The organism is Rhizobium sp. TRM96647 (assembly GCF_025780115.1).
Lineage (GTDB): Bacteria > Pseudomonadota > Alphaproteobacteria > Rhizobiales > Rhizobiaceae > Mycoplana.
This window is the reverse complement of sequence record NZ_JAOXHF010000011.1, coordinates 1-115343: the sequence shown is the minus strand read 5'-3', so window position 1 is coordinate 115343 and position 115343 is coordinate 1. Positions and strand designations below refer to the sequence as shown.

The 115343-nt window shown below is 66.2% G+C and carries 100 protein-coding genes, 1 tRNA gene and 1 other annotated feature; of the genes, 50 read left to right on the top strand and 51 right to left on the bottom strand.

All coding sequences use genetic code 11. The annotated features are described in order from the left end of the window. The first annotated feature begins 292 nt into the window (after positions 1-292). Positions 293-1504, top strand: coding sequence for a chloramphenicol/florfenicol efflux MFS transporter FloR (gene floR / locus OCK02_RS18835; RefSeq protein ID WP_263814364.1), 1212 nt, complete (start codon positions 293-295; stop codon positions 1502-1504). Positions 1505-1537: 33 nt separating this feature from the next. Here the strand turns inward: floR and OCK02_RS18830 are convergent, their stop codons facing one another. After that, entirely contained in the window at positions 1538-2881 is a 1344-nt protein-coding gene (locus OCK02_RS18830; protein WP_263814363.1) for a formimidoylglutamate deiminase, read from the bottom strand. A 100-nt stretch (positions 2882-2981) separates the two neighbouring features. Here OCK02_RS18830 and hutI point away from each other — a divergent pair, with 100 nt between their 5' ends. From hutI to OCK02_RS18785, 9 genes are all read left to right on the top strand, one after another. Beyond that, on the top strand, positions 2982-4220 hold the full coding sequence (gene hutI, locus OCK02_RS18825) for an imidazolonepropionase (RefSeq protein ID WP_263814483.1): 1239 nt from the start codon (positions 2982-2984) through the stop codon (positions 4218-4220). Between the two features lie 40 nt (positions 4221-4260). Next, positions 4261-5796 (top strand): histidine ammonia-lyase, encoded by a 1536-nt coding sequence (gene hutH, locus OCK02_RS18820; protein WP_263814362.1) that lies wholly within the window; start codon positions 4261-4263, stop codon positions 5794-5796. Positions 5797-6036: 240 nt separating this feature from the next. Continuing rightward, entirely contained in the window at positions 6037-6861 is an 825-nt protein-coding gene (gene hutG, locus OCK02_RS18815; RefSeq protein ID WP_263814361.1) for an N-formylglutamate deformylase, read from the top strand. A gap of 13 nt (positions 6862-6874) precedes the next feature. Continuing rightward, on the top strand, positions 6875-8560 hold the full coding sequence (gene hutU / locus OCK02_RS18810) for a urocanate hydratase (RefSeq protein WP_263814360.1): 1686 nt from the start codon (positions 6875-6877) through the stop codon (positions 8558-8560). Positions 8561-8623: 63 nt separating this feature from the next. Beyond that, complete coding sequence (locus OCK02_RS18805) at positions 8624-9208, top strand: HutD family protein (RefSeq protein WP_263814359.1); 585 nt, start codon at positions 8624-8626, stop codon at positions 9206-9208. A gap of 89 nt (positions 9209-9297) precedes the next feature. Beyond that, on the top strand, positions 9298-10284 hold the full coding sequence (locus OCK02_RS18800) for an aldo/keto reductase (RefSeq protein ID WP_263814358.1): 987 nt from the start codon (positions 9298-9300) through the stop codon (positions 10282-10284). Positions 10285-10459: 175 nt separating this feature from the next. After that, a complete protein-coding gene (locus tag OCK02_RS18795) occupies positions 10460-11236 on the top strand; it encodes an ABC transporter substrate-binding protein (RefSeq protein ID WP_263814357.1) in 777 nt (258 codons plus the stop codon). A gap of 81 nt (positions 11237-11317) precedes the next feature. Beyond that, positions 11318-12262: a LysR family transcriptional regulator gene (locus OCK02_RS18790; protein WP_263814356.1), complete on the top strand. Its 945-nt coding sequence runs from the start codon at positions 11318-11320 to the stop codon at positions 12260-12262. A gap of 118 nt (positions 12263-12380) precedes the next feature. Continuing rightward, positions 12381-13505, top strand: coding sequence for an NAD(P)/FAD-dependent oxidoreductase (locus tag OCK02_RS18785; RefSeq protein WP_263814355.1), 1125 nt, complete (start codon positions 12381-12383; stop codon positions 13503-13505). A 54-nt stretch (positions 13506-13559) separates the two neighbouring features. Here OCK02_RS18785 and secD read toward each other — a convergent pair whose 3' ends face one another. Both secD and OCK02_RS18775 read right to left on the bottom strand, forming a co-directional pair. Further along, entirely contained in the window at positions 13560-16106 is a 2547-nt protein-coding gene (gene secD, locus OCK02_RS18780) for a protein translocase subunit SecD (RefSeq protein WP_263814354.1), read from the bottom strand. A 108-nt stretch (positions 16107-16214) separates the two neighbouring features. After that, entirely contained in the window at positions 16215-16664 is a 450-nt protein-coding gene (locus OCK02_RS18775) for a hypothetical protein (protein WP_263814353.1), read from the bottom strand. A gap of 311 nt (positions 16665-16975) precedes the next feature. Between OCK02_RS18775 and OCK02_RS18770 the strand changes: the two genes are divergently transcribed. Beyond that, on the top strand, positions 16976-17638 hold the full coding sequence (locus OCK02_RS18770; protein WP_263814352.1) for an exopolysaccharide biosynthesis protein: 663 nt from the start codon (positions 16976-16978) through the stop codon (positions 17636-17638). Positions 17639-17646: 8 nt separating this feature from the next. On the opposite strand, the gene OCK02_RS18765 is transcribed toward OCK02_RS18770, so the two are convergent. Together OCK02_RS18765 and OCK02_RS18760 are read right to left on the bottom strand one after the other, a co-directional pair. Next, complete coding sequence (locus OCK02_RS18765) at positions 17647-21279, bottom strand: ATP-binding protein (RefSeq protein WP_263814351.1); 3633 nt, start codon at positions 21277-21279, stop codon at positions 17647-17649. Continuing rightward, entirely contained in the window at positions 21279-22556 is a 1278-nt protein-coding gene (locus OCK02_RS18760) for a metallophosphoesterase family protein (RefSeq protein ID WP_263814350.1), read from the bottom strand. Before OCK02_RS18760 ends, OCK02_RS18765 begins: the two co-directional genes overlap by 1 nt. 186 nt (positions 22557-22742) lie before the next feature. On the opposite strand from OCK02_RS18760, the gene OCK02_RS18755 reads away from it, so the two are divergent. Further along, the gene (locus tag OCK02_RS18755) at positions 22743-23216 is read left to right on the top strand and encodes a MarR family winged helix-turn-helix transcriptional regulator (protein ID WP_263814349.1); all 474 of its coding nucleotides are present in this window, start codon (positions 22743-22745) and stop codon (positions 23214-23216) included. Between the two features lie 259 nt (positions 23217-23475). Here the strand turns inward: OCK02_RS18755 and OCK02_RS18750 are convergent, their stop codons facing one another. The 5 genes from OCK02_RS18750 to OCK02_RS18730 all read right to left on the bottom strand — a co-directional run bounded on the left by OCK02_RS18750 (position 23476) and on the right by OCK02_RS18730 (position 31426). After that, positions 23476-25668, bottom strand: coding sequence for an esterase-like activity of phytase family protein (locus OCK02_RS18750; protein ID WP_263814348.1), 2193 nt, complete (start codon positions 25666-25668; stop codon positions 23476-23478). 165 nt (positions 25669-25833) lie between these two features. Next, the gene (gene hupB, locus OCK02_RS18745; protein WP_097138904.1) at positions 25834-26109 is read right to left on the bottom strand and encodes a DNA-binding protein HupB; all 276 of its coding nucleotides are present in this window, start codon (positions 26107-26109) and stop codon (positions 25834-25836) included. Positions 26110-26319: 210 nt separating this feature from the next. Continuing rightward, positions 26320-28743, bottom strand: a complete 2424-nt coding sequence (gene lon / locus OCK02_RS18740) for an endopeptidase La (protein ID WP_230803750.1) — start codon at positions 28741-28743, stop codon at positions 26320-26322. Positions 28744-29234: 491 nt separating this feature from the next. Continuing rightward, positions 29235-30512, bottom strand: a complete 1278-nt coding sequence (gene clpX / locus OCK02_RS18735) for an ATP-dependent Clp protease ATP-binding subunit ClpX (protein ID WP_112599613.1) — start codon at positions 30510-30512, stop codon at positions 29235-29237. Between the two features lie 281 nt (positions 30513-30793). Further along, positions 30794-31426 carry an ATP-dependent Clp protease proteolytic subunit gene (locus tag OCK02_RS18730; RefSeq protein WP_263814347.1) on the bottom strand — a complete coding sequence of 211 codons (633 nt, stop codon included), beginning with the start codon at positions 31424-31426 and terminating at the stop codon, positions 30794-30796. Between the two features lie 312 nt (positions 31427-31738). On the opposite strand from OCK02_RS18730, the gene ggt reads away from it, so the two are divergent. Both ggt and OCK02_RS18720 read left to right on the top strand, forming a co-directional pair. Continuing rightward, positions 31739-33508, top strand: a complete 1770-nt coding sequence (ggt, locus tag OCK02_RS18725) for a gamma-glutamyltransferase (RefSeq protein WP_263814346.1) — start codon at positions 31739-31741, stop codon at positions 33506-33508. A gap of 78 nt (positions 33509-33586) precedes the next feature. Beyond that, the gene (locus OCK02_RS18720) at positions 33587-34834 is read left to right on the top strand and encodes a cytochrome P450 (protein ID WP_263814345.1); all 1248 of its coding nucleotides are present in this window, start codon (positions 33587-33589) and stop codon (positions 34832-34834) included. Between the two features lie 81 nt (positions 34835-34915). Here the strand turns inward: OCK02_RS18720 and OCK02_RS18715 are convergent, their stop codons facing one another. The 4 genes from OCK02_RS18715 to OCK02_RS18700 all read right to left on the bottom strand — a co-directional run bounded on the left by OCK02_RS18715 (position 34916) and on the right by OCK02_RS18700 (position 37812). Next, entirely contained in the window at positions 34916-35260 is a 345-nt protein-coding gene (locus OCK02_RS18715; protein WP_263814344.1) for a cupin domain-containing protein, read from the bottom strand. 72 nt (positions 35261-35332) lie between these two features. Beyond that, on the bottom strand, positions 35333-36616 hold the full coding sequence (locus tag OCK02_RS18710; RefSeq protein WP_263814343.1) for an O-acetylhomoserine aminocarboxypropyltransferase: 1284 nt from the start codon (positions 36614-36616) through the stop codon (positions 35333-35335). Positions 36617-36866: 250 nt separating this feature from the next. After that, positions 36867-37295 (bottom strand): CoA-binding protein, encoded by a 429-nt coding sequence (locus OCK02_RS18705; RefSeq protein ID WP_263814342.1) that lies wholly within the window; start codon positions 37293-37295, stop codon positions 36867-36869. A 79-nt stretch (positions 37296-37374) separates the two neighbouring features. Further along, entirely contained in the window at positions 37375-37812 is a 438-nt protein-coding gene (locus OCK02_RS18700) for a CoA-binding protein (protein WP_230803728.1), read from the bottom strand. 250 nt (positions 37813-38062) lie between these two features. Between OCK02_RS18700 and OCK02_RS18695 the strand changes: the two genes are divergently transcribed. Then, positions 38063-38899, top strand: a complete 837-nt coding sequence (locus tag OCK02_RS18695; RefSeq protein ID WP_263814341.1) for a DMT family transporter — start codon at positions 38063-38065, stop codon at positions 38897-38899. 4 nt (positions 38900-38903) lie between these two features. Here OCK02_RS18695 and OCK02_RS18690 read toward each other — a convergent pair whose 3' ends face one another. Together OCK02_RS18690 and OCK02_RS18685 are read right to left on the bottom strand one after the other, a co-directional pair. Then, entirely contained in the window at positions 38904-39137 is a 234-nt protein-coding gene (locus OCK02_RS18690; RefSeq protein WP_263814340.1) for a methionyl-tRNA formyltransferase, read from the bottom strand. Next, a complete protein-coding gene (locus tag OCK02_RS18685; protein ID WP_263814339.1) occupies positions 39137-39955 on the bottom strand; it encodes an enoyl-CoA hydratase in 819 nt (272 codons plus the stop codon). The genes OCK02_RS18690 and OCK02_RS18685 overlap by 1 nt, the downstream gene beginning before the upstream one ends. Positions 39956-40064: 109 nt before the next feature. Between OCK02_RS18685 and OCK02_RS18680 the strand changes: the two genes are divergently transcribed. The 3 genes from OCK02_RS18680 (at position 40065) to rpsI (ending at position 41674) form a co-directional block, all read left to right on the top strand. Continuing rightward, positions 40065-40502, top strand: a complete 438-nt coding sequence (locus tag OCK02_RS18680) for a PaaI family thioesterase (RefSeq protein ID WP_263814338.1) — start codon at positions 40065-40067, stop codon at positions 40500-40502. Positions 40503-40730: 228 nt separating this feature from the next. Next, the gene (gene rplM, locus OCK02_RS18675; protein WP_230803719.1) at positions 40731-41195 is read left to right on the top strand and encodes a 50S ribosomal protein L13; all 465 of its coding nucleotides are present in this window, start codon (positions 40731-40733) and stop codon (positions 41193-41195) included. 2 nt (positions 41196-41197) lie between these two features. Then, positions 41198-41674, top strand: coding sequence for a 30S ribosomal protein S9 (rpsI, locus tag OCK02_RS18670; protein WP_263814337.1), 477 nt, complete (start codon positions 41198-41200; stop codon positions 41672-41674). A 385-nt stretch (positions 41675-42059) separates the two neighbouring features. Here the strand turns inward: rpsI and OCK02_RS18665 are convergent, their stop codons facing one another. Then, positions 42060-42521 (bottom strand): Lrp/AsnC family transcriptional regulator, encoded by a 462-nt coding sequence (locus OCK02_RS18665; RefSeq protein ID WP_263814336.1) that lies wholly within the window; start codon positions 42519-42521, stop codon positions 42060-42062. A gap of 133 nt (positions 42522-42654) precedes the next feature. On the opposite strand from OCK02_RS18665, the gene OCK02_RS18660 reads away from it, so the two are divergent. The 3 genes from OCK02_RS18660 to argC all read left to right on the top strand — a co-directional run bounded on the left by OCK02_RS18660 (position 42655) and on the right by argC (position 45727). Further along, a complete protein-coding gene (locus OCK02_RS18660) occupies positions 42655-43446 on the top strand; it encodes a phenylalanine 4-monooxygenase (RefSeq protein ID WP_263814335.1) in 792 nt (263 codons plus the stop codon). A 92-nt stretch (positions 43447-43538) separates the two neighbouring features. Continuing rightward, positions 43539-44492 (top strand): agmatinase, encoded by a 954-nt coding sequence (gene speB, locus OCK02_RS18655; protein WP_230803715.1) that lies wholly within the window; start codon positions 43539-43541, stop codon positions 44490-44492. 302 nt (positions 44493-44794) lie between these two features. Further along, positions 44795-45727: an N-acetyl-gamma-glutamyl-phosphate reductase gene (gene argC, locus OCK02_RS18650; protein WP_263814334.1), complete on the top strand. Its 933-nt coding sequence runs from the start codon at positions 44795-44797 to the stop codon at positions 45725-45727. A gap of 122 nt (positions 45728-45849) precedes the next feature. Here the strand turns inward: argC and OCK02_RS18645 are convergent, their stop codons facing one another. Continuing rightward, positions 45850-46950 carry a COX15/CtaA family protein gene (locus tag OCK02_RS18645; RefSeq protein ID WP_263814333.1) on the bottom strand — a complete coding sequence of 367 codons (1101 nt, stop codon included), beginning with the start codon at positions 46948-46950 and terminating at the stop codon, positions 45850-45852. Between the two features lie 129 nt (positions 46951-47079). On the opposite strand from OCK02_RS18645, the gene OCK02_RS18640 reads away from it, so the two are divergent. Both OCK02_RS18640 and OCK02_RS18635 read left to right on the top strand, forming a co-directional pair. Then, on the top strand, positions 47080-47295 hold the full coding sequence (locus OCK02_RS18640) for a DUF2842 domain-containing protein (protein ID WP_230803711.1): 216 nt from the start codon (positions 47080-47082) through the stop codon (positions 47293-47295). Positions 47296-47453: 158 nt separating this feature from the next. Next, on the top strand, positions 47454-48737 hold the full coding sequence (locus OCK02_RS18635) for a GNAT family N-acetyltransferase (RefSeq protein WP_263814332.1): 1284 nt from the start codon (positions 47454-47456) through the stop codon (positions 48735-48737). 16 nt (positions 48738-48753) lie between these two features. On the opposite strand, the gene OCK02_RS18630 is transcribed toward OCK02_RS18635, so the two are convergent. Further along, complete coding sequence (locus OCK02_RS18630; RefSeq protein WP_263814331.1) at positions 48754-50982, bottom strand: GumC family protein; 2229 nt, start codon at positions 50980-50982, stop codon at positions 48754-48756. A gap of 209 nt (positions 50983-51191) precedes the next feature. Here OCK02_RS18630 and OCK02_RS18625 point away from each other — a divergent pair, with 209 nt between their 5' ends. From OCK02_RS18625 to OCK02_RS18605, 5 genes are read left to right on the top strand one after another with little or no spacing between them, the layout of a single operon-like run. Beyond that, the gene (locus OCK02_RS18625; protein WP_230803704.1) at positions 51192-51770 is read left to right on the top strand and encodes a polysaccharide biosynthesis/export family protein; all 579 of its coding nucleotides are present in this window, start codon (positions 51192-51194) and stop codon (positions 51768-51770) included. 5 nt (positions 51771-51775) lie between these two features. After that, on the top strand, positions 51776-52957 hold the full coding sequence (locus tag OCK02_RS18620; protein WP_263814330.1) for a glycosyltransferase family 4 protein: 1182 nt from the start codon (positions 51776-51778) through the stop codon (positions 52955-52957). Between the two features lie 56 nt (positions 52958-53013). Further along, positions 53014-54585 carry an undecaprenyl-phosphate glucose phosphotransferase gene (locus OCK02_RS18615; RefSeq protein WP_263814329.1) on the top strand — a complete coding sequence of 524 codons (1572 nt, stop codon included), beginning with the start codon at positions 53014-53016 and terminating at the stop codon, positions 54583-54585. Positions 54586-54602: 17 nt separating this feature from the next. Further along, the gene (locus OCK02_RS18610; RefSeq protein WP_263814481.1) at positions 54603-55829 is read left to right on the top strand and encodes an O-antigen ligase family protein; all 1227 of its coding nucleotides are present in this window, start codon (positions 54603-54605) and stop codon (positions 55827-55829) included. Continuing rightward, positions 55826-56980 carry a glycosyltransferase gene (locus tag OCK02_RS18605; RefSeq protein WP_263814328.1) on the top strand — a complete coding sequence of 385 codons (1155 nt, stop codon included), beginning with the start codon at positions 55826-55828 and terminating at the stop codon, positions 56978-56980. Before OCK02_RS18610 ends, OCK02_RS18605 begins: the two co-directional genes overlap by 4 nt. 55 nt (positions 56981-57035) lie before the next feature. Here OCK02_RS18605 and OCK02_RS18600 read toward each other — a convergent pair whose 3' ends face one another. Beyond that, positions 57036-57536: a DUF4145 domain-containing protein gene (locus OCK02_RS18600; RefSeq protein WP_263814327.1), complete on the bottom strand. Its 501-nt coding sequence runs from the start codon at positions 57534-57536 to the stop codon at positions 57036-57038. A gap of 516 nt (positions 57537-58052) precedes the next feature. Between OCK02_RS18600 and OCK02_RS18595 the strand changes: the two genes are divergently transcribed. Then, positions 58053-58129, top strand: a tRNA-Pro gene (locus tag OCK02_RS18595). Between the two features lie 213 nt (positions 58130-58342). On the opposite strand, the gene OCK02_RS18590 is transcribed toward OCK02_RS18595, so the two are convergent. Both OCK02_RS18590 and glgX read right to left on the bottom strand, forming a co-directional pair. Continuing rightward, complete coding sequence (locus tag OCK02_RS18590; protein WP_263814326.1) at positions 58343-58690, bottom strand: DUF982 domain-containing protein; 348 nt, start codon at positions 58688-58690, stop codon at positions 58343-58345. Between the two features lie 258 nt (positions 58691-58948). After that, the gene (glgX, locus tag OCK02_RS18585) at positions 58949-61039 is read right to left on the bottom strand and encodes a glycogen debranching protein GlgX (protein ID WP_263814325.1); all 2091 of its coding nucleotides are present in this window, start codon (positions 61037-61039) and stop codon (positions 58949-58951) included. 291 nt (positions 61040-61330) lie between these two features. Here glgX and OCK02_RS18580 point away from each other — a divergent pair, with 291 nt between their 5' ends. Both OCK02_RS18580 and OCK02_RS18575 read left to right on the top strand, forming a co-directional pair. Continuing rightward, positions 61331-61546, top strand: a complete 216-nt coding sequence (locus OCK02_RS18580; protein ID WP_263814324.1) for a hypothetical protein — start codon at positions 61331-61333, stop codon at positions 61544-61546. Positions 61547-61598: 52 nt separating this feature from the next. Beyond that, positions 61599-62177 carry a DNA-3-methyladenine glycosylase gene (locus OCK02_RS18575; protein WP_263814323.1) on the top strand — a complete coding sequence of 193 codons (579 nt, stop codon included), beginning with the start codon at positions 61599-61601 and terminating at the stop codon, positions 62175-62177. Between the two features lie 52 nt (positions 62178-62229). Here OCK02_RS18575 and OCK02_RS18570 read toward each other — a convergent pair whose 3' ends face one another. The 6 genes from OCK02_RS18570 to OCK02_RS18545 all read right to left on the bottom strand — a co-directional run bounded on the left by OCK02_RS18570 (position 62230) and on the right by OCK02_RS18545 (position 66653). Next, positions 62230-62760: a MerR family transcriptional regulator gene (locus tag OCK02_RS18570; protein ID WP_230803690.1), complete on the bottom strand. Its 531-nt coding sequence runs from the start codon at positions 62758-62760 to the stop codon at positions 62230-62232. Positions 62761-62886: 126 nt separating this feature from the next. After that, positions 62887-63225 (bottom strand): integration host factor subunit alpha, encoded by a 339-nt coding sequence (locus tag OCK02_RS18565; RefSeq protein ID WP_230803689.1) that lies wholly within the window; start codon positions 63223-63225, stop codon positions 62887-62889. Between the two features lie 106 nt (positions 63226-63331). Continuing rightward, positions 63332-64303, bottom strand: a complete 972-nt coding sequence (locus OCK02_RS18560; protein WP_263814322.1) for a beta-ketoacyl-ACP synthase III — start codon at positions 64301-64303, stop codon at positions 63332-63334. Positions 64304-64311: 8 nt separating this feature from the next. Beyond that, the gene (gene plsX, locus OCK02_RS18555; protein ID WP_230803686.1) at positions 64312-65370 is read right to left on the bottom strand and encodes a phosphate acyltransferase PlsX; all 1059 of its coding nucleotides are present in this window, start codon (positions 65368-65370) and stop codon (positions 64312-64314) included. Positions 65371-65472: 102 nt separating this feature from the next. Continuing rightward, on the bottom strand, positions 65473-66024 hold the full coding sequence (locus tag OCK02_RS18550; RefSeq protein WP_263814321.1) for a YceD family protein: 552 nt from the start codon (positions 66022-66024) through the stop codon (positions 65473-65475). A 26-nt stretch (positions 66025-66050) separates the two neighbouring features. Further along, positions 66051-66653 (bottom strand): ubiquinol-cytochrome C chaperone family protein, encoded by a 603-nt coding sequence (locus OCK02_RS18545; RefSeq protein WP_263814320.1) that lies wholly within the window; start codon positions 66651-66653, stop codon positions 66051-66053. Positions 66654-66731: 78 nt separating this feature from the next. Here OCK02_RS18545 and OCK02_RS18540 point away from each other — a divergent pair, with 78 nt between their 5' ends. Further along, positions 66732-67223, top strand: coding sequence for an outer membrane protein assembly factor BamE (locus OCK02_RS18540; RefSeq protein ID WP_263814319.1), 492 nt, complete (start codon positions 66732-66734; stop codon positions 67221-67223). 69 nt (positions 67224-67292) lie between these two features. On the opposite strand, the gene OCK02_RS18535 is transcribed toward OCK02_RS18540, so the two are convergent. The 4 genes from OCK02_RS18535 to ribH all read right to left on the bottom strand — a co-directional run bounded on the left by OCK02_RS18535 (position 67293) and on the right by ribH (position 71792). Then, complete coding sequence (locus tag OCK02_RS18535; protein WP_263814318.1) at positions 67293-69428, bottom strand: sodium-translocating pyrophosphatase; 2136 nt, start codon at positions 69426-69428, stop codon at positions 67293-67295. 188 nt (positions 69429-69616) lie between these two features. Beyond that, complete coding sequence (locus OCK02_RS18530; protein WP_263814317.1) at positions 69617-70840, bottom strand: MFS transporter; 1224 nt, start codon at positions 70838-70840, stop codon at positions 69617-69619. An 11-nt stretch (positions 70841-70851) separates the two neighbouring features. After that, entirely contained in the window at positions 70852-71334 is a 483-nt protein-coding gene (nusB, locus tag OCK02_RS18525; RefSeq protein ID WP_230803674.1) for a transcription antitermination factor NusB, read from the bottom strand. Then, positions 71331-71792, bottom strand: a complete 462-nt coding sequence (gene ribH / locus OCK02_RS18520; protein ID WP_263814316.1) for a 6,7-dimethyl-8-ribityllumazine synthase — start codon at positions 71790-71792, stop codon at positions 71331-71333. The genes nusB and ribH overlap by 4 nt, the downstream gene beginning before the upstream one ends. A gap of 217 nt (positions 71793-72009) precedes the next feature. Between ribH and OCK02_RS18515 the strand changes: the two genes are divergently transcribed. After that, positions 72010-72522 (top strand): cupin domain-containing protein, encoded by a 513-nt coding sequence (locus tag OCK02_RS18515; protein WP_263814315.1) that lies wholly within the window; start codon positions 72010-72012, stop codon positions 72520-72522. Positions 72523-72736: 214 nt separating this feature from the next. Here OCK02_RS18515 and OCK02_RS18510 read toward each other — a convergent pair whose 3' ends face one another. The 8 genes from OCK02_RS18510 to OCK02_RS18475 all read right to left on the bottom strand — a co-directional run bounded on the left by OCK02_RS18510 (position 72737) and on the right by OCK02_RS18475 (position 80272). Next, positions 72737-73546, bottom strand: a complete 810-nt coding sequence (locus tag OCK02_RS18510) for a Hint domain-containing protein (RefSeq protein WP_263814314.1) — start codon at positions 73544-73546, stop codon at positions 72737-72739. A 205-nt stretch (positions 73547-73751) separates the two neighbouring features. Next, positions 73752-74372 (bottom strand): riboflavin synthase, encoded by a 621-nt coding sequence (locus OCK02_RS18505; protein ID WP_263814313.1) that lies wholly within the window; start codon positions 74370-74372, stop codon positions 73752-73754. Then, the gene (ribD, locus tag OCK02_RS18500; protein ID WP_263814312.1) at positions 74354-75481 is read right to left on the bottom strand and encodes a bifunctional diaminohydroxyphosphoribosylaminopyrimidine deaminase/5-amino-6-(5-phosphoribosylamino)uracil reductase RibD; all 1128 of its coding nucleotides are present in this window, start codon (positions 75479-75481) and stop codon (positions 74354-74356) included. Before ribD ends, OCK02_RS18505 begins: the two co-directional genes overlap by 19 nt. A gap of 2 nt (positions 75482-75483) precedes the next feature. Continuing rightward, complete coding sequence (gene nrdR / locus OCK02_RS18495; RefSeq protein WP_230803659.1) at positions 75484-75963, bottom strand: transcriptional regulator NrdR; 480 nt, start codon at positions 75961-75963, stop codon at positions 75484-75486. A 9-nt stretch (positions 75964-75972) separates the two neighbouring features. After that, positions 75973-77271 carry a serine hydroxymethyltransferase gene (gene glyA, locus OCK02_RS18490; RefSeq protein ID WP_263814311.1) on the bottom strand — a complete coding sequence of 433 codons (1299 nt, stop codon included), beginning with the start codon at positions 77269-77271 and terminating at the stop codon, positions 75973-75975. Positions 77272-77461: 190 nt separating this feature from the next. After that, a complete protein-coding gene (locus OCK02_RS18485) occupies positions 77462-78787 on the bottom strand; it encodes a L,D-transpeptidase family protein (protein WP_263814310.1) in 1326 nt (441 codons plus the stop codon). Between the two features lie 415 nt (positions 78788-79202). Further along, the gene (ldtR, locus tag OCK02_RS18480) at positions 79203-79712 is read right to left on the bottom strand and encodes a transcriptional regulator LdtR (RefSeq protein ID WP_263814309.1); all 510 of its coding nucleotides are present in this window, start codon (positions 79710-79712) and stop codon (positions 79203-79205) included. A 122-nt stretch (positions 79713-79834) separates the two neighbouring features. Further along, a complete protein-coding gene (locus OCK02_RS18475) occupies positions 79835-80272 on the bottom strand; it encodes a DUF6163 family protein (RefSeq protein WP_230803646.1) in 438 nt (145 codons plus the stop codon). 144 nt (positions 80273-80416) lie between these two features. Here OCK02_RS18475 and hemB point away from each other — a divergent pair, with 144 nt between their 5' ends. The 6 genes from hemB (at position 80417) to OCK02_RS18445 (ending at position 84575) form a co-directional block, all read left to right on the top strand. Next, entirely contained in the window at positions 80417-81424 is a 1008-nt protein-coding gene (gene hemB / locus OCK02_RS18470) for a porphobilinogen synthase (protein ID WP_263814308.1), read from the top strand. A 110-nt stretch (positions 81425-81534) separates the two neighbouring features. Further along, positions 81535-81996, top strand: a complete 462-nt coding sequence (locus tag OCK02_RS18465) for an RDD family protein (protein ID WP_263814307.1) — start codon at positions 81535-81537, stop codon at positions 81994-81996. A 201-nt stretch (positions 81997-82197) separates the two neighbouring features. Next, the gene (locus tag OCK02_RS18460; RefSeq protein WP_263814306.1) at positions 82198-82959 is read left to right on the top strand and encodes an arginyltransferase; all 762 of its coding nucleotides are present in this window, start codon (positions 82198-82200) and stop codon (positions 82957-82959) included. A 15-nt stretch (positions 82960-82974) separates the two neighbouring features. Further along, positions 82975-83895 carry a DMT family transporter gene (locus OCK02_RS18455; protein ID WP_263814305.1) on the top strand — a complete coding sequence of 307 codons (921 nt, stop codon included), beginning with the start codon at positions 82975-82977 and terminating at the stop codon, positions 83893-83895. A 63-nt stretch (positions 83896-83958) separates the two neighbouring features. Further along, complete coding sequence (locus OCK02_RS18450) at positions 83959-84180, top strand: AbrB/MazE/SpoVT family DNA-binding domain-containing protein (RefSeq protein WP_183807103.1); 222 nt, start codon at positions 83959-83961, stop codon at positions 84178-84180. Then, positions 84177-84575: a type II toxin-antitoxin system death-on-curing family toxin gene (locus OCK02_RS18445; protein ID WP_263814304.1), complete on the top strand. Its 399-nt coding sequence runs from the start codon at positions 84177-84179 to the stop codon at positions 84573-84575. Before OCK02_RS18450 ends, OCK02_RS18445 begins: the two co-directional genes overlap by 4 nt. A gap of 3 nt (positions 84576-84578) precedes the next feature. Here OCK02_RS18445 and parC read toward each other — a convergent pair whose 3' ends face one another. Continuing rightward, on the bottom strand, positions 84579-86858 hold the full coding sequence (gene parC, locus OCK02_RS18440) for a DNA topoisomerase IV subunit A (protein ID WP_263814303.1): 2280 nt from the start codon (positions 86856-86858) through the stop codon (positions 84579-84581). 213 nt (positions 86859-87071) lie between these two features. Between parC and OCK02_RS18435 the strand changes: the two genes are divergently transcribed. Next, positions 87072-88259: a hypothetical protein gene (locus OCK02_RS18435; protein ID WP_263814302.1), complete on the top strand. Its 1188-nt coding sequence runs from the start codon at positions 87072-87074 to the stop codon at positions 88257-88259. 73 nt (positions 88260-88332) lie between these two features. Here the strand turns inward: OCK02_RS18435 and OCK02_RS18430 are convergent, their stop codons facing one another. The 6 genes from OCK02_RS18430 to OCK02_RS18405 form a co-directional block, all read right to left on the bottom strand. Then, positions 88333-89817 (bottom strand): SulP family inorganic anion transporter, encoded by a 1485-nt coding sequence (locus tag OCK02_RS18430; protein WP_263814301.1) that lies wholly within the window; start codon positions 89815-89817, stop codon positions 88333-88335. Between the two features lie 70 nt (positions 89818-89887). Beyond that, positions 89888-89943: a sequence feature (sul1 is cis-regulatory element that is thought to sense ions involved in sulfur or methionine metabolism; They are found in Alphaproteobacteria), on the bottom strand. Positions 89944-90082: 139 nt separating this feature from the next. Continuing rightward, the gene (locus OCK02_RS18425; RefSeq protein ID WP_263814300.1) at positions 90083-92218 is read right to left on the bottom strand and encodes a methyl-accepting chemotaxis protein; all 2136 of its coding nucleotides are present in this window, start codon (positions 92216-92218) and stop codon (positions 90083-90085) included. A gap of 111 nt (positions 92219-92329) precedes the next feature. Beyond that, positions 92330-92806: an FUSC family protein gene (locus tag OCK02_RS18420; protein ID WP_230803616.1), complete on the bottom strand. Its 477-nt coding sequence runs from the start codon at positions 92804-92806 to the stop codon at positions 92330-92332. A 4-nt stretch (positions 92807-92810) separates the two neighbouring features. Beyond that, positions 92811-94652, bottom strand: a complete 1842-nt coding sequence (gene aspS / locus OCK02_RS18415; protein ID WP_263814299.1) for an aspartate--tRNA ligase — start codon at positions 94650-94652, stop codon at positions 92811-92813. A gap of 989 nt (positions 94653-95641) precedes the next feature. Further along, entirely contained in the window at positions 95642-95986 is a 345-nt protein-coding gene (locus tag OCK02_RS18410; protein WP_318530145.1) for a hypothetical protein, read from the bottom strand. A gap of 40 nt (positions 95987-96026) precedes the next feature. Continuing rightward, entirely contained in the window at positions 96027-98468 is a 2442-nt protein-coding gene (locus OCK02_RS18405; protein WP_263814298.1) for an arylsulfatase, read from the bottom strand. Positions 98469-98670: 202 nt separating this feature from the next. Here OCK02_RS18405 and OCK02_RS18400 point away from each other — a divergent pair, with 202 nt between their 5' ends. The 7 genes from OCK02_RS18400 (at position 98671) to OCK02_RS18370 (ending at position 105626) form a co-directional block, all read left to right on the top strand. After that, the gene (locus tag OCK02_RS18400; RefSeq protein WP_263814297.1) at positions 98671-99924 is read left to right on the top strand and encodes an MFS transporter; all 1254 of its coding nucleotides are present in this window, start codon (positions 98671-98673) and stop codon (positions 99922-99924) included. A 101-nt stretch (positions 99925-100025) separates the two neighbouring features. Then, positions 100026-101423 carry a multicopper oxidase family protein gene (locus tag OCK02_RS18395; protein ID WP_263814296.1) on the top strand — a complete coding sequence of 466 codons (1398 nt, stop codon included), beginning with the start codon at positions 100026-100028 and terminating at the stop codon, positions 101421-101423. Between the two features lie 93 nt (positions 101424-101516). Beyond that, on the top strand, positions 101517-102662 hold the full coding sequence (gene rnd, locus OCK02_RS18390) for a ribonuclease D (protein WP_263814479.1): 1146 nt from the start codon (positions 101517-101519) through the stop codon (positions 102660-102662). A 135-nt stretch (positions 102663-102797) separates the two neighbouring features. Next, positions 102798-103298 carry a protein-tyrosine phosphatase family protein gene (locus OCK02_RS18385; protein WP_263814295.1) on the top strand — a complete coding sequence of 167 codons (501 nt, stop codon included), beginning with the start codon at positions 102798-102800 and terminating at the stop codon, positions 103296-103298. A 318-nt stretch (positions 103299-103616) separates the two neighbouring features. Then, on the top strand, positions 103617-104975 hold the full coding sequence (locus OCK02_RS18380; RefSeq protein WP_263814294.1) for an esterase-like activity of phytase family protein: 1359 nt from the start codon (positions 103617-103619) through the stop codon (positions 104973-104975). Between the two features lie 94 nt (positions 104976-105069). Beyond that, positions 105070-105315 carry a BrnT family toxin gene (locus OCK02_RS18375; RefSeq protein ID WP_263814293.1) on the top strand — a complete coding sequence of 82 codons (246 nt, stop codon included), beginning with the start codon at positions 105070-105072 and terminating at the stop codon, positions 105313-105315. Then, positions 105315-105626 carry a BrnA antitoxin family protein gene (locus OCK02_RS18370; RefSeq protein ID WP_263814292.1) on the top strand — a complete coding sequence of 104 codons (312 nt, stop codon included), beginning with the start codon at positions 105315-105317 and terminating at the stop codon, positions 105624-105626. Before OCK02_RS18375 ends, OCK02_RS18370 begins: the two co-directional genes overlap by 1 nt. Positions 105627-105759: 133 nt before the next feature. Here OCK02_RS18370 and ppx read toward each other — a convergent pair whose 3' ends face one another. From ppx to OCK02_RS18350, 4 genes are all read right to left on the bottom strand, one after another. Beyond that, positions 105760-107280 carry an exopolyphosphatase gene (ppx, locus tag OCK02_RS18365; RefSeq protein WP_263814291.1) on the bottom strand — a complete coding sequence of 507 codons (1521 nt, stop codon included), beginning with the start codon at positions 107278-107280 and terminating at the stop codon, positions 105760-105762. Positions 107281-107292: 12 nt separating this feature from the next. Beyond that, on the bottom strand, positions 107293-109494 hold the full coding sequence (locus tag OCK02_RS18360) for an RNA degradosome polyphosphate kinase (protein ID WP_263814290.1): 2202 nt from the start codon (positions 109492-109494) through the stop codon (positions 107293-107295). A gap of 66 nt (positions 109495-109560) precedes the next feature. Further along, entirely contained in the window at positions 109561-110262 is a 702-nt protein-coding gene (hdaA, locus tag OCK02_RS18355) for a DnaA regulatory inactivator HdaA (protein WP_263814289.1), read from the bottom strand. An 11-nt stretch (positions 110263-110273) separates the two neighbouring features. Beyond that, positions 110274-111392: an AI-2E family transporter gene (locus tag OCK02_RS18350; RefSeq protein ID WP_230804420.1), complete on the bottom strand. Its 1119-nt coding sequence runs from the start codon at positions 111390-111392 to the stop codon at positions 110274-110276. Positions 111393-111727: 335 nt separating this feature from the next. On the opposite strand from OCK02_RS18350, the gene purM reads away from it, so the two are divergent. The 3 genes from purM to OCK02_RS18335 form a co-directional block, all read left to right on the top strand. Continuing rightward, positions 111728-112801, top strand: coding sequence for a phosphoribosylformylglycinamidine cyclo-ligase (purM, locus tag OCK02_RS18345; RefSeq protein ID WP_263814288.1), 1074 nt, complete (start codon positions 111728-111730; stop codon positions 112799-112801). After that, entirely contained in the window at positions 112798-113466 is a 669-nt protein-coding gene (gene purN / locus OCK02_RS18340; RefSeq protein WP_263814287.1) for a phosphoribosylglycinamide formyltransferase, read from the top strand. The genes purM and purN overlap by 4 nt, the downstream gene beginning before the upstream one ends. A gap of 461 nt (positions 113467-113927) precedes the next feature. Next, positions 113928-115343, top strand: a 1416-nt coding sequence (locus tag OCK02_RS18335; protein ID WP_263814286.1) for a DUF1254 domain-containing protein, incomplete at its 3' end; no start/stop codon positions are given.

Below are 115343 nucleotides of genomic sequence, written 5' to 3'. Positions count from 1 at the left end.
GCCATCGTATCCGCGCGAGGCCACCGAACGAAGCATCACGATTCTGGGCCGGCCTGCAACCACGGCGGTGCAAAACGGCGCGCCGTCGAGGCGTCTTGCGGTGCCGGGGGGCATCAGATAGAGGTGAACCCTTCTTTTTCAGGCATGAGGTCATCGGCATGGGAGCCGGCAAGTCAGCAGACAAATAGGCCGCAACGACATTCTTGTCGTTGCGGCGTTCTGTGAAGCCAGTCTCATCCGATTGCTGACGAGCAGACGCCGCCGGTTTCTCCAATCGAGCGGATGATTCGTCATGACTATCACGCGCCCCAGGTGGGCCTATACCTTGCCGGCAGCGCTGCTGCTGATGGCACCCTTCGACATCCTCGCCTCTCTGGCGATGGATATCTATCTCCCCGTCGTTCCAGCGATGCCCGGCATCCTCGACACGACGCCATCCGTGATCCAGCTCACGCTCAGCCTCTACATGGTGGTGCTGGGCCTGGGTCAGGTGATCTTCGGGCCGATCTCGGACCGCATCGGCCGGCGGCCGGTCCTGCTTGCCGGCGCGGCGATCTTCATCGTCGCCTCCCTCGGCGCGGCCACGTCGTCTGCTGCCGCAGCCTTTGTCGGTTTCCGCATCCTCCAGGCGATCGGTGCGTCGGCGGCGATGGTGGCAACGTTCGCGACGGTCCGGGACGTCTACGCCGATCGGCCGGAAGGCGTCGTCATCTACGGGCTCCTTGGCGCCGTTCTGGCATTCGTGCCCGCACTCGGCCCCGTCGCCGGAGCGCTGATCGGGGCGTATTTCGGCTGGCGCGCGATCTTCGTCACGCTGGCTGCGTTGGCGCTGCTCGCCATGGCGAACGCCGGGATCCGGTGGCACGAAACGGTTGCGCCGGACCGGGCGGCCCCCCGTCGATCGGTGCTGCCGATTTTCGCCAGTCCGGCCTTCTGGGTCTACACAATGGCGTTCAGCGCCGGGATGGGCACCTTCTTCACCTTCTTTTCGACGGCGCCCCGCGTTCTCATCGGACGCGCGGGCTATTCGGAGATCGGATTCAGCTTGGCGTTCGCCACCGTCGCGCTCGTCATGGTCGCGACGACACGGTTCGCCAGGGCATTCGTCGCCAGGTGGGGCATCGCCGGATGCGTGGCGCGCGGGATGCTTCTGATCCTTTGCGGTGCGGCCCTTCTGGGCATCGGCGAGCTTTCCGGATCGCCGTCCTTCGTCAGCTTCATCGTTCCGATGTGGGTCGTCTGCATCGGGATCGTCGTGACCGTCTCGGTGACGGCCAACGGCGCGCTGGCGCAGTTCGATGATATCGCCGGCTCGGCGGTCGCATTCTATTTCTGCATCCAGAGCCTGATCGTCGGCATCGTCGGAACGCTGGCGGTGACGATGCTGGATGGCGACACCGCCTGGCCCATCATCGGCTACGCTGCGACGCTGGCCGCGCTGGTGCTGCTCGGCCTGCGGCTGCTCCGGTCGCGCAGGCCGGATCCGGCGAGCCCATCGGCCTGACAGGCGGCAGGCAACGGGCGGACACATACGGGCCTATGCCGCAAGCGCCCGCATGGCTTTTGCGAACCGGTCTGCGATCGCCGCACGTGCGGCATGGCGGCCGTTTTCAACCAGCTTCTTCCCCGCCACCCAGACGGTGTCGGGGAAGGCGCCGCCGGAGAACACAAGCGCGTCAAGCAGCCTGTCGCCGGCCAGGTCGAGGTCGTGGCGGGCACGCAGGCTGACGAAATCGGCCGGCGCGCCGGCTGCGAGCCCCGTCGCGACGCCGAGGGCGGCCGCACCGCCGGCAACCGCCCCGTCGAACAGGGCGCGGCCGGTGGAGCCGCCGGGCGCGGCGATCATGTTACGGCCCCGATGCAGGAGGCGCTGGGAATATTCGAGCTGGCGCAATTCGTCGCCAAGGCCGATCAGCACGTTCGAATCCGAGCCGATGCCGAAGCGGCCGCCACCGGCGACGAAGCGGATCGCGGGGAACGTCCCGTCGCCGAGATTGGCCTCGGTGACGGGGCACAGCCCGGCGATCGCGCCCGACGCTGCCATCCGGTCGGTCTCCGTGTCGCTCATGTGGGTCGCGTGGATCAGGCACCAGCGGCCGTCGACCGGGGCATTGTCCAGAAGCCACTCCACCGGCCGCCGGCCGGACCAGGCGATGCAATCCTCCACCTCTTTCACCTGCTCGGCGATGTGGATGTGGACGGGAGCGTCGCCGGCCATCGCGACGACGGCGGCAAGTTCCCCGGGGGTGACGGCCCGCAGGCTGTGCGGCGCCACGCCGGTGATGCCGCCCGGCAGCGCGGCGGTCAGGTCCTGGCAACGGGCCAGAAGGCGCGCATAGGCCTCGGGATCGTTGACGAAGCGGCGCTGGCCTTCGCCGGGATCGGCGCCGCCGAAGCCGGAACGGGCGTAGAAGACCGGCAGCAGCGTCAGGCCGATGCCGGTCGCCGACGCGGCGGCCACGATGCGCGCCGCCAGTTCGGCGATGTCCGCATAGGGCCGGCCGTCGGCATCGTGGTGCAGGTAGTGAAACTCGCCGACGCGGGTGAAGCCGGCCTCCAGCATCTCGACATAGAGCTGGGCGGCCACCGCCTCGACCTGCTCCGGGGTCATGGAGAGCGCGAAGCGATACATGACGGTGCGCCAACTCCAGAAACTGTCGCCGCCCGGCCCGCGCGTCTCGGCGAGGCCCGCCATCCCGCGCTGGAAGGCGTGGCTGTGGAGGTTGGCCATCCCCGGCACGATCGCGCCATGGCGCTCGTCGGCCGGTTCCGCCGCAACGTCTTTCTCGACCGATGCGATCCGGCCGTCCTTCAGCGTCATGCGAACATTGCTGGCCCACCCCTCGGGCAGCAGCGCCTGCCCGGCGAAAATTGCTGTCACGGCATCGTCCTCCATCCTGGGGCGCAAAATCGGCCTTGCGTGATGATTAATATGTATATACATTATTCAGTATCAAGGAAAGAGCGAAACGATGTCCCAGATGCCCGCAGAGACGACATCAGCGAACGGCAGCGACACGGCGAAGCTGTGGCGAAACGCGAAGCTCGCAACCTTTTCCCCCTCCCTTCCGGGCATGGGGATCGTCGAAAGAGGCGCCATCGCCGTGCGCGACGGGCAGATCGCCTATGCCGGCCCCGAGGCGGAGCTTCCCGCGGCCCTGCGGCTGGCGGAGACGGTCGATTGCGAGGGGCGCTGGATCACCCCCGGCCTGATCGACTGCCACACCCATCTCGTCCATGCCGGCACCCGCGCCAACGAATTCGAGATGCGCCTCGAAGGGGCGTCCTACGAGGAGATCGCGCGCGCCGGCGGCGGCATCGTCTCGTCCGTCAGCGCGTTGCGGGCGGCCTCCGAGGACCGGCTGGTCGAGGAGAGCCTGCCGCGGCTCGACGCGCTGATCGGCGAAGGCGTGACCACGGTCGAGATCAAGTCCGGCTACGGGCTGGACCGCGACAACGAGATAAAGGCGCTGCGCGCTGCGCGCCGCCTGGGTGAGCTGCGCGAGGTCACCGTGCGCACGACGTTCCTCGGCGCGCATGCGCTGCCGCCGGAGATGAAGGGCGACAAGCCCGGCTACATCGAGAAGGTCGTCTCCGACATGCTGCCGGCCATCGCCGAAGCGGGACTGGCCGATGCCGTCGACGGCTTCTGCGAAGGTATCGCCTTTTCGCCGGCGGAGATCGCCCGCGTCTTCGATGCCGCGAGCGCGCTCGGGCTGCCGGTGAAGCTGCATGCCGACCAGCTTTCCAATCTCTCGGGTGCAGCCCTTGCCGCCTCCTACGGCGCGCTTTCGGCCGACCACCTCGAATATACCGACGCCGAGGGCGCGAAGGCCATGGCGCAGGCCGGCACCGTCGCGGCGATCCTGCCCGGCGCCTTCTACTTCATCCGCGAGACGAAGAAGCCGCCGATCGCGCTGTTTCGCGAGCACGGCGTCCGGATGGCGATCGCCACCGACAACAATCCCGGCACCTCGCCGCTGACCTCGCTGCTTTTGACCATGAACATGGCCGCCACCCTGTTCGGCATGACGGTCGAGGAATGCCTCGCCGGCACCACGCGCGAGGCAGCGCGTGCACTGGGACTGCTTGACGAGATCGGGACGCTGGAGGCCGGCAAGCGGGCCGATTTCGCGCTCTGGGACATCGGCCAGCCGGCCGAGCTCGTCTACCGCATGGGCTTCAACCCGCTTTACCGGCGCGTCTATCGCGGCCGCTGAGATCGAATGGCGGCCCTTCCGCCGCACCGGAGAGAACGCAATGACCATCATCCTGCACCCCGGCTCCGTGCCGCTGAAGGATCTCGAGACCATCTACTGGACGGGCGAGCCAGCCCGCCTCGATGCCGCCTTCGACGCCGGGATCGAAAAGGCCGCCGCCCGCATCGCCGAGATCGCCGCCGGCAATGCACCGGTCTACGGCATCAACACCGGCTTCGGCAAACTCGCCTCGATCAAGATCGACGCCGCCGACGTCGCGACGCTGCAGCGCAACCTGATCCTGTCGCATTGCTGCGGCGTCGGCGCGCCGCTGCCGGAAAACATCGTCCGGCTGGTCATGGCGCTGAAGCTCGTCTCGCTCGGGCGCGGCGCTTCGGGCGTGCGCATCGAGATCGTCCGGCTGATCGAGGCGATGCAGGACAAGGGCGTCATCCCGGTCATTCCCGAGAAAGGTTCGGTCGGCGCCTCGGGCGATCTTGCGCCGCTGGCGCACATGGCAGCCGTGATGATGGGCCACGGCGAGGCCTTCTTCGACGGCCAGCGGATGGAGGGCGCGGCAGCACTGGCCGCAGCCGGCCTGACCCCGGTGGAACTCGCGGCCAAGGAGGGGCTTGCGCTGATCAACGGCACGCAGGCCTCCACCGCACTGGCGCTCGCCGGCCTCTTCCGCGCCCACCGCGCCTCGCAGGCGGCGCTGATCACCGGCGCGCTTTCGACGGATGCGGCGATGGGCTCGTCCGCGCCGTTCCATCCCGACATCCACACCCTGCGCGGCCACCGCGGCCAGATCGACACCGCCGCCGCCCTGCGCGCGCTCTTGGACGGCTCGCCGATCCGCCAGAGCCACATCGACAACGACGAGCGCGTGCAGGACCCCTATTGCATCCGCTGCCAGCCGCAGGTGGACGGCGCCTGCCTTGACCTGCTGCGTTCTGTCGCCCGCACGCTGGAGATCGAGGCCAATGCGGTGACCGACAACCCGCTGGTGCTGTCGGACAATTCGGTCGTCTCCGGCGGCAACTTTCATGCCGAGCCGGTCGCGTTTGCCGCCGACCAGATCGCGCTCGCCGTCTGCGAGATCGGCGCGATCTCCCAGCGCCGCATCGCGCTCCTCGTCGACCCCGCCCTCTCCTACGGCTTGCCGGCGTTCCTGGCGAAGAAGCCCGGGCTCAATTCCGGCCTGATGATCGCCGAGGTGACCTCGGCTGCGCTGATGAGCGAGAACAAGCAGCTTTCCCACCCCGCCTCGGTCGATTCCACGCCCACCTCTGCCAACCAGGAGGACCATGTCTCCATGGCCTGCCACGGCGCGCGGCGGCTGCTGCAGATGACGGAGAACCTGTTTGCCATCATCGGCATCGAGGCGATCACGGCGGCACAGGGCGTGGAATTCCGCGCGCCGCTTTCCACGAGCCGGGAGCTGCAGAAGGCGATCGATGCGCTGCGGGCCGTGGTGCCGACGCTGGAGGTGGACCGCTACATGGCCGGCGATCTGGCGGCGGCGGGCGACCTCGTGAGGACCGGTGCGCTCAACGGCGCCGTCTCCGCCGGCATCCTGCCGGCACTGGAGGGGTGAGATGGTTGCTGTTTTGCCGCCAGGCTCCCCTCATCCGACCCTTCGGGCCACCTTCTCCCCGCTGGGGAGAAGAGGGAGCTTGCCGGAACGGCTGAGCGTGAAGTCGCCGTCCTGCAGGTTGAGCGGGCGCTTTGGAAAAAATGAGGGCAGCCGGTTCCCTCTTCTCCCCATCGGGGAGAAGGTGGCCGCAGGCCGGATGAGGGGGGCTTCCCTCCGCCACTTCGACAAAGGTACTTCCGCATGACCACCCCCGTCGTCGAAACCCGCCGGGGTAGCTCCCCCGTCATCCTCGGCTTCCCGCATACCGGCACGGAGGTCCCCGCCGACATTTGGGCGCGCCTCAACGACACCGGCAAGATCCTCGCCGATACCGACTGGCACATCCACGACCTCTATGACGGCCTGCTCGACGGCGTCACGACCGTCCGCGCCACGTTCCATCGCTACGTCATCGACGCCAACCGCGATCCGGCGGGTGCGAGCCTCTATCCCGGCCAGAACACCACCGGCCTCGTGCCGGAGACCGACTTCGACGGCAACACGATCTGGAACGAGGGGGAGGCGCCGACGAGCGAGGACATCGCGGCGCGGCTCAGCGCCTTTCACGCGCCCTACCACGCAGCGCTCGCGGCCGAGATCGAACGGGTGAAGGCCATCCACGGCATCGCCATCCTCTATGATTGCCACTCGATCCGCGCGCACATTCCCTTCCTCTTCGATGGCAGGTTGCCGGACTTCAACATCGGCACCGACATGGGCAGGACCTGCGCGCCGGAGATCGAGGCGGCGGCCGTGGAAGTCGCAACGGACGCGGAAGTCGCAACGGACGCGGAAGGTTACACCGCGATCCTCAACGGCCGGTTCAAGGGCGGATGGACGACGCGGCACTATGGAAAGCCGGAAACGGGCGTCCACGCCATCCAGATGGAACTGGCCCAGGCGACCCATCTTGCGACGGAAGCGCCGCCCTTCGCCTACGACGCGGGCAAGGCGGAACGGCTTCGCGGCCACCTTCAAGCCATTCTCGGACGGATCGAACGGATCGCGCCCGACCTCAAACCCTGAGCCGGAGGAAACGATGACCAATCCCCGACACAACATTCGCGACGTGCGCGCCCCGCGGGGCAACGAGCTGAACGCCAGGAGCTGGCTGACCGAGGCGCCGCTGCGGATGCTGATGAACAATCTCGACCCGGACGTGGCGGAAAACCCGCACGAGCTGGTCGTCTATGGCGGCATCGGCCGGGCGGCGCGCACATGGGACGATTTCGACCGGATCGTTGCGACGCTGAAGGACCTGAACGAGGACGAGACCCTGCTCGTCCAGTCCGGCAAGCCGGTCGGCGTCTTCCGCACGCACAAGGACGCGCCGCGCGTTCTGATCGCCAATTCCAACCTCGTGCCGCATTGGGCGACCTGGGACCACTTCAACGAGCTGGACAAGAAGGGTCTTGCCATGTACGGCCAGATGACGGCCGGTTCGTGGATCTATATCGGCACCCAGGGCATCGTGCAGGGCACTTACGAAACGTTTGTCGAGGCCGGTCGCCAGCATTATGACGGCAATCTCAAGGGCAAGTGGATCCTGACCGCCGGCCTCGGCGGCATGGGCGGCGCGCAGCCGCTTGCCGCCGTCATGGCCGGGGCCTGCTGCCTTGCGGTGGAATGCGACGAGACCCGCATCGATTTCCGCCTGCGCACCCGCTACGTCGACGAGAAGGCGACGTCGCTGGACGAGGCGCTGGCGATGATCGACCGCTGGACGAAGGCCGGCGAAGCCAAATCCGTCGGCCTGCTCGGCAACGCCGCCGAGATCTTCCCCGAACTGGTGCGCCGCATGAAGGCCGGCGGCCCGCGACCCAACATCGTCACCGACCAGACGTCCGCGCACGATCCGTTGAACGGCTACCTGCCGATCGGATGGACCGTGGCGGAGGCGAAAGCCAGGCGCGAAAGCGATCCGAAGGCGGTGGAGGCCGCGGCACGCGCCTCGATGAAAACCCATGTCGAGGCCATGGTCGCCTTCTGGGATGCCGGCGTGCCCACCCTCGACTACGGCAACAACATCCGCCAGGTCGCCAAGGACGAGGGACTGGAGAACGCGTTTGCCTTCCCCGGCTTCGTGCCGGCCTATATCCGTCCGCTGTTCTGCCGCGGCATCGGTCCGTTCCGCTGGGCGGCCCTGTCCGGCAATCCGGAGGACATCTACAAGACCGATGCCAAGGTTAAGGAACTCTTGCCCGACAACAAGCACCTGCACAACTGGCTGGACATGGCAAAGGAGCGCATCGCCTTCCAGGGCCTGCCGGCGCGCATCTGCTGGGTCGGTCTCGGCGACCGCCACAAGCTCGGCCTCGCCTTCAACGAAATGGTCCGCAACGGCGAGCTTTCCGCCCCGATCGTGATCGGCCGCGACCATCTCGACAGTGGCTCGGTCGCCTCGCCGAACCGCGAGACGGAAGCGATGCAGGACGGCTCGGACGCCGTCTCCGACTGGCCGCTGCTGAACGCGCTGCTCAACACCGCCTCGGGCGCCACCTGGGTCTCGCTGCACCACGGCGGCGGCGTCGGCATGGGCTTCTCCCAGCACTCCGGCATGGTGATCTGCTGCGACGGCTCTGACGATGCCGACCGCCGGCTGGAGCGGGTGCTGTGGAACGACCCGGCCACCGGCGTCATGCGCCACGCCGATGCGGGCTACGACATCGCGCTGGATTGCGCTCGGGACAAGGGCCTGCGCCTGCCGGGCATCCTCGGGAACTGACTGAAAACCGCGATCGTGCCGGGCCTCAGATCGTCATGAGGCCTGGACACCAAGGATCAGAGCATGCGTCGTCTGGAACCGAAAATCCTCGCCAGCGCCCGTCATCGCCGCATGCCGTGGAAGAACGGTGGCGGGGAGACGGTGGAGGTGGCCGTATTCCCGGAAGACAGCGACCTTGCCGACTTCGGCTGGCGGGTCAGCATGGCAACGGTTGCGAGTGACGGGCCGTTCTCGCTCTTTCCCGGCATCGACCGGACGCTCGCGCTCCTCTCCGGCCAAGGCATGGAACTGGAAATCGAGGGAACGGGGTGGCATTTGCTGATGCCGGAATGCACGCCCCTCGCCTTTCCGGCCGACGTGCCGACATCGGCACGACTGACCGGCGGCGCGATCACTGACCTGAACGTGATGACGCGACGCGGGCTGTTCCGCCACACGCTCAGGCGCATTCGGCCCGGATCGGGGTCGAAGCTGGACACCGCGCATGACTGGACCCTCGTGCTTGCCTTCGCGGATCTGGAGATCGTGGCCGCGGGCACGTTGTTCAGGCTGGCGCCCCTGGATGTGCTTCTCATGGAAGGCCGGCGCGAAGCCGCCATCGACCGCCCCGGAGGCGACGCCTACCTGATCGGCATCGACAGGCTCTGACCGAGGGCTTCCGACTTGGCCTGACTCCCGGGCTTGTCGGCCGGATGCGACGGCGCTACACCGGCGCATCGAAAGATGGGAGACGAGAGATGAGACACCGGCAGTTCGGACGCACCGCCTTCACCACCACGGATATTGGCTTCGGCGCCTGGCAGATCGGCGGCGCCTGGGGCGACGTCAGCGAGGCCGACGGGCGCTCCGCCCTCAACGCCGCGCTCGACGCCGGCATGACCTTCATCGACACCGCCGACGTCTATGGCGACGGCCGCTCGGAGAAGATCATCGCCGACGTCCTGAAGGCGCGCGGCGGCACGCGGCCGATGGTGGCGACCAAGGCGGGCCGCCGGCTGTCGCCGCATACTGCCGACGGATACACCAAAGCCAATCTCGAAGGTTTCATCGACCGCAGCCGCAAGAACCTGCAGGTGGACCGGCTGGATCTCGTCCAGCTTCATTGCCCGCCGACCGAGGTGTTCTACCGGCCGGAGGTGTTCGAGGGGCTGGAGGAGATCAAGGCGTCCGGCAAGATCGCCGATTACGGCGTCAGCGTCTCGACGGTCGAGGAAGGGCTGAAGGCGATCGAATATCCGGGCGTCGTCAGCATCCAGATCATCTTCAACATCTTCCGGCAGCGCCCGGCGCACCTGTTCCTCAAGGAGGCTGCGCGCCGGAACGTCGCGGTGATCGCCCGCGTGCCGCTCGCAAGCGGCCTGCTGTCCGGCAAGATCACCCGCGAAACCGCGTTCGCCGCCGACGATCACCGCGCCTTCAACCGCCACGGCGAGGCCTTCGACGTCGGCGAGACTTTCGCCGGCGTTCCCTTCGAGGTGGGGCTGCAGGCGGTCGAGGAGGTTCGCAGGCTGGTGCCGGCGGGTGCGGGCATGGCCGCCTTTGCGCTTAAATGGATCCTGATGAACGATGCGGTCAGCGTCGTCATCCCCGGCGCACGCAATGCGGCGCAGGCCGAGGCCAATGCGAGGGCCGCCGATCTGGCGCCGCTCTCCGCCGAGGTGATGGCCGCGACCGCCGACATCTACGACCGGCTCGTGGCGCCGCACGTCCACCATCGCTGGTAGGCGAACGATCCCGTTTCCCGCAAGGTCCGCAGGGGCGGAATGCGGGTCCGGCCTTGCACAAGGCGCATAAACGTGAATGATATCCGCTATCATGCCTATCTATTTCGTTTATACTTCGTGCAGCGCTAGGCTCGCCTCACCCGTTCAAAAAAGCACTGGGAAAAGGGGAACGATCATGAACATGAGCATTGCCGCGCTGGCGCTTGCCGCTGCCAGCCTTCTCGCCACGACCGCATCCGCCGAGACACTGACGATCGGCACGGAGGGCGCCTATCCGCCCTTCAACTACCAGGAACCCTCCGGCAAGCTCGGCGGCTTCGACGTCGATATCGGCCTTGCGCTCTGCGAGAAGATGAAGGTCGAATGCGAGGTCGTCGCGCAGGACTGGGACGGCATCATTCCGGGCCTGCAGGCGAAGAAATACGACATGATCATCGCCTCGATGTTCATCACCGACGAGCGCAAGAAGCAGGTGTCCTTCACCGACCCCTACTATCTCGCCGCCATGACCCATGCCGCACCGAAAGGCGCGGGCATCACCGACTTCACCAACGAGGGAATGGCGGGCAAGACCATCGGCGCCCAGTCCGGCACCACGCAGGCCGACTACGTCGCCGCCGTCTATCCCGATGCCGACATCAAGCTCTATCCGACCCAGGACGAGGTCAACCTGGACATGGCGAACGGCCGCCTGGATCTGCAGGTGGGCGACATGATCCCGCTGCTCGACTGGGTGACGAAGAACGACGACGGCAAGGCCTGCTGCGAACTGATCGGCGAGCCGATCACCGACAAGAAGTTCGTCGGCGAAGGCGTCGGCATTGCCGTGCGCCAGGAAGACACCGCGCTCCGCGAGCGGATCAACCAGGCGCTGAAGGATATCCGCGCCGACGGCACCTACCAGAAGATCAACGAAAAATACTTCAGCATCGACGTCTATACGATGAAGTAGAGGCCGCTTTGGGCCGCCATCCTCCTGACGCACGGGAGGATGGCCGCCCGGCGCCCGCCACCAAACCGGGCCTCTGTCTCCATGCCGACCAATCGTCTCGAACGCTTTGCCCACAATCTCGACTGGAACCTGCTTCGCACCTTCATCGTGGTGGTCGAGGAAGGCAGCATCACGCGGGCGGCCAACCGGCTCCTGCTGCAGCAGCCGGCCGTCAGCATGGCCTTGAAGCGGCTGGAGCAGACCGTCGGCCACAAGCTGATCGACCGCCGGCCGGGACGCTTCGAACTGACCGAAGCGGGCGAGCGGCTGCACGCGCTCTGCCGCGACATCTTCACCGCCGTCGTGCGCCTGCCCGAGGCGATGGAGCCGACCGGTCACGACGTCACAGGCCACATCACCATCCACACCGTCAGCCATGCGCTGAACCCGGACTGGGACCGGGCGCTCGCCGCCTTCTTCCGGCTGCATCCGCGGGTCACCGCGGGCGTGAAGGTGGAAACCACCTCCGACGTGATCCGGTCGGTAGAACGCGGCATCGCCACGCTCGGCATCTCCGACGGCATCATCCCCGCAGGCCTCGCCTGCGCGCCGTTCTGCATCGAGACCTACGCGCTCTACTGCGGCCGTGACCACCGGTTGTTCGGCACCGACGGCGTCGGGCTCGAGGCCCTGCGCGGCGAACCCTATGTCAGCTTCATCTCCGACGTCCTCGGCGGGCCGCACATGGGGCCGGTCACCGCCGTGCGCGCGGTGGGCTCGTTCGGCCAGCAGGTCCGGGCGATCGCCTTCAACGTCGAGGAGGTGCTTCGGCTCGTCATCGCCAATGCCGGCATCGGCATGCTGCCGGTGCATCTTGCCCGGCCGGCGCTGTCGGCCGGCGAACTCTGGCAATTGCCGCCCTACAACGACCTGCCGCAGACGGAGACCTTCCGCATCACCAATCCGGGCGCGGCCCTCAACCCGGCCGAACGCGCCTTCCTGGCGCATGTCGTAAGCGTGCCGCCCTTCCGGCACCCGTCTTCATAAACGAAATCGATAACCGCCTTCATCCCTATAAATTTGAACGGGGGTAAAAGCTCGCGTAGATCAGGCCCGACACAGCTGGCCGGACGTCCGGCGACCTCACTCCAAGGGGATCAGGAACATGCAGCACCATGACGTAGCCATCATCGGCGGCGGGATCGCCGGCCTGTCGCTGGCCTCTTTCCTGGCGCCGCATCGTTCGGTCGCCGTGCTCGAGCGGGAGGCGGCTAACGGCTATCACAGCACCGGGCGCTCGGCGGCCGAGTTCACGCTGCGCGACAACGCCCCGCCGGTGAACGCGTTTGCCCGCGTCAGCCATGCCTTCATGGCGGAGCCGCCGGAGGGGTTCGCCACCGTTCCGCTGCTGACGCCCCGCGGCAGCCTCTGGATCGGCACGACCGGCAAGGAGGACGCCGTGGAGCGCGCCCGGCTGGCTGCGGAGGACGCCGGCGTCGCTGTCGTGCCCCTGACCATCGAGGAGGCCGTCCGGCGCGTGCCCTTCCTCGACCCCGCCTATCTCGGCGCCGCCTATTTCGATCCCGACTACTGGGACATCGACGTGGACCAGCTGCTGCAGGGCTATGCCCGTTCGGCCCGGCGGGCGGGAGCGGTGCTGCTCTCCGGCGCCGAGCTTCTGAATGCGCGCCACGACGGCCGGCGATGGAGCCTCGAGACCTCGGCGGGCGCGATCACGGCCGATCTCGTCGTCAATGCGGCGGGCGGCTGGGCGGACACCGTTGCCGCCCTTTGCGGCGTCACGCCTGCCGGCATCGTTCCGCACCGTCGCACTGCAATTACCGTCGAGCTGCCGGCCGGGATCGACGCGGGCGCGCTGCCGGAGATCAACGAGATCGACGACACCTATTATTTCAAGCCGGATGCCGGCCGCCTGCTGGTCTCGCCGGCGGACGAAACGCCCTGCGAGCCCGCCGACGTGCAGCCGGAGGAACTCGACGTCGCCTATGCCGCCCACTATCTCGAGGAGGCGACGACCCTGACGGTCGGCCGTATCGCCAGCAGCTGGGCCGGGCTGCGCAGCTTCGCAGCCGATCGCCTGCCCGTCATCGGCCCGGCCAGAGACAATGCCGCCTTCTTCTGGCTCGCCGGCCAGGGCGGCTTCGGCATCCTGACCTCGCCCGCGATCGGCCAGCTCGCCGCCGGCCTGATCGCCGGCCTGCCGCTTCCGGACGCCTTCGCCGGGGAGGGTATCGATCCGGCCGTCTTCTCGCCCCGCCGCTTCGATTGAGGCCGGGCACGCGGCAGAGCCGAAAATGCGAAGGGGCGCCGAAGCGCCCCTTTCTTATTTCTGCCCGATGGCCTGTCCCTCGGGACCGGCCGCGGTCGGAGCGCGGGCTCCCTCGCGGTCCTTCCACCAGCGTGACAGGAACAGCAGGATAGGGCCGCCGATATAGATCGACGAGGACGTGGCGACGACGACGCCGAAGATCATCGGCCAGGCGAACGGCTTGACCGTGTCGCCGCCCCAGATCGCCATCGGCAGCAGCGAAACGGCGACGGCGACCGAGGTGAAGATGCATCGCATGATCACCTGGTTGATCGACAGGTCGATCAGGTCGGAGAACGGCATCGACTTGTACTTGCGCAGGTTCTCGCGCATGCGGTCGTAGACGACGACCTTGTCGTTGACCGAGTAGCCGATCAGCGTCAGCACGGCGGCGATCGCCGTCAGGTTGAAGTCGATCTGCATCAGCGCGAAGAAGCCGATCATCTTCGTGATGTCCAGGATCAGCGTCGCGATCGCGCCGACGGCGAAGTGCCATTCGAACCGCCACCAGATGTAGATCAGGATCGCCAGCATGCCGAGACCGACGGCGATGAAGCCGGAGCGAGCGAGCTCGGTGCTCACTGTCGGGCCGACGACTTCGGTGCGCTCGAAGCTGGCGTCCGGGATGACGTCGACGACGCCCTGGCGGATCTGGTTCAGGGCCGCGGTCTGCGCTTCCTCGCTGCCGGGCTGCCGCTGGACGCGGATCAGCACCGAGGCCCCGTGGCCGAATTCCTGCAGCGCCACTTCGCCAAGGTTCAGCCCCTCCAGTTCCTCGCGCAGCGTGCCGAGATCGATCGGCGTCTTCGAGGTCGCCTCGACCTGGATGCCGCCGACGAAGTCGATGCCGTAGTTCAGGCCGGGGGTAAAGAACAGGATGATCGAGCTGATCGACAGGAAGGCCGACACGCCGATCGCGATGAAGCGACCGCGCATGAAGGAGAAGCTCGGGATGCTGCGCACCGCACCGATGATCGAATGGATCTCGATCTTCTTCATCTTGCGGCGGACGACCGCCTCGCGCATCAGCAGGCGGACGACGGTGATCGAGGTGAACATCGAGATCGCAAGACCGATGATCATGGTGATCGCGAAGCCGCGCACAGGGCCGCTGCCGAACATGAACAGCAGCAGCATACCGACCATCGTCGTCATGTTGCCGTCGACGATCGTCGCATAGGCCTTATTGAAGCCGACGTCGAGCGCCTTCATCGCGCCTGAGCCGGAAGCGGTCTCCTCGCGGATACGGGCGTTGATGAGGATGTTCGCATCCACCGCCATGCCGATGCCGAGGATGATGCCGGCGATGCCGGGCAAGGTGAGCGTCGATCCGAGCAGGCCGAGGACGCCGATGGTCATGACGGTGTGCAGGACCAGGCCGACGACGGCGATGATGCCCCAGGCGCTGTAGAGGCCGACCATCAGGGCGATGACGAAGGCGAGACCGGCGAGACCGGTGTAGAGGCCCATGCGGATCGAGTCGCTGCCGAGGTTCGGGCCGACTGTGCGCTCCTCGATGATGGTCAGCGGCGCCGGCAGGGCACCCGAGCGCAGCAGCGCGGAGAGAACCGTCGCCTCCTGCGGGGTGAAGTTGCCGCTGATCTGGCCCTGACCGCCGAGGATGGGCTCGCGGATGACGGGCGCGGTCAGCACCTTGCCGTCGAGGACGATGGCGAAGGGCCGGCCGACATTGGCTTTGGTGATCTCGCCGAACTGGCGCGCGCCGGTGGTGTCGAAGGTGAACGAGACGATCGGCTCGTTGGTGCGCTGGTCGAAACCGGCCTTGGCGTCGGCGAGGCGGTCACCCGAGATCGCCACGCGATCCTCGACCGCGTATTTCTGGCCGTCATTGGCGCCGGGCAGGATCGACACGCCGCGCGGCGGCACGCTGTTCGGATCGGCGGAGGCGTCCAGCATGTGGAAGCTCATCTGCGCGGTCGAGCCGAGAAGCTGGCGGAGCCGGGTCGGGTCCTGCAGGCCGGGCAACTGTACGAGGATGCGGTCGCCGCCCACGCGCTGGATCAGCGGTTCGGCGACGCCGACCTGGTCGACGCGGCGGCGGATGATCTCGAGGCTCTGGTCGACGGCCGCGGTCATGCGGTCGGCGACGCCGGCCTCGGTCAGCGTCACGGCGACGGTGTCGCCCTGCTGCTGGACGTCGATGTCGGCGGCGGTCGCGCCGAAGCCGAGCGTGCCGGCGGGGGCTGCGAGATTGCGGATCTCCGGCAGGATCTTGTCGCGCGCTTCCGGCGAGGTCGGCGTCACCACGATGGTGGTGCCGTTCAGCCGAGCGGCCGAGGCGCGTTCGCCGGCGGTGCGCAGGATGCCGCGGACGTCGTTGAGCAGGACGTCCATGCGCGCCTTGGTCAGGGCGGCCGAATCCACCTCCAGCACGAGGTGCGAGCCGCCCTTGAGGTCGAGGCCGAGCGTCACGGGCTTGGCCGGCAGGAAGCTGCCGAAGCGCTCGAGCTGCGAGGGCGTCAGGATGTTCGGGACGGCCGTGAGGACGCCGAAGATGATGATGACGAGATAGGCCGCGAGGGCCCATTTGGATGTGCGCATGGAAAAATCCGCTTCAGGTGCGAGGGAGCGTCGGGCCGGGGGCCGCAAGGCTCGGGTATCGTCGGAAATGCGGCGCGCCATGGCGCCGGAGGCGGCCCCGGGGGGCCGTCAGAGGACGCCTTGCGGGGGCGCCCGCCCGTCAAAATGATGCCGGGGCGCGGCCGCGTGGACCGCCTCGTCCGGCAGCAGGCGGCCTGCGACGTCGGCAAACTTTGCCGAAGGCGACGGCCGGCTGGAGAGCGGCAGGCCGAATTCCGGCCACGGATCGCCGCCGCCGGACGCCTTTGCCTTGGCGGCGCGCCGCTCGGTGGCGCTTGCCGTCACATGCCAGCTGTCGCTGCTGCCCGATCCGCCGCCGGCGGACAGCGGGCGCGACCCGGCGTTGCCGGAAGCCTTGTCGGCCGCCGTGCGCGACACCGCCGGATCGGCGGCGGAGCGGACGGAAACCTTGCGTTCGAGGGTGACGAACTGGCCGACGACGAGGGCGAGCATGAGCAGGAACGCCCCGAGGAAACCCCGCTGCCGTTCCGTCACGCCGCTCGAATGTCCAACCGTCATGGCCCTCGCCCGTTGAAGCTCCGGCACCGGGCCGAAGCACCGTGCCAAGAACCATCGGCGTTGCGTCAAGTCAACCCCGACGACCGAGATTGCATGCGGGACCGGCATTCCTGCCGGTGCCGCAGTCCGATGCGTGCTGGCCGCAGCCCCCTGCCCTGCCGGACAGCTCCGACCCCGGCCAGAATCCTCCTGTTGGCCCGGAAATGCAAGAAGGTACGACGACGCAAGCTTCCGCCAGCACTGTTACACGCGGGTCATTTTGGCCACGTAGCGTCCCGTCACGGCCAACGATTCCCCGAAGGCAGGTCCGCATGATCGACGAGCGCCAAGACGAGGACCGCCCCGGCAGCTCGGCATTCGACGATGCGTCCGCACGCCGGCGGTTCTCCACCATCCTCGCCGAGCTTGCCGACGACACGGCGCGCGAGCGCATCAGCGTCGGCGACATTCTTGCCGCCATGGGCGACCGTGCGTTCGGCGCGCTGATGCTGATCTTCGCGCTGCCGAACATCCTGCCGACGCCGCCGGGCACGTCCGCGATCCTGGGCGCTCCCCTGGTGGTGCTCACCGCCCAGATGACGCTCGGACTGAAGCCGTGGCTGCCGAAGATCATCGCCGCTCGGTCGATGACGACGAAGGACTTCGCAACCATCGTCGGCCGCCTGATGCCGCTACTCGTGCGCGCCGAGCGCCTGCTGCGCCCGCGGCTTGCCTTCCTGGCCGCGCCGCCGGCGGAGTATGCGGTCGGCGCGGTCTGCTTCGTCCTCGCCGTCGTGCTGTTCCTGCCGATGCCGCTCGGCAACATCCTGCCGGCGCTGGCGATTTCCCTGGCCGCCTTCGGCATCTTGGAGCGCGACGGGGTCTGGGTCGTCGCCGGCCTCGTCTGCGCCGTCGTCGCCCTTGCCGTGGTGGGCGGGGCCGTCGTCGCCGCCACGCTCGCCTTCATGCTGGTCGTGCAACATCTCCTGCTCTGAGCGGGGGCCTACAGCTCGTGCACGGTCACCCCGGGGCAGGCCCGCCTTGCGATGTCGCACAGGTGCTGGTGGTGCGTCAGATAGACGACCTGCCCGACCGTCGCCATCTCCGCCATCAGCCGGAAGGCGTTGAAGGCGCGGCCGTCGTCGAAGGTCTCCATGATGTCGTCGGCGACGAAGGGCAGGATCTCGCGGTTCGCCGCGACCTCGTGATAGCCGGCGACGCGCAGTGCCAGGTAGAGCTGGAAGCGCGTTCCCTTGGAAAGCTCGCGCGCGAGCTTCGATCCGCCGGCGGCCGCGGCCGCGACGAGGATTTCCTGGTCCTTCTCCACCACCGTGGCAAGCCCCGCATATTCGCCGCCGCTGATCGTGCGGAAGGCGTCCGAGGCGTGGCGCATCATGGCGCTGCGATGGCGTTCGCGGTAGAGCCGCAGCGCCGCCTCCGCCGCCTGGATGCCGGCGCGGGTGGCTAGATAACCCCTCGCCCGCTCGGCGAGATCGACGATCAGCGTCCGCCGCCGCTCCTCGATCGCCGCGACCGTTCCGTCCGCGCCGATCGCCGCCAGCGCATCGGCGGCCTTGATCCTTGCCGCATGCGCCTCGCGCAGTTCCCCATCCTGGTCGTCGTGCAGGGCCCGCAACCGCTCGCGCTCAACGCACAGTTCCGCCTCGTCGCATCCGGCAAGCGCCGCCTCGGCCTCGTCGGCGGTGGCGGTCAGCATGGCGCGCGCGAGGTCGAAGGCGATTTCGTCGGCACGCTGGCGCAGATCCTCGCGTTCGCGCAGCCTCTCCAGCACGCGCGCCGCGTCCGCCAGCGTGTCGCAGCCGAGCGCTGTGCAGATGTCGCCCGCCTGCCGGCGGTGCACCGACAGCCGGTCTTCGAGCGTGCCGCGCTCCGCCTGAAGCCGCTCCAGTTCGGCGCGCAGGCTTTCGCCGCGGGCGTCGACATCGCGGGCGCGCTGCAGCCGTTCGCCAGCGCGCCGCAACAGCGCCAGCGGGTCGTCGGCCTCCTCACCGAGCCTTTCGGCAAGATCGCCGGCGATGCGGCGGAAATCGGTCTCGTCGCGGCGCATGGCCTCGATCCGGCGGTCGAGTTCGCGTTTCGCATCGACAAGCCGGGCGATGTCGTGGACCACCGGCAGGAGCGCGCCGGCGCGCGCCGTGTCGGCGGCGATGCCGGTGGCCGCAAGCCAGGTGCCTTCGCAGGCTGCGTCCCATTCCGCCTGCCAGGCCGCGATCGCCGCCTCGGCCTCCGCCCGGCCCGCCTCGCGCTCGAGGTGCCTGATTTCCGCCGCGGCCAGGGCCGTCCGCGCATTGCGCCCGCCGGCGATGGCCTCGCCGAGGGCGGCGATACGATCGTCGGCGCCGAGCAGCAATTCCTCGAGGACGGTCGCGGAAACGTCCGCCGGTGCTGCCCGCCCGAGCGCCGAAGACAGCCGGGCGGCGGCCTCCGCCGCCTCCTGCTTCGTCACCGACAGGGTGGCGCGACGGCCGGCCAAATGGTCGGCGGCGGCGATCGCATCGTGCCACTGCTCCACGGCACGCTCGATACCCTCGAGTTCCGCAAGTGCGCCCGCAAGCCAGACCGCAGCCGGCTCGCCATCCGGCTCCGGCAGCGCCTCTTTCCGTGGCGCCGAGGCGGCTGCACCCAGCGAGACGGCGGCGAGACCCGTAGCGGACGGCCTTGCCCGGCCGGCGCCGGCGTTGCGGCCGGTCGCGGCTGCGCGCCCTCCGGGCCCGAGCCCGTCGGACAGCGTCCTGATCCGGTCGTCCAGCCCGGCCCGATCCCCGGCCGCGCGTTCGAGGTCGGCCTCGAGCGTTTCCAGCCGCGCCTCGTTGCCGGCGAGCGCGCGCTCGATCAGGCGCAATTCGGAAAGCTGCCCCGCCTGCGCCAGCCGCTGGTCGGCGGCGTGATCGCCCTTGCGAAGCAGGTCCTCGAAGCGCTCGGCCGTCCCGGCATCGAGCGCTGCCCGGTGCGCCTGCCATGCCTCGTCGCGGGCGCGGCGCAAGGCGCCGGCCTCGTCGTCGCCCACCAGCGTCTCGCTCCGGCGCAGGCGCTCCAGGCCGGCGCGCTGGCCGGCAAGTTCGCGGACGAGATCGCGCGCCTGCGCCTCCATCTTTTCCGCAGCCTCGGCATGGCGGCGAACGGCGGCCTTGAGGCTTTCGATTGTGTCCCGACCGGGAATGTCTGCTGCCCGCACGGTCTCGACGTCGTCGCCCCAGTCGAGACGGTCGAGGCTTGCCGCCAGCGTCGCCTGCGCGGTCGAAACCTCGCGCTCGCCATCGCGCAGCCTGTTCGCAAGGCCGTTGGAGCGCAGGGTGCGGGCCAGCATTACAAGGCGGTCGCGGGCCCCGGTGGTTTCGTCCTCCTGCCCGCCGTCCTCGAGGGCAACAAGCGCGGCCGCTGCGGCCTGCCGGCTGCCGTCTGTCTCGACCTCCTCGCGCCGGGCCGCCAGCAGCCGCTCGTCCAGCCCCGCGCGCGCAGCGACCAGCCCGGCGAGCGTCGCGGCGCGATCAGGCGGCAGCAGCAGATCGGCAGCCTCCGTGCCGGCCGGCAAGGCGATGCGTGCGAGCTTCCCGGCAATCTCCCCCTCCAGCCGATCGCGCTCGGCGATGCGGCCGTCGAGATCCATGCCGGCGGTGCGGTAGCGCGCCTCCAGCGGCGAGCCGGCGAGTGCGGCGATATCCGCCTCCACGCCGCGGATCGCCGGATCGCCGACGAGCGCGTCCAGCGCCTCCTGCCGCTGGCGGTCCTCCATGGCGATCCGCTCGCCGCGGGCGGCAAGCTCGGCCTCCTCGCGCATCAGCGTTGCGACGAGGCCGTTCCATTCCTTCGGCGGCGCATCGCCGGGGTCGAAATCCGCAAGCTGCGCGCGCACGCCGCGAAGCCGCTCCAATAGCGGGATCGCCGCCAGCCTGCGCTCCAGCGCATCGAGCGCCGCCCCGGTCGCGGAGCGGGCACGCAGCGCCTCGTCATAGCGGGCGGTCGAAGCCTCCAGCTGGCGGGTCAGGCCGGCATAGTCGCGCGCGGCGACGTCGAGCGTCCGGCGCTCCTCGCGCAGCGCCTCCATCTCGGACTTGAGCGTCGCCAGTTCGTGCTTGCGCGCCTGCGGGCGGAAGAAGGCATCCGCCTCGGCCTTCATCTTCTCCAGTCCGGTCGCGATCCCCGAAAGCCCGGAGCTGGCGGAAAACAGCAGCGCGCCGAGTTCCCCCTCGCTCTTCAGGATGCCCTCGCCGCCGCGCTCGATGCTTTCGTCGTCGAGCGAGAACATCATCTGGTAGGCCTGCCGGTCCATTCCGCCGAGAACGGACGCAAAGAGCGTATCCGGCAGGACCCGGTCGTCGGGATCGACGAGCGATCCCTGTCGCCGCTTCAGCCGCATCACTTCGTGGCGCTCGGCGCCGATCGTCACGTCCGCGCCGATCCGCATGGTCGGATGGGGATGCAGAAAATTGTAGGTACTGTGCAGCTCGATGCCGAAGAGCAGGTCGAGATAGGCCGAGAACAGCGTCGACTTGCCGGCCTCGTTGGGGCCGTAGACGAGATGGAAGTCCGGCATGCCGGCGCGCGCAGTGCCGAAATCGAGGCGCCGGTCGGTGAACTTGCCGTAGCGCGCGAGGTCGAGGCGGTTGAGACGCATCAGGCGCGGTCTCCTTCCCGCTCGGCGGCAAGCCTGGGGATGACCTCGGATGCGCCGCGCAGGGCGGCCGCCGAAAGCAGCGCCTCCTCCTCCGCCTCGTCGGTCCCGAGCAGGTCGCGCACCTCGCGCGGCAATTGCGACATCAAGGCCGACAGCGTCTCGCGCAGTTCGGCGCGATAGGCGTGCGAGGCCAGCACGTCCTGTTCCATGATGGCGGCAAGCTCGGCGAGCGCGCCGAGATCGTCCTGCCCACCCGCCTGCGCCGCCGGGCGAACGTCGAGTTCCACCGCCTCGATCCAGCAGGCGCCCACGCCTTCGGCCACGGCCTGCAGTTCGGCGGCCAGCAGGTCGCGGTCGCGCTGCAGCCGCCAGGCAAGCGCGGTCGCGCCGGACAGCGTGACGCGGCAGACGATCTGGTCGGCTGGCAGTTCCTGCCTCGCCTGCTCCAGCGCGGCCCGGACGGCGCCCAGCATGGCGGCCCAATCCTCGATGCCTGCGAGATCGACCGACAGACGCTGGAATGCCGCCACCGCCAGGAAATGTTCCTCCAGACCGAACGTGCCGTCGTCGCCGACGGTCACGAGCGTGACGGATTTCGACCCGGCCTCGTTGATGTCGCGCCCCTGCGGAATGCCGGGCATCACGACCGGCGGGTTCCGGCTGTGCACCGCGCGCTGGTGGATGTGGCCGAGCGCCCAGTAGTCGAAGCCATGGGCAAGGAGATCGGCGAGGCTGACGGGAGCGTAGTTGTCGTGCCGGCTGGAACCGGCGAGGCTCGTGTGCAGCATGCCGATGTTGACGGCATCGGCAACCGGCGGCTTGTAGCCCGGCAGCAGGCTCGCCGGTGCGTGCGGCTGGCCGAAGCTGATGCCGTGCACATGCACCTCGCGGCCGTTGCCGAGCGCCCCTGCCCTGACGGGGCGGCCGCGGCCGTCGAAGACATGGACGTTCGGCGGGAAGGTCAGTTCGCGCGTGATCTGCGACTGGGCGTCATGATTGCCGCGGATGATGAAGACGCGGATGCCGGCGGCCTCCAGTTTTCGCATCTGGGCCGAAAGAAACAGCGCCGTCGCCATCGACGTCTGGGCGCCGTCGTAGAGATCGCCGGCGACCAGCAGCGCATCGACCTCCTCGGTGATCGCCAGATCGACGATGCGCTCGAAGACCCGGCGCGAGGCGCCGCGCACGAGATCCGCCAGGTCGCCGTTGCGCAGGGCAAGCGACGCGATCGGCGAATCCAGATGCAGATCGGCGGTATGCAGGAAGCGGAAAGGCATGGCCGACCTTTCCGCGCACGGGCACCCCGGTCAATGCTCTTTCAGGCCGTCTCGGCGCTTATTCACCAATGAATTTCGACAGGCCGTTGAAGAAAGCGAAATGATTGTTCAATAAATGAAGCCGGTTCCCAAAAAGAACCGTCAAATCTTTTGACATGGTACCTCAATATAACTATATTGGACCTCATGACCGATACGCTCGAAATCGCCCAGGGCATGTTCAAGATCTATCATCAGGTGAGCCGCCTGGTGAATGAATGCATGATGGACGAAGGCGTGTCGCTTGCACGCAGCAAGTTCCTCTTCCTCTTGTCCTGCGAAGGCCCGCAGCGCTCGACCGACATCGCCGCAGCCCTCGGCTTCGCGCCGCGCACGGTCACCGAAGCGATCGACGGGCTGGAGCGCGACAAGCTGGTCGTGCGCGAGCCGGATCCGAAGGACCGCCGCGCCAAGATCGTATCGATCACGGAGACCGGCCTTGCCGTCATGAATGCGGCCATGGAGCCCAAGCACAAGATCGTCAAGGCGATCTTCGAGGTGCTGGACGAGGAACAGAAGGCACAGCTCGCCGAGATTCTCGACTGCCTCAGCGCGCAGACGCAGGAGCTCCAGCGGGCGCGGGACGAGGCCGAAGAGATCCCGGGCCGCCAGGCGGGCTGATCCCGCCAGACCGCGGCTGTCGCCAGCCGGAGCGTTTCACGAAAATCCCCCTCCTTACGCCACCCCGGATCTGATCCGGGGGCCGGCAGCGCCGCGTTTGTGGCGCGGGAAATGCTTCATCGTGCAAGGACTCGCGCGACTGGATGCCGGCTCGCGGGCCGGCATGACGGAAATGTTGGGGGCCTGTCCGAAGGCTCTCTCCCAAACGGAAAAGGCCGGGAGCGGTGCCCCCGGCCTCTTTCATTTCACGTCCGGCCGATCACATGGCGTTGACGGGGCCGATGCTGAAGAACAGGGTCTCGCCGGAGGAGTCGTCGACGCCATCGTTGTCGGTCACGACATAGCCGTTGCCGGCGGCGTCGATGGTGAAGCCTTCGACCTTGTCGACGACGTAGCCGTTCAGCGCCTTCAGGTCGGGGATGAGGTCGCGGACCTCTTCCTTCTTCACCGTCGGCAGCGTCTCGCCGAGCTTGCCAGGCTTCAGGTCGGCCAGCGCCACGCGATAGAGCTTCTTCAGCTTCGCGTCCTTGCCGAGAAGATTGTCGCGCTCGATGATGTAGGCATAGTCGCCGTTGACGGTGATCTCCGACAGGCCGACCCAGCCGGCATCAGCCTTTTCCAGCGGATAGCGGACGGCACCCCATTCCTCGGTCGAAGGCTTGTAGGAGACGAGCTTGACGAAGCCCTTCTCGTCGTCCTTCCATTCGCGCTGGACGGCCATCCACAGCACCGTGTCGTCGCCCTCGCCGACCGTGGTGATGCCCTCGAAGCCGAAGCGGATCTCGTGGGCGCGCAGCTCAGCCGGGATCGCGATCTCCTTCTTGATCTCGCCCTTCTTGTTCACCTGCAGGATCGCATGGGAATAGAGCTTGTCGGAGTTGCCCTCGGAAGCGAGCCAGAAACCGCCCTCCCCGTCATTGGCGATGCCTTCGATGTCGAGCTTCTGCGCCGGAGCGCCGTCGCGGGTGATGCCGAGCTTCTCGGTGATCAGGGCCGGCTTCTGGGTGGCGTCGATCGTGAAGATCGCCGGATCCGACGAATAGACCGAGTCGCTGACGGCAAAGAGCTTGCCGGGCTCGTCCTTCGCCGCGGCGAGGCCGGAGAGCGCGCCGAAGCCGACCGGCAGGCCGTCCTTGTCGGCGGACTTGATCTGCGGATAGGCGGCCGTGCCTTCGGCCCGCTCGTAGATCATGACGTGCGAGCGCGCCAGGTTGTCCTCGCCGAGATCGGTCTCGTTTGCGGTCACCAGCAGGTTGCGACCGGGGATCGCGACGGCGCCCTCCGGGCCGATGCCCGACGGGAGGAGCTGCAGCAGTTCCGGCTCGGCGCCGGTGTCCTTGTAGACGCCGACGATCGATGCGCGCTCGGCGAGCACGAAGAAGAGGTTGTCTTCACCGAAAGTCGCAGCCTCGAGGCCTTCCGGCTCGACGCCCTTGGAATTGCGCTTGTCGGGGTAGTGGCCGATCGAAGCGATCGCGTATTCGAACGACGGGCCGCTTTCGTAGACGACCTTGCCGGTCGTGTCGAAGATGGTGAAGCCGCGGCTGCCGCCTTCCCAGTCGCCCTCGTTGGCCACGACCAGCCGGTCGTCGCCCAGCCACTTCACGGCGTCGGGCTCCCGCTTCTGGCCTTCCTTCTTGCCGGTAAAGGCAATCTTGCCGTCCCGCTTGGTGTCGATCTTGTCCAGGTCGACGGCGCCGGCGGGGAAGTGCGACTTCACCGTGCCGGTCTTGCCGTCGAGTATGACGATGTGGTTGTTCTCCTGCAGCGTCAGCGCAATCTCGTCGTTGCCGTTGAAGGAGACGAATTCCGGTTCGGGATCGTCGCCGGCGATATCGGCAAGCCCCGTCAGCGCGACGTGCTTGACGCTCGCGCAGTCCGGCGCGCCGTCCTTGAGCGAGACGAGCACCAGGTCGCCCGCCGGCATCTGCGGGATCGCGCCGTCGTTCACGTCCTCATCGCGCTCGTTCTCGATCGCAATGGCGGCGATCGTCCTGTCCTTGTTGAGCGCGATCGAATCCGGCTGACCGCCGAGGTCGCAGGTCGTCTCGATCGTCTTCGTGGCGATGTCGACGACCGCCAGGAAGCCCGACGGCTTGACGTAGCTCTCGCTGGTGTTGACGGCGACGAGCGCCTTGCCGCCGGCGACGCCGACCGAGGTCGGCTCGCCTTCGAAGGCGACGGTGCCGGCCGCCTTCGGCGCCTTCGCATCGGTGATGTCGATGAAGCCGATCGCCTTCAGCGGGCTGTCGGAATAGACGAGCGTGTTGCCGTCCTCGGTCGCCGCGATGATCTCGGAGGAGGTCGCAGTCTTCGGATCGGTGCCGTCCGGCAGGTTGTCGGCGACGGCAAAGGAAGCAATGCGATTGAAGACGGGCTCGGCCTGTGCCGCGGTCGCGACCGAGGCGGCCAGCACGGCTGCGAGGCCGGCAATGATGGAACGGGATTTCATCTGATCCTCCGGAGTGTGCGTCAAGGAATGCCGGGGTTTGTGGTCCCCGCCCGTTACAAGGCGATGACGATCAGATGACAGATTGACGACAGTCCACGGCAACGAAAAAGGGCCCGGAAAACCGGGCCCTTCCGTCGGCGCGAAGCCGAAATGATTGCCTAGGGATCAGCCGTTGACGGCGTCCTTCAGGCCCTTGCCGGCCGAGAACTTCGGCACGTTGCGGGCCGGAATGTCGATCTCTGCGCCGGTCGAAAGGTTGCGGCCCTTCGATGCTTCACGGCGCGAGACGGAGAAATTGCCGAAACCGACGAGGCGGACGTCGCCACCGCTCTTCAGTTCGCCCTGGATCGTCTCGAATACAGCATCGACAGCCGATGCGGCATCCGTCTTCGACAGGCCGGACTTCTCAGCGACTGCGGAGACGAGTTCGTTCTTGTTCATGTTTCCACCCCTTTCAATACGGTTCGAAACGACTCATGTACAAGTCGAGGGCAGAATACGCATCGACCTTTCCGCCGCAACCGGATTTCGTCCGTAAATGCTGATATTCCGGGCTTTTCACAGGCTTTTTCGACAGAAAAGAGGCCGGCATTGCTGCCGGCCTCCCGAAACTCCCCTCGATGGGGAGAATTTCTTCCTAGCTGTCGACCGTCAATGGGCCACCGCGGAGCCCGCTTCGTCGGTCGATTCGACCGCGACCGGCTTCGTTTCGGCGGCCGCCGCATCCCATTCGATCGGCTCGGGCGTGCGGACGAGCGCATGCCGGATCACCTCGCCCATGCGCGAGACCGGGATGATCTCCATGCTGTTCTTCACGTTGTCCGGAATGTCGGCCAGGTCCTTGGCGTTCTCTTCCGGGATCAGCACCTTCTTGATGCCGCCGCGAAGGGCCGCGAGCAGCTTTTCCTTCAGGCCACCGATCGGCAGCACGCGGCCGCGCAGCGTCACCTCGCCCGTCATCGCCACATCCTTCGAGACCGGGATGCCGGTCATGATGGAGACGATGGCGGTCGCCATGGCGATACCGGCCGACGGACCGTCCTTCGGCGTCGCACCTTCCGGCACGTGCACGTGGATGTCGGTCTTGTCGAAGCGCGGCGGCTCGATGCCGAAATCGATGGCGCGCGAGCGGACATAGGAGGCCGCCGCCGAAATCGATTCCTTCATGACGTCCTTCAGGTTGCCCGTGACCGTCATGCGGCCCTTGCCACCCGGCAGGCTCACGCCTTCGATCGTCAGCAGTTCGCCGCCGACCTCGGTCCAGGCCAGACCCGTGACCACGCCGACCTGGTCGTCGCGTTCAGCTTCGCCGTGGCGGAAGCGCGGAACGCCCAGGAAGTCGTGGATGTTGTCAGCCGTCACCTCGACCTTGGTCGTCTTGCCCTTGATGATCTCGGTGACCGCCTTGCGGGCGAGTTTCATCAGTTCGCGCTCGAAGTTACGGACACCGGCCTCGCGGGTGTACTGCTGGATCACCGCCATCAGCGCGCCGTCGGTCACGGAGAATTCCTTCTCCTGCAGCGCATGATCGCGGATCGCCTTCGGCAGCAGGTGACGCTTGGCGATCTCCCGCTTCTCGTCCTCGGTGTAGCCGGCGATGCGGATCACCTCCATGCGGTCCATCAGGGGCGCCGGGATGTTCAACGTGTTCGCCGTCGTCACGAACATCACGTTCGACAGGTCGTATTCGACCTCGAGGTAATGGTCCATGAAGGTCGAGTTCTGTTCCGGATCGAGCACCTCGAGCAGGGCCGAGGACGGATCGCCGCGGAAATCCATGCCCATCTTGTCGATCTCGTCGAGCAGGAAGAGCGGGTTGGACTTCTTCGCCTTCTTCATCGACTGGATGACCTTGCCGGGCATCGAGCCGATATAGGTGCGGCGGTGACCGCGGATCTCGGCCTCGTCGCGCACGCCGCCGAGCGCCATGCGGACATATTCACGGCCCGTCGCCTTGGCGATCGACTTCGCAAGCGAGGTCTTGCCGACGCCGGGAGGACCGACGAGGCACAGGATCGGGCCCTTGATCTTGGTGGACCGGGCCTGCACGGCGAGATACTCGACGATGCGCTCCTTGACCTTGTCCAGGCCGAAATGGTCCTCGTCGAGGATCTTCTCGGCGTTGTTGAGGTCGGTCTTGATCTTCGACTTCTTGTTCCAGGGAATACCGGTCAGCCAGTCGAGATAGTTGCGCACGACGGTGGCTTCGGCCGACATCGGGCTCATCTGGCGCAGCTTCTTCAGCTCGGCATCCGCCTTCTCGCGGGCCTCCTTGGAGAGCTTGGCCTTGGCGATCTTCTCTTCCAGTTCGGCCATCTCGTCGCGGCCGTCCTCGCCGTCGCCGAGCTCCTTCTGGATCGCCTTCATCTGTTCGTTCAGGTAGTACTCGCGCTGGGTCTTCTCCATCTGGCGCTTGACGCGCGAGCGGATGCGCTTTTCGACCTGCAGGACCGAGATCTCGCCTTCCATGAAGCCGAGCGCCTTTTCAAGGCGCAGCTTGACGCTGGTCGTCTCGAGCATCTCCTGCTTCTCGACGATCTTGATGGAGAGGTGCGAGGCGACGGTATCGGCCAGCTTCGAGTAGTCCTCGATCTGGCTTGCGGCACCGACGACTTCCGGGGAGATCTTCTTGTTCAGCTTGACGTAGTTCTCGAACTCGGAGACCACGGAGCGCGACAGGGCCTCGATCTCGACCGGGTCCTCTTCGGGCTCCGGCAGCACGTGCGCCATCGCCTCGTAGAAATCCTCGCGGCCGGTATATTCCTCGATCTCCGCGCGGGCGCGGCCTTCGACCAGCACCTTGACGGTGCCGTCGGGCAGCTTCAGCAGTTGCAGCACGTTTGCGACCGTGCCGACCTTGTAGATCGCATCGGGTTCCGGATCGTCGTCGCCGGCATTGATCTGGGTGGCAAGCATGATCTGCTTGTCCGTGCCCATCACTTCCTCGAGCGCGCGAATGGACTTCTCGCGGCCGACGAACAGCGGCACGATCATGTGCGGGAACACCACTATGTCGCGCAGCGGCAGAACCGGGAAGGCCAGGTTCTCTTGCGCGCCAGACGTTTTCTTCGTCATGTCATGTCCTTTCCAACTTCCCGTTGCCGGGAGCTGATGCCGGAGCGCCCTGTTGCGCCGAGCCGGCTAACTTTCTTCCACCCTCAAGTGGATTTCAATCGACCACTTTTCAACCCCGCGCACCCCGGGGCCACTGTCGCCCGGTGACGCCGGGCGCCTCATGCAAGGGAAGCCACCCTAGGCCCCGCCCCTGTCGCGAAGCTTGCCTGTCGCGCACCCCGCGCGCCGGGCATTCGTCAGTAACGTCCTGAAATCCCGGTCGATTCCCGGAGCCCGTAACCACCGTCCGGGACACCGCCCACGGGCTGCCTGCATTCCTGTGCCGAGAAAGATCGCGCCAGTCGAGCGGCAGGCGCAGCCATGCCATGCGATATTGCCGCATCCTCCCTGCTGCCGGGCCGTCTGCCCGCCTGCCGAACCCGGCGCCGGCAGACCCGGACCTGCGACGAGAGGACCCGCCTCTGGCGGATCCCCGGTAAGCGAAATCCCGATCAGGCCGAAACGTTCGCCTTTTCCTCGGAACGGTCGGAGTAGATGTAGAGCGGGCGGGCGGAACCCTTGACCACCTCGTCGGAGATGACGACCTCGCGCACGCCTTCCAGCGTCGGCAGCTCGAACATGGTGTCGAGCAGGATCTTCTCCATGATCGAGCGCAGGCCGCGCGCGCCGGTCTTGCGGATGATGGCGCGGCGGGCGATCTCGCGCAGCGCGTCCTCGTGGAAGGTCAGTTCCACGTCTTCCATCTCGAACAGGCGCTGGTACTGCTTGACGAGCGCGTTCTTCGGCTCCGACAGGATCTGGATCAGCGCGTCCTCGTCGAGATCCTCGAGCGTCGCCAGAACCGGCAGACGGCCGATGAACTCCGGGATCAGGCCGAACTTGACGAGATCCTCCGGCTCCAACTCGCGCAGGACCTCGCCGACACGGCGGTCTTCCGGGGCGCGGACCATGGCGCCGAAGCCGATCGAGGTCTTCTCGCCGCGGGCGGAGATGATCTTGTCGAGGCCGGCAAACGCGCCGCCGCAGATGAACAGGATGTTGGTCGTGTCCACCTGCAGGAATTCCTGCTGCGGGTGCTTGCGGCCGCCCTGCGGGGGAACCGAGGCGACCGTGCCTTCCATGATCTTCAAGAGCGCCTGCTGCACGCCCTCACCCGACACGTCGCGGGTGATCGACGGGTTGTCGGACTTGCGCGAGATCTTGTCGACCTCGTCGATATAGACGATGCCGCGCTGGGCGCGCTCGACGTTGTAGTCGGCGGCCTGCAGGAGCTTGAGGATGATGTTCTCGACGTCCTCGCCGACATAGCCGGCTTCGGTCAGCGTCGTGGCATCGGCCATGGTGAAGGGAACGTCGATGATGCGGGCGAGCGTCTGGGCGAGATAGGTCTTGCCGCAGCCGGTCGGGCCGACCAGCATGATGTTGGACTTCGCCAGTTCGACGTCGGAGCCCTTGGCGGCATGCGCCAGGCGCTTGTAGTGGTTGTGCACCGCGACGGAGAGGATGCGCTTGGCCTGCTGCTGGCCGATCACATATTCATCGAGGACCTTGATGATGTCCTGGGGCGTGGGGACGCCGTCACGGGACTTCACCATCGAGGTCTTGTTCTCCTCGCGGATGATGTCCATGCACAGTTCGACGCATTCATCGCAGATGAACACCGTCGGTCCGGCAATCAGCTTGCGGACTTCGTGCTGGCTCTTGCCGCAGAATGAACAATAGAGAGTGTTCTTCGAGTCGCCGCCGTTGCTGCCGCTGACCTTGCTCATATCACTTTCCTTCCGGCACTTCGCACAAACGAAAAGTCTGCGCGGACCACTCAACCCGCCCCGCGGTCCGGCTCTTGCGCCGGCCCATCCGGGCCCTTCGGGGTACTGACCGGTCGAGACGATCGACCGGTGGCAACGAAACCCCCACCCTACCGTCCGCCGCATCACGATATGTGACCACGGCGTGACGGCCATTATTAACGTCTTTGGCGCGCGGATAAAGCCCTTGGACCATTACAAATGCGTCATTGCAGATCCGCCCCACGCCCAATCCCCCGCAATCAGTCGGCCTGCGCGCCCTCGGCGGCCTCGCGCGTGGTGATGACCTTGTCGACGAGACCCCAGTCGAGCGCTTCGTCCGCGCTCATGAAATGGTCGCGATCCAGCGTCTGCTCGACCTCCTCATAGGTGCGGCCGCAGTGCTTGACGTAGACCTCGTTGAGGCGGCGCTTCATCTTGATGATGTCCCTGGCGTGGCGCTCGATGTCGGAGGCCTGACCCTGGAAGCCGCCGGAGGGCTGGTGCACCATGATGCGTGAGTTCGGCGTGGCGAAGCGCATGTCCTTGTGGCCGGCGGCGAGCAGCAGCGAGCCCATCGAGGCGGCCTGGCCGATGCAGAGCGTCGATACGGCCGGCTTGATGAACTGCATGGTGTCGTAGATCGCCATGCCGGACGTGACGACGCCGCCCGGGGAATTGATGTAGAGCGCGATCTCCTTCTTCGGGTTTTCGGCCTCGAGGAAGAGGAGCTGCGCGCAGACGAGGGTCGCCATGCTGTCTTCCACCGGCCCGGTGAGGAAGATGATGCGTTCCTTCAGCAGGCGGGAAAAGATGTCGTAGGAGCGCTCGCCGCGGTTGGTCTGCTCGACAACCATGGGCACGAGGCCCAGCGCGGTATCAACGGGATTTCTCATATCAACCCTTTTCAATGTGCCCGAAACCTTTGCGAAGCGCCGGGAATCAACAGTTCTTCATAGTCCCTACATAGAGTGTCCCGGTGCCCTACTTCAAGACGCGCAGGAACTTTGGGTCCGGTCAATGGCAGATTGGGGTTAACCGGAGAAACCCTTTGGCCGATATCCACAGCGCAATGGGCCCGGAGCGTAAAGGAAGCCTGTCTTCCGCCGCTTCGCCGCACGCAACCTGATGCCCCTGTCCCGGGTGCTGTCGATTGCCACGCGGGTCGCACGGAGCCATAGTATTGCGGCCATTTCGAGGGGGATTCCATGCCGAGGAAGCTTTTCGCCTACGCCGTCGCCGCACTCGCGCTTGTCGCCGCTCCCGCCACATCGCAGCAGGCCTCGGATGCGACCGCGCCGGAGGCTGCGACGCAGGCCCCGACCCAGGCGACGGCGGCCAGGCTCGTCACGGCGAAATCCTACATGGTCGCCGCCGCCAATCCGATCGCAGCCGCCACCGGCGCGGAGATCCTAAAGCAGGGCGGCAGCGCCATCGACGCGGCGGTCGCCGTGCAGACGGTGCTCGGCCTCGTCGAGCCGCAATCCTCCGGCCTCGGCGGCGGCGCGTTCCTGGTCTACTACGACGCCGGCCGCAAGCGGCTCGTGACGCTCGACGGCCGCGAGACCGCGCCGCAACGGGCGACGCCGAAGCTCTTCCTCGACAAGGACGGCCAGCCGATGGAGTTCATGGACGCGGTCGTCGGCGGGCGCTCCGTGGGCACGCCCGGCACGGTGCGGCTGCTGCAGGAGGCCCACAACCGCTATGGCCGGATGGACTGGAGGCGCCTGTTCGAGCCGGCGGCGGCCCTTGCGGAGGCCGGCTTCGCGGTCTCCCCGCGGCTCGCAGCCCTGATCGCCGAAGAGGGCGACGGGCTGAAGACGTTCGAGGCCACGCGGGAGTATTTCTTCGACGCCGCCGGAGCGCCGCTGAAGGCCGGCACCATCCTGAAGAACCCGGCCTATGCCGCCACGCTGCGCGCGATCGCGGACGGCGGCGCGAACGCCTTCTATTCCGGCCCAATCGCCGAGGCGATCGTCGATACCGTGCGGATGGCGCCGGGCAATCCCGGCGTGCTGGTGCTGAACGACCTTGCCGCCTACCGCGTACGCACGCGCGAACCGGTCTGCATCGCCTATCGCGCCTTCAACGTCTGCGGCATGGGGCCGCCCTCCTCCGGCGCCGTCGCCGTCGGCCAGACGCTCGGCATGATCGAGAACTTCGACATCAAGGGCCTCGGCCGCGACAATCCGCAGAGCTGGCGCATCATCGGCGATGCGCAGCGGCTCGCCTTTGCCGATCGCGGCCGCTACCTCGCCGATACCGATTTCGTGCCGGCCCCGATCAAGGGCCTGCTTCAGAAGGACTATCTCGGCAAGCGCGCGGCCCTCCTCGACGGCGACAGGGCGCTGGCCGGCGATGCGGTGAAGGCGGGCGAGCCGGAATGGGACCATGCGCTCCTGTTCGGCCGCGACACGGCGCTGGAACTGCCCTCCACCAGCCACTTCGTCATCGTCGACCGCGACGGCAACGTCGTGTCGATGACGACGACGATCGAGAACGGTTTCGGCTCGCGCCTGATGACGGGCGGCTTCCTGCTCAACAACGAGCTGACCGACTTCTCCTTCACCACCCACGATAACGGCGTGCCGGTCGCAAACCGGGTCGAGCCGGGCAAGCGGCCGCGCTCGTCGATGGCGCCGACGATCGTGATGAAGGACGGCAGGCCGCTGCTTGCGATCGGCTCTCCCGGCGGCAGCCAGATCATCGGCTATGTCACCCAGGCGCTCATCGCCTATATCGACTGGGGCATGGACGTCAGCCAGATCGTCGCCATGCCGCACCTGCTCAACCGCTTCGGCCCCTTCGAGATCGAGGCCGGAACGGATGCGGAAAAGCTGGCCGAGCCGCTTCAGGACCTCGGCTATGAGGTTAAGACCGGCGACATGAGCTCCGGCCTGCACGCGATCGAGATCACCGCGGACGGCCTGAAGGGCAGCGCCGACCCGCGGCGCGAGGGCGTGGCGGTGGGCGAATAGCGAGAGACGTCACCCTGCCTTTCGCTGCTCTCGAAGACGCGCTTTTCACCTTGCGCGAAATCGACTAGGTCTTGGCGCATGTCCAAGCCGTTCGCCTTCCTCTCCATCGACGCCGCCAGCCGCCGGGTTTCCCTCGATGCCCGCGACCCCGCCTTCTACCGCGATCCGAACCCGGTCTATGCGGCGCTGCACGCCCATTGCCCGACCTTCTACTGGGAAGAGCAGAAGCAGTGGTATTTCACCGGCTACGACCAGGTGAACGCGCTCCTGCGCGACCGCCGCTTCGGCCGGCAGATCCTGCACGTGGCGAGCCGCGAGGAACTGGGCATGGCCGCGCCGATGCCGCATCTGAAGCACTTCGACGCGGCCGAGGCCTGGTCGCTGCTGGAACTGGAGCCGCCGGAGCACACGCGGCTGCGCACGCTGGTCAACCGCGCCTTCGTCTCCCGGCAGATCGACCGCCTGCGGCCGGAGATCACCGCGCTCGCCAACGGGCTGATCGACCGTTTCGAGACGGACGGCAGGGTCGAACTGCTTTCCGCCCTGGCCGACATCGTGCCGGTGACGATGATCGCCAGGATGATCGGCATCCCCGATGCGATGGGGCCGCAGCTCCTGAAATGGAGCCATGCCTATGTGCGCATGTACATGTTCGGCCGCACCGGGGCCGACGAACGCGCCGCCGACAGGGCGGCCGAAGAGTTCGCCGACTACGTCCGCTCCGTCATCGCCGAGCGCCGCACCGAGCCGCGCGACGACCTTCTGAGCCACATGATCCACACCGAGCACAAGGGCCAGCTGCTGACCGACGACGAGCTGATCTCGACGACGATCGTGCTGCTCAATGCCGGCCACGAGGCGACCGTGCACCAGATCGGCAACGCCGTCCGCGTCATCCTCGACAGCGGGCTGCCGCCGCAGCCGATGTTCGCCGACGAGACGGCGACCGGGCGGACGGTGGAAGAGTGTCTGCGCATCTGCGCTCCGGTGCACATCTTCCAGCGCTATGCGCTCGAGGACGTCGAGGTCGAGGGCATCCCGTTCCGGCGCGGCGACAAGGTCGCGCTCATCCTCGCGGCCGCCAATCTCGATCCGCGGAAGTTCGACGATCCGCTCGCCTTCCGCCCGGACCGCGACGAGGGCGCCAACCTTTCCTTCGGCGCCGGCATCCATTTCTGCATCGGCGCGCCGCTCGCCCGGCTGGAGCTGAACATCGTGCTGCCCCTGCTCTTCCAGCGCCTGCCGGGATTGCGGCTGGCGCAGACGCCGACCGTGAAGGACGTCTATCATTTCCACGGGCTGGAGCGGCTGGATCTCGAATGGTAAGGGGGCCGTCCGGGCTCAGGCCGGCACAAAGAAGGGATCGATCGCAGGCCCCATGACGCTTCCGGTCAACCGGCCCTCACCCTAAAGCCGGATCACATAGTCCTTGCGAGTCGTTTCAACGACTTCCCAGGTTCCCTTGAAGCCCGGTCTGAGGATCAGCCGGTCGCCGGCCGTCAGCTCGAACACCTCGCCCGTCTCCGAGGTGACGATCGAACGGCCCTCGAGGATGTTGAAATACTCCCACTCGTCATATTCGATGCGCCACTTGCCGGGCGTCGCCTCCCACACCCCGCAATAGAGCCCGCCCTCCGCCTCCTCGAGGTTCCAGGTGCGAAACTGCGGATCGCCCGCGATCAGCCGGTCGGCGGCCGGGCGGCCGATCTCGGGCTCGATGGCGAAAAGGTCGAAGGCAAGGGCGTGGGTCATGGTGTTTCCGAACGATGGAGGCGACGTCCGGACTGCCGGACGCCGCATGCGATGATGGCCGGAGCCGTTCTGCTACGCCTTCGCCAGCGACTGCTCGATGTCGGCGATGATGTCGGCGGCGTCCTCGATACCGATCGACAGGCGGACGACATCAGGACCGGCGCCGGCGGCGGTCTGCTGCTCGGGCGAGAGCTGGCGGTGGGTGGTGGAGGCCGGGTGGATCACCAGCGAGCGGGTATCGCCGATATTGGCGAGGTGGGAGATCATCTCCAGCCCCTCGACGAAGCGTTTCCCCGCCTCATAGCCGCCCTTCAATCCGAAGGTGAAGACGGCACCGGCGCCGCTCGGCGAATAGCGCTTCTGCAGCGCGTGGTTCGGGTCGTCCTCGAGGCCGGCATAGTTGACCCACGACACCTTGTCGCTGGCCTTCAGCCATTTGGCGACGACGAGCGCGTTGTCGCAGTGGCGCTGCATGCGCAACGGCAGCGTCTCGATGCCGGTCAGGATCTGGAAGGCGTTGAAGGGCGAGATCGCCGGGCCGAGGTCGCGCAGGCCGAGCACGCGGCAGGCGATCGCGAAGGCGAAATTGCCGAAGGTCTGGTGCAGCACGATGCCGGCATATTCGGCGCGCGGTTCGGACAGGGCCGGATATTTGCCCGATGCCGACCAGTCGAAGGTGCCGCCGTCGACGATGATGCCGCCCATGGAGTTGCCGTGGCCGCCGAGGAACTTGGTCAGCGAATGGACGACGATGTCTGCGCCGTGCTCGAACGGGCGGACGAGATAGGGCGTCGCCATGGTGTTGTCGACCACCAGCGGCAGCCCGTGCCGGTGGGCAATCTCGGCGATCGCGGCGATATCGACGAAGGTCCCGCCGGGATTGGCGAGGCTCTCGATGAAGATCGCCTTGGTGCGGTCGTCGATCTGGCTCTCGAAGCTTTCCGGCCTGTCGGTATCGGCCCAGCGCACCTGCCAGTCGAAATTCGCAAACGAATGGCCGAACTGGTTGATCGAGCCGCCATAGAGCTTGCGGGCGGAGACGAAGTTGTCGCCGGGGCGCATCAGCGTGTGGAAGACGAGAAGCTGTGCAGAGTGGCCGGAGGCGACGGCGAGCGCCGCCGTGCCGCCTTCAAGGGCTGCCACGCGCTCTTCCAGCACCGCCTGGGTCGGATTCATGATGCGGGTGTAGATGTTGCCGAAGGCCTGCAGGCCGAACAGCGAGGCCGCATGCTCGGCGTCCTCGAAGACGAAGCTCGTCGTCTGGTAGATCGGCGTGATGCGCGCGCCCGTCGTCGGATCGGGGGCGGCGCCCGCGTGGATCGCGAGCGTGGCGAAGCCCGGCTTGTTTTTCGTCATGTCATCCTCCTCCGGCACGCGCCTTCCTCGGCGTCCGTGCCCCTGTGATTCCGCGTCTTTTTTCAAAGCCTTGCGTGTCCGGCCGCTCTTCTCGCGCCCGTCCTCGGCATGCGCCTCGAACTATTCCAGAGCCGGCGGAGACGGTCAAAGAAAGTTTTCGCTATCCGGCGGGTTCAACCGGAAACGGCTGTGCGCATTTCCCTTTCGCGACGAAAAGTCGCGCGCCGCGAGACCGGGCGTTCGGAAACGGTCAGCCGATCAGTCGGGGATGTTCGATCGCCGGACAACGGTCCATCACGACCTTGATGCCGGCAGCCTCGGCCTTCGCGGCCGCCACGTCGTCGCGGACGGTCAGTTGCCCCCAGATCGCCTTCGGCAGCGGGTCCAGCGCCAGCACTTCGTCTACGAGGGTCGGAAGCGCATGGGCGGCGCGGAAGACGTCGACCATGTCGACGGGGCCGGGAATGTCGGCAAGACGGGCATAGACCTTCTGGCCGTGGATCTCCTTGCCCGCCTGCCCCGGATTGACGGGGATGACGCGATAGCCCTTGCGCAGGAGGAAGGCCATGACGCGGTTGCTGGGACGCTCGGGATTGGGCGATGCACCGACCAGCGCGATCACGCGCGTCTGTCGCAGGATTTCGGCCAGGTAGAAGTCGCTGTAGCTGTCGTGTTTCATGCCGCATCCTCGTTTAAGCCGAAAGGATGGGGAGACTGCGGCTGTTGTCAATACGCGACTGACGTAAGGTCAGGCCGGATCAGGACGCGCGGTGGGTCAGGCGCGGAAATTCGGTGACGGGGCAGCGGTCCATCACCACGCGCAGGCCGGCGGCCTCGGCCTTCTCGGCCGCGGCATCGTCGCGCACGCCGTATTCGCCCCAGATCACCGCCGGCCGCGGATCCAGCGCCAGCACCTCGTCGACGACGGCCGACAGTTGCGACGGCGCGCGGAACACGTCGACCATGTCGACCGGCTCGCCGATGTCGGACAGGTGGGCGACGACGGTCTGCCCGAGGATCTGCTTGCCGGCATGGCCGGGATTGACGGGAATGACGTGGTAGCCCTTGGCGATCAGGAAATCCATCACGCCATGGCAGGGGCGCGAGGGGTTGGGCGAGGCGCCGAGGACGGCGATCGTATGGACCTGGCGCAGGATGTTGCAGATATAGGCGCTGGCATAGTGATCGTGGTTCATCGATGCCTCCCTGCGGCAACGGCAAGGCCGGCCCCGCCTTGCGCTCCCGATCCGTATCAATCGTTCATGATACGTCATTTCCTCCGCGATGGCGAATGCGGCGACCTGCCCCGCTCCGGACGGATCGGAACAGGGCAGATTTTCCCGGGGGCGAGGCAGGCGCCCGATTGCCAAGGGCGGAATTTCGGAAGATGTAGGGTTCGGGTCGCAATGCCCGCGCACCCGCCATCCGAACCGACCGAGGTATGTCGTGCCGATAGACGTGATTGCGCTCGTGCTTCTCGGCGCGGCCCTGCATGCCACCTGGAACGCCATGGTGAAGGCGGGCAGCGACAAGTCGCTCGATGCGGCGATGATCGCGCTCGGCGCCGGCGTGTTCGGGCTGGCCTTCCTTCCCTTTGTGCCGCTGCCCGCCCCCGCGGCCTGGCCCTTCATCGCCGTCTCGGCGCTGTTCCAGTTCGCCTATTTCCAGCTCGTCGCCGCCGCCTACCGGGCCGGCGACATCGGTCTCGTCTATCCCCTGATGCGGGGTGCCGCCCCGCTCATCGTCGCCTCCACCAGCGGCATCGTGCTTGGCGAGCATCTTTCCACCGGCGCGCTCGCCGGCATCCTGATCATCTGCGCCGGCGTGCTGACGCTCGCCTTCGAGAGCCGCCACGGCAGCCGCCACGCCTTCCTTCTGGCGCTGGCAAACGCCTGTGTCATCGCCTGCTACACCTTCATCGACGGCGCCGGCGCGCGCCTTTCCGGCAATGCCATATCCTATACGCTGTGGATGGCGCTGCTGCCGCCGGTGCTCCTGTTCTCCTGGGCCATCTGGCAGCGCGGGCTCGACGTCGTCACCAACCACGTCCGGCGCAACTGGCAGCGCGGCTTGATCGGCGGCGGCGGCTCGATCGCCTCCTACGGGCTGGCGCTATGGGCGATGACGAAGGCGCCGGTCGCAACCGTGGCAGCCCTCAGGGAGACGGCGATCCTGTTCGCGCTTGTGATCTCCGTCGTGTTCCTCAAGGAGAAGGCCAGCATCTGGCGCTACATCGCGGGTGCCACGATTGCCGCGGGCGTCCTGGTGTTGCGGCTGGGATAAGATATCAGTTGAAACCAAACTCTTTCTTCAGCATGGAAAATAGCTCCATTGCTGCGAGTTCATCAAGTTGAATGGCCTGACTAAGTTTGCCGACTTCCTGCCGACTATTCCTGCCGTAAGTCGATATCTGCAGAAGCTTTCGGCCATCGTACTCATGAAAGAAAATCTTCGCATCAACCTCGTCATGCAATTGGAACCTATCCATTTGGCCACGCTGAAATTTCGTAATTCTTGCCATTATTGCCCCCACTCCGGCATCCGCTTGTCCAGAAAAGCGCCGATGCCTTCCTTGGCGTCGTCCACCAGCATGTTGTCGATCATGATCGACACGGCCTTGTCATAGGCTTCCGGCAGCGGCAGGCCGGCCTGGGCGCGGTAGGCGGCCTTGCCGATCCGGAGCGCCTGCGGCGACTTCGAGGCGATGACGGCGCAATATTTGTCGACCACCTGGCGCAGGTATTGCTTGGGCACGATGCGGTTGACGAGGCCGAAGTCCTTGGCGGTGGAGGCGTCGATCGTCTCGCCGGTGAGCAGCATCTCCATCGCCTGCTTCGGATGGGCGGCCCGCGTCACCGCCACCATCGGCGTGGAGCAGAACAGGCCGATATTGACGCCCGGCGTGCAGAAGGCGGAGGTGTCGGTGCAGATCGCAAGGTCCGCGGTCGCGACGATCTGGCAGCCGGCCGCCGTCGCGAGCCCGTCGATCTCGGCGAGCACGGGCTGCGGCAGCCCGGCGATCTTCAGCATCAGGTCGGCAGCCATGCGCAGGGTCTTCTCGTAGAAGGCGCGGCCGCCATCGGGGTCGCTGCGGTGCGCCGTCATCTCCTTCAGGTCGTGGCCGGCGGAATAGAGATTGCCGCCCGAGGCCAGGACCACGACGCGGACCGTCTCGTCGGCCGCGGCCTCGTCGAGGGCTGCCGACAGCGCCTCCATCAGGGCGATCGAAAGCACGTTCGCCGGCGGGTTGTTGAGGGTCAGCCGCAGGACCGCGTCGTTGCGCTCCTTCAGCACCAGGCCTCCCGCCTCCCCCTTGTGCAAATGGACCACGTCAGCCATGGCGGCATTCTCCCTGTTCGTCGTTCCTGCTCCCGTGGTAGACGTGCCGCAGGCGGCTTTCAAGGGCGGGTACGCCCCATCACGGCCGAAACGAAAGGACGACGAGAGGATGGCGACGCACTTCACCCCGGTCATGACGGTCGAGGACCTCAACCGCTTCCTGGAGACGGACTTTCCGGAGATCCACACCGACGGCAAGCTGTTCGAGGTGACCGCCGTCGGCCCCGGCACCGTCGCGATGCGGCTCTCCCCCTCGCAAAAGCACCTGCGCCCAGGCGGCACCGTCTCCGGGCCGACGATGTTCGCGCTTGCCGACGTCACCGCCTATTGCGCGGTGCTCGCCCATATCGGGCCGGTGGCGCTGGCGGTGACCACCAACCTGAACATCAATTTCCTGCGCAAGCCGGAGCCGGGGGCGCTCACCTGCGACTGCCGGCTGTTGAAACTCGGCAAGCGGCTGGCGGTGATCGAGGCCGCGATCTCGGCCGGGACGGAGGGCGAACTGGTGGCGCACGCGACCGCGACCTACTCGATTCCACCGAGATAATTTGTGGTATTTGTACACCACAATACTAAATAATTGATTTTAATACACCTTTATCGCCACCATCAAAACAGCCTCGCTTGACGCCCGGATGCGCTTCGCCTATAAGCCGCCGCAGATCGCGGTCCCTTCTGGCCGCTTTCGTTTTGGCACGGCCCTGCGCCTGCCGACCAAGCAACAAGAAACGCCCGGGCGTTCACGCCTCGGGTCCCAAACGAAAAGAGCTTTACCATGGCAACCTTCTCACAGAAGCCCGCTGAGGTGGAAAAGAAGTGGATTCTCATCGACGCCGAAGGGCTCGTTGTCGGTCGCCTCGCCACCATCATCGCAAACCATCTGCGCGGCAAGCATAAGGCCACCTACACCCCCCACGTCGACGACGGCGACAACGTCATCGTCATCAACGCGGAAAAGGTCGTCCTGACCGGCAAGAAGTACTCTGACAAGACGTACTACTGGCACACCGGCTATCCCGGCGGCATCAAGGAGCGCACCGCGCGCCAGATCATCGAAGGCCGCTTCCCGGAGCGCGTTCTCGAGAAGGCCGTCGAACGCATGATCCCGCGCGGCCCCCTCGGCCGTCGCCAGATGAAGAACCTGCGCGTCTATGCCGGTTCGAACCATCCGCACGAAGCACAGCAGCCGGCCGTCCTCGACGTCGCCAAGCTGAACAGCAAGAACGTAAGGAGCGCCTGAGTATGGCTGACCTCTCTTCCCTGAAGGACCTCGGCACGGCTGCGGCCGATACGGCTTCCTCCGCCCCGGTTCACGTCAAGAAGGTTGACGCCCAGGGCCGCTCCTATGCCACCGGCAAGCGCAAGGACGCCGTCGCACGCGTCTGGGTCAAGCCCGGCTCCGGCAAGATCACCGTCAACGGCAAGTCCTTCGAGGCCTACTTCGCCCGTCCGGTCCTGCAGATGATCCTGCAGCAGCCGATCGTCGCAGCTGCCCGCGAAGGCCAGTTCGACATCGACGCCACCGTTGCCGGTGGCGGCCTCTCCGGCCAGGCCGGTGCGGTCCGTCACGGCCTGTCCAAGGCGCTCACCTACTTCGAGCCGGGCCTGCGCCCGGTCCTGAAGAAGGGCGGCTTCCTGACCCGCGACTCGCGCGTCGTCGAACGCAAGAAGTACGGCAAGGCCAAGGCCCGCCGTTCGTTCCAGTTCTCCAAGCGCTGATCGCTTTTCGAACTTTGCATCTATCGGAAAGGCCGGGCTCGTCCCGGCCTTTCCTGTTTTGGGGCGTTTCCAAGCCTGGAACCCACTGCGCACCTTTCGCGCGCAAGGACTTGCGCGCGCTGGATGCCGGATCAAGCCCGGCATGACGGCGTACGGTGGGTATCCGCGCCTCGGCCAATGTGGCATACGCGCCGGTGTTGGCCGGCGACAATGGGAGCGAGCCACATATTGTGACCAGCATCCCCGCCTGCCCGGCGCATCCCCCTGCCGTCATGCCGGACTTGATCCGGCATCCAGCAGCGTCGCGTCCGCGGCGCGAAGGAATCTTCATACGAGCCGGCACCGGTACACGTCGTGCCACCCCACCATGCACTCAAAAACCGCCTCAGATCGGCAATTCCGTCGAGGCCTTCATCTCGCGCAATACGAAAGATGAAACGACGTTGCGGACATGCGGGTTGCGCAAGAGGTGACGAGTCATGAAGGTCTCGTAGCTTTCCACGTCTGCGGCGCGAATCTTCAGCATGTAGTCGAAGGCGCCGGAGAGCGCGTAGCACTCCATGATCTCGGGATGGGTGCGGACGACCGTCGAGAAGGATTCGATCGCCTCCTCGTGGTGGTCGTCGAGCGTCACATGGGCGATGACGCAGAGCTTGAGGTCGAGCCGGCGCGCATCGAGGAGCGCCACCCGCCTGCGGATCACACCCGCCGCCTCCAGGTCCTGCACCTTGCGCCAGGCGGTGCTCTGCGACATGCCCGCACGCTCGGCGAGGTCGGCGAGCGCCAGGCTGCAATCCTGCTGCAGCAGACGGAGAAGCCGCAGACCGGACTGATCAATTTCTTTCATGAATATCGCCCTCCCCGCGATTTTCATTCAGCATCGCAGTATCCGGCCGCCAGATTGAAAAGTCTATCCGCCGCCTTCGACTACAATTTTCCGAAGAGGATGCGGACCTGGTCCGCAGCGATGGGAGGCGAGGATGCCGAAGGAAAGCACATACACAGCGAAACTGCCCGACGATGACGGCATCTACCCCTACACCGCGGAGGAGGATGCGATCTGGAGCGAGCTCTACGCCCGACAGATCGCGCTTCTTGCCGACAAGGCCTGCGACGAATATCTGGCTGGCGTGAAGACGCTCGGCCTCGACGCGCCGTGCGTGCCGCAGTTGCGCGACGTCGATCGGCGGCTGAAGCAGGCGACCGGCTTCGGCGTCGAGGGCGTGCCGGCGCTGATCGCGCCGTCGAAGTTCTTCCAGCTTCTGTCGGAAAGCAAGTTTCCGCTCGCAACCTTCATCCGCCGGCGCGAACATATCGACTATATCGAGGAGCCGGATATCTTCCACGAGGTCTTCGGCCATTGCCCGCTGCTGACCAACGCCGCCTATGCGCGCTTCGTCCGCCGCTTCGGCGAGAACGCCGTCGCCCTCGGCAAGGACTATTCCTGGCACCTGTTCCGTATCTTCTGGTTCACCGTCGAGTTCGGGCTGATCAACACGGAGAAGGGCCGACGCTGCTACGGCGCCGGCATCGTCTCCTCGCCGAACGAGACGCGGGCGGCGATGGTGGAGAAAGCCTGCGAATTCCGCCCGTTCGACCTGATGACGGTGCTGCGCACCCCCTACCGGATCGACATCGTCCAGCCGATCTACTACGTGATCGACAGCTTCGCCGATCTCGACGCCATCAACGACCAGGACATCGGCGCGGCCATCCGCGAGGCCAGGGCGCTCGGCGATTTCCCGCCCGCCTTCGCGGCCAAGGCGTCGTGAACGGGTGAAACGCGCGGTGGAAATTGCCACCGCGCCCCCTTGTCTTCCCGGCGCCGATTGGCCAACGTCCTGCGATCCAAGGAGGACGGCGGATGGCAAACAGGACGATCGATCACGCGATCACGGCGAAATCGCTGAAGGCTGCGGCCTCGGACCCGACCCATGCGGGCATCCTCTCCTTCATGCGCCGGCGCTACACCAAGAACCTGAAGGACGTCGACGCGGTCGTCTGGGGCATTCCCTTCGATGCCGCCACCTCCAACCGTCCGGGCGCGCGCTTCGGGCCGCAGGCGATCCGCCGGGCGTCGGCGATCATGGACAACGATCCGCAATATCCCTTCGAGCAGGACCTGTTCGAGAACATGGCGGTGATCGACTACGGCGACTGCCTGCTGGACTACGGCAACCACCAGAAGACGCCGGCAACGATCGAGCGCGAGGCCGCGAAGATCCTCAAGTCCGGCGCCTTCCTGCTCACGCTCGGCGGCGACCATTTCGTCACCTGGCCGGTGCTGAAGGCGCATGCGGCGATCCACGGGCCGCTGTCGCTCGTACAGTTCGACGCCCACCAGGACACTTGGCCGGACGAGAAGGGCCGCATCGACCACGGCTCCTTCGTGGCGCGCGCGGTCAGGGACGGCGTCATCGATCCCGACACCTCGATCCAGGTCGGCATCCGCACCCATGCGCCGGAGGATTGCGGCATCCGCATCCTCTATGGCTACGAGGTCGAGGACATGCCGGCGTCCGCGATTGCCGATACGATCGTCCGCCATGTCGGCGACCGCCCCTGCTACCTGACCTTCGACATCGACTGCCTCGACCCGGCCTATGCGCCCGGCACCGGCACGCCGGTTTCCGGGGGACCGTCGAGCGCCAAGATCCTCTCGGTCCTGCGCCATCTCGGCGCGCTGCACATCAAGGGCGCCGACGTCGTCGAGGTGGCCCCCGCCTACGACCACGCCGACATCACCGCCATCGCCGCCTCGACCATCGCCATGTACATGCTGGGCCTGCGCGCCGGCTGGCTGGCGGAACGGCGGTAGCCACGCAACCGCAGCCCCCGTCCTTCTCCCCGCCTGCGGGGAGAAGGTGCCCGCAAGGGCGGATGAGGGGCAGTTGCCTGAGCGTGCCCATAGCCGTCTGGAGCCTTGCCCCTCACCCTGGCCCTCTCCCCGCAGGCGGGGAAAGGGAACGTGCCCCGCCTCCAACCCTCTGCTCCGGCCCGCCCCACGCTTTGCATTGAAAGCGTCATGCCGAGGCGCTATAGGCAGCCACAGACCGTCCGGCCCTGCGCGACGCAGCGCGCCGGCCGCGACCGGCGTCCGGCAGAGCGAAAGGCAGCCCCATGAAACCGAAGATCTTCATCGATGGCGAACACGGCACCACGGGCCTGCAGATCCGTACGCGCATGGCCGGGCGCGCCGATGTCGAGCTCCTGTCGATTCCCGAGGCCGAGCGGCGCAACAACACGATGCGCGAGGATCTGCTGAACGCCGCCGACGTCGCCATTCTCTGCCTGCCCGACGATGCGGCGAAGGAAGCGGTCGCCATGGTCGCCGGCAACAATTCCGTGCGCATCATCGACACCTCGACCGCCCACCGGATCGATCCGAATTGGGCCTACGGCTTTGCCGAAATGGACGGAGCGCAGGCGAAGAAGATCGCTTCGGCCCGCCACGTCGCCAATCCCGGCTGCTATCCGACCGGTGCGATCGGCCTGATCCGCCCCCTGCGCGCCGCCGGTCTCTTGCCGGAGGACTATCCGGTCACCGTCAACGCCGTCTCCGGCTATACCGGCGGCGGCAAGCAGCTGATCGCGCAGATGGAGGATGCCGGCCATGCCGAACATATCGACGCGCCGCACTTCCTCTACGGCCTGACGCTGAAGCACAAGCATGTGCCGGAGATGCAGGTGCACGGGCTTCTCTCCCGCGCGCCGCTGTTCTCGCCCTCGGTCGGCAAGTTCGCGCAGGGCATGATCGTGCAGGTGCCGCTCTACCTGGCCGACCTCAACGACAACGCCTCACTGGGCTCGATCCACGCCGCCCTTGCCGACCACTATGCCGGCCAGGACATCGTCGAGGTGGTCGACCTGAAGGACAGCGCAGCGCTCCCCCGCGTCAACGCGGTGGAACTCGCCGATACCGACCGGATGAAGCTCTTCGTCTTCGGCACCGCCGGTGCCCCCCACGTCAACCTCGTCGCCCTGCTCGACAATCTCGGCAAGGGCGCCTCGGGAGCCGCGGTGCAGAATATGGATCTGATGTTGAGGCAATAGCCAGTAGGCAGCAGGCAGTACAGAAGGGCGCGTTCCCGAAATCGGGACGCGCCCTTCATTGTCTGGTCCAGGCTTTCGTCGCGAGGCCCGTCCCCTATTGCCTATTGCCTATGGCCTACCGCCTACTCCCTCACCTCGATCGCCACCGGCTTCGGATATTCGCCGACGAAGCCGCGCCAGTGGGCGATGGCGAAGCCGAGGACGACGAGGGCGCCGCCCTGGTGCGCCAGTGCCCAGCCGAGCGGCACCTGCCAGATCAGCGTCAGGATGCCGATCAGCGCCTGCAGACAGACGAGGATGAAGAGCAGCACGGTGCGGCGGGCATGGGTGGTCCCGGGTGCCGCGCGCAGAGAGGCGATCATGTGCAACAGTGCCATGGCAAAGAGCAGATAGGCGCCGCAGCGGTGCAGGAACTGCACCGTCTTGGGGTTCTCGAACAGGTTGATCCACCAGGGCTGCTGGACGAAGAGATCGCCCGGCACCACGGCGCCGTCCATCAGCGGCCAGGTGTTGTAGCTCAGCCCTGCGTCGAGGCCGGCGACCAGCGCGCCGAGATAGATCTGGAAGATCGCCATGCAGGCGATCGCCGCAGCCCATCCCCTGGAATTGCCGGCCGGGGCCGGATCGTCGCTGTGCGGCGACAGCCCGCGCATGATCCAGACGCAGGCGGCGAAGATCAGACAGGCGATGACGAGATGGGTGGCAAGCCGGTACTGGCTGACCGAGACGAGCTTCGTCAGGCCCGACGACACCATCCACCAGCCGATGAAGCCCTGGAAGCCGCCCAGCGCCAGCAGGCCGACCAGCGGCCAGCGCAGCCGGCGTTCGATCCGGCCCGTGCCCCAGAAGAAGACGAGCGGCAGGGCGAAGACGATGCCGATCGAACGGGCGAGCAGCCGATGCGCCCACTCCCACCAGAAGATCGACTTGAAGCTCTCCACCGTCATGTCGCTATTGAGTTCGGAATATTGCGGGATGCGCTTGTAGAGGTCGAATTCCTCCTGCCACTCCGCCTCGGTCAGCGGCGGGATGACGCCGTGGATCGGCTTCCATTCCGTGATCGACAGGCCGGATCCGGTCAGCCGCGTCGCCCCGCCCACGAGGACGAGCGCGAACAGCGTCAGGAGGACGATACCGAGCCACAGGCGCACGGCCCGGCGGTTGCGGTCGACGCGGTCGATGTCGCTCAAGAGCTGTCGTTCGGTCGCGGAGGTGATGGTCATGGCTGCTCCTGTCTTGTCGCCGTTGATTTGCAACACGATGCCATGCAAAACAAGTCCGATATGCCTTTGCGGCATCCGGTCGCGGGGGCTCCGCCGATGCGGATGCCGTGCAACCATACGGGACCCTTCATGCCCCCTCGCCTGCGCAAACTGATCGGGACGATCCTGATCATCATCCTCGTGATCGTCTACGCGCTGGTCGCCACGACCATCGCCTCCTTGACGCTTGGCGCCTCGCCCTGGTGGGTGCACATGCTCTACTTCCTCTTCTCCGGGCTCCTGTGGATCCTGCCGGCGATGCTGATCATCAAGTGGATGGAGAAGCCGGCCAAGCCGCGAAAGTAGACGCCATGCGGCCCGTTTCGACTGTCCCGTTAGCCGGCCGGTAACCGTAGTTGCGGATTTCGCCGGCGCGCGCGGCGCATGGGCACGGGAAATAAACCGGTTGGCGGCCATGGCGATGTAAGGTCCGCCGATCCCGGTGTGGCCCCGGCAGGAGCACGATGGCATCGAAAGCGCGGGCAATGCAGCTTGATTTCCAGATCATGCCTGCGGACGGAGACGTCCTGGGCAAACTGGCGCGGTATGTTCCCGGTGGCGAGCGTCGCTCTGCCGCGGTCCCTTTCGCCATCCAGTTGCACGACCGGATGGAGGCGCTGGAGGCGACCTGGCGGACGCTCGAGGCCGGCAACGCCCTGTCGCTGCATCAGGGCTACGACTGGTGCCACGCCTGGGTCGCCACCCACGACAGCCAGCTCCTGATCGTCGAAGGAGTGCATGCCGGGCGGACGGAAATGATCCTGCCGCTGGAGATCGTGCGGCACGGGCCGGTCCGGATCGCCCGCTTCCTCGGCTCGCGCTTCAGCAACATCAATACCGGGCTCTACACCGAAGCCTTCAGCACACTGGCCCCGCCGGCGGTGCTGCGCCAGGCGCTCGACCAGGCGCGCGGCCAGTTCGCCCGCTATTTCGATCTCATCATGCTGGAAAACATGCCGCTCGACTGGCGCGGACAGGAGCATCCCTTCTCGCACCTGCCTGCGGTCCTGAACCAGAACGCGGCCTTCCAGCTCACGCTTCACGCCGATTTCGACCGTACGCTCGCACAGGTGAACGCCAAGCGCCGGCGCAAGAAGTTCCGCCAGTGCGAACGGCGGCTGGAGGCGTTCGGCGGCCATGAGCACGTGATTGCCGAAGGCCGGGCCGAGGCCTGCCGCATGCTCGGCCTGTTCTTCCAGCAGAAGGCGGCACGCTTCGAGGCGCTCGGCCTGCCAAACGTCTTTAGGGACGCGCAGACGCAGGCCTTCTTCCGCACCCTTGCGGCCATTCCTGCCGGGCCCGACGACTATCCGCTGCAACTGCATGCGCTCCGGATCCGCAGCGGCAGCGAGGCCGGCCGGGTCATCGCGATTGCGGGCCTGTCGCGCAAGGGCGACCATGTCATCTGCCAGTTCGGCTCCATCGACGACGGCTTTGCGCCCGAGACGAGCCCCGGCGAAACCCTGTTCCACCTGATCATCGAGAAGCTCTGCGGCGAAGGCGTCGCCCTGTTCGATTTCGGCATCGGCGACCAGGCCTACAAGCGCTCCTGGTGCAACATCGAGACGGCGCAATATGACCTGCTCTGGCCGACGACGCTTTCCGGAAGCGCCGTCGCAGCGCTGCACCGGGCGCGGGCGGCCGCCAAGCGCTCGATCAAGCAGAACCCGAGGCTCTACGGCTTCGTGCAGCGATTGCGCTCGGGCAAGACAGAATTCGTCCGACCCGCCGCGGCCGACGGCGAATAGCCCCGGCGGGGCCGGTTCAGGCCGCGCGCCGGCCGGGGCGCGGCGGTGTGCCTGTCCCGGTCATCAGCACGATCTCGCTGTAGCCGGCGTCCGCGAACCTGCCGATCGTCTCGACGACGCGATCCTCGTCCGCGCCCGGGATGGAGAGGATGATCTCGGCCTGTCCCGACGGCGTCAGCCGGTGCACGCCGGCGACATCGGCCGGGCCGCATTCGACGATGACGGTCTCGTAGGCGTCCGAAAGCGCATCCACGATCATCGACAGCCGGTCGATGCCGCGCATCGCGCGCTTGATGTCGGCATTGCCGCGCGCGACGACGTGCGCGTCGGAAGCCTCATCGCCATGAAGGATATCGGCGAAGGCCGCATCGCCGACGAGCAGGTCCGTCACGCCGGCAAGACGGGTCGTTCCCGTCATCAGCCGCGTCGGCAGGGCCGATCCGGTCAGGTCGACCAGCACGGTCTTGCGGCCCCTGTCGGCAATCATGCGGGCCAGCGCCACGGTCGCGGCCGACCCGGCATCGCCGGACGGGGAAACGGCGATCGCGACGGCGACATCGTTCTCGGTCATGTTCCGCGCCACGGCGGTGACGGTGAAGTCGTCCCCGTCGTCGCCATCGTCCACGACGGGCGGCGCTGCGAGGGACGCCGCGTCCTCCTCCTCCTCGGCATCATATGCGGCCGGAACCGACCGGTAGTCCGGCGTCTGGGCCTCGGCGTAAGCGGCGATGCCCGCTCCGGCCACGGCCTGCCGCGCCGCTGCAACATCCGCACGAACAAGCGGCCAGCGCTCGACCTCCGCCTCATCGGTGAAATCGTCGTCCGGCGCCGGATTGCCGGGCGAGACGGGCCGCAATCCGCGGCCGCTGAAGAGCTCGGCGAGCAGGATCGCGACCGAGGACAGAAGGAATCCGGCGAGCCCGCCGACGATGGTGATCGGCAGAACCTTGGGGAACTGGCGCTCGGTCGGCGGCACGGCTGCGGAAATGATCCGCGCATCGGCCGGCGTCGAGCTGGCATCGGAACGGGACGTCGCCTCGCGGTAGCGGGCGAGATAGGTCTCCAGCAACTGTCGCTGGGCGGTGGCCTCGCGCTCCAGCGCCTTCAGTCCGACCTCGTCCTCGCCGGCGCGGGCGCTGTCGGCCTTGACCGCGTTGAGCTGCTGGATCAGCTGCTGCTCGCGCAGGCGGGCGACCCTCGCGTCGTTTTCGAGGCTCGCGAGGATCTTCGAGGTTTCGGCGGTGATCTGGGCGCGGATCCCGGCAAGCTGGGAGCGCAGGCCCTTCAGGCGCGGATGCTGCTCGAGCAGGCTCGTCGAAAGGTCGGAGACCTGCCCCTGGATCTGCGCCTCGCTCTCCTTCAGCCGCTGGATCATCTGCGAGCCGACGACGTCGCTCAGCGTATCGGGGGCGCCGCCGCTCTTCAGCACCGCGCGCACGCTCTCCGCCCTCGCCTCGGCCGTCGCCTTCTCGGTACGGACACGGGCGAGCTCGCCCGATACGTCGTTCAGCTGCTTGACGGCAAAGGTGGCGTTCTCGCCGGTCGGCAGGAGATCGGAGCGGGAGCGGTATTGCGCCACCTTCTCCTCCGCCTCGCGCACCTTCTCGCGCAGGTTGGCGATCTCGGGCTCGAGCCAGCGGCTCGCCTCGGAATTGGTGTCGAGCTTGGCCCCGCTCTGCAGCGACAGATAGACCTTGGCCATCTCATTCGGAATGGCAGCGGCGAGCAGCGGGTCCTCCGAGGTGAACTGGATCGCGACCACGCGCGACTTCTCCACCTGATAGACGACGAGCTTGTCCTCGAACTCCTTGAGCACCCGCTCCTCCGGCGGCAGATCGAGCGGGTTCTTCTTCAGGCCGAAGGCGACCAGGATATCGGAGAGCGCGGACGGATTGGCGGCGGGATCGAACTCGGCAAGCTCATAGAGCTTCATGTCGCGGGCGACCTGCTTGATGAGGTCGGCGGACTTCAGGAGCTGGACCTGGCTGACGACGTCGAGTTCGTCGAACGCCGGTTCGCGCACAGCGCTGCGGTCGACGCCCGTCGTATAGGCCGGCTCGCGCGCCTCGATCAGCAGGCGCGTCTCGCTGCTGAAGGTGGGCGCGATCATGCTCGAGGCGGCAAACGCCAGGCCCGCGGAGACGACAGTCGCCAGCAGCACCTGCCCGCGCCTGTTCCAGATCGCACGGACCAGCCCGCCGAGGTCGATATCGACGTCGTCCTGTGCCCCATATCCGCCTGACATCTGCATACTCCGTGAACGCGCAGTTTCTCCGCACGGTAAACAATCATGGTAACCCAAGCGTTAATGCGGACCTCCCCTGCAACCCTGCATTCAGAAAACTGCCGTCGAACGCAGGAAACAGCATCCACGCGTTGCAACATTTACCGGCCATTAACCCTAACAGTAGGATAACGGCTGCAGACAGGAACCAATCCCGACAGGCAAGGCGAATGGCATTCGCAATTACAACCAGAGGCGCTGCGCTCGCGATCGCCGCCATTGCGACGGTCGTGATGACCGGTTGCAGCGGCTATCGCCCGGCACCGAAGTCGTTTCAGGAAGCGACGATCCAGCCCTACCGCCTCGACAGCGGCGACCGCCTGCGCGTGACCGTGTTCGAGCAGCAGAGCCTCAGCAACACCTATCTCGTGGACCAGGCCGGCTACATCGCCTTCCCGCTGGTCGGCTCGGTGCCCGCACGCGGCAAGACGATCCAGGAGATGGAGAGCATCATCGCCGGCAAGCTCAGACAGGGCTATCTGCGCGATCCGGACGTGTCGATCGAGGTGGCCAACTACCGCTCGATCTACCTCATGGGCGAGGTCGGCCAGGCCGGACAGTACAGTTACGTGGCCGGCATGACGGTGCAAAACGCGATCGCCGTTGCCGGCGGCTTCTCGCCGCGGGCGAACCAGTCGAATGTCGACGTGACCCGCAAGGTCAACGGAAGGATCATCACCGGGCGCATATCGATCTCCGAACCGATCCTCGCCGGCGACACCATCTATGTCCGCGAACGCCTGTTCTGATCCCGATGACCGACCAGGGACCGTTGCGCATCATCCATTGCTTCCGGTCTCCGATCGGCGGGATCTTCCGTCACGTGCGGGATCTCGCGGAATATCACGCCCGCCAGGGCCACGAGGTCGGCATCGTCTGCGACAGCAGCACCGGCGGAACCTACGAGGACGCGCTGTTCGACGAGATCCGCCCCTTTCTCTCGCTTGGCATCTTCCGCCTGCCCATCCGCCGCTCGGTCAACCCGGGCGATCTGCGGGCGCTGTGGAAGAGCTATCGTGAAATCAGAAACTTGCGGCCGGATGTGCTTCACGGTCATGGCGCCAAGGGCGGCGCCATCGCCAGGCTCATCGGCTCAGTGTTGCGGGTCAACAGGTATCGCGTAGCCCGCCTCTATTCCCCGCATGGCGGCAGCCTGCACTTCACCCGCCAGACGATCGCGGGAAGGACGGTCTTCCGCCTCGAGCGCCTGTTCGAGTTCTTCACCGACGCCATCGTCTTCGTCTGCGACTTCGAGCGCGACACCTATGTCGCCAAGGTTGGCAAGCCGCGCTGCCGCAGCGAACGCATCTATAACGGCATCAGCGACCGCGACTTCGACACGGTCTATCCCCGGGAAGGAGCCGCGGACTTCCTCTATATCGGCATGCTGCGCGACCTGAAGGGGCCGGACGTGTTCATCGACGCCTTCGCCCGGGCCGAGCGCCGGGTCGGACGGCCGCTGTCGGCGCTGATGATCGGCGACGGTCCGGACGAGGACAAGTACGAGCGCACCATGCTGCAGCTCGGGCTTGGAAGGCGGATCGCCATGATGCCGGCGATGAAGGCGCGCGACGCCTTTGCCATGACGCATGCCGTCGTCGTTCCCTCCCGCGCCGAGGCGATGCCCTATATCGTGCTTGAGGCGCTGGCGGCCGACGTGCCCGTGATCGCCAGCCGCGTCGGCGGCATTCCCGAGGTCCTGGGCGAGGACAGCATTGCGCTCGCCGCCCCCGCCGACGCCGATGCGCTCGCCACCTGCATGGCGCTGTCGGTCACCGAACCGAAATGGCGCTGCCGGGCCATGCCCGATCCCGAACGCTTCAAGGCCACCTTCTCGGCCTCGGTGATGGCTGCCACGACGATGACGCTCTATCGCGACCTGCTGCCGCCGGCTGGACGCAGCGCAGGTTGTACCGTCTCTTCGCAACTCGCGTAAGCGTTTTCTTAGGAGCTCTGTGCTATCCGGTCGGGATTAACGTCCCGGGTGGAACCATGAACCATATCGACAAGCCAGATGCCTTCGATCCCGAGCAGATCCGGCGCAAGGTGTCGGAGGTGCGCACGATTGCCCAGGGCGTGCAGCCGGACCAGGAGGACGGCGGCAAGACGGTCGAGCTGAATGCGCTCGCGCAGCAGATCGCCCTGCAGTTCCGCGCCGAGAGCTATTCGCCGAACATGATCACCGGACTGCTGCGGCTTTTGGAGTTCAGCGTGCTGTTCCTGATCGGCTATGCGACCACCACCTTCTACGTCGCCCCGCCGATGGACCTCGTCCTGTTCTATGTCGGCGTGGTCGCCGGCGGGTCGGCGCTCGGGGTTCTCCTGCTGCATCTCGTCGATGCCTACCAGATCCCCTCGCTGCGCGCCGCCTGGCGGATGATCCCACGAATCCTTGGCGCCTGGGCGGTCGCCTTCGCGGCCATGGCGCTGGCGCTGTTCTTCTTCAAGACGGCGGAGACGACCTCCCGCGTCTGGTTCGTGCTGTGGTTCGTGCTCGGTGCGCTCTATCTCGTCACCGAGCGGCAGCTGATCGCCTATTCGATCCGGCGCTGGGCCCGCAACGGCACGATGGAACGGCGCGCGGTGATCGCCGGCGGCGGCGAACCCGCCAAGGAGCTGATCCGCGCGCTGGAACGCCAGCCGGAGAACGACATCCGCATCTGCGGCATCTTCGACGACCGCGACGAGCGCCGTTCGCCATCGGTCGTGGCGGGCTATCCGAAACTCGGGACGATCGCCGAGCTGGTCGAATTCGCGCGGCTTGCCCGCATCGACATGCTGATCATCTCGCTGCCGCTTTCGGCCGAGGCCCGCATCCTGTCGCTTTTGAAGAAGCTCTGGGTGCTGCCGGTCGACATCCGGCTTGCGGCGCATTCGAACGGTCTGCGCTTCCGTCCGCGCAGCTATTCGCAGGTCGGCGCCGTGCACATGCTCGACATCTTCGACAAGCCGATCGCCGACTGGGACAGGGTCGCCAAGCGCATCTTCGACATCGTCTTCAGCGTGGTGGCGCTGCTCTTGCTCTGGCCGGTCATGATCGGGGCGGCGCTGGCGGTGAAATTCACCTCCAGGGGGCCGATCATCTTCAAGCAGAAGCGCCACGGCTTCAACAACGAGGTGATCGAGGTCTACAAGTTCCGCTCGATGTACACCGACATGGCCGACCCGACGGCGAAGGCCGCCGTCACCAAGGGCGATCCGCGCGTCACCCCGGTCGGCCGCTTCATCCGCAAGACCTCGATCGACGAGCTGCCGCAGCTCTTCAACGTGCTGAAAGGCGAGCTGTCGCTCGTCGGCCCGCGCCCGCATGCGATCCAGGCGCAGACGAACGACCGCAAGTATGTCGACGTGGTCGAGGGCTACTTCGCCCGCCACCGGGTCAAGCCCGGCGTCACCGGCTGGGCGCAGATCAACGGCTGGCGCGGCGAGATCGACCATGACGACAAGATCCGCTACCGCACCGAGTTCGACCTCTACTACATCGAGAACTGGTCGCTGCTGTTCGACCTGAAGATCCTGTTCCTGACGCCGATCAGGCTGCTCAATACGGAAAATGCATATTGAGTACCGCCGCGATCCCGATGCGCCAGCCGATGCGGCCGCAGCTTGCGACCATCGGCCTCATCGCGTCGACGCTGGTGACGCTCGGGGTGTTCCTGTCCGGCTTCGTGATTTCCGAGCCGGCGCCCTACGAACTCTTCATGGTCGGGCTGATCGGGATCTGGGCCGTCCTCGGCCTGCGCATCTCGCGCAGCGTCGCGCCGCTGCTCGCGCTCTACCTCGCCTTCAACGTCGGCGGCATGCTGTCGCTCACCGTCATGCAGGACATGGCGGGCGGGCCGATGTATGTCGCCGTCTCGCTGTTTCTGGCACTCTCCGCCGTCTTCTTCGCCGCCATCATCGAGGCGAAGCCGCAGCGGCTGCAACTGATCTTCCGCGCCTGGGTCGCCAGCGCGCTGATCACCGCATCCCTCGGCATCCTCGGCTATTTCAATGCCTTTCCCGGCAGCGAGGCCTTCACGCTCTACGACCGCGCCAAGGGCGCGTTCCAGGATCCCAACGTGTTCGGTCCCTTCCTGGTGGCCCCTGCCCTCTACCTGATGCACGGCCTGCTGGCGAACCGGCTGAGCCAGGCGCCGCTGAACGTCGCCGGCCTCCTGGTGATCGCGCTCGCGCTCTTCCTGTCGTTTTCGCGGGCCGCCTGGGCGCTGTTCCTGTTTTCCGCCTGCGCCATGGTCTTCGTGATGCTGCTCAAGGAGCGGACCGGCGCCTTCCGGCTGAAGATCCTCACGCTGAGCATCGTCGCGGTCGGCGCGATGGCGCTCGCCCTCATCGTCGCGCTGCAGATCCCGCAGGTCGCCGACCTCTTCTCCAGCCGCACCCAGCTCGTGCAGGACTATGACGGCGGCCATCTCGGCCGCTTCGCCCGGCACAGGCTCGGCTTTCTGATGTCGATGGAGCATCCGCTCGGGATCGGCCCGATGGTGTTCAGCACGATCTTTCCCGAAGACGAGCACAATATCTGGCTGAAGTCGCTGACGAGCTACGGCTGGCTCGGCTTCCTGTCCTACCTGACGCTGGTGGTCTGGACGCTCTGGGCCGGGTTTCGCAACCTGCTGCTCAACCGGCCCTGGCAGCCCTACCTGATGATCGCCTACATCGCCTTCATCGGCCATACCGCCATCGGCTTCGTCATCGATACCGACCACTGGCGCCACTTCTACCTGATCGTCGGCATCGTCTGGGGCTGTTTCGCGCTCGAGCACCGTCACCGGCGGCAGCACCTTGCCGTGAGGCGGGCGCCATGAAGCGGCCCCGCGACCGGGCGACGCGCCCCCTGCGGCTGATGCAGGTGCTGGAACCGAGCGGCGGCGGCTCGGGCCGGCATTTCCTCGACCTCTGCCGCGGCCTGAAGCAGCGCGGGCACGTCGTGCACGCCGCCTATTCGCCACGCCGGGCCGAAGAGCGCTTCGTCGGCGAACTCCTGTCGCTCGGGCTCGACGGCATACATCCCGTCGACATGGCGCGCGCGCCCGGACCATCGGATTTCGGCGCCTGGCGGCGCCTGCGCGGCCTGATGCGCGAACACGGACCGTTCGACGCCGTCCACGGCCACAGCTCCAAGGCCGGCGCGCTGACGCGCCTCCGCCTGCCCGGCCCGCACGTGCCGCGGATCTATACCCCGCATGCCTTCCGCACCATGGATCCGGGCCTGGGGCCGGCCGGATACTTCGTCTACGGCCTGATCGAGCGTTGCCTTGCCCGCTTCCTGACCGACCAGCTGATCTGCGTCTCCGCCGACGAATACGCCCATGCGCGTGCGCTCGGCATGTCGCGCAGGAAGCTCTCGATCATCGTCAACGGTGTCGAGGAACCAGCCCACGGCCTGCGCCGGCGCATCCGCGCCGAGCTGGCGCTTCCCGACAATGCGCTCGTCTTCGGCTTCGTCGGCAGGCTCTCGGCGCAGAAGGCGCCCGAACGGCTGATCGACGCCTTCACCATCGCCGCCCGCACGCTGCCGCATGCCCATCTGCTGATGGTCGGCTCGGGCGAGCTCGAGCGGCAGGTGCGCGAGAGGATCGCCAAAAGCCCCGCCGCCGACCGCATCCGGCTGACCATGCACTATACCGGCCGCCAGGCGATGGACGCGATCGACGTGCTGGCGATGCCGAGCCGCTACGAGGCGATGTCCTACGTGATGCTGGAGGCCGCCGCGGCCGGCAGGCCGCTGGTCCTGACCGAGGTCGGCGGCGCCTCGACGGTGCTGGAGGACGGCCGCAACGGCATCCTCGTCGCCAATGTCGACGACCCCGCCCAGTTCGCCCGCGCCCTGGTCAAGGCCTCCGACCCCAAGCGCCTCGCCCGCTACGAGACCGAAGCGGCGCGGAAGCAGGGCGACTACGGCCTGCCGCGGATGATCGCGGAGACGGAGGCGGTGTATCGGCGGATGGCGAAGTGAGGGGTGGGGCGAGTCGGCGGTTCGGGCGCGCTGTCAGCTTCCCAAGCGGTCTGTTTTAGATTGTTTTGTTATCACCATCTGGCGTAGTCTCCTCAACGGCTCTGAGCGCCTTTGCGTCAATCTTCGCGGCTTTCTGAAGCTCTCTTTTACTGGTTACAGCCGCTGCAAGAGCAGCGCTACTGGCCTTGCGTCTCTCGCGCTCAATATACCAGCTACGAAACAAATATTCGATGAGTGCAACAAGGCGATCGGCCTCCTCCTCATCCACGTCGATAATTACATTTGTGTTCTTATCCATATGAGCGCCGATATCGCCAATGGAACGCACATTCTGAATATCTGTCCAGGTGCTATGATCAATCTTATCTTTCACATAGCTAAGCTCAGCGCCCAATTCACCCTTTCTGTTCTCTGGGATATCAAAGAAGTCGCGAACAATCCCCTGCAGGCAGCGTCTCGACAGTGCGGCAGACGCCGAACCGCTAATGGGTGCAACAAGGACTGCCTCACGATAGGATTTCCGAATCGGTTCAGGGATAGCGTCGGGTAGGGTCATGACGCTCCCTTCTGGGAGAAGTCTTCGCAAAAGATGGACGGCGCCGTATCTTACTGGCTGCCTTGGGCCATTTGATATGATGTTTCTTATGCTGACATCGACAGTCAAAGATCGGCAGTTGGGATTTGGACAAGAGATTGATGTGCACATAAGTGCAATGCCGTCACCTAAGCTCGACCTTTCATTCAAGGCAGCGTTGGAGACGGTGCGGTTGACATCGAGGATCGTAGAAAAATGTTGGCAATGAGGACATTGCCAATTCTGAGGCGCCATCTGTTGCTCCTAGACCTTAATCTGCGAGCGTGAGTTGACATTCTGCCGCTAACTATCTCAAAAGTCTTCGAGAACGATGTGATCGTGAAGGTTGTCTACACATTATTAAAGAACGATACCAGAACAACCGACAGGCTTCCCGTCCTCTATCCATAGCTTTCTCGCAGTCTCTTCTTTTTTCCACCTCCCACCCATTTTTGCCCTTGCTTCCAAATGCCCGAGACTATAGGGCTTTCCTCGGTTCGGAGCGTAGCGCAGCCCGGTAGCGCACTTGACTGGGGGTCAAGGGGTCGTGGGTTCGAATCCCGCCGCTCCGACCATTTTCCCTTCCCCATCATCGAGATATCGCTGGCAGTTGCTCCCCAGACAGGGGTGGCACCCATCCTCGTGCAGAACGGGCTGTCAGTGGCCTGCCGCGCCCCCTGCTCCGTCTCGATTTGCCCAGATTGCGTCGCTTGAGGCCGGCGGACCGAAAGCCGATGCCGGCCTGATCCTTCGATACGATGACCTGCCGACAGTCCCGGCGTTGCGCCTCAGGCGCCGGCGAGGGCGTGCGCCATGCGGGTGGTGGCGGCGATGCGGCCGTCGGCGGGGGAGAACGGGGCGCGGAGCGCGGCCTGCCGCTGGCGGTCGCCGGCGACCGGCATGCCGGCCTCGAGGCAGGCGAAGGCGAAGGCCTCGCGGGCGACCGGCGCGGGCAAGGACCGTCCCAGCGCCTCGCGGCACTGGCGGATCGCCCGCTCGTAGAGCACGCCGTCACGGGTCGGCCATTCGTTTTCGAGGAAATCCAGCGCGTCGTAGATGCAGGAGAAGGTGCGCGTCAGTCCGGATTGCAGATGAACGCGGACCGGATCGGTCCAGCGCGGATAGAGGCTGTTCATTTCGGGGTCTCCTGGGCCCTGCATGCTTCTGTGCGCATCCGATAGGTGAGTCGCATGACGATATCGCGACGGCTGCCCGTCGCGTTTCCCCGACTGCATCCCTTGACGGCATGGCCTGACGGCTGCGCGGACGGGGAACGCCGAGCGCGGCGGCTTCTTCCGCCCCGATGGGGAAATTGGTCAAAGGCGACGGGCGGCCCCCGGGCTGCAGGCGAAGGCGGCCCCGCGGCCCATGTGGCCGAACCTGCGGGTTCCGCCTCAGCCCGCCGGCGAGAAGACGAGCACGCTGGCGCCGGGCGAGGTCACCTGCTCCTGCGCTTCCATCTCCTCGAACGGTGCTCCGGCGCCGGTGTCGAGAAGGCGCCGCCAGCGCGTCACGCCATTCGGCGACGGCAGCCGGATCTCGCTGTCGCCGCCGGCGTTGAACACGAGCAGAAGGTGGTCGGCGACGTGTTGCCCGTCTTCGGCCTGGACCGTCTTCGCCAGATAGAGCATGACGAAACGACGGCCGGCGTCGCCCCAGGCCGCCTCGTCCATCGCCTGGCCGTCTTCCCGGTACCAGGCGATCTCCGTCGGGCCGTCGCCGCTGTCGCCGTCCGCGAACCGCTCCGGCCGCAGGCAGCCGTGTTCCTTGCGCAGCGCGATCATCCGGCGGCAGAAATCGAGGAAGGGGTCGTCGCGGCCGCTCCAGTCGGTCCAGCCAATCTCGTTGTCCTGGCAGTAGGCGTTGTTGTTGCCGCCCTGGCTGTTTCCCGCCTCGTCGCCGCCGAGGATCATCGGCACGCCCTGGCTGAGCAGCAGCGTCGCCATCATGTTGCGGCGGCGGCGGGCACGCGCCTCGGCGATGCCGGGATCATCCGTCGGCCCTTCCCATCCCATGTTGTGCGAATGGTTGGCCGAATGGCCGTCGCGGTTGTCCTCGCCGTTCGCCTCATTGTGCTTGCCGTCATAGGAGACGGTGTCGGCCAGGGTGAAGCCGTCATGGGCGCTCAGCAGGTTGACCGAGGTGGTCGCGCCGCGGTCGGAATGGTTGAACTGCACGGCCGAGCCGGTCAGGCGCTGCGACAGGCCGGAGACCAGCCCCTCGTCGCCCCTCCAGTAGCGGCGCACGTCGTCGCGGTACTTGTCGTTCCATTCGCGGAACGGATGCGGGAAACCGCCGACCTGGTAGCCGCCGTCGCCGACGTCCCACGGCTCGGCGATCAGCTTGACGCCGGCGAGCACCGGATCCTGCCGGATCGCGTCGAAGAAGCCGCCGTCGCGGTCGAACTCGACGTGGCGGGTGCGGCCGAGCGTGCTGGCGAGATCGAAGCGGAAACCGTCGACATGCATGACGCCGACCCAGTAGCGCAGGCTGTCGAGCACCATGCGCAGCACCATCGGATGGGCGACGTTCAGCGTGTTGCCGGTTCCGGTCGTGTCGTAGCTGTGGCGCTTGTCCTCCGGCGACAGGCGGTAGTAGCTGAGATTGTCCAGCCCGCGGAAACTCAGGGTCGGGCCGCGTTCCGAGCCTTCGGCGGTGTGGTTGTAGACCACGTCCATGATCACCTCGATGCCGGCCTTGTGGAAGCGCTTGACCATCGTCTTGAATTCGGTGATCCGATCGCCGGACATGAAGCGCGGCTGCGGCGCGAAGAAGCCGAGCGTCTGGTAGCCCCAGTAGTTCTTCAGCCCCTTTTCGAGCAGGTAGCGATCGTCGGGGAAATACTGGATCGGCAGGACCTCGACCGCGGTGATGCCGAGTTTCACCAGATGGTCGACGATCGGATCGCTGCACATGCCGAGGAAGGTGCCGCGCAGGTCCTCGGGCACGTCGGGGTGCAGCATCGTCATGCCGCGCACATGCGCCTCGTAGATGATCGTGTCGGTCCAGGGCCGGCGGATCGCCTCGTCGCCGTCCCAGTCGAAATTCGGGTCCTGCACCACGCCCTTCAGCGCAAACGGCGCACTGTCGCGCTCGTCGAAGGAGAGATCGCCCTCCTCCGCCCCGATCCGGTAGCCGTAGAGCGCGTCGTCCCAGACGAGCTCGCCCTTGACCTGCTTGGCATAGGGATCGAGCAGCAGCTTGTTCGGGTTGAAGCGGTGGCCGGCGGAGGGGTCATAGGGGCCGTGCGCGCGGTAGCCGTAGACGGTGCCGGGCTTCAGCCCCGCGATATAGCCGGACCAGATGTCGCCCTCGCGCTTGGGCAGCGCCATCCGCGCCGTCTCCTCCCTGCCGTCGGGCGAGAAGAGGCAGAGATCGATGCTTTCGGCATGGGCGGAGAACACCGCGAAATGCACGCCGCCGCCGGTGAACTCGGCACCCAGTTCAGGCTTGAGAAAGTCGAGTTCGGAGAAGGTCATGGCCATCGTCGTGCCGCCCCATCGGTTCGTTTGGTTTTGAGATCTGCCCTCGGGCCTTTGCCAGTATGACATGGGCCGGCGTGACATTTCGGGTGTGACATTGCCGATGCCCCTGCGCCGATGTGTCCCCTGTGCCCGGCCAGCCTGTCCCGGCCGGCGTGCTGACGCCGTGCCTGCAACGCGGCACCGGGGCGAAAGTTCCGCGCAGGCGCGCCCGGCAATGCAAATACCGCCACGACCGGGAACGGAACTTTCCGCCCTTCCTCGTCATTTCCCGAGGCAGGAAGGCAGGTTGTCATGATCCCCTCCCATCCTCCATTGAATGTGCATTACGATCCGGCGAGCAAGACCGCCCTGCTCCAATTCGGCAGGCGCAGCACCGTGCTGCACGACCTTCCGACCCTGCAGAAGGCCGAGGACGCGGCCCGCGAGTTCGCCGCGAGCAACTGGGGCTATGTCGAAGAGAAAGCGGGCGCGCCGCCGGAAGACCACCCTGCGGCCGGCAACGCCTGAGCCCCGCCGCCGTCCCGTTGCGATCCGGCCCTCGGGATGGCACAAGGCGGAGATGGGCCAGGGTGACATAGACCAGAGTGATGCGACGGGCTGGCAGGACTTCTTCGATCGCGACGCGCAGGCCGTCGCCCCGGACCTGATCGGCGTGCAGCTTGCGATCGACGACGTCGGCGGCGTGATCGTGGAGACGGAAGCCTATGCGCCCGACGACCCCGCCTCGCACAGCTTCCGCGGCGAGACCCCGCGCAACCGGGCGATGTTCGGCCCGCCCGCCCATGCCTATGTCTATCGTTCCTACGGCATCCACTGGTGCCTGAACCTGGTCTGCCGTCCCGGCAGCGCGGTGCTGATCCGTGCGATCGAGCCGACGATGGGGATCGAGGCGATGCGCAAGCGGCGCGGGCTGGACGATCTGCGGCGGCTTTGCGCCGGTCCCGGCCGACTCTGCCAGGCGCTCGGCGTGACGGACTCGCTCGACGGCCTGCCCGTCACGCTTCCGCCGTTCCGGATCGCGCCCGCGACGGCACCAGCGATCGTAGGCTCCGGCGTCCGCATCGGGTTGACCAAGGCGGTCGACGTTCCCTGGCGGTTCGGGCTGGGCGGCTCACCGTTCCTGAGCCGCAAGCTCTGAGGGGTATTTCGGCCGGGGCCGGCCGGCGTTCGCCCGCCAGATGCAGCTTCCGCTATCTCACCTGGTCGAGCAGGCGCTTGCATTCCAAGAGGTCGTAGAGCGCTTCCTGGAGAAGGGCGCGATCCTCCTTGCCGACGCTGCTCTTGCCGATCGAGATTTCCGGCGCATCCTCGTTGCCGCCGCCGACGAAGGAGAAGAAGCGGCGGCTGGTCGGCGCCTTGGCGCGGCCGACGATCTGGTCGTCGTCCGCCGTCTTCGGCGCCGCCGGCTCCTCCTGGCTGGCGGCGGCCAGCGCCTCGACGGTGGCAAGGTCGCCGCTGGCGATGGCCGCCACGAACTTGTTGCCGTTGTTCTTCAGGAGTTTCTGGACGCCCTTGATCGTATAGCCGTGATCGTAGAGCAGGTGGCGAATGCCCTTCAAAAGCTCGACGTCGTCGGGGCGGTAGTAGCGTCGCCCGCCGCCGCGCTTCATCGGCTTGATCTGGGAAAACCGCGTCTCCCAGAAGCGCAGGACATGCTGCGGCAGGTCGAGATCGTCCGCGACCTCGCTGATGGTGCGGAAGGCGTCGGGGCTCTTCTCCATCGAAACTCCTCACCGAAAAGCTTTTTCGACTCACGTTCCGGGCGCGCCGGCTGAGTCTTTGCATTTCAGCGGGTTGTCACACTTTTTTCAAGCGGAGAATCGGGGCCGTCCCAAGGCGATCCGCGATCAGGGCGCCGGCGCCTGCACCTTCTGCCTGGTCTTGCGGGCGGTGTGGGCCTTGAGAACGCGCTGCTTGAGCACGTTGGAGGCCTTGAACGTCATGACCCGACGCGGCGAGATCGGCACTTCCTCGCCCGTCTTCGGGTTGCGGCCGATGCGCTCGTTCTTGTCGCGGACCTGGAACGTCGCGAAGGATGACAGCTTCACGCTTTCGCCACGGACGATGGCATTGCAGATCTCATCGATCACGGTTTCGACGAGTTCCGCCGATTCTGTCCTGGAGAGACCGACCTTCCGAAAAACGGATTCGGCCAAATCTGCGCGTGTCACGGTTTTGCCGCTCATCTTCTCCCACCGTTTTCTTATTGAAAGCGCTTGCTTATCCGGCAAGAGTATTGCCCTTGCCGCTGTCGGTCAAGCACCGTTGAAGTAGGGGGCCGGGGCATTCCGCCTACCAGCGAAGCAGCACCGCGCCCCAGGTGAAACCACCGCCCATCGCCTCCAGCAGCACCAGGTCGCCCTTATTGATACGACCGTCGGCGGCAGCGGATGCGAGCGCCAGCGGGATGGAGGCGGCGGACGTGTTGCCGTGCAGGTCGACGGTGACGACGACTTTTTCCGGCGGAATGCCGAGCTTCTTGGCCGATCCGTCGATGATGCGGCGGTTGGCCTGGTGCGGAACCAGCCAGTCGAGGTCCTCGATCGACAGCCCGGTGGCGTCGAAGGCGGCGACGATCACGTCGGTGATCATGCCGACGGCATGCTTGAAGACCTCGCGGCCCTCCATGCGCAGATGGCCGACAGTGCCGGTGGTCGACGGTCCGCCGTCGACGTAGAGCTTGTCGAGATGGGCGCCGTCGGAACGGAGCTGGGCCGTCAGCACGCCGCGGTCGGCCACCGTCCCCTCGCCCTCCTGCGCCTCCAGCACGATCGCGCCCGCACCGTCGCCGAAGAGCACGCAGGTCGTGCGGTCGGTCCAGTCGAGGATGCGCGAGAAGGTCTCCGCGCCGATGACCAGCACCCGGCGCGCCAGTCCGCCGCGGATATAGGCGTCGGCCGTCGCCATGCCGTAGACGAAGCCCGAACAGACCGCCTGGAGGTCGAAGGCGTAGCCATGGTGCATGCCGAGGCGGTTCTGGATGTTGACGGCGGTGGCCGGGAAGGTGTTGTCCGGAGTGGAGGTCGCGACGATGATGAGGTCGATGTCGGCCGCCGTCAGCCCTGCCCTGTCGAGCGCCTCGCGCGCCGCCGCCTCGCCAAGCGAGGCCGTCGTCTCGCCTTCGCCGGCGACGTAGCGCTGGCGGATGCCGGTCCGCTGCACGATCCACTCGTCGGACGTGTCGACCATGCTCTCCAGCTCACGATTGGTGAGCACCCGCTTCGGGAGCGACGTCCCGAAACCGCGAACCACTGAACGGATCATCTTTGTTCCTATATCCCGTCGCTCATGCTGCCGGCCGCGCCTTCGACGGGTCTGTCTGCATGATACCTCTTGAGGTCTTCTTCTATCTTTTCCTTCAGGCCGTTGCGAGCCATGTCGTAGCCGACGTCCACCGCCGCCGCGAAGCCCTCGGCATCGGTGCCGCCATGGCTCTTGATGACGATGCCGTTGAGACCGAGGAAGACGCCGCCATTGACCTTGCGCGGGTCCATCTTCTCGCGCACGCGGTCGAAGGCGCTCTTGGCGAGGATGTAGCCGAGCTTGGCCATCCAGGTCCGCGACATGGCCGCGCGCAGGTATTCGGCGATCTGCCGAGCCGTGCCCTCGGCCGCCTTCAGCGCGATGTTGCCGGCGAAGCCTTCGGTGACGACGACGTCGACCGTGCCGCGGCCGATATCGTCGCCCTCGACGAATCCATAATAGTCGATCGTGTCAAAATTGGCCTCGCGGATGAGCTGGCCCGCCGCCTTGACCTCTTCCTGGCCCTTGATCTCCTCGACGCCGACATTCAGCAGGCCGAGCGTCGGGCGCTCGATCTCGAACAGCGCGCGCGCCATGGCCCCGCCCATCAGGGCGAAATCGAACAGCTGGTTGGCGTCGGCGCCGATCGTGGCGCCGATGTCGAGCACGATGCTCTCGCCCTTCAGCGTCGGCCAGATGCCGGCGATCGCCGGCCGCTCGATGTCGGACATCATGCGCAGGCAGAATTTCGCCATCGCCATCAGCGCGCCGGTATTGCCGGCGGAGACGGCGACGTCCGCGTCACCCTTCGCGACTGCGTCGAGCGCCATCCACATCGACGACTTGTTGCGGCCGCGACGCAGCGCCTGGCTCGGCTTCTCGTCCATGGCGATCGCGATCTCGCAATCGGTGAACGTGCTCGCTTCCTTGAGTTTGGGATAGCTGTCGAGCAGCGGCAGGCATTGGGAAGCAATGCCGAACAGGCAGAAACGAATGTCGGGGTGACGTTCGAGCGCCTTGGCTATGCCAGGGATGACGACCTGCGGGCCGTAATCGCCACCCATGACATCGACGGAAATTCTGACCACGCGAGTCCAGTCCTTGTTCTCCAGCCCCGGGGGCGGAATTTCGGTCAAAATACCGCTTTTCATCCGGGTGACAACTGAATTGTCGAGGGCCCGAAAGCCCATTCAGCTCTTTTTCCAGTCCTTCAATGCAGCAAACGGCGACGGTTTTGCGTCATCGGCTTCCGCACTCTCCACGTGAGCGGAAAAGGCGACACCCTCCTTGCGCGGATAGGGATCGATCGCCATCGCGGCATATTCGGCGGCGACCGCGCCGGCGTCGATCGTGTCGCCGTGGAAGGTCTCGGGACTGTCGGGCCCATCCGGGTCCAGCAGCATCTCGCCGCTGTCGGTCAGGGCCGCCCGGGCGAGCTTGGAGCCCTCCGGTACGAAGATCGCATCCACCGGCTCGTCGATCTTCGAGGCGACCGGCTCGAGCGTGACGACGCAGGTCTGCACGATCTCGGTCGCGACCCGGCCCTTCAGCCGGACGCCGTCCTTCTTCCAGCGCCGGACCTCGAATTCGGCCGAGAACGCCTTGACCTCGACGACGCCCCACTGCCGCGCCAGAACCCGGCATTCCGCCGGGTCGGCGGCGATCTTCACCGTCACCGGGTTGGAGGAGATGTGTCCCACCTTCACGAGATAGGAGAACGGCTGGTCTTCGATGTTCTTCATGGTCCTGTCCTTGGCGGCCTGCCGTCTCAGGTGGCCGGGCCCGCCGGAGGCAGCAGCGCCTCCCCGGCTTCGACGGTCGCCTCGTCCAGCGCCGTCAGATGAGCCTCGGCGGCAAAGAGATAGCGCGCCAGTTCCTGCATGTCTGGGCCGTCTTCGCCCGTTTCCGGATAGATATTGCGTTTCAGCGCCTGCGCAAGGGCCGTCTCGTCGCCGGCGTCGAGGGCGGCTGCATAAGATTCCAGCCGGCCGTAGAAGCGGGCGGCGAGCTTCTTCATCCGCTTCGGCACGCCGACGTCGCTGATGCCGAGTTCCCGGATCGAATGATCGATGTCCTGGAAGAAGGCGTCAACGATCTGCTGGGCGATCTCCTGGCCCGACGTCGCCGATGCACGGGTGCGGCGGAAGTAGACGATCATCACCGCCGACAGCATCTCCAGCCGTCCCATCACCGTGTCGGGCACATCGAGGCGCTCGTAGAGATAGGGCTGCCGGGCGGCCGCGGTCAGGTGGCCGTACTGGCGCTCGACGATCCGCTGGTTTGCGTTTTTTTTCTTCAGCAGGCCGAAAATCATCATAACGCCCAGTTTTGGCTGATTGAAGGAGCGAGCGCTGCCAGTGTCGTGTTGCATGACAGCCGAAGCTGGTTTACCGAAGCACCCACGAATTGCAATGGCTTGCCGGCCATCTTAGGCTCAAGGGGATTGTCGTTGAAGAGACGCTATTTTGGGACTGACATGAAATTGCTACGCAATGCAGCCATTGCCATCGGCCTTTCCACCATTCTTGCAGGATGCCAGACCGGCGAGATCCTGAACCAGGGCTATGTCGTCGACGAACAGACGCTGGCGCTCGCCCCGGTCGGCTCCTCGCGCGAACAGGTGCTGCTGTCGCTCGGCACCCCCTCGACGACGGCGACCTTCGACACCGAGGTCTTCTACTACATCTCGCAGAAGCGTTCGCGCCCGGTCGCCTTCATGAAACCGAAGCTGATCGAGCAGAGCATCCTGACGGTCTATTTCAACAAGGAAGGCAACGTGGATCGCCTTGCCAACTATACGATGAAGGACGGCGTGCCGTTCGACATGATCTCGCGCACCACGCCGACCGGCGGCGTCGAGCAGACCTTCCTCGGACAGCTCCTGAAGGGCGGCGCCGATCCGAACGCAGCGATCCGCAACGCACTCAGCCAGCCGCAATAACGGCGCCTGCGATCCCCATGCAAAAGGCCGCGGAGCTTGCTCTCCGCGGCCTTTCTCGTTTGCCTGCCCTCAAGCCAGGACGGCCAGGAGCAGAAGTGCGACGATGTTGGTGATCTTGATCGCCGGGTTCACCGCCGGGCCGGCCGTGTCCTTGTAGGGATCGCCGACCGTGTCGCCGGTGACGGACGCCTTGTGGGCCTCGGATCCCTTCATGTGGCGATGGCCGTCCTTGTCGACGAAGCCGTCCTCGAAGCTCTTCTTGGCATTGTCCCAGGCGCCGCCGCCGGAGGTCATCGAGATGGCCACGAACAGGCCGTTGACGATGACGCCGAGCAGCGAGGCGCCAAGAGCCGCAAAGGCCGAGGCCTTGGAGCCGGAGATCAGCAGCACGCCGAAATAGACGACGAGCGGCGCCAGAACCGGCAGCAGCGAGGGCACGATCATCTCGCGGATCGCGGCCTTGGTCAGAAGGTCGACGGCGCGGCCGTAGTTCGGCTTGTCCGTGCCCTGCATGATGCCGGGCTTCTCCTTGAACTGCCGGCGCACCTCCTCGACGATCGCGCCTGCGGCCCGGCCGACGGCGGTCATCGCGATGCCGCCGAAGAGGTAGGGGATCAGCCCGCCGAAGATCAGCCCCGCCACCACATAGGGATTGGAGAGATCGAAGGAGATCTCGCCCATGCCGGCAAAGTACGGATAGCGCTCCGGATTGGCGGCAAAGTAGGCGAGGTCGTTCGAATAGGCGGCGAACAGCACGAGCGCGCCGAGGCCGGCCGAGCCGATCGCATAGCCCTTGGTGACGGCCTTGGTGGTGTTGCCGACCGCGTCGAGCGCGTCGGTGGACTTGCGCACCTCCGGCGGCAGGTGCGACATTTCGGCGATGCCGCCGGCATTGTCGGTCACCGGACCGAAGGCGTCGAGCGCCACGATCATCCCGGCAAGCCCCAGCATGGCGGTGACCGCGATGCCGGTGCCGAACAGGCCGGCGAGCTGGTAGGTGGAGATGATGCCGCCGACGATGACGATCGCCGGGAGTGCCGTCGATTCCAGCGAGACGGCAAGGCCCTGGATGACGTTTGTGCCGTGGCCGGTCACCGAAGCCTGCGCGATCGAGTTGACCGGCCGCTTGTTGGTGCCGGTGTAGTACTCGGTGATGACCACGATCAGCGCGGTGACGACGAGGCCGAGCAGGCCGCAGACGAACAGGTTCGCCCCCGTCACCTCGACGCCGCCACCCATGCCGATCGAACCCCAGCCGACCGTCAGCGAGGTCGCGGCCGCAAGGCCCAGGATCGACAGCAGACCGGTGGCGATCAGGCCCTTGTAGAGGGCGCCCATGATCGAGTTGTTGGTTCCGAGCTTGACGAAGAAGGTGCCGATGATCGAGGTGATCACGCAGGCCGCGCAGATCGCCAGCGGATAGACCATCGCCGCGGCCAGCACCGGCGTTCCGGCGAAGAAGATCGCCGCCAGCACCATGGTCGCCACGACCGAGACGGCATAGGTCTCGAACAGGTCGGCCGCCATGCCGGCGCAGTCGCCGACATTGTCGCCGACGTTGTCGGCGATCGTGGCCGGGTTGCGCGGGTCGTCCTCGGGAATGCCGGCCTCGACCTTGCCGACGAGGTCGCCGCCGACGTCCGCACCCTTGGTGAAGATGCCGCCGCCGAGACGGGCGAAGATGGAGATGAGCGAGGCGCCGAAGCCGAGTGCCACGAGCGAATCGATGACCTCGCGGGCGGCCGGATCATGGCCGAGGACCGCGGTCAGGTACCAGTAGTAGATCGAGACGCCGAGGAGCGCCAGGCCCGCCACCAGCATGCCGGTGATGGCGCCGGACTTGAAGGCGATCTCGAGGCCGGCCGCCAGGCTGACCGAAGACGCCTGCGCCGTGCGCACGTTGGCGCGGACGGAGACGTGCATGCCGATGAAGCCGGCGACGCCGGACAGCACCGCGCCGATCAGAAAGCCGATGGCGGCGGTGGATGACAGAAGAAGCCAGGCGGCGATGAAGACGACGATCCCGACGATTGCAATGGTCTTGTACTGGCGGGTGAGATAGGCCTGAGCCCCCTCCCGGATATAGCCTGCAATTTCCTGCATGCGGGCGTTCCCCTGATCGGCGGCAAGCACCGACCGCGTCGCCCAGATGGCATAGACCACCGAGAGCAACCCGCATGCGATAACGCCCAACAATATGGCCATTTCGCTATTTCCTCCTGTGAGGCCGCAGTTCCCAGAGCTACGGCCATAAAAAACGCCAGCGACCCGATTGCCTCCTCACAAAACGGGCGGTTGACGACAGGGGCAGAGTGCAAGTGCGAATCGCCCGCGTCAAGACGCAGGCGCCAGATCACAATGATCGGCAGGGCTTATCCTGCCAAAGGCGCAGATCAGCGGGCCCTTGCCCGCGTGCGGTAGAGCAGCATCAAAACGAGGAAGAGGCTGATACCCGTCACCGGCCAGAAGACGAGGTTGATGGTCTGCCAGCCATAGGCGGTGAAGACCTTGCCGGAGGAGAAGGACGCGAGCGCGACCGTGCCGAAGAGGACGATGTCGTGGAAGCCCTGGACCTTGTCGGCCTCGTGTGGCCGGTAGCTGGAGGCGACGATCGCCGTCGAACCGATGAAGCCGAAGTTCCAGCCGACGCCGAGCAGGATCAGCGCCCCCCAGAAGTTCCAGAGCGCGATGCCCATGTGGGCAATCGCCGCGCAGGCCATCAGGATCAGGAGGCCGGCCGCGACCACCTTCTCGGTGCCGAAGTGCTGGATCAGCATGCCGGTGAAGAAGCTCGGCGCGAACATGGCGAGCACGTGCCACTGGATGCCGAGGGTGGCGAGTTCCGGCGAGAAGCCGCAGCCGATCACCATGGCGAGCGGCGCACCGGTCATCATGAAGGTCATCAGCGCATAGGTGGCGATGCCGCAGACCATGCCGGTCAGGAAGCGCTGGGTGAGCACGATCTCGGCGAGCGGCCGGGCGGGCGCCGCCTGCACGCCTGCCGAAACCCTGGTCTCCGGCAGGCGCAGCATCAGAAACAGCACGATCGCCGACAGGCACAGCGGGACGAGCGCCACGAAGGCGCCGGCAAAGAGCACGGGCTCGAAGAGATCCTTGGTGAAGATGACGAGCTGGGGGCCGAGGATGGCGGAAACGACGCCGCCCGCGAGGATCCAGGAGATCGCCCGCGGCTTGTAGAACGAAGGCGAGGCATCGGCTGCGGCAAAGCGGATCTTCTGGGCAAAGCCGCTCGAGATCCCGACCATCAGGAAGCCCGCCGCCATCAGCCAGAAATCGGAGCGGAACAGCGCGATCGCCGAAAGCAGGCCGCCGGCTGCGCCCAGCAGCGCGCCGACGATGAAGCCGTTGGCACGGCCGAGCGCGCGCGCAAGGATGGCGACGAGGACGGCGCCAAGGGCGACGCCGACGTTGAAACCCGTCAGCGGCGCGGTGGCGAGCGACTTGTCCTCGCCCAGCAGCTGGTAGCCGGCAAGCCCGCCGACGGCGAAGACGATCGGTCCCGCCGAGGCGAGGATCGCCTGCGCCGCCGACAGCAGAAACACGTTGCGGCGCGCGGCAGCCAGTTCGCCTTCCAGACCTTGCGCTGCAACCGTCATCGCAGGAACCTCTAGGCCTTCCGCTCCGTGCGGACCTGCTTGGCGATCCGGTCGAGCACGGCGTTGACGAGCTTCGGCTCGTCGTCCTCGAAGAAGGCCTTGGCGATCTCGACATATTCGGTGACGATGACCGCCACCGGCACGTCCTTGCGCTCGATGAGCTCGAAGACGCCGGCGCGCAGGATCGCGCGCACCGTCGCATCGAGCCGCGACAGCGCCCAGTCGTCCTGCAGCGCGCCGCCGATCAGCGGATCGAGCTTGCGCTGGTCGCGCACGACGCCGGAGACGATCGAGCGGAACCAGGCGGGATCCGCCTTCAGGTAGGTCTCGCCGTCGATCTCCTGGCCGAGACGATGCGCCTCGAACTCGGCGACGATCTCCAGGACCCCGCTGCCGCTGATGTCCATCTGGTAGAGCGCCTGAACGGCCGCAAGGCGGGCCGCCCCGCGCTGGTTCGCCTGTCTTACCGGCTGGTCCGATTTGTCCTTGGTCACGATACGCCGCCCAGTTTCTTCTTCAGTTCGATCATCTTAAGCGCAGCGCGCGCAGCGAACCCGCCCTTGTCGCCCTCGGAGCGGCGGGCGCGCGCCCAGGCCTGCTCGTCGTTCTCGACCGTCAGGATGCCGTTGCCGATCGGCAGGCTTTCGCTGACGGTCAGGTCCATGATGGCACGGCAGGATTCGTTGGCGACGATGTCGAAATGATAGGTCTCGCCGCGGATGACCATACCGAGAGCGACGAAACCGTCATATTCGGTGCCGCCATAGTCCATGCCGTCGAGCGCCATGGAGATGGCGCCGGGGATCTCCAGCGCGCCGGGAACCGTGACGATGTCGTAGGTCGCCCCCGCAGCGTCGAGCGCCGCCTTGGCGCCGTCGAGCAGCGCGTCCGCCATGTCGTCGTAGAAGCGTGCCTCGACGACGAGGAGATGTGGGGTTTCAGCATTTGCCATGGGTCACCCGAACGTTGGAAAAGTGGCACGCGGATCGTCGCGGCAGAGGCGCGGTCAAACCACGACGGGCCGGCGATGGCAAGGAAATTCGCACACATCTGTGCGAATCCCGCAAACCATGCGCAATGTGTCGCAGGCGCGATCCGGGCACGTGTCCCGATCGCTGTCGCTGAAGTCGCGGCGGGAGCGTCACAGCCGCCATCGGAGGAACCGGATCATGGAAAAGCTTCCAAAACCCGTCATCAACCCGAGCCGGTCGAAGCTCGATCACTGGACGAGAGGCAGCCTCTACGAATCGCGCGACATCGCATTCGGCCAGCTGCTCGGGCTGAAGAACCTCGGGATCGGCTACAGCGAGGTACCGCCGGGCAAGTCCGGCTGTCCGTTCCATAGCCACCATGTCGAGGAGGAGCTCTTCGTCATCCTCGAAGGAACCGGCACCTACCGCTTCGGCGAGACCCGCCATCCGGTCGGGCCGGGCGATGTGCTCGGCGCACCGGCCGGCGGGGCGGACACGGCCCATCACCTGGTCAATACCGGAGCGGTGCCGCTGAAGTACCTGTCGATCTCGACCATGGCCGCAACCGAGATCTGCGAATATCCGGACTCCGGCAAGTTCCTCGCCAAGACCCGCAAGGAAGCCGGCGGCCCCGTCGAGTTCCGCTACCTCGGCCGGCTGGAGAGCGCCGTCGATTACTGGGAGGGCGAGCCGGGCGCGGACGAGAGCTGATTGAACGCTCCCCTCCCCGACGCAGATGGCTCTGCCCCGTCAAGGCGGCAAGGCGCGAAACCGTCGCGCGCTGGAGACCGGATCAAGTCCGGCACGACGGCACCCGTGGTGACCTGCTCGAACGATTGCCGGGCACAAGGCCTTGCCCGGTCGGAGCCGCGGACCGCGGCTGCTTCCGGGACAAGCGGGCTCCCGCGGGGGAGCCCGGGCCGGCTCAGGCGAGCGTTCTTGCACGCTCGGCAAGCCGCACATGGGCGTCGCCGATCGGGTCGTCCCTCCTGGCGAACGGCATCACGACCGTCCGCAGCAGGGCCTTGAGGTGATCGCGGCCGCGCTGGTGCATGACCGGGGCGAAGGACGCCATGGTGAGCGTGGCCGCATCCGGCATGACCTTGGTCACCTCGGCGAAATTCGCGAAGATCTCGTAATTGGCCGCCTCGATGCGGAAGGTCTCGGCCGGCGCACCCTCGGCCAGCACGATCTCGTGGCTGTCCAGCAGGATGTGGAAATAATCGGCCGTATCATGCCCCTTCGGCATTGCCGGAACGATCGAACGACCGTTGGCCAGGTCCTTGGCCTGGATCAGCACGCCGTCCACATGCAGGTGGTGGTAGGGCGAAAGATAGAGGTCCTTCGCCGGAACGCCATCGGCGAGCGCATCGCGCGCGATGCGGATCGGCATCACGTTCCTCGTCCAGGCGGAGCCCGTCCGCTTGAAGGTCTGCCGGCCGATCCAGCGAACGGCCATGCTCTTGCCGGTCACCGTGGTGATATGGTCGCCGACGCGAAGGTTCTCGACCAGCACTTCCCCCTTCGGGGTCGCGATCGCAGTGCCGCGCAGGAAACAGCGCGGGCCCCAGCCCGGCTTGCCCTTGCGCCCGCGATGGGCGAGCGCGCTGCCGGGAAACATGCTCGTCGCGGCGACGCCGATGGCCGCTGCCTTCGCACCCGCGGCCACGGCCGCGCCGAGGAAATTCCGTCGAGCCCGGTTGAACTCGGAACGTTGCTTACCGCTCGTAGACATAGCTTCCTCCTTGCACCGCTATCCGCTACCGTACACACCACATCCTGCCGCAATCAGGGATGTTAAGGAACATGCGTCCACTCGCTCCGCGCCCCCGAATACGGTGGCGCCGGATACCCCGGAGGGGATAGCGATCGGTCTTCAGGAGGAGGGCGTACCGCTAAAGTGGATATCCGCCAGCGGAGCTAGACCTCGAACGAACGATCTAGATCGTCTTTGAGGTCGGGAATTCGGCGAGGCGGGCGGCATAGCGCGCCATGGTGTCGACCTCGAAGTTGACGAAATCGCCAGCCTTGCGCTCGCCCCATGTCGTCACCTCGAGCGTGTGCCGGATCAACAGGACGTCGAACACGTCGCCCTCGACCCGGTTGACCGTGAGCGAGGTGCCGTCGAGCGCCACCGAACCCTTTGGCGCGACGAAGCGCTCGAGACCGGCCGGGGCGCGCAGCGTATAGCGGGTGGCGTCGCCTTCGGCCTCGACGGACAGGATCTCCGCCTTGCCGTCGACATGGCCGGAGACGAGATGGCCGCCGAGTTCGTCGCCGATCTTCAGCGAGCGTTCGAGATTGACGCGCGTGCCCGCCTCCCAGGCGGCGATCGTCGTCAGCCGCAGCGCCTCTTCCCAGGCCTCGACCTCGAACCAGCGTTCGTTGGAGCCTGCCGTGGGCAGCGCCGTCACCGTCAGGCAGGTGCCGGCATGGGAGATCGAGGCGCCCATGTCGATCGTCGAGGGGTCGTAGGCCGTGCGCACGCGCAGCCGCACGCCCTCGTTCATGGGTTCGACCCGCTCGACCGTGCCGACATCCGTTACGATTCCAGTGAACATGACCAGTCTCTTTCGTATTCTTCCAACAAATCGGGGCCGAACCGCAGGGTACGCACGAGCGAGAAGCCTGCGGGCGCCGTTCCGGGCACAAGTGGGGATCGGATCCCCCCTTCGCCAATGGGGACCGCCCCCGCGTAGAGATGGATGCGGTCGACGAGGCCCGCCGAAAGGAAGCTCGACGCGACGGACGCGCCCCCTTCCACCAGAAGCGAGGCAATGCCGCGCGATGCCAGCGCCGCCAGGAGAACCGGCAGCTTGTGCGGATCGCACTGCACGACCTCGACGCCCGCCTCGTCCAGCACCGAGCGGCGGGCGAGAAACGCCTGGTCCTCGGCCTCGTCGAAGCGCGGCGGCTCGGTCGCAATCGCCATCACCGGCACCGTGTTCGCGGTGAGCGCCAGCTTCCCATAGGGCGGCAGCCTCAGGTCGCGATCGAGCACGATGCGGATCGGCGAGCGGTCGCCGAGCCCTGGCAGGCGGCAGGTCAGTTCCGGATCGTCCGCCTCGGCCGTGCCGACGCCGATCAGGATCGCATCGCTCGCCGCCCGAAGGACCTGCACCTGCCCGCGCGCGACGGGGCCGGTGACGACAAGCTGGCCGGCGCCCAGCCGGCCGATCATGCCGTCCGGAGAAACCGCCAGCTTGAGAGTAACATAGGGACGTTTCTTCACCTGCCGCATGAGATAGGCGGCCAGAGCCCGGCGCCCGTCTTCAGCCAGCACGCCGGTCTCGACAGCGATCCCCGCCGCCTCGAGCATGGCAATTCCCCTGCCCGAGACGCGCTCGTCCGGATCGCGCACGGCCACCACCACCCGCGCAACCCCCGCCTCGATCAGCGCATCGGCGCAGGGCGGCGTCCTGCCGTGGTGAGAACAGGGCTCGAGGGTAACGTAGGCGGTTGCACCGCGCGCCGCCTCGCCCGCTTCGCCAAGTGCCATGCGTTCGGCATGCGGGCGGCCGCCGATGTCGGTGACGCCGGTGGCAAGAACGCGCCCGTCCTTGACCAGCACGCAGCCGACGGACGGATTGGTGCCGGTGCGCCCGAGATTGCGCAGGCTCAGCCGGATCGCGGCGGCCATGAAGCGCTGGTCTTCCGCCGCATCCGCCATGTTCAGCCCTCGTCGCCGGGGTCGCGCGCGATCTTCGCGGCGACCTCGCTGAGCGTCTTTTCGAAATCGTCCACATGGGAGAAATCACGGTAGACGGAGGCGTAGCGGACGAAGGCCACGTCATCCAGCGCCTTCAGCGCCTCCAGCACCTGCAAGCCGATCTGCTCCGAAGAGATCTCGGTCTCACCCGAGCTCTCCAGCCTGCGGACGATGCCCGAGACCGCCCGCTCGATCCGGTCGCGATCGACCGGCCGCTTGCGCAGCGCGATCTCGAACGACTTCATCAGCTTCTCGCGCTCGAAGGGGGCCTTCTTGCCCGTCTTCTTCAGCACCATCAGGTCACGCAGTTGCACCCGCTCGAAGGTGGTGAAACGGCCGCCGCAATCCGGGCAGATGCGGCGGCGGCGGATGGCGGTCCCGTCCTCTGCAGGACGGGAATCCTTCACCTGGGTATCTTCCGAGGCGCAATAGGGGCAGCGCATGCCGCCTCCTTACATGTAGGGATACATCGGGAAGCGGTCGGTCAGCTTGACCACCTTCTCCCGGACCGCAGCCTCGACGGCAGCATTGCCCTCGTCGGAATTGGCAACCTTCAGGCCATCGAGGACCTCGACGATCAGGTTGCCGATCTCCTTGAACTCGGCCTCCTTGAAGCCGCGCGTGGTGCCTGCCGGCGTGCCGAGGCGGATGCCTGACGTAACGAAGGGCTTTTCGGGATCGAAGGGGATGCCGTTCTTGTTGCAGGTGATGTAGCCGCGGCCGAGCGCGGCCTCGGCGCGCTTGCCGGTGGCGTTCTTCTTGCGCAGGTCGACCAGCATCAGGTGGTTGTCGGTGCCGCCGGAGACGATGTCGAGGCCGCCTGCGATCAGCGTCTCGGCCAGTGCCTTGGCGTTCTTGACGATCTGGGCGGCATAGTCCTTGAAGTCCGGCTTGAGCGCCTCGCCGAAGGCCACGGCCTTGGCAGCGATGATGTGCATCAGCGGGCCGCCCTGCAGGCCCGGGAAGACGGCCGAGTTGATCTTCTTTGCGATGTCCTCGTCATTGGTCAGGACGACGCCGCCGCGCGGGCCGCGCAGCGACTTGTGCGTCGTGGTGGTGGCGACGTGGCAATGCGGGAACGGCGAGGGATGCTGGCCACCGGCGACGAGGCCGGCGATGTGGGCCATGTCGACCATCAGGTAGGCGCCGACCGAATCGGCGATCTCGCGGAAACGCTTCCAGTCCCAGATGCGCGAATAGGCGGTGCCTCCGGCGATGATGAGCTTCGGCTTGTGCTGCTCGGCCTTGCGCGCCACGTCGTCCATGTCGAGCAGGTTGTCGCCTTCGCGCACGCCGTAGGAGACGACGTTGAACCACTTGCCGGACATGTTGACCGGCGAGCCGTGGGTCAGGTGGCCGCCCGAGTTCAGGTCGAGGCCCATGAAGGTGTCGCCCGGCTGGAGCAGCGCCAGGAACACCGCCTGGTTCATCTGCGAACCGGAGTTCGGCTGGACGTTGGCGAAGTTGACGCCGAACAGCTTCTTGGCGCGCTCGATCGCCAGTTCCTCGGCGATGTCGACGAACTGGCAGCCGCCGTAGTAGCGCTTGCCCGGATAGCCTTCGGCGTACTTGTTGGTCATGATCGAGCCCTGGGCTTCGAGCACGGCGCGCGAGACGATGTTCTCGGAAGCGATCAGTTCGATCTCATGGCGCTGGCGGCCGAGTTCCTTCTCGATCGCGCCGAAAATATCCGGATCGGTATCGGCAAGCGAGCGGGAGAAGAATGCTTCGGTGTTGGAAGAAAGGCTCATCCTCGAGGCTCCTGTAAGACGGTGGCACGGTGTTTATCGTCCTCGCATGGCAAGGGCAATATCCGCTGTGCCGATTGCGGCATTTCGAGCCGGGCTTTGGAACAATTACGACGCCGGCCGACGCCCGCAACGGAAAGGGCCGCGCAACCTTCCGATTGCACGGCCCTGCGAAAGTCGCGGCGAGGCAGGCTTACTGCGGCAGGAAGTCCCGCTCGATCGGGCCGGCGGCCTGTTCGACGCCGATATTGGTCTGCAGCGCCAGTTCGGCCACGCCGTCCTGCTCGTAGATGTCGTCGCGGAACTGCACGACGCGATCGGTCGCCGACCAGGCCGTGACGTAGACGATATAGACCGGCACTTCCTGGGCGAGCTTGATCGGGGTGTTCTGGCGGGTGGCAATGACGCGCTCGATCTCCTGGCGCGACCAGCCCTGCGTATCGCGCAGCAGCCAGGTGATGAGGTCGCGGACGTTCTGCACGCGCACGCAGCCGGAGGATTCAAAGCGCATCAGCTTGTTGAACAGGCCCTGCGAGGGCGTGTCGTGCATGTACTCGTTGTTCGGATTGTGGAAGTTGATCTTCGTCGAGGCCATGGCGTTGATCTTGCCGGGGTCCTGCCGGAACATCAGGTTCGGCGCCTTGTCGGCGTACCAGTCGATCGTCTCCGGCGCCACCTCGTTGCCCTTGCCGTCGAGGAGGCGAATGGCGTTGTCCTTCAGGTAGCTCGGATTCTTGCGCATCAGCGGCACGATATCCTTCTCGATGATCGAGCGCGGCGCGGTCCAGTACGGGTTCAGGATGACTTCGTAGATCTTGGAGTTGATGGCATGCGTCGGCCGGTCGATCTTGCCGACGATGGCGGCGTGGCGGAGCGCCACGCGATTGTTCTCGACGGCCTCGATATAGGCAGCCGGGATATTGACCATCACGAAGCGGTGGCCGAGGTCGCCGGACATGGCCTGGATGCGGATGAGGTTGGTCTGGAGCTGGCCGAGACGGACATTCGCCGGAACGTTCATCGCCTTCAGCGTGAACTCGCCGAGCACGCCGTCCGCGGGCAGGCCGTGGCGGGCCTGGAAGCGCTTGACCGCGCCGTCGACGTAGGAATCGTAGGCGTTCGAGATGCCGGCCGAGCGCGGCAGGTCGCCCGAGACGATCAGGCGCTGGCGCAACTGCTGGACGGAACCATCGCTGACGCCGAGCTCGAGCCTCTGCGAGGCATTGACCATCGGCCAGCCGCCGCTGGAGACGATGTTCTGGTAGTCGAAGATCGCCTGCTGGATGTGGCCGGCCGAGCCGGGGCCGAAGATCGGATTGTTGGAGACGACGGCTGTCGCGGTGCGCGACGCCTTGGCGTCGAACTGGTCGTCCCAGTTGCCCCGCCCCGTGGCGTTGAGGATGTCGTCGATCGCGGTCTGGGCGGCGGCCGATCCGGCAACGGCGGCAGCGCCGACAGTGGCTGCGGACCGCAGGAAGGCGCGGCGCGAAAACACATCAATTCCGATCTTGCGAGACATCTATCCTACCATTCTCTGTCCGGCCGCAAGCGACCATCGCCCGTACGAATCTTGCGCCACACGGCCCATATCCCACGGAACCTAATACGAACAGGGTTAACAAACGGAGACCGGCCATGCCGAACCTGCATGGCTGGAGCCATCCTCTCGCTGTCACAGTAATATGGCCAAAGCGTGTCTGGCGACCACACGCCGCCGTCACGCAGGCGTGATCGCGGGGTGATGTCCGGAGGTGACTGCGGCATGTCTCCATCGCTCGATGGAAGCGGCGCTCGACCGCCTCGCCGGAAATTCCGACCGGCGCTGATTTCAGTTCAGGGGCGCGCGCGCCTGCATCGGGCAGGCATCATCGCAGCGCTGCGGGCGGTCGCCGTTTCGCATTCCGGCATACGGCGACCGCGCCTTTCCGGCGCCATCACAGGCGGTACAGGATCGAGTCGTTCCAGAAGCGATCGAGGCGCTGCAGCAGGCGGTTCATCTCGGTGAACTCGTTCTCGCCGATGCCGCCGACCTGCTGGATCGAGCCGATGTGGCGCTCGTAGAGCCTGGCGACCGTCTCGGCCACTTCCTGGCCGCTCTCGGTCAGGCTGATGCGGACCGAGCGGCGGTCGACGCGGGAGCGCTGGTGGTTGATGAAGCCGAGGTCGACCAGCTTCTTGACGTTGTAGGAGACGTTCGAGCCGAGGTAGTAGCCGCGCGAGCGCAGTTCGCCGGCGGTCAGTTCGGAGTTGCCGATGTTGAAGAGCAGCAGCGCCTGGACGGCGTTGACGTCGGAACGGCCGGCACGGTCGAACTCGTCCTTGATGACGTCGAGCAGGCGACGGTGCAGGCGCTCGACGAGGTGGAGGGATTCCAGATAGAGATTGCGGATCGCAACTTCCTGCTGGTCGATGGCGGGTGCCTGCGGCTTAAGCTTCGTGTTCATTTTCTGCCTCACTGTTTTGGTGGCGGTGTCTGTTCCCGCCTTGAGTGAGACCCTATCGAATGCGTCTAAAATTCTACTTAAACCGCAGCCTTAACAGCGCCTTACCGAAACGCGACCCTGTCTCAGGGTAAATCAGTCCTTACCTGGCGCGCCTGCTTGCGCCGCTGCAGGAACAGGGCAAGCTGGAAAAGCACGTAGACGGCGGCCACCGCGAGATGGGCGATGACGAGCAGCGGCTTGATGCCGAAGATGGAGGGATAGAACGCGTGCATGGCGATCTCGGTCGCCGCCGCGAGCACCCAGATGACCGCTCCCCAGGGGGCCAGCAGCCACAGGCCGACGGCGGCCACGGGGAACATGACGGCCAGTGCCGTCGAGGCCGCCTTCCAGGCCGACGGCAGGAGGTCGAAGCGCCCCCTCCCCTCCAGCGAGAAGCCGGTCAGCATCGCCCAGTACTGCAGCGCGAACCACAGGCACAGGATGGCCATCATCCGCAGAAACAGCATGTACAGCGTGTCCGTCAGCGTCCATCGCGGCACGTTTGGAGAATCAGAAGCCATGGGCGGACAATAGCAGCCCGCCACCGCCCATAAAGCATCAATGTCCGCAACAAGGGCTTCGTGCCGCATTCGCGCGGGCGCCGCATTCTGCTATGGAGCGATCGACATGCCATGAGCAGACAGAACCTCGCAAGGACAGGACCCATGACCAACATCGTCGACCAGATCACCGGCCACCGGCGCATGCGCCGCAACCGCAAGGCGGACTGGACGAGGCGCCTCGTGCAGGAGAGCAGGCTGACGGTCGACGACCTGATCTGGCCGGTCTTCGTCGTTCCCGGCTCGAACGTCGTGGAGCCGATCCCTTCGATGCCGGGCGTCAGCCGCATGAGCGTGGACCGCCTGGTCGAGGCGGCGAAGGAAGCGGCCGACCTCGGCGTGCCGGCGCTCGCCACCTTTCCCAACATCGAGATGAGCCTGCGCGACGACACCGGATCGAACAGCCTTGCCGCCGACAATCTCATCAACCAGGCGACGCGGGCGCTCAAGCAGCACGTGCCGCAGATCGGCGTGATCACCGACGTGGCGCTCGATCCCTTCACCAGCCACGGCCATGACGGCATCCTGCGCGGCAGCGAGATCGTCAACGACGAGACGGTGGAACAGGTGGCAAAGGCTGCCGTCGTCCAGGCGGACGCCGGCTCCGACATCATCTCGCCGTCCGAGATGATGGACGGGCGGATCGGCGTGATCCGCCAGGCGCTGGACGCGGCCGGCCACCAGAACGTCGGCATCATGTCCTATGCGACCAAGTTCGCCTCCGCCTTCTACGGTCCCTATCGCGAGGCGATCGGCACCGGCGGGCTGCTGAAGGGCGACAAGAAGACCTATTATATCGATCCCGCCAACGGCACCGAGGCGATCCGCGACGCGGCACTCGACGTCGAGGAGGGGGCGGACATGCTGATGGTCAAGCCGGGCCTGCCCTATCTCGACATCTGCTGGCGGATGAAGGAGGCGTTCGGCCTGCCGGTGTTCGCCTACCAGGTGTCCGGCGAATATGCGCAGATCAGGGCCGCGGCGATGAACGGCTGGATCGACGGCGACCGGGTGATTATGGAGACGCTGCTGGCCTTCAAGCGCGCGGGCTGCGACGGCATCCTGACCTATTTCGCCGTCGAGGTGGCAAGGGCGCTGGCGAAGAAGGGCTGACCGCCCGAACCGGTCATCGCATCGGCTTTCCGGGGGATACCGCGTGCGTTTGTTGCATTCGCACCGGCAATTCCCATATCAGGAACATGATTGAACGTAGGAGCCATTCGATGAGCAATATTGACGAGGTTCGTCTGCCGAGCACGGACTGGCGCGCCTACCGCGGCGTGCTGTCGCGACGGATCTTCGCCTTCCTGATCGACTATGCGATCGTGGCGCTCCTCTGGGTGCCGGCGGCGGTGGTCGTCTTCTTTCTCGGCATCATCACGCTGGGGCTTGGCTGGATGCTCTATCCGGCTCTGTTCGTCATTGTCGCCATGCTCTATTTCGGCCTGACGGTCGGCGGGCCGAACCAGGCGAGCGTCGGCATGAACGTGATGGATCTCGCCGTCATGCGCACCGACGGGCGGCCGATGGATTTCCTCACCTCCGTCGTCTACCTCGTGCTGTTCTGGATCGGCAATGCGCTTTTGACGCCGTTCATCCTGCTGATCGGTCTCTTCACCGACCGCAGCCGCCTCTTGCATGATCTCCTGCTCGGCACCGTCGTCGTCAGGCGATCGAGCCTCTAGGGTCAGGACCTGGCACCGCTTGCATCCGGAGCGCCCGCCGAAGCCGCGCCTCAGCCATTGCGCTGCCGGCATTCTTCGAAAGGAGGTTCCGGATGCCCTTCATTTGTAATGTTTCGCCCGGTCGGGACCGGTTGACCTTTTGCTCAACTGCGCCATGCTAATATTGATCGTCAGGCCCGGTTGGAGTCGCGCGCCGAAAACATGAATACCCAAACAACCCCTGCTCCCCAGTTCTATCTGACGGCTCCGGCTGCTTGCCCGTACCTGCCGCATGAAATGGAGCGGAAGGTGTTCACCCATCTGGTCGGCGAGCGCGCGCCCGAACTCAACGACCTCTTGACCCAGGGTGGCTTCCGCCGTTCGCAGAACATCGCCTACCGCCCCGCCTGCGAAACCTGCCGGGCCTGCATCTCGGTGCGCATCCTCGTCAACGAGTTCCGGCCGACCCGCTCGATGCGGCGCGTGCTCGCCGGCAATGCCGATCTCGTGGGTTACGAGTATCCGGCCGAACCGTCGAGCGAGCAGTATTCCCTGTTCCGCAGCTACCTCGACCGCCGCCACCAGAAGGGCGGCATGTCCGACATGTCGGTGCTCGACTATGCGATGATGGTGGAGGATACCCATGTCCACACCAAGATTATCGAGTACCGCAAGCGCACGGAGGGATCCGGCCTGGAAGAGCGGCCGCGCGGCGAACTGGTCTCGGTGGCGCTGACGGACCGGATGGGCGACGGGCTGTCGATGGTCTATTCCTTCTTCGATCCCGCCCAGGACCAGCGTTCGCTCGGAACCTTCATGATCCTGGATCACGTCCGGCGTGCCAAGGCGCTGGGCCTGCCCCATGTCTATCTCGGCTACTGGGTCAAGGGATCGCGGAAGATGGACTATAAAACAAAGTTTTTGCCGCAGGAGCACCTGATGGCACGCGGCTGGGAACGCTATGATGGCGAAACCTCTGACTGAGAATCGGATTTTCGCTTGTCGTACCTCCAAGACCCCGCCCTGCACCGCAAGGGCCTGCTGATCACCGCCATCGGCGGCCTCGCGCTCTCCTTCGACATTCCTCTGATCCGCTCCGCGCAGGGCGAGGTGTGGTCGGTGCTGGCGGTGCGCAGCCTTGCGACCTGCACCGTCGCTTTCGTCGTGTGGTCGATCGTGCGCCTCCTGCTTCGGCGCCCGCTCACGCTCGTTCCGGGCCGCGCGGGCATCCTGGCCGGCGCGCTCTACGGCATCGGGTCGATGACCTTCATGCTCGCGGTCTTCAACACGACGACGGCGAACGTGGTCTTCATCCTCGCCTTCACCTCGATGTTCGCGGCATTGCTCTCCTGGATCTTCCTCGGCGAGCGGCCGGCCAACGCGACGCTGCTCGCCATGGCCGCCATGGTGTGCGGCGTGGCGCTGATCGTGCAGGACGGACTGGTCAGCGGCAATCTCTTCGGCGATGTGATGGCAGCCCTGAACGCGTTCGTGCTCGCCAGCGCGATCACCGTCAGCCGCAAGAGCGGCGCCGACATGGGGTTCGTGCCGCTCGTCGCCGCCGTCATCCCCGCCGCCGTCGCCCTAACCATGCTGCCGGGCGGGACGTTCCAGATCGAACAGCCCGGCTTCATCCTTTTCAACGGGCTGGTGATGATCCCGCTGGCGTTCTGGTGCCTCGCCACCGGCCCGCGCTATCTCTCCGCGCCCGAAGTCGGCATGTTCTACCTGCTGGAGACCATCCTTGCGCCGATCTGGGTGTGGATCATCTTCACCGAGCGCCCCTCCGGCCAGACGCTTGTGGGCGGCTCGATCCTGATTGCAGCGCTGTTCGCCCATTCGCTGTGGCAGATGCGCAGCAAGGCAAGGGCGGCGCGCCACCTCAAAGGCTGCCCAGAGGTCGCCGCGACACAGGCCTGACCGCTCGCATTGCGACGGCTCGCCATCCATGTTATAACACCGTTGCAACATGAGGACACGGCCATGAACGTCACCATCCGCAAGATCGGCAACTCCGAAGGCATCATCATCCCGAAAGAGGTGCTGGAGCGTCTGGGATTGAAGGCGGGGGACGAATTTGCCGTGACGGAAGAAAACGGCCAGCTCACGCTCGTTCCGCAAAATGCCGAGCTCGCCGAACAGCTCCGCGCCGCGAGCATCGGCATGGAGAAATACCGTGTCGCCCTGCGCGAACTCGCCAAATGAACCAGCTGAAGTGGCTCACCCGCGAGGCCATCGAGCTCGTCCATGGCGACCAGTTGCGAGAACATGGTGGCCTGCCGGGACTGAAGGACGAAAACGCGCTGGAAGCGGCGCTCGCGCGACCACAGCACAAGGCGGCTTACGGCGAGGATGACCTGTTCGTACTCGCAGCCGCCTACCTCTACGGTATCGTCCGCAACCATCCCTTCTCGGACGGCAACAAGCGCACCGGGTTTCTGGCGGCCTTCATGTTTCTCTACATCAACGGCCACCTGATCCGGGCGGATCAGGGCCTGGTGATCGAATTCGTTCTCGGCGTGGCCGCCGGCGAGATCGACGAGGACGGGGCGACACGCTTCCTGCGCGATTTCACCGCCCCCCTGCCCTCCAGGTCCTGAACCCTATCCGCTGAACTTGCCGCTGCGCGGGAAGCCCTTCGGCACCGTGCGGCCGGCGCCGGCGCGGTCGCCCATCCATTCGGCGAGCTCTTCCCGGGTGCGGACGAAGGTGCGGCCGGCGCTGTCGTCCCAGCTGAGCCCCTCGGCCATCGCAAAGCAGCGGAGGTCGGAAACGCCACCGTCCTTGTAGCGCTGCAGGCGCACGCCCTTGCCGCGCGACATTTCCGGCAGCTGTACGAGCGGGAAGATCAGCATCTTGCGGTTCTCGCCGACGACGGCGACGTGATCGCCGCGCACCGGCACCACGAGCCTCGCCTCGTCCGGCATGCCAACGTTCATGATCTGCTTGCCCTTGCGGGTATTGGCGACCATCTCGGTCTCGGCAACGACGAAGCCGTTGCCGGCCTGCGAGGCGAGGATCACCTTGCGGGCGGGATCATGGACGAAGGCCGTCAACACATCCTGGTCGTTTTCCATGTCGACCATGATCCGCAGCGGCTCGCCGTGGCCACGGCCGCCCGGCAGCTTGTCGGCGCCGAGGGTATAGACCTTGCCGCCGGTGGTGACGATCAGGATCTTGTCCGTCGTCTGCGCCGGGAAGGCGACGTTGAGCGCATCGCCCTCCTTGAACTGCAGGCCCGAGGTGTCGGCGATATGGCCCTTGAGCGCGCGGATCCAGCCCTTCTCGGAGATGACGACCGTCACCGGCTCCTTCTCGATCATGGCCTGCTGGATCGCCTCGATGTCGGTCTCCGGCGCATCCGAGAACTGGCTGCGACGACGGCCGATCTCGGTCGCCTTGGCGAACTTCTTCTTCACCTCGCCGATCTGCCAGGCCACCGTCTGCCACTGCTTGGCCTCCGAGGCGAGCAGGGATTCGATCTCAGCCTTCTCCTTGGTCAGGCCGTCGAACTCCGTGCGGATCTCGAATTCCTCGAGCTTGCGCAGCGAGCGCAGCCGCATGTTGAGGATCGATTCGGCCTGCAGGTCGGTGAGCGTGAAGCGCTCCATCAGGGCCGGCTTCGGCTCGTCCTCCTCGCGGATGATGCGGATGACCTCGTCGATATTGAGATAGGCGACGAGGTAGCCGCCGAGGATCTCCAGCCGGCGCTCGATCGCCGCCAGCCTGTGGCGCGAACGGCGCAGCAGCACCTCGCGGCGATGCGCCAGCCATTCCGACAGCACCTCGTTCAGCGCCATCACCCGCGGCACGCGGCCCATGGACAGCACGTTCATGTTGAGCGGAATGCGGCTTTCCAGCTCCGACAGCTTGAACAGCGATTCCATCAAGAGAGCCGCATCGACGCTGCGGCTCTTCGGCACCAGCACGATGCGCACGTCCTCGGCGGATTCGTCGCGGATGTCCTCCAAGAGCGGAACCTTCCGCGCAATCAGCAGTTCGGCGATCTTCTCGATCAGCCGCGACTTCTGCACCTGGTAGGGGATTTCGGTGACGACGATCTGGTAGCCGCCGCGGCCGAGGTCCTCGGTCTCCCATTTCGCCCGCACGCGGAATCCGCCGCGGCCGGTGCGGTAGGATTCCAGCATGCTCGCGCGGCTCTCGACGATCACGCCGCCGGTCGGGAAATCCGGTCCCTCGATGCCGCCCTTCTGCGGGTTGGCCGGATCGAACATCAGTTCCTCGACCGTCGCCTGCGGGTTCTTGATCAGGTAGAGTGCTGCGTCGCAGAGCTCGTGCGCATTGTGCGGCGGGATCGACGTCGCCATGCCGACCGCGATGCCCGAGGCACCGTTGGCGAGCAGGTTGGGGAAGGAGCCCGGCAGCACGACCGGCTCGTCGTCCTCCTCGTTGTAGGTGGGGCGGAAATCGACCGCATCCTCGTCGATCCCCTCCAGGATCAGTGTCGCGACGTCGGTCATGCGCGCTTCGGTGTAGCGCATCGCGGCCGCGTTATCGCCGTCGATGTTGCCGAAATTGCCCTGCCCGTCGACGAGCGGATAGCGGATGGCGAAATCCTGCGACAGGCGCACCAGCGCATCGTAGATCGAGGCGTCGCCGTGCGGGTGGAACTTACCCATCACGTCGCCGACGATGCGGGCGCATTTCTTGTAGGCCTGCCCCGGATCGAGCCTGAGCACGCGCATGGCATGGACGATGCGGCGGTGGACCGGCTTGAGACCGTCGCGAACGTCGGGCAATGCCCGGTGCATGATGGTCGACAGCGCATAGGCGAGATAGCGCTCTTCGAGCGCCGCCTTCAGGTCGACCGGAAGGATGTTGTCGTCGTCTCCGCCACCGGGCGGCAAAATCTCTTGTCCCATGGGACTTGACTAGCGAACTAGCCGATTCGCGGCAAGAAATCCGGGCGATTGCGCTGTGGATAGCCGCGCGGGTGCAGGTCACATTTCCGGGCCCTTCGCCCACTAGACTGGCCTTGCACGGATGCTTAACCGCGCGCGAATATTGTCCGCGCGCCACACGTATAAGTGCGGGGACGGCACCCGTCATCCTATTGCCAGATAAGAGGAATTCCGATGTTTCATTACCGCACTCTCCGCACGACGCTGACAGGCGTTGCGCTTGCAGCCCTTGCAGGCCCCGCCTTCGCGCTGGACGGCGCCGACCTCGTCGCCAAGCTCAATGCGGCGAACGGCGCAAGCGGGCTGACCGTCTCCTTCGCCAGCATCGCCACCGACGGCGACACCCTGACCCTCCAGGGCACGAAGGTGACGTCGACCGGCGGCGAGCCGGCGGAGATCGGCGACGTCAGGCTCGAGGGCGTGGCGGAAAGCGGCGACGGCGGTTATACGGTCGAGACGGTCCGGTTTGCCGACGTCAACCGCACCGAGGGCGACACGACCATCACGGCGAGCGGCATGCAGCTCGGCGGGCTCGTCATCCCGGCGAAGGCCGACGGCACCTCGCTCGACACCATGCTTTTCTACGAGCGCGCCAGCTCCGGCCCGATCACGGTCGCAAACAAGGGCACCGAGGTCTTCTCCCTCTCCGGCATGGAGGGCAACGTCGTGCGCCGCGCCGGCAATGCCGGGCTCGACTATGACGGCACGGTCTCCGGCATCAAGGCTGACCTCACCCAGGTCGACGACCCGAAGAGCCGCGAGACGATCCAGAAGCTGGGCCTGACCACAATCAGCGGCAAGGCCAGCATGAAGGGCGGCTGGGCGCTCGACACCGGCCTGATGACGGTCGACGAATACGCGATCGACTTCGACGATATCGGCCGGCTTGACCTCACCTTCGCCATTTCCGGCTACACGCTGGACTTCATCAATGCGATGCGCGAGGCGATCGAGGCGAGCCAGGCCAACGCCAACAGCGACGAAGCCAACAACGCGCTCGGCATGTCGATGCTGGGGCTGATGCAGCAACTGACCTTCAACAGCGCCAAGGTCAGCTTCGTCGACGCCTCGCTGACGAAGAAGGTGCTGGACGTCGTCGGCGCCGAACAGGGCGTCAGCGGCGAGCAGATGGCGCAGTCGCTGAAGGGTCTGGCGCCGCTGATGATCGCGCAGCTCAACATGCCGGAGTTGCAGAACCAGATCGCCCAGGCGGTCAACACCTATCTCGACGACCCGCGAAGCCTGACGATCACCGCGGCCCCGGCAGCACCGGTCCCCTTCCCGATGATCATGGGCGCCGCCATGGGCGCGCCGAACACGATCCCGCAGGTGCTGGGCGTGACGGTGACGGCGAACGAGTAGGCAACGGCCCTGCGACCGACGATGAGCGACCCGGCGGCGATCCCGCCGGGTTTTCCATGCCCGATTGGGCCACTCAGTGCGATGCAGGCAGTGCTGCGCCGTCCTTGTCGTGCACGGCGAAGCGGTCGAGCATGTGCGCACTCGCCTCGTTCAGACCGCGCACCTCGACGTCGATGCCGTGACGGCGATACTTCAGCACCACCTTGTCCAGCGCGCCGACGGCGCTGATGTCCCAGAGGTGGGCGCCGGAGACGTCGATCACCACCTTCTCCACCTCCTCGACGAAATCGAAGGCCGCGACGAAGCTTTCCGTTGAGGCGAAGAAGACCTGGCCCTCAACCACATAGGTGCGAACCCTGCTGCCGGCATCGATCCCGGAACGGACCCGGAAGAGCCGTGCCACCTTGCCGGCGAAGAAGACGCCGGAGAGCAGCACGCCGACCAGCACGCCCTTGGCGAGATCATGCGTGCCGACCGTCGTCACCACCGTCGCCAGCATCACGATCGAGGACGACAGCGGATTGCGGCGCAGGTCGAGCACCGAGCGCCAGGAGAACGTGCCGATCGAGACCATGATCATCACCGCCACCAGTGCGGCCATCGGGATGATGCGGACGAGGTCGTCGAGGACAAGGATCAGGAACAGAAGAAACGCGCCGGCGACGAAGGTCGACAGCCGCCCGCGGCCGCCGGAGGTGACGTTGATCACCGACTGGCCGATCATGGCGCAGCCGCCCATGCCGCCGATCAGGCCGGAGGCGATGTTGCTGGCACCCTGGCCGATGCACTCCTGGCTCTTCGAGCTCGTCGTGTCGGTCATGTCGTCGACGATCTGCGCCGTCAGGAGCGATTCCAGCAGGCCGACCGCGGCGAGCGCCACCGAATAGGGAAAGATGATCTGCAGCGTCTCGAAGGTCAGCGGCACCTGCGGCAGGGCGAAGACGGGGAGCGCTGCGGGAAGCTCGCCGAGATCGCCGACGGTGCGCAGGTCCAGCCCGCCCAACCAGGCGACCGCGGTCAGGACGAGGATCGCCACGAGCGGCGACGGCACGGCCTTGGTCACGTAGGGGAAGAGGTAAATGATGGCGAGGCCGGCGGCGATCATCACATAGGTCAGGTGCGGCACGCCGACGAGTTCGGGCAGTTGCGCCATGAAGATCAGGATCGCCAGCGCATTGACGAAGCCTGTTATGACCGAGCGCGAGACGAAGCGCATCACGCGGCCGAGCTTCAACATGCCTGCTGCGATCTGGATCGCACCCATCAGGAGCGTGGCGGCGAAGAGGTATTGCAGCCCGTGCTCCTTGACGAGCGTGACCATCAGGACGGCGGTCGCCGCTGTCGCAGCCGAGATCATGCCGGGCCGGCCGCCGGCAAAGGCGGAGACGCAGGCGATGGCGAAGGAGGCGAACAGGCCGACCTTGGGATCGACGCCGGCGATGACGGAGAAGCCGATGGCTTCGGGAATGAGGGCCAGGGCGACGACGATCCCTGAGAGAATGTCGGCACGAATGTTGCCGAACCATTCGCGCCGGTAGGCGGATAGCGTGGTTTTCATGGAGAACTTCGCAAAATGAGAGCATCCAGGCCGGGGCTTGATCCGGCATGCGACTGGTCTGATGCTTTTGCGTTGTCTGGCGGATCGGCGGCCAGAAGAGCCACCCGGGGTTTCACCGGGTCCGGGGTGAGTTCCCGCTGTATAGACGCCGATCCGTTGCATGGCAACATCGCGCCGGTGACAGGGGTGACAGGCGAGCCCGTCAGGGATCCGGCGCGGCCCGCAATTCCGGGCAGGCCGCGACAGGGCGAGCGGGGCCGGCCGTTCAGCCCGCCTGTCGGGAAAACCGCAGGACCCGACGCTGCTCGTCGGCGACGTCGTCGCGTGCCTCGGTCGCTTCCGGCAGCCGGAAGGCGGCAACGAGGTCGCGCAGGCGTTCGGCCTGGGCGGCAAGGACGGCGCTGGCGGCGTTGTTCTCCTCCACCATGGCGGCGTTCTGCTGGGTGCCCTGATCCATCTGGTTGACGGCCTGGTTGACCTCCCTCAGGCCCAGCGACTGCTCGCGGGCGGAGACGGCGATCGCCTCCATGAGAGCGTGGATCGCCTTGACCTCGCTGCCGATCGCCTCCAGCGCCGTTCCGGTGTTGCGGACGATGCCGACGCCGTCCTCGACCTCGCTGCTCGACTGGCGGATCAGGTCCTTGATTTCCCTTGCGGCCACCGCCGAACGCTGCGCGAGTTCGCGCACCTCCTGGGCCACGACGGCGAAGCCGCGGCCCGCCTCGCCGGCGCGCGCCGCCTCGACGCCGGCGTTCAGCGCCAAGAGGTTGGTCTGGAAGGCGATCTCGTCGATGACGCCGATGATGCTGGAGATCCGCCGCGACGACTGCTCGATCCGCTCCATCGCGCCGACCGTGCCACCGACGAGCTCGGCGGTGCGCTCGGCATTGGCGTTGGCGCGGGTGGCGACGTCGCGGGCCTCCTGCGCCCGTTCCGCAGCCTGGGTGACATTGGCCGTGATCTCGTCGAGTGCGGCCGCCGTCTCCTCCAGCGCTGCCGCCTGCCGCTCGGTGCGGCCGGACAGCGTCTCGGCGCTGGCGCTGATCTCGCGGCTGCCGCCGTCGATGGTGATGCCGGCGGTGGCGATCTGTGCCAGCGTCCCGCCGAGCTGGCTGAGCGCCTGGTTGAGATCGTGGCGCAGCCCCTCGAATTCGGGGGAGAAAGGCTCGACCAGCGCGAAGTCGAGGTCGCCGTCGGCGAGACGCCGCAGGCCGCCGGCAAGGCCGCCGGTCGCCTGCATCAGCCGCTCATTCGCCTCGGCCTCGGCGGCGGCCTGGATGGCGACGCGTTCGGCCTCGGCCCGGCCACGCTCGGCTTCCGCCTGCTCCTCCAGCCGCCGGTTGTCGATCGCGGCCTGCCGGAACACTTCCAGAGCGGCCGCCATGGCGCCGATCTCGTCGCGCCGCTCCAGTCCCGGCACGGCAATCTCCGTCCGGCCGCCTGCAAGCGTGCGCATCGCCGCCGTCATCTGGCCGATCGGGCGGACGATCGAGCGGCCGACGAGCCAGACGGCCAGCAGCAATGCCGCCACCGCGCCGGCGATGAGGGCGGCGACCACCATGATCGTGCGGGCCGCCGAGGCGTCGGTTGCGGCGACGTGGTCGGTGCGGCCTGCCGCCAGGAGCGCGGTCGCGCGGTCCTTCGCCGGTTCGATGGCCGCATGGGCGGCGCTCACCGCCGCACGGGCGGCGGTTTCCCTCAGGCTCGCCTCGGCATAGAGGCGGAAGGCGTTGCGGTAGACGTCGAACCGCTCCATCACCCGCTGGCGCTGGGCGCCGGGCCGGTAGAGCTTGCGCACCAGGCCAGTGAACGTCTCGGCCTCCTCGGCGTGGCGAACGATGTATTTCGGGTCGCGGCGCAGGATGAAGTCCTTCTCGTGGCGGCGCAGCATCAGCATGCTGGCGAGCACGCCCGTGTCCTCGACGCCCTGCAACTGCTCCTCGATGTCGTGGACGGCCGAGCGCATGGCGCCTTCCAGCCCGGTGGACTGGTCGAGGCCCAGTTCCCCGTTGACCGTCACAAGGCTGGCGAAGGCGGCGCGATAGGCGGCAAAGCGCGCCTCGATCTCCTCAAGTTCGGCCGAGAGCGCCGGCTCGGCGGCGGAGCGGAGGGTCTCCAGGCGGGCCGTCGCCGCATCGGCGGTCGCTTCGAAGGCGGAACTTGCGGCCATCTCGCGGGCGAGCAGGAAATCCTTCTCGTTCAGCCGGGCGGCGAGGAAATCGGCCGAGAGGCTGGCGAACTCGGCCTCGCGGGCGGCGAGCCGGTAGCCGACCTCGCGGCTCTGGGCCTCGACCTGCCGCTGGACGAGCAGGATTCCGGCGATCACGGCGATGCCGGTGACGGCGAGTGCGCCGAGCAGCATCACGCGGTGGGCGATTTTGAGCTTTGACAACAGGAACATGGTGCGGTGCCATCGAAACGGGAACGGAGCCCGACCTATGGCTTTGCGAGACTTAACGGATATTCAAGCATTTATGAATGTTTTGTGACATTTCATAGGAGCACGCGCCGATCAGTCTTCCCGCTTGTTCCTGAAGAACATAACGGCCACCGTGACGCCGATCACCACGCCCAGAATGACGTCGAGGAAACGGGCGAGACCTGCGGATTGCGGGCCCATCAATAGGACAAGCATGGCGGAGACGCCGGCCTGGATGGGGACAACCGGCGCGGGGCCGAACAGCGAGGCCAGGATCATCGCGACAAAGGTGGCGCTGGCGAGCCGGACTTCGCCCCATTCGTAGGGGATCAGGAACGCCAGTTCGCCGACGAGAATGCCGACCGTCACGCCGAGGAGCAGGTTGGCGCCCTGCTTCAGGTGATCGGGAATGCCGGGCGCCAGGCAGATCAGCGCGCTGATCGCGGCGAAGAGCGGTTGCGGCTGGCCGAACAGCAGATGCGCCAGCCAGTAGGCCAAGGCGGCGGTGAGCGCCGCCGCCAGGGCACGGGAGAAAGCTGCGCGGCCGCGTTCGAACAGCGTCCGCAGCAAGGTCCTAGTCCTTCTTCGGCGTCGGGGTCACGCGCAGCGCCAGTTCGCGCAACTGTGCCGGGCTTGCCGGGCTCGGCGCGCCCATCAAGAGGTCCTGCGCCTGCTGGTTCATCGGGAACAGCGAGATCTCGCGCAGGTTCTTGGCGCCGACGAGCAGCATGACCACGCGGTCGATGCCGGCGGCCATGCCGCCATGCGGCGGAGCGCCGTACTGGAAGGCGCGGTAGAGGCCGCCGAAGCGGTCTTCCACGTCCTGCTGGCTGAGGCCGACCTTCTCGAAGGCCTTGACCATCAGTTCCGGCGACTGGTTACGGATCGAGCCCGAGGCGATCTCGAAGCCGTTGCAGACCATGTCGTACTGGTAGGCCTTGATCGAAAGCGGATCCTGGCTTTCAAGCGCGTCCAGCCCGCCCTGCGGCATGGAGAAGGGGTTGTGGGCGAAATCGATCTTCTTCTCGTCCTCGTTATATTCGAAGAACGGGAAATCGACGATCCAGCAGAGCTCGAAGCGGTCGCGGTCGACGAGGTTCAGTTCCTCGCCGGCGCGGGTGCGGGCTTCGCCGGCGAACTTGTAGAACTTGGCCGGGTCGCCGGCGACGAAGAAGCAGGCGTCGCCCGCTTCGAGACCCAGCTGGGTGCGCAGGGCTTCGGTCCGCTCTTCGCCGATGTTCTTGGCGAGCGGCCCAGAGCCTGCGAGCTTCTTAGTAGGCTGCAAAAATCCCATCATATTTGGGTTGGCAGGTGCCGTAACGATCTCCTCTTCCTTCCAGAATATGTACCCGAGACCCGGCTGGCCGGTCGACTGCGCCCAGGCGTTCATCCGGTCACAGAAGGCACGCGATCCGCCGGTCCTGGCCGGGATCGCCCAGACCTCGACCTTCGGGTTCGATGCGATCATGTTGGCGAAGACCTTGAAGCCGGAACCGGCGAAGTGCTCGGTGACGGCCTGCATCTCGATCGGGTTGCGCAGGTCCGGCTTATCGGAGCCGTACTTGCGGATCGCGGTGTCATAGGGAATGCGCGGGAACTGCTGCGTCACCGGCTTGCCGCCGGCAAACTCCTCGAAGATGCCGCGGATGACCGGCTCCATCGTGGTCCAGACGTCCTCCTGCTCGACGAAGCTCATCTCCAGGTCGAGCTGGTAGAATTCGCCCGGCAGGCGGTCGGCGCGCGGGTCCTCGTCGCGGAAGCACGGCGCGATCTGGAAGTAGCGGTCGAAGCCGGCAACCATCAGGAGCTGCTTGTACTGCTGCGGCGCCTGCGGCAGCGCGTAGAAGGTGCCCTCGTGGATGCGGCTCGGCACCAGGAAGTCGCGCGCACCCTCCGGCGAGGACGCCGTCAAGATCGGCGTCGAATATTCGGTGAAGCCGACATTGGTCATCTCGCGGCGCATGGCGGCGATGATCTGGGTACGCTTGACGATGTTCTTGTGCAGCGTCTCGCGGCGCAGGTCGAGGAAGCGGTACTTCAGGCGCACGTCCTCGGGATAGTCCGGCTCGCCGAAGACCGGCAGCGGCAGTTCCTTGGCGGCAGAGAGCACCTCGATCTCGTGGGCATAGAGCTCGACCTCGCCGGTCGGCATGTTCTTGTTGACCGTCTCGTCCGTGCGCGCCTTGACGAGGCCGTCGATGCGGATGACCCACTCGCCGCGAACGGTCTCGGCGACCTTGAAGGCGGGGCTGTCCGGATCGGCGACGACCTGGGTGATTCCGTAGTGGTCGCGCAGGTCGATGAAGAGCACGCCGCCATGGTCGCGGACGCGGTGGACCCAGCCGGAAAGACGGACCGTCTGGCCGACGTCGGACTTGCGGAGGGCGGCGCAGGTATGGCTGCGGTAACGGTGCATTGTTCTATCCTGGAATGCTGCGCGGCCAGACCCGGAAAGCGGGGCCGCGCGTCTTCAAAATCGGGCGGAAAAGCGCATGACCGGTCCGATTTGTCAAGGCTTGCGGCGGGAACGCCATGGGCGCTTGCCCAGGAACGAAGCTCGCCCTCCATCCTCCCCGCCAGGGGGAGGCTTGGCCCGGACGCTTCACCGAGGCTTCATCCGATCAGGCGAGCGCGACCTGCCCACACCGGCGAACATGATGAAAAAATGACACGCGACCGGCAAATCGGCATGTGAACAACTTCTTAAGGACTTGCCCGGCGCCCGCAGAACGAGCATGAAGAATTTGTTAACCCTGCCCGCGCGGCTTCGCAATCCGATTCGAAGCGCGGGAGGAGCCTGACGGAAGAAAAGCGCCCTCATGCCTGAACTCGTCCATCTTTGGCCCCTGCTCGTCACCTCTGTCGCGATCTATTATTTCTACCGGTGGGTGGTCACCGACATGAACCGCCGATAGGCCGGCAGCCCATCCGTCTTCGGGGCTCTGGAAGCCAGCGGACGGCAACGGGCATTCGCGCGACGGAAACGCCGCCCGCGTTGTTCGCATGGTTCGGACGGGGCGCTGGAAGCTGCCTCATCTGAGTTTGGTTATGTGACACCTTTCAGCGCCCCGTTCGACGGTTTTTGTCCGCAACTTCGCCCTGCTGCTCCAGTCGCAGGCGGTTTGCGCCGGCGACTGACCTGTGTGCCACCCGGACACGTCCGGAGCGCAACTCGGGACTTGTCCCGCCGTCTCCAGAGGAAGGCCTTTCTGCGAACCCCTCGGTGCGGGGAAACGCGTCCCTCCCCCGCACAAGGCGTCGGCTCCGCCTCGCCGCGACGCCTCGCGGTGCATCCGTGACGGAACGGCGACCAGTATGACCCGACGACGAGCGGCGGGCATGGCCGGCGGAGCGTGCGCTTGATTCGATTGCCGAAATTCCGTCCGCCGTCCCGCAGACGGCGCTTCATTTCCCGCCCGCGGCCAGCAGGACCGTGAGAACGGCATGGAAGACGACGGCGGGCCACAGGAAGATGCCGGCGAAGGTGCCGGCGAGGCCGAGCCAGGCCAGATAGAGCGTGGCGGCGGCGCTGTAGAAGAGCATGGCCTGCAGCGGCGAGCCGCGCCAGCAGGCGATCGCCAGCGCGATCAGGGCAAGGCCGGCCACCCGCGCCGCCGGAACGCCCGCGCCATCGATCTCCGCGCCGAGGAGAAGCCGCCCGACGAAGGACGGCGTGGCCAGCAAGGCCAGCCCCGTCGCCGCTTCGCCGGCGGCTGCGACCATCAGCGTCGCGTGTCTCGACAGGATCACCGCGATTGCCTTTCACCCTGCCCGTCCGGCCATCGGGCCGTCACGGGGCCGCCTTCGGCTGCTCCCCGAGCTTGAAGGTCAGCCGGTCGATCTTGCCGGTAAACCGGAACGGCACGTCATAGCGATATTCCAGCATCGCCACGCCGGAGCGCGTGTCGAGGCCGACGTCGAAGCTCTCGTCTTCCGGGAAGGTGACGGGCGTGCCGTGCTCCAGGACGTTGCTCGCGACCTCTTTGCCGTCGACCGAGAGCGTGCCCTTGCCGCCCTTGCCGAGTTCCGGACCGTCCGAGACGAAGTCGAAGACGATCGTGTGCCGGCCGGCGTCGAGTGTCGGCCCCTCCCAGGCGGTGCGCTTGAGATCCAGCAGGTTGTAGAGGAAGACGACCTTGCCCTTGCCGAACCCCAGTTCGCCCTTGCTGAGCAACAATGCGTATCCGCCGAAGCGCCCGCCCTCGGTGACGATGACGCCCTCGGCGCCGCCATCCGGGATCTCGACCTCGGCGGTGATGGTGTAGGACCTGTTCAGGATGCTGGGCGCGGCACTCTTCGGCACGCCGCTGAGTTCGCCGGAGTAGCTGAACTCGGTCCGGCCCGCCGTCAGGCTCGGACGGGCGGCGTTCCAGCGCGCCAGCGTCGAATTGTCGAGCGGCAGCACGTCGTACTTCGCTGCTTCCGAATAGAAGAGCGCCTGCATCTCCTTCAGCTTGTCCGGCATCGATGCGGCGAGGTCGTTGGACTGGGTGGGATCCTCGGCGACGTTGTAGAGTTCCCACGCATAGCCGGTGATCACGTCCGGCGGCGCCTTGGTGCTCAGTTCCCACGGCAGCGTCGCCGGCGTCGTCGCCGCCACCCAGCCCTCGTCATAGATGGCGCGGTTGCCGAGCATCTCGAAATATTGCGTCTTGCGGGCAGACGGCGCGGTCTCGTTCGCCTTGTCGAAGGCATAGGCCATGCTGACGCCATCCATCGGGCGCTGCCTGATGCCGTCGATGGTGTCCGGCTGGGCTATGCCGGTCACCTCCAGGATGGTCGGCGCGATGTCGATGAAGTGATGGAACTGCCGGCGGATGCCGCCGGCATCGGTGATGTGGCCGGGCCACGACACCGCCATGCCCTGCGCCGTGCCGCCGAAATGCGACGGCACCTGCTTCATCCACTTGAACGGCGTGCCCATGGCCCAGGCCCAGCCGGCGGAGAAATGCGGGAAGGTGCGGTCGGAGCCCCAGAACTCGTACCAGAGATACTGGTCCTTCACCGGCACCGGGATGCCGTTGAAGGTGGTGAACTCGTTCGGCGTGCCGTTGACCATGCCCTCGGCGCTCGCGCCGTTGTCGCCGCTGATATAGATGACCAGCGTGTCGTTCCATTCGCCGAGATCCTCGACCGCCTGGATCACCCGGCCGATCTCGTGGTCGGTATAGGCGAGATAGGCGCCGTAGATGTCCGCCTGTTTGACGAACAGTTTCCTCTGCTCGAAGTCGAGACTGTCCCATTGCGGCAGTTCCTTCGGCCAGGGTGTCAGCTTCGCGTTTTCGGGCATGATGCCGAGCCGCTTCTGGTTGGCGAAGATCGTCTCGCGCAGCTTGTTCCAGCCCTCGTCGAAGAGGTGCATGCCGGAGATCCGGTCGATCCATTCCGGCGTGGGATGATGCGGGGCGTGGCTGCCGCCGGGCACGTAGTAGACGAAGAACGGCTTGTCGGGCGCGATCTCCTTCATCTGCTTCATGTACTGGATCGCGTCGTCCGCCATCGCCGTCGTCAGGTTCCAGGAGGGATTGCCCTCGAAGGGGTAGATGGCCGTGGTGTTGCGATAGAGGTTCGGCTGCCACTGGCTGGCGTCGCCGCCGACGAAGCCGTAGAAATAGTCGAAGCCCATGCCGTTCGGCCACTGGTCGAAGGGCCCCGCCTGGCTCGCCTGGTAGAAGGGCGTGTTGTGGTCCTTGCCGAACCACGAGGTGGCGTAGCCGTTTTCCTTCAGGATCGTGCCGATCGTGCCGCACTCCTTGCGGATGATCGAATCGTAGCCCGGAAAACCGGTGGCGATCTCGCCGACGACCCCGAAGCCCGCCACATGATGATTTCGCCCGGTGATCAGGGCAGCGCGCGAAGGCGAGCAGAGCGAGGTGGAGTGGAAATTGGTGAACCGCAGCCCCTCCTCCGCGATGCGGTCGAGTGCTGGCGTCGGAATGACGCCGCCGAAGGTGGACGGCGCTCCGAAACCGACGTCGTCGGTCATGATGAGCAGCACGTTCGGCGCGCCTTTGGGCGGCACGATGCGCGGCGCCCACCAGGGTCTGGAGTCTGCCGCCTTCTCCTTGATGACCCCGCCGAAGGCCGGGTCCGGCGGTGGAAGCTGCCGGCCCTCGATCGTCGTCGTGGCGCTTGGCGTGCCGGGCACGCCATTGACCTCCTGCGCCCAGCCGAAGGTGCAACCGAGGGCGAGGAAGCCTGCGCCCGCAAGCAAGGTGCGACCGATGCTCATTCCGCAATCCCCCCGAATAGAAAGACCCCATATTATTAGTATACACTAATATTAAGACTGTTGCCGAGTTCGCCCGCATGGCTTTCCTGCGGCGGCGGCAAATATTTCTCCGGTGCCCGGAATTGCCCTGTCGCGGGCACGGTTTCGCCTGTAGACATTGCTATCCCCGTGCGGCGCCCCGATTCCCCTCCCCGGCAGCAGAATGAGCCACATTCGCCCCCTCGTTCCCCTTCTGATCACCGCCGGCATCCTGATCGGCGGCAACGGACTGCAGGGGACCTTCATTTCGCTGCGCGCCTCGCATGAGGGGTTTTCGACCTCGCTGATCGGCCTCGTCGGCGCCGGCTACAACATCGGGTTTGCGGTCGGCTGCATCTACGTGACCCGGGTGCTGCGGGCGATCGGGCATATCCGCACGTTCTCGGCGATGGCGGCGATCGCCTCGGCCTCGGCGATCGCGATGCTTCTGGTGATCGACCCGACCTTCTGGTTCTTCATGCGGCTGCTCGCGGGGCTCTGTTTCGCCAGCCTGTTCGCGACCGTCGAGAGCTGGCTGAACGCCAGCGTCACCAATGCCAACCGGGCGCGCACGCTCTCGCTCTACCGCCTCGTCGACCTCGGCTCGGTGACGGCGGCGCAATATCTGATCCCGGGCGTCGGCATCGGCGGCTTCCAGCTGTTCGCCATCATCTCGATGGCGCTGACGCTGTCGCTGGTGCCGATCTCGCTCGCCGACCGCTCCGCGCCGGTCGCGCCCGAGGCGATCCGCTTCGACGTCAAGAAGCTCTGGAACATCTCGCCGCTGGCGACGATCGGCTGCATCGTCGTCGGCCTGACGAACGCCGCCTTCCGCTCGCTCGGGCCTATCTACGGCGAGGAGATCGGGCTGTCGGTGACCGAGATCGCGAGCTTCATGAGCGCCGGCATCATCGGCGGCGTGGTGCTGCAATATCCGCTCGGGCTCTATTCGGACAAGCTCGACCGGCGCGTGATCATCCTCGTCGCCACGCTCGGCGCCACGCTCGCGGCCCTGTTCCTGGCGATCTTCGCCGGCGGCGACGAATGGATGAACCTCGCCGGCATCTTCGTCTTCGGTGCGTTTGCCATGCCGCTCTACTCGCTCTGCTCGGCGCATGCCAACGACCATGCCGGCGAAGGCGAACATGCGCTGGTCTCCGCCGGCATGCTGTTCTTCTGGTCGATCGGCGCGATCATCGGGCCGCTGTTCGCCTCGGTGCTGCTCGACATCTTCGGCCCGGACGCGATGTTCATCTACATGGCCGTGGTCATGGTGATGTTCATGGCCTACACGGTGCTGCGCATGGGCGCGCGGCCGGGCGTGCCGGCCGAACAGCGGCACGGGCGCTTCCGCAACCTCCTGCGCACCTCGGCCTTCTTCAACAAGCTCGCCGGCGCGGAGCGCAACGGCAAAGGGCCCGGCGGCAAGAGGCGGTGAGCCTGCGACATCTGGTTCCGGCCCGCCATATTGATGAGTGCGCCGATCAGGATTATGCAGGAGCATCTTCCAGGAGCATCATCAAAGACCGGGACCCGCCCATGCCGATCAGCCGCCGCACGCTTCTGAAGAGTTCCGCGATCGCCGCCGGCGCCTACGGCGCGGGGCTGGCCTTGCCCGCAGTGCGCCGCGCGATCGCCGGCGCCCCGGAAGACCTCGTCGCCTACGAGTCCAGTGCGCTCCTGACCGGCGAGGCCGCGACCGGGGGGATGATGTCCTACGGGCTCGGTGCTGCGGGCGAAGGGGCGCCGCCGGTGCTGCGGATGCGCAAGGGCGAGGACTTCTCGGCGCGGCTGGTGAATCGGCTGAAGGAGCCGACCACCGTGCACTGGCACGGTCTCAGGATCGCCAACGCCATGGACGGCGTTCCGGAGATGACGCAGCCCTATGTCTATCCCGGCGATACGTTCGACTACCGCTTCACCCCGCCCGACGCCGGCACCTTCTGGTATCACCCCCACTGCAACACGCTGACGCAGATGGGGCGCGGGCTGACCGGCGTCATCGTCGTCGAGGACTCGGCCGATCCGGTGTTCGACGCGGAGATCGTGCTCAACCTGCGCGACTTCCGGCTCGGCGGCGACGGCCAGTTCATCGCCCCGTTCAAGCCGCGCGACGCCGCCCGCAGCGGCACCTTCGGCACGGTGCGCACCACCAACTGGCGCGCCGCGCCCGCCTATGACGCGCCGGCGGGCGGGCTGGTCCGCATCCGCATCGCCGCCACCGACGTCACCCGCATCTACAGGCTCGCCCTTGCGGGCGGGGCGGGCAAGGTGATCGCCCTCGACGGCAATCCGCTGCAGGCGCCGGTGCCGCTCGACCTGCAGGACGTCGGCCCCGGCCAGCGGCTGGACTTCGTGCTGCGCATGCCGGATGGCGAGGGCGAGGTCGCCACGCTCACCAACGTCAAGGGCAGCACGCCTTGGACGATCGCGACGTTCCGCGCGGTCGGCGCGAGTGCGAAACGGTCGCTCGACGACGCCGGGCCGCTGCCTTCCAACCCGATCCCGGTCGCCGACCTCAAGGCTGCCGAGATCATCCCGATGGAATTCACCGCCACCGCCGAGCACGGGGCGAGGGAAAGCATCTGCGGCTCGCTGGGCTACACGTTCTGGGCGATCAACAGGGTCGCCTGGCCGGGCGACACGGCGGACGGCGTGGCGCCGCTGGCCGAGCTGAAGCTCGGCAGGAGCTACGTCTTCCGGGTCGCCAACCGCACGCCGCATGCGCACCCGGTCCACCTGCACGGCATGAGCTTCCACATCGTCGCCTCCAACCAGCCGCGGCTTCTCGGTCACGCCACCGACACGATCCTGCTGCAGCCTGACGAGACCGTCGACCTCGCGCTCGTCGCCGACAATCCCGGCCAGTGGATGCTCCATTGCCACATCATCGAGCACCAGAAGACCGGCATGAGCAGTTACGTTACGGTAACCTGAGCGCCGTCCGCAGTTTTTGATTGTGGCAAAATGGTGGAGCGGGTAAATCATCTGATCTTTGAAACCAGCCGTCGCCCGAGCAGATTGATGCAGATCATCGAAACAACCGCAGCCCTGGCCGAAGCCTGTGCGCTGCTCGCAAAGTCCGACTACCTGACCATCGATACGGAATTCCTGCGCGAGACCACCTTCTGGCCGGAGCTTTGCCTGATCCAGATGGCGGGCCCCGAGACGGCGGTGATCGTCGATCCGATGGCCAAGGGCATCGATCTCGCCCCCTTCTTCGCGCTGATGGCCGACAGCAGCGTCGTCAAGGTGTTCCATGCCGCCCGGCAGGACCTGGAGATCATCTACAATCTCGGCAAGCTGATCCCGCATCCGATCTTCGACACCCAGGTCGCCGCCATGGTCTGCGGCTTCGGCGACAGCGTCTCCTACGACCAGCTGGTGCAGAAGACCAAGGGCGTGCAGATCGACAAGTCGTCGCGCTTCACCGACTGGAGCCGCCGGCCGCTGACGGACAAGCAGCTCGAATACGCGCTGGCCGACGTCACCCACCTGCGCGACGTCTACCAGTTCCTGAAGGCCAGGCTGGAACAGGACGACCGCAGCCTCTGGGTCGCCGAGGAGATGGCGGTTCTGGAGGCGCCCGGCACCTACGACATCCACCCTGATGACGCCTGGCGGCGGCTGAAGATGCGGGTGAAGAAACCAATGGAACTGCTTGTCCTGCAAAAGGTCGCGGCCTGGCGGGAACGAGAGGCGCGCGGGCGCAACGTGCCGCGCTCGCGCATTATCAAGGACGACACGATCTACGAGATCGCCCAGCAGCAGCCGGCCGACGCCGAGGCGCTCGGGCGGCTTCGCACGATCCCCAAGGGCTGGGAACGCTCGCAGTCGGGTTCAGCGCTGCTGGAGGCGATCCGCGAGGCGCTGGACACGCCGAAGACGGACCTGCCCCGCCTGCCCCGCCAGCCGCACGTGCCCGAGGGCGCCGCCGCCGCCAGCGAGATGCTCAAGGTGCTGTTGAAGCTCGTCTCCGAGAAGCAGGGCGTCGCCGCCAAGATCATCGCCAACAGCGACGACCTGGAGAAGATCGCCATCGACGGCGAGGACGCCGAGGTCCCCGCGCTGCACGGGTGGCGGCGGGAGCTGTTCGGCAACGTCGCCCTCGACCTGATCGGCGGCAAGGTGGGCCTGCGCTTCGTCAACAAGAAGATCGAGGCGGTCGAGCTTTAGGGAGCGGTTTCGCTTCCTGACGGCACGGCTTTCGTCCGCTCGCCGCGACCGCGCTCGTGCGACTTGCCATGGGCGGGCGCCAATGGCTTCGCGATCAGCGTTTCGCGACATCCGGCAAACGCGTACAATACCGTCATGGACACGGTGGAACCCTTCAGGATCGCGACCGTAGCGCTTGTGGACGGCGGGCGGATCGGCATCAGCCGCATCCCGGGCCGCAACGACGCCTATGACGGCGACCTGCAGGCGATCTCGGACTGGGGCGCGCAGACGGTCGTCTCCATGACCGATCGCAGCGAGATGGTGGCGCGCGGCTGCGAGGACCTCGGGCTCAGGCTCGCCGCCCGCGGCATCGGCTGGTTCCATTTCCCGATCCGTGACTTCGGCGGGCCGACCGGCGGCGGGCTCGTGGAATGGCCCGGCCTGTCGGCGCAGTTGCACGAGATCCTCGACGAGGGCGGCGCGGTCCTCGTCCACTGCCATGGCGGCCACGGCCGCGCCGGCATGGTGGCGCTGCGGCTGCTGGTCGAGCGCGGCGAGGCGCCCGAGGCGGCGTTGAAGCGCATCCGCGCGGTCCGGCCGGGCGCCGTGCAGACCGACGCACAGTATCGCTGGGCGGCTTCCGCGGCCGGGTGACCGACGCCGGCCGGCGATGATCCGGCGGGGACGCGGAAAACCCCTCCCCACCCTCCCCACCTTCCCCACAAGGGAGAGGGACTAACCCGGACGCGTCGCCGAGATTGCCATTCGGCGGGCGCATGCAGCGGACCTCCCCCCATTGCCGGAGATGCCCGGCGGGGCAGAAGGGCGGTTGCATCGGCGATTGCCCCGGCAGACACCTGACCCGGCCCCGCCTCTGGGGACGGTCACGAAAGCTTCAAGCAACTGTCAAGCCGCGTTCACGCGGTCCTCCTATCGGGTTGCTCGCAATGCCAACCCAATGGGGACCCTTCGATGACCAGAACCTTGCTGACCACCGCTGCCCTTTCGCTTCTGATGGCGGGCGCCGCCCTTGCCGAGGAGAAGGAATTTTCGGCCACGCTGAAGGCGCACGCGATCCTGCCGGCCAACACGATCATTGCCGCCCCGGCAGACGCCGCCGACTACCTGAAGACGTCCGGCAAGTTCTCCACCGCCGACCGCAAGCGCGCCGAGACGCCCGGCACCGTCATGGGCAAGGACGGCGTGCGCGAGACGGGCCTGGCGCTTCCCTTCGACGGCCAGCCGATGCAGGGCTTCTCCGGCATCAAGACCATGGACGACGGCACCTTCTGGTCGCTGTCGGACAACGGCTTCGGCAGCAAGCTCAACTCCTCCGACGCCATGCTGATGATCCACAACATCCGCCTCGACTGGGACAAGGGTACGCTGGAACCGGTCAGGACCGTATTCCTCTCCGACCCGGACCGGAAGGCGCCCTTCCCGATCGTCATGGAAGGCGCCGGGAAGCGCTACCTCACCGGCGCCGACTTCGACGTCGAATCGATCCAGCCGGTCGCCGACGGCTTCTGGATCGGCGAGGAATTCGGTCCCTACATTCTGAAGTTCGACCTCGAGGGCAGGCTGACCGATGTGATCGCCACGGAAGTCGACGGCAAGCCGGTGACCTCGCCGGACAATCCGACGCTCACAGTCCAGGCCGATCCCTCCAAGCAGATGCCGGCCTTCAACCTCAAGCGCTCCGGCGGCTATGAGGGCCTTGCCCTGTCGAAGGACGGCACCAAGCTCTACGGCCTGCTGGAAGGCCCGATCTGGACCGACAACGAGAGCGTCGAGCAGGCGGACGGCCGCCCGGCGCTGCGCATCATCGAGCTCGACGTAGCCTCCAAGGCCTGGACCGGCCGCAGCTGGCTCTATCCGCTGGCCGAGGGCGGCGAGGCGATCGGCGACTTCAACATGCTGGACGAAACGACGGCGCTGGTGATCGAGCGCGACAACGGCGCCGGCACGGCGGACAGGGCCTGCGCCGATCCGAAGGAGCCTAAGCCCGACTGCTTCGCCGTCGCCTCCAAGGTGAAGCGGATCTACAAGATCGCCATGACCGGGGAGAACGTCGGCAAGGCCGTGCGCAAGATCGGCTATATCGACCTGCTCAAGATCGCCGACCCCGACAACAAGAAGCGCCAGGGCGGCGGCGACGGCTTCTACGATATGCCGTTCGTCACGATCGAGAACGTCGACCGCGTGGACGTGACCCACATCGTCGTGGGCAACGACAACAACCTGCCCTTCTCCGCCGGCCGTTCGCTCGACAAGGCCGACGACAACGAGTTCGTGCTTCTGGAAGTGGGCGAGTTGCTGAAGGCTGAGTGACAAGGACAGGAGGCTCCCGCCCCTTCGCGGGAGCCTCATTTTCGTACATACAATATTCATTGCCCGATGACATGAATTATCGTACATACATTTTATGAAGATCGTGTGGGACGAACCGAAGCGCGTTGCCAACCTCGAAAAGCACGGCCTCGACTTCACCGCACTGTCCCTCGAGTTCTTCCTTGCCTCGGTCGTGATCCCGGCGAAGGATGGACGCTCCAAGGCGATCGGCCGTCTGCGGGACGGCACCGTCGTCGTGATCTTCTTGACGCTCGGCACCGAGGCGCTTTCCGTCATTTCGATGCGCCCTGCCCGCAAGGACGAAAGGAGCCTGCTCTGATGGCCAGCAAAATCCAGACCCCAGAGGAATTCCAGCCTGGACGCGGTTACGCGAAAGAGGACTGGGACGCCGTCTCCGATAATCCGCCACTGACGGAGGAGGAGATGAAGCAGGCGCGGCCCTTCAAGGACGCCTTCCCGGAAATTGCGGAGAAGATGGAGAGAGCGATCCGCGGTCGCCCCAAGGCTGAACAGACGAAGACGCCGGTCACTATCCGGCTCGACCCTGATATTGTCGATCATTACAAAGCCACCGGAAAAGGCTGGCAGAGCCGGATGAACGACGATTTGCGCAAGGCAGCCGGGCTCTAACGCGCGTCGCCATCTTTCAGATTCGCGCCCGCGCATTGGTGTCGGCCCGGGTTAGATTGCAGCCTTCTTCGTCCCGTTGCCGCCAAGGTTCGTCCCGTTGCCGCCAAGGTTCGTCCGGAACAGGTGCGCACCGTCACTCGAACCTGAACGCCAATTTCAGCCCTGTGAGCTTGGCCAGTTGCTGCAGCCGGCCCTCGATGCGTTCGCCGGAGAAATCGGCGTATTCGGCGGGGACGACAAAGTCGAGGTCGGTGTCCGGGGCGATCGACGGGCGGACCTGCAATCTGGGGACGACGCCGGGCATGGAGGCGGAGAACAGGTAGACGATGCGCAGGAGGCCGCCGAGCAGCTTGGAGAGCATCAACATGCGCGGCGTGGCGATCGCCGCCAGCGGGCTGGTGGCGCCGTCGTCGTAGAGGCCCTCGAAACGGTAGTAGTTGGCCAGTGCGATATAGGCGCGGCCGGAATGGGTGATGCCGGTGAAGGTGCCGTGCGAGATGATGTTGAGCGCCTGCAGGCCGCGGTAGTCGGGATGGGCGCGCCAGCTGATATCGGCGAGCAGGCAGGCGGCCCGACGGTAGCGCGCCTCCTGCGCGGTTTCCTCGATGCCGAACTGCGGCATGACGCGGCCGGTCCAGTCCGCCAGTTCGCGGGCATGCTCGGGCGAGCGGGCGCGCAGGATCGCCAGTTCCTCCGCCGCCGCCAGCAGCGGGTCGCGCTGCTTCTCCTTCTCGGGCAGAAGCGAATAGAGATAGCCCTCGCGCACGCCTTGCGAGGAAAAGGACACTTTCGACGGGCGCATCAGCGCGATCGTCTCCTGCATGGCGACGGCGCCGTAGGGCAGAAGGTTGCGGCGGTTCTTGGAGATGGCGGCGTAGGCCGGATCCTTGGTGTCCTTGGTGGTGACGACGTAGGTGAGAAAGTCCATCGCCCGGTCGTAGGAGATCTCGTAGCCCTGCATCATGTGCAGGGGGTAGTTGTTCAGTTCCATGTGCAGCTTGGCGAGCGAGCGCCAGGTGCCGCCGACGGCATAGAAGGTGCGCCCCTGACCGCGCTTGAGCAGGCCCGCCGTCTTCAGATAACGGCGGGCGATGACACGCGCCTGCGCCACCGAACCGCCCGAGCTTTCCGACAGGCGAATGCCGCCGAGCGGCAGGGTCATCCCGGTGCCGATCGCGTCCCCTGAAACATCGACGAGCTCCAGCGAGCCGCCGCCGAGGTCGCCGACGATGCCGTCCGGATCGTGGAAGCCGCTGATGATGCCGAGCGCGGAGAAATAGGCCTCCTCGGTGCCGGAGAGCACGCGCACCTTGTGTTCGAGGATTTCCTCGGCGCGTTCGATGAAGGCCGGGCCATTTTCCGCCTCGCGGGCGGCGGCGGTGGCAAGCGCATACATCCGCGTCGCCCGCGCCTGCTTCGACAGCGCCTTGAAGCGATGCAGCGCGGCCAGCGCCCGCTCAACGCTGGCATCGTCCATGCGGCCGGTCTTCGCCAGCCCCTTGCCAAGGCCGCACATCACCTTTTCGTTGAAGAGAATGGCCGGCGCGCGACTCATCCCCTCGTAGATGACGAGGCGGACGGAGTTGGACCCGATATCCACCACGGACACCGGGGCGATCCCTGGCAGGCGCCCCTGCGCTTCAGATTCAACCATGCAAATCCAGTTTTACCGTTTGCGCTGGCTCTTCCAGCCGGCGATCGCCTTCGGCGCGCTGGACTTCAGAGCCTCCCCCCGGCCCGACAGGCTGGGGTTCGTCATGAAATATTGCTGCGCATTGAACGGTTCGGTTCCCTGCGGCACCTGCATGCGCCGCGACGTCCCGTCCGACAGGATCTCGTAGCTCTGCTGGTTGTCGATCAGATTGCCAAGCATGATCTGCGATAGAACCTGTTCGTGCACAGTGTGGTTGGTCAGGGGAACGAGCGTCTCGACACGCCGATCCAGGTTGCGCGGCATCAGATCCGCCGAGCCTATATAGACGAGCGCCTTGTCGGAGGGAAGCCCACGGCCGTTGCCGAAGCAGAAGATGCGGGAATGCTCGAGGAAGCGGCCGACGATGGACTTGACGCGGATATTGTCCGACAGGCCCGGGACCTGGGGACGCAGGCAGCAGATGCCGCGCACCACGAGATCGACCTCCACGCCCGCCTGGCTGGCGCGGTAGAGCGCATCGATGATCTCCGGGTCCACCAGCGAGTTCATCTTCATCCAGATCGCGGCGGGCAGGCCGTTCTCGGCGTGCACGATCTCCTCCTCGATGTGCTGGAGGATGCGCGGGCGCAGCGTATGCGGGGAGACGGCGATCTCCATGTCGCGCTCGGGCTCGCCGTAGCCGGTGATGAAGTTGAAGATATTCGCCATGTTGTGGGCGATCGACGGGCTGCAGGTGAAGAAGGACAGGTCGGTATAGATCTTCGCCGTGACCGGATGGTAGTTGCCGGTGCCGAGATGGCAGTAGCTGCGCAGCCTGCCCTCCTCGCGACGGACGACCAGCGACATCTTGGCGTGCGTCTTGAGCTCGATGAAGCCGAAGACGACCTGCACGCCGGCGCGTTCGAGGTCGCGGGCCCAGCGGATGTTGGCCTCCTCGTCGAAGCGGGCCTTGAGCTCCACCAGTGCGGTGACCGACTTTCCGGCCTCGGCCGCGTCGATCAGCGCGCGCACGATCGGGCTGTCGTTGGAGGTGCGATAGAGCGTCTGCTTTATCGCCACGACCTCAGGATCGCGCGCAGCCTGGAGCAGGAACTGGACCACCACATCGAAGGATTCGTAAGGGTGATGGACCACCATGTCCTTCTCGCGGATGGCGGCGAAGCAGTCGCCGGCGTGCTCGCGGACGCGTTCGGGAAATCGGGCATTGTAGGGCTCGAACCGAAGATCGGCGCGCGGGGCCTTGGTGATTTCCGACAGCGTGTTGAGCGCCAGAAGGCCCGGCAGCACCGCCACGCGGTTTTCCGGCACGCCGAGTTCGTTGACGACGAACTGGCGCAGCGACGCCGGCATCTCCGAATCGGTCTCGATGCGGATCACCGAGCCGCGGCGGCGGCGCTTCAGCGCCGTCTCGAAGAAGCGCACGAGATCTTCCGCCTCCTCCTCGACCTCGATGTCGCTGTCGCGGATGATGCGGAAGGTGCCCGAGCCCTGCACTTCATAGCCCGGGAACAGGCGGTCGATGAACAGGCTGACGGCGTCCTCCAGGGTGATGTAGCGGATCGTCGCGCCGTCGTCGGGCAGGCGGATGAAGCGGTCGAGCGCCGGCGGCAGGCGCAGCAGCGCCGTCATCGGCTCGCGCTCCCTCTTGCTGACGAGCTGCAGCCCCATCGAGAAGCCGAGATTGGGGATGAACGGGAACGGGTGGGCCGGATCGATCGACAGCGGCGTCAGGACGGGAAAGATCGACTGCTCGAACTCCTGGGCGAGCCAGTTGCGGTCGTCGCCCTTCAGCGCCGATGGGCGGACGATGACGATGTCTTCCTTGGCGAGATACTGCTGCAGGACGGCGAGCGAGGCCTGCTGCTCCATCTGCAGGTTGTCGATTTCCTTCAGGATATCGTCCAGCTGCTCGGCGGACGTCTTGCCGTCCGGGCTGCGGATGGCGATGCCCTGGCGGACCTGACCCTCCAGCCCGGCGACGCGGACCATGAAGAACTCATCGAGATTGGCTGCCGAGATCGACAGGAAGCGCACACGCTCGAGCAGCGGGTGCGCCGTGTTCAGTGTTTCCTCGAGCACGCGCCGATTGAACTGGAGCCAGGAGAACTCGCGATTGACGAAGCGCTCGGGGCTCTGCATCAGCTCCCGGGTGGCGTCGGAAAGATCGTCCGCCTTGCGCTCCGCGTTTTCTGCTTCAGACGTAACAGCATCCATTTCGACCACCGCCCTGTTGTTTTTGTTCGAGGCTCGTAAAGCAGTTTGACGACGCTTCTGTGACAGTCAATCCCCGGGACCAGGCGCATCGGCGCCGGTCATCTCGCCCAGGACCTCCTGCGCGAGCGCGCGGGTGATGCGGCTGCCGCGCGCGAGCGCCAGCCGGTCGAGCCGTTCCACCGCCTTCTGGGCAGCGTCGAGCGAGCGTTCCATCCGGGCGACCATGTAGGCGACGAGGCGGTCGTCGACGAAGAGCTGGCGGTCGGCGAAGAGCTTGACGATCACCTGCGAGAGCAGTTCGTCGTCCGGTTCGCCGATCTCGACGACGGTTGCCGCCTTCAGCCGCGAACGCAGATCGGGCAGCGTCACCGGCCAGGACATCGGCCAGAGCCGGGACGTCATCAAGAGCGCATGGCCGTTCTGGCGGACATTGTTGATCACGTGGAAGAGCGTGCGGTCGTCGAAGCCGACGCGATCGACGTCCTCGAACAGCACCGGGCCGGCCTCGGCGGCCTGCTCCGCGCCCCGGCCTTCGAGCGCATGGATCTGCGACGCCCCCGAGCGTTCCCGCCAGATGGCGGCAAGGTGCGTCTTGCCCGAGCCGATGGGGCCGGCGAGGATCACCACCGGAGAAGGCCAGTTCGGCCAGGAATCGACCACCGATATCGCCGCGCTCAGCGGGTCCGATACCAGAAGGTCGTCCCGCCCGGACGAGGGGACGTGCTGGAACTCCAGCGGCAGCTGTTCTGCGGGCTTCGACGGTTTCATGCGGCTACTCGTTACGGCTTGCGCCCGGTTGCCGCTTCCTTCTTGCGGACGGCTGGCTTGCGGACGACGGGCGGACTGCCCTGACCGTGATAGAGGTCGCTGTCAAGGTACCGCCGCAGGCCGAAGCGGACAAGCACGCCGATCGCGGCCGAGGCGGGGACGGCGACGAGCAGGCCGACGAAGCCGAACAGCGCACCGAAGGCGAACAGCGCGAACATCAGCCAGACCGGGTGCAGCCCCACCTGCGAGCCGACCAGCTTCGGCTGCAGGATGTTGCCCTCGATGAACTGGCCGGAGAAGAAGATCGCGAGCACCGCGCCGATCCACAGGTAATCGGGCCAGAACTGCACGATGGCGACGCCGACGGACAGCACCAGGCCGACCATGGACCCGACATAGGGGATGAAGCTGATGAGGCCGGCGAAGAGGCCGATCAGCAGGCCGAAATTCAGCCCCACCCCGGTCAGCCCGATGCCGTAGTAGAGGCCGAGGATGATGCAGATCGAGCCCTGGCCGCGGACGAAGCCGGCGATCGCCGTGTCCATCTCGGTCGCAAGCTCGCGCACGGTCGTGACGTGCTCGCGGGGGATCCAGCTGTCCACCTTGGCGATCATCCGGTCCCAGTCGAGAAGCAGGTAGAAGGCGACCACCGGCGTAACGACCAGCAACGAGGCGATGTCCACCAGCGCCAGGCCGGAATTCCAGATCTGCTTGAACACCGTGCCGAGGAAGCCGGCGCCCTCGGCGAGCACGCTGCCGAAGCCCTCCTTGATCGTGCCCATCTGGCTCGAGACCCAGGGCGGCAGGATCTCGGGATTGAAGCTCGTGACCAGCGACTGCAGCTGGGAGATATAGTCCGGCAGCTTGGAGAGAAGGTCGGACGCCTGCGTCGCCAGCAGCGGGATGACGATCATCAGCGACAAGGCGAAGATGATGACGAAGGCGATCAGGATGACGACGGTGGCCATGGTGCGGCTGAGGCCGAGGCGCTCCAGCCGGTCGGCGACGGGATCGAGGAAATAGGCGAGCGCCATGCCGGCGACGAAGGGCAGCAGGATGGAACTGAACACCATCAGGAAGACCACGACGGCGGCCAGCGCCAGCAGCCAGAAGATCACCTGCCGCTTCAGCCCGGCGCCGCTGACATGGCCCGTGCCGGAACCGGCGCCCCCGACAGGCTCGGCAGGCCCGGCCTCGACGGGTGCGACCTTGCTCTTCTGCCGCGCGCTTTCGTAAGCCTTCACCATATCTTCCCTTGCCTGAAATCCGTTGCCGTACTGAGATAGGCCGTTGCGCAGAGCATGGTCAAGGTTGCGGCGGCCGGGAGCGGAGACGGGCCGGCCTCGCCCGGGGCCCGCAGCGTCCGGCAAAACCGTGAAAAAGGCCGCATGCCGGGGCATTGCGCTTGCACTTGTCGCCCCGACGTGCCAATCGGGCGCCATTGCCAGAAAGCGGAGAGCGGACGATGAGCCAGTCTGACAGAAACGGCCTGACCTACAGCGATGCGGGCGTCGACATCGACGCGGGCAACCTGCTGGTCGAGAAGATCAAGCCGGCCGTCCGCTCCACCCGCCGCCCCGGCGCCGACGGCGAGATCGGCGGCTTCGGCGGCCTGTTCGACCTCAAGGCCGCGGGTTTCACCGATCCGGTGCTGGTCGCCGCCAATGACGGCGTCGGCACCAAGCTGAAGATCGCGATCGACGCCGACAGGCACGACACCGTCGGCATCGACCTCGTCGCCATGTGCGTCAACGACCTCGTCGTGCAGGGCGCGGAGCCCCTGTTCTTCCTCGACTACTTCGCCACCGGCAAGCTCGACCCCGACCAGGGGGCCGCGATCGTCGGCGGCATTGCCGAGGGCTGCCGCCAGGCCGGCTGCGCGCTGATCGGCGGCGAGACGGCCGAGATGCCCGGCATGTATGCCGGCGGCGACTACGATCTCGCCGGCTTCGCTGTGGGTGCCGCCGAGCGCGGAAAACTGCTGCCGGCCGGCGACATCGCCGAAGGCGACGTCATCCTCGGGCTCGCCTCCTCCGGCGTCCATTCCAACGGTTATTCGCTGGTGCGCAAGATCGTCTCCCTCTCCGGCCTCGGCTGGGACGCCCCTGCCCCGTTCGCAGAAGGCAAGACGCTGGCGGAAGCGCTGATGACGCCGACGAAGATCTATGTGAAACCGCTTTTGAAGGCGATCCGCGAGACCGGCGCGATCAAGGCCCTCGCCCACATCACCGGCGGCGGCTTTCCCGAAAACATTCCGCGCGTGCTGCCCAAGCACCTCGCAGCCGAGATCGACCTCGACGCGGTGAAGGCGCCGGCCGTCTTCTCCTGGCTGTCCAAGACCGGCGGCGTGGCCGCAACCGAGATGCTGCGCACCTTCAACTGCGGCGTCGGCATGATCGCCGTGGTTGCCGCCGAAGACGTCGAACGCGTCGGCGCCGTGCTTGCCGCCGAGGGCGAGAGCGTCTTCACGCTCGGCCGCATGGTGGCGCGGACGGAAGGCGAAGCCGGCACAAGCTACAAGGGCACCCTCGCCCTATGAGCGCAGGCCTCTCCCGCAAGCGCGTCGCGGCCTTCATCTCCGGCAGCGGCTCGAACATGGTGAGGCTCGCGGAAGCCTGCGCCGACCCGGCCTTCCCGGCCGAGATCGTCGCCGTCTTCTCCGACAAGGCCGACGCCGGCGGACTCGCAAAGGCCGAAGCCCTCGGCATCCCCACCTTCGTCTTTGCGCGCAAGGATTTCGCCTCGAAAGAGGCGCACGAGGAGGCGATCCTCGCCGAACTCGACCGCCAGCAGCCCGACATCGTCTGCCTCGCCGGCTACATGCGCCTGCTCTCCGGCCGCTTCATCTCGCGCCACGAGGGCAGGATCCTCAACATCCACCCCTCGCTGCTACCGCTCTTCCCCGGCCTCGACACCCACCGCCGCGCCATAGAGGCCGGCATGAAGCTCGCCGGCTGCACCGTGCATTTCGTGACGGAAGGCATGGACGAAGGCCCGCAGATCGTCCAGGCGGCGGTGCCGGTGCTTTCCGGCGACACGCCGGCCGACCTGGCCGCGCGGGTGCTCACCGTTGAGCACAAGGCTTATCCGCTGGCGCTGAGGCTGTTCGCGGAGGGCAAGGTGCGGATGGAGGGGGGCCGGGCTGTGGTGACGGGTGCGGCGGTTGGGGAAGCTACGGGCTCGCTGATTTCGCCGGGCATTTGACAGACGGAAGCCCGAGGGGGGCACCGATCGGCCGCAGGCTGGCGACGAGAAGCGGTTGTCTCGACGACGCGTCTGGCCTTCGAGGGTACCCTTGCCCCAGGGATGTTGGAGATCAGGCTCGTCGCCGTCCGTGACGCCGCCTCCGCAGCGCCTCCCTCCACCTCACCCGCCGGAAAATCACTACTTCAAGTTTTGCTATTGAAAAGGCGGCAATCCGATGCACATGATAGCGCGTTCATCGGTTCCCATCGGCGCAACAAAGCATGGGTCGGCTATCTAACGTCCCTTCAATGCGACACCGGGGGATTGCAGGAACCAGTTCGGCCATGGCGACATCCCACTACCAGCTTTGACGCGGCAGTCTGAGAAACAGCATTGAGTGCCCAGGCGGACGGTCGGTGCACTGTGACGGCCGATGTCGTGTCCCCAAGTTTGAATTGTGCACCCACGCGGAGGATTCAATGATCAGGCATTCCATAACCGCAAGCATGATGATCCTTGCCACACAAGCGGCAATTGCGTCGGCCCAGACGTCGCCGGCCATACCCGGGTCTATCTCAACGCCAGATGCCGTCGAAACTCCGATCGGTAAGCTGGAATTCAAGGATGGGGTGCCGACAAGGGAAAGCACCGCCAAACTCTACGACAACCTTGACTTCACCTACGCCTACCGCGCCTTCATGGACAATATGCGCGGTGTCAGCATCCGTGCGCTGCGCAATGGGCTACAAAGCATCGGAGTCAAGGAAAACGAGGTTCTCGTCTTCTCCGACCTGATGGATGCCAAGTCCCTGTTCCTGACGGCGAACGCCGACACGATTTATGTGATGGGTTACCTTGATCTTACGAAGGGGCCCGTGGTGCTCGAGACGCCGCCGGAATTCCTCGGAGCCGTACAGGACGCGTGGTTTCGCTGGGTGGTCGATGTCGGCGCGCCGGGACCTGATCGCGGCGAAGGCGGCAGGTATCTGATCGTACCGCCCGACTACAACGGACCGCTCCCGGAAGGCGGCTTTTACATCGCCCATGCCAAAACCAACACCGTGTTGTGGTTTGGCCGGTCTTTTCTCGACAACCACAGCGATCCCAAGCCGGTCGTCGAGATCATCCGCAAGTCCACCAAGGTCTACCCCTACGAGCCGGGTGGCGTGGGAACGTCGATCGCCGCCTTCCTTTCCGGCAAGGCCAAACTCGGGCAGATCAAACCGCCTCCGGCGACGGTCTTCCACGAGGGTAGCGGTATGGTGGTGAACACGATCCCGCCGAGCGACTGGAGCTACTTCGAACTGCTGAACGAAGTGGTCCAGAGCGAGCCCGCCACCGCGCTCGATGCCGAACTGATGGGGCCATTGGCGTCGATCGGGATTATCAAGGGAAAGCAATTTTCTCCGGACGAACGGATGAAGAAGATCATGACAGCGGCGCTCGCGACTGCCAATGCGACCTCGCGCAGCTTGTTCATGAGTCCGCGCGATCCGAACTGGTTCTACTATCCCAATTCGTCCTGGTTCAATTTCCTGTTCGACACCGGCTACGAGTTCGAAACACCGATCCCGATGATCACCGCGGAAGGGGTAAAACCCTACCCACCGACCGGCTATCGTACCATGGATGCGCGCACAAATTTCTTCTACGGCATAACCGGCATTACGCCGGCCATGGCGATGCGTCTGCCTGGGATCGGCTCACAATACCTGCTCGCCACGACGGACGCGGACAAAAATCATTTCGACGGTGCCAGAACATACAAGGTCACGCTCCCCGAAGGCATTCCGGCGGAAAATTTCTGGTCGTTCACCGTCTACGACAATCTATGGACGCCTCCCGGGCGAGATGAACATTTGGCGGCACTCGGCATTGGATGCGTGAATCTATCC

Coding starts and splice junctions, on each gene's coding strand:
- floR (WP_263814364.1), top strand. CDS start 293: ATGACTATCACGCGCCCCAGGTGGGCCTATACCTTGCCGGCAGCGCTG.
- hutI (WP_263814483.1), top strand. CDS start 2,982: ATGCCCGCAGAGACGACATCAGCGAACGGCAGCGACACGGCGAAGCTG.
- hutH (WP_263814362.1), top strand. CDS start 4,261: ATGACCATCATCCTGCACCCCGGCTCCGTGCCGCTGAAGGATCTCGAG.
- hutG (WP_263814361.1), top strand. CDS start 6,037: ATGACCACCCCCGTCGTCGAAACCCGCCGGGGTAGCTCCCCCGTCATC.
- hutU (WP_263814360.1), top strand. CDS start 6,875: ATGACCAATCCCCGACACAACATTCGCGACGTGCGCGCCCCGCGGGGC.
- OCK02_RS18805 (WP_263814359.1), top strand. CDS start 8,624: ATGCGTCGTCTGGAACCGAAAATCCTCGCCAGCGCCCGTCATCGCCGC.
- OCK02_RS18800 (WP_263814358.1), top strand. CDS start 9,298: ATGAGACACCGGCAGTTCGGACGCACCGCCTTCACCACCACGGATATT.
- OCK02_RS18795 (WP_263814357.1), top strand. CDS start 10,460: ATGAACATGAGCATTGCCGCGCTGGCGCTTGCCGCTGCCAGCCTTCTC.
- OCK02_RS18790 (WP_263814356.1), top strand. CDS start 11,318: ATGCCGACCAATCGTCTCGAACGCTTTGCCCACAATCTCGACTGGAAC.
- OCK02_RS18785 (WP_263814355.1), top strand. CDS start 12,381: ATGCAGCACCATGACGTAGCCATCATCGGCGGCGGGATCGCCGGCCTG.
- secD (WP_263814354.1), bottom strand. CDS start 16,106: ATGCGCACATCCAAATGGGCCCTCGCGGCCTATCTCGTCATCATCATC.
- OCK02_RS18775 (WP_263814353.1), bottom strand. CDS start 16,664: ATGACGGTTGGACATTCGAGCGGCGTGACGGAACGGCAGCGGGGTTTC.
- OCK02_RS18770 (WP_263814352.1), top strand. CDS start 16,976: ATGATCGACGAGCGCCAAGACGAGGACCGCCCCGGCAGCTCGGCATTC.
- OCK02_RS18765 (WP_263814351.1), bottom strand. CDS start 21,279: ATGCGTCTCAACCGCCTCGACCTCGCGCGCTACGGCAAGTTCACCGAC.
- OCK02_RS18760 (WP_263814350.1), bottom strand. CDS start 22,556: ATGCCTTTCCGCTTCCTGCATACCGCCGATCTGCATCTGGATTCGCCG.
- OCK02_RS18755 (WP_263814349.1), top strand. CDS start 22,743: ATGACCGATACGCTCGAAATCGCCCAGGGCATGTTCAAGATCTATCAT.
- OCK02_RS18750 (WP_263814348.1), bottom strand. CDS start 25,668: ATGAAATCCCGTTCCATCATTGCCGGCCTCGCAGCCGTGCTGGCCGCC.
- hupB (WP_097138904.1), bottom strand. CDS start 26,109: ATGAACAAGAACGAACTCGTCTCCGCAGTCGCTGAGAAGTCCGGCCTG.
- lon (WP_230803750.1), bottom strand. CDS start 28,743: ATGACGAAGAAAACGTCTGGCGCGCAAGAGAACCTGGCCTTCCCGGTT.
- clpX (WP_112599613.1), bottom strand. CDS start 30,512: ATGAGCAAGGTCAGCGGCAGCAACGGCGGCGACTCGAAGAACACTCTC.
- OCK02_RS18730 (WP_263814347.1), bottom strand. CDS start 31,426: ATGAGAAATCCCGTTGATACCGCGCTGGGCCTCGTGCCCATGGTTGTC.
- ggt (WP_263814346.1), top strand. CDS start 31,739: ATGCCGAGGAAGCTTTTCGCCTACGCCGTCGCCGCACTCGCGCTTGTC.
- OCK02_RS18720 (WP_263814345.1), top strand. CDS start 33,587: ATGTCCAAGCCGTTCGCCTTCCTCTCCATCGACGCCGCCAGCCGCCGG.
- OCK02_RS18715 (WP_263814344.1), bottom strand. CDS start 35,260: ATGACCCACGCCCTTGCCTTCGACCTTTTCGCCATCGAGCCCGAGATC.
- OCK02_RS18710 (WP_263814343.1), bottom strand. CDS start 36,616: ATGACGAAAAACAAGCCGGGCTTCGCCACGCTCGCGATCCACGCGGGC.
- OCK02_RS18705 (WP_263814342.1), bottom strand. CDS start 37,295: ATGAAACACGACAGCTACAGCGACTTCTACCTGGCCGAAATCCTGCGA.
- OCK02_RS18700 (WP_230803728.1), bottom strand. CDS start 37,812: ATGAACCACGATCACTATGCCAGCGCCTATATCTGCAACATCCTGCGC.
- OCK02_RS18690 (WP_263814340.1), bottom strand. CDS start 39,137: ATGGCAAGAATTACGAAATTTCAGCGTGGCCAAATGGATAGGTTCCAA.
- OCK02_RS18685 (WP_263814339.1), bottom strand. CDS start 39,955: ATGGCTGACGTGGTCCATTTGCACAAGGGGGAGGCGGGAGGCCTGGTG.
- OCK02_RS18680 (WP_263814338.1), top strand. CDS start 40,065: ATGGCGACGCACTTCACCCCGGTCATGACGGTCGAGGACCTCAACCGC.
- rplM (WP_230803719.1), top strand. CDS start 40,731: ATGGCAACCTTCTCACAGAAGCCCGCTGAGGTGGAAAAGAAGTGGATT.
- rpsI (WP_263814337.1), top strand. CDS start 41,198: ATGGCTGACCTCTCTTCCCTGAAGGACCTCGGCACGGCTGCGGCCGAT.
- OCK02_RS18665 (WP_263814336.1), bottom strand. CDS start 42,521: ATGAAAGAAATTGATCAGTCCGGTCTGCGGCTTCTCCGTCTGCTGCAG.
- OCK02_RS18660 (WP_263814335.1), top strand. CDS start 42,655: ATGCCGAAGGAAAGCACATACACAGCGAAACTGCCCGACGATGACGGC.
- speB (WP_230803715.1), top strand. CDS start 43,539: ATGGCAAACAGGACGATCGATCACGCGATCACGGCGAAATCGCTGAAG.
- argC (WP_263814334.1), top strand. CDS start 44,795: ATGAAACCGAAGATCTTCATCGATGGCGAACACGGCACCACGGGCCTG.
- OCK02_RS18645 (WP_263814333.1), bottom strand. CDS start 46,950: ATGACCATCACCTCCGCGACCGAACGACAGCTCTTGAGCGACATCGAC.
- OCK02_RS18640 (WP_230803711.1), top strand. CDS start 47,080: ATGCCCCCTCGCCTGCGCAAACTGATCGGGACGATCCTGATCATCATC.
- OCK02_RS18635 (WP_263814332.1), top strand. CDS start 47,454: ATGGCATCGAAAGCGCGGGCAATGCAGCTTGATTTCCAGATCATGCCT.
- OCK02_RS18630 (WP_263814331.1), bottom strand. CDS start 50,982: ATGTCAGGCGGATATGGGGCACAGGACGACGTCGATATCGACCTCGGC.
- OCK02_RS18625 (WP_230803704.1), top strand. CDS start 51,192: ATGGCATTCGCAATTACAACCAGAGGCGCTGCGCTCGCGATCGCCGCC.
- OCK02_RS18620 (WP_263814330.1), top strand. CDS start 51,776: ATGACCGACCAGGGACCGTTGCGCATCATCCATTGCTTCCGGTCTCCG.
- OCK02_RS18615 (WP_263814329.1), top strand. CDS start 53,014: ATGAACCATATCGACAAGCCAGATGCCTTCGATCCCGAGCAGATCCGG.
- OCK02_RS18610 (WP_263814481.1), top strand. CDS start 54,603: ATGCGCCAGCCGATGCGGCCGCAGCTTGCGACCATCGGCCTCATCGCG.
- OCK02_RS18605 (WP_263814328.1), top strand. CDS start 55,826: ATGAAGCGGCCCCGCGACCGGGCGACGCGCCCCCTGCGGCTGATGCAG.
- OCK02_RS18600 (WP_263814327.1), bottom strand. CDS start 57,536: ATGACCCTACCCGACGCTATCCCTGAACCGATTCGGAAATCCTATCGT.
- OCK02_RS18590 (WP_263814326.1), bottom strand. CDS start 58,690: ATGAACAGCCTCTATCCGCGCTGGACCGATCCGGTCCGCGTTCATCTG.
- glgX (WP_263814325.1), bottom strand. CDS start 61,039: ATGGCCATGACCTTCTCCGAACTCGACTTTCTCAAGCCTGAACTGGGT.
- OCK02_RS18580 (WP_263814324.1), top strand. CDS start 61,331: ATGATCCCCTCCCATCCTCCATTGAATGTGCATTACGATCCGGCGAGC.
- OCK02_RS18575 (WP_263814323.1), top strand. CDS start 61,599: ATGGGCCAGGGTGACATAGACCAGAGTGATGCGACGGGCTGGCAGGAC.
- OCK02_RS18570 (WP_230803690.1), bottom strand. CDS start 62,760: ATGGAGAAGAGCCCCGACGCCTTCCGCACCATCAGCGAGGTCGCGGAC.
- OCK02_RS18565 (WP_230803689.1), bottom strand. CDS start 63,225: ATGAGCGGCAAAACCGTGACACGCGCAGATTTGGCCGAATCCGTTTTT.
- OCK02_RS18560 (WP_263814322.1), bottom strand. CDS start 64,303: ATGATCCGTTCAGTGGTTCGCGGTTTCGGGACGTCGCTCCCGAAGCGG.
- OCK02_RS18550 (WP_263814321.1), bottom strand. CDS start 66,024: ATGAAGAACATCGAAGACCAGCCGTTCTCCTATCTCGTGAAGGTGGGA.
- OCK02_RS18545 (WP_263814320.1), bottom strand. CDS start 66,653: ATGCAACACGACACTGGCAGCGCTCGCTCCTTCAATCAGCCAAAACTG.
- OCK02_RS18535 (WP_263814318.1), bottom strand. CDS start 69,428: ATGGCCATATTGTTGGGCGTTATCGCATGCGGGTTGCTCTCGGTGGTC.
- OCK02_RS18530 (WP_263814317.1), bottom strand. CDS start 70,840: ATGACGGTTGCAGCGCAAGGTCTGGAAGGCGAACTGGCTGCCGCGCGC.
- ribH (WP_263814316.1), bottom strand. CDS start 71,792: ATGGCAAATGCTGAAACCCCACATCTCCTCGTCGTCGAGGCACGCTTC.
- OCK02_RS18515 (WP_263814315.1), top strand. CDS start 72,010: ATGGAAAAGCTTCCAAAACCCGTCATCAACCCGAGCCGGTCGAAGCTC.
- OCK02_RS18510 (WP_263814314.1), bottom strand. CDS start 73,546: ATGTCTACGAGCGGTAAGCAACGTTCCGAGTTCAACCGGGCTCGACGG.
- OCK02_RS18505 (WP_263814313.1), bottom strand. CDS start 74,372: ATGTTCACTGGAATCGTAACGGATGTCGGCACGGTCGAGCGGGTCGAA.
- ribD (WP_263814312.1), bottom strand. CDS start 75,481: ATGGCGGATGCGGCGGAAGACCAGCGCTTCATGGCCGCCGCGATCCGG.
- nrdR (WP_230803659.1), bottom strand. CDS start 75,963: ATGCGCTGCCCCTATTGCGCCTCGGAAGATACCCAGGTGAAGGATTCC.
- glyA (WP_263814311.1), bottom strand. CDS start 77,271: ATGAGCCTTTCTTCCAACACCGAAGCATTCTTCTCCCGCTCGCTTGCC.
- OCK02_RS18485 (WP_263814310.1), bottom strand. CDS start 78,787: ATGTCTCGCAAGATCGGAATTGATGTGTTTTCGCGCCGCGCCTTCCTG.
- ldtR (WP_263814309.1), bottom strand. CDS start 79,712: ATGAACACGAAGCTTAAGCCGCAGGCACCCGCCATCGACCAGCAGGAA.
- OCK02_RS18475 (WP_230803646.1), bottom strand. CDS start 80,272: ATGGCTTCTGATTCTCCAAACGTGCCGCGATGGACGCTGACGGACACG.
- hemB (WP_263814308.1), top strand. CDS start 80,417: ATGACCAACATCGTCGACCAGATCACCGGCCACCGGCGCATGCGCCGC.
- OCK02_RS18465 (WP_263814307.1), top strand. CDS start 81,535: ATGAGCAATATTGACGAGGTTCGTCTGCCGAGCACGGACTGGCGCGCC.
- OCK02_RS18460 (WP_263814306.1), top strand. CDS start 82,198: ATGAATACCCAAACAACCCCTGCTCCCCAGTTCTATCTGACGGCTCCG.
- OCK02_RS18450 (WP_183807103.1), top strand. CDS start 83,959: ATGAACGTCACCATCCGCAAGATCGGCAACTCCGAAGGCATCATCATC.
- OCK02_RS18445 (WP_263814304.1), top strand. CDS start 84,177: ATGAACCAGCTGAAGTGGCTCACCCGCGAGGCCATCGAGCTCGTCCAT.
- parC (WP_263814303.1), bottom strand. CDS start 86,858: ATGGGACAAGAGATTTTGCCGCCCGGTGGCGGAGACGACGACAACATC.
- OCK02_RS18435 (WP_263814302.1), top strand. CDS start 87,072: ATGTTTCATTACCGCACTCTCCGCACGACGCTGACAGGCGTTGCGCTT.
- OCK02_RS18430 (WP_263814301.1), bottom strand. CDS start 89,817: ATGAAAACCACGCTATCCGCCTACCGGCGCGAATGGTTCGGCAACATT.
- OCK02_RS18425 (WP_263814300.1), bottom strand. CDS start 92,218: ATGTTCCTGTTGTCAAAGCTCAAAATCGCCCACCGCGTGATGCTGCTC.
- aspS (WP_263814299.1), bottom strand. CDS start 94,652: ATGCACCGTTACCGCAGCCATACCTGCGCCGCCCTCCGCAAGTCCGAC.
- OCK02_RS18405 (WP_263814298.1), bottom strand. CDS start 98,468: ATGAGCATCGGTCGCACCTTGCTTGCGGGCGCAGGCTTCCTCGCCCTC.
- OCK02_RS18400 (WP_263814297.1), top strand. CDS start 98,671: ATGAGCCACATTCGCCCCCTCGTTCCCCTTCTGATCACCGCCGGCATC.
- OCK02_RS18395 (WP_263814296.1), top strand. CDS start 100,026: ATGCCGATCAGCCGCCGCACGCTTCTGAAGAGTTCCGCGATCGCCGCC.
- OCK02_RS18385 (WP_263814295.1), top strand. CDS start 102,798: ATGGACACGGTGGAACCCTTCAGGATCGCGACCGTAGCGCTTGTGGAC.
- OCK02_RS18380 (WP_263814294.1), top strand. CDS start 103,617: ATGACCAGAACCTTGCTGACCACCGCTGCCCTTTCGCTTCTGATGGCG.
- OCK02_RS18375 (WP_263814293.1), top strand. CDS start 105,070: ATGAAGATCGTGTGGGACGAACCGAAGCGCGTTGCCAACCTCGAAAAG.
- OCK02_RS18370 (WP_263814292.1), top strand. CDS start 105,315: ATGGCCAGCAAAATCCAGACCCCAGAGGAATTCCAGCCTGGACGCGGT.
- ppx (WP_263814291.1), bottom strand. CDS start 107,280: ATGGTTGAATCTGAAGCGCAGGGGCGCCTGCCAGGGATCGCCCCGGTG.
- OCK02_RS18360 (WP_263814290.1), bottom strand. CDS start 109,494: ATGGATGCTGTTACGTCTGAAGCAGAAAACGCGGAGCGCAAGGCGGAC.
- hdaA (WP_263814289.1), bottom strand. CDS start 110,262: ATGAAACCGTCGAAGCCCGCAGAACAGCTGCCGCTGGAGTTCCAGCAC.
- purM (WP_263814288.1), top strand. CDS start 111,728: ATGAGCCAGTCTGACAGAAACGGCCTGACCTACAGCGATGCGGGCGTC.
- purN (WP_263814287.1), top strand. CDS start 112,798: ATGAGCGCAGGCCTCTCCCGCAAGCGCGTCGCGGCCTTCATCTCCGGC.